120 protein-coding genes, 2 tRNA genes and 7 pseudogenes (2 of these 129 cut by a window edge) are annotated in these 99,432 nt (G+C 47.4%); 57 read left to right on the forward strand and 72 right to left on the reverse strand.

All coding sequences use genetic code 11. The features are described from left to right. The 22 genes from MKQ70_RS32440 to MKQ70_RS32540 form a co-directional block, all read right to left on the reverse strand. A protein-coding gene (locus tag MKQ70_RS32440) for a hypothetical protein (RefSeq protein ID WP_248079107.1) crosses the window boundary here: on the reverse strand, positions 1–247 show its start. 251 nt of this gene lie to the left of the window's left edge; only the first 247 of its 498 coding nucleotides appear in the window; it begins with the start codon at positions 245–247; the stop codon falls past the left edge of the window. Positions 248–252: 5 nt separating this feature from the next. Beyond that, positions 253–867 (reverse strand): conjugative transposon protein TraK, encoded by a 615-nt coding sequence (traK, locus tag MKQ70_RS32445; protein WP_248079110.1) that lies wholly within the window; start codon positions 865–867, stop codon positions 253–255. Between the two features lie 63 nt (positions 868–930). Next, positions 931–2,004 carry a conjugative transposon protein TraJ gene (traJ, locus tag MKQ70_RS32450; RefSeq protein ID WP_504909809.1) on the reverse strand — a complete coding sequence of 358 codons (1,074 nt, stop codon included), beginning with the start codon at positions 2,002–2,004 and terminating at the stop codon, positions 931–933. Positions 2,005–2,135: 131 nt separating this feature from the next. Further along, positions 2,136–2,465, reverse strand: a complete 330-nt coding sequence (locus tag MKQ70_RS32455) for a hypothetical protein (protein WP_248079116.1) — start codon at positions 2,463–2,465, stop codon at positions 2,136–2,138. Then, on the reverse strand, positions 2,449–2,769 hold the full coding sequence (locus MKQ70_RS32460) for a hypothetical protein (RefSeq protein ID WP_248079119.1): 321 nt from the start codon (positions 2,767–2,769) through the stop codon (positions 2,449–2,451). The genes MKQ70_RS32455 and MKQ70_RS32460 overlap by 17 nt, the downstream gene beginning before the upstream one ends. 28 nt (positions 2,770–2,797) lie before the next feature. Continuing rightward, the gene (locus MKQ70_RS32465) at positions 2,798–3,463 is read right to left on the reverse strand and encodes a hypothetical protein (RefSeq protein ID WP_248079123.1); all 666 of its coding nucleotides are present in this window, start codon (positions 3,461–3,463) and stop codon (positions 2,798–2,800) included. Positions 3,464–3,636: 173 nt separating this feature from the next. Beyond that, the gene (locus MKQ70_RS32470) at positions 3,637–4,095 is read right to left on the reverse strand and encodes a hypothetical protein (RefSeq protein WP_248079126.1); all 459 of its coding nucleotides are present in this window, start codon (positions 4,093–4,095) and stop codon (positions 3,637–3,639) included. 13 nt (positions 4,096–4,108) lie between these two features. Next, positions 4,109–4,771 (reverse strand): protein regulator of cytokinesis family protein, encoded by a 663-nt coding sequence (locus MKQ70_RS32475; protein ID WP_248079129.1) that lies wholly within the window; start codon positions 4,769–4,771, stop codon positions 4,109–4,111. A 76-nt stretch (positions 4,772–4,847) separates the two neighbouring features. Continuing rightward, complete coding sequence (locus MKQ70_RS32480) at positions 4,848–5,201, reverse strand: hypothetical protein (protein ID WP_248079134.1); 354 nt, start codon at positions 5,199–5,201, stop codon at positions 4,848–4,850. A gap of 89 nt (positions 5,202–5,290) precedes the next feature. Continuing rightward, complete coding sequence (locus tag MKQ70_RS32485; protein ID WP_248079136.1) at positions 5,291–5,647, reverse strand: hypothetical protein; 357 nt, start codon at positions 5,645–5,647, stop codon at positions 5,291–5,293. Between the two features lie 68 nt (positions 5,648–5,715). After that, positions 5,716–6,687, reverse strand: coding sequence for a TraG family conjugative transposon ATPase (locus tag MKQ70_RS32490; protein ID WP_248079140.1), 972 nt, complete (start codon positions 6,685–6,687; stop codon positions 5,716–5,718). Further along, positions 6,605–7,381, reverse strand: coding sequence for a TraG family conjugative transposon ATPase (locus tag MKQ70_RS32495; RefSeq protein WP_248079142.1), 777 nt, complete (start codon positions 7,379–7,381; stop codon positions 6,605–6,607). The genes MKQ70_RS32490 and MKQ70_RS32495 overlap by 83 nt, the downstream gene beginning before the upstream one ends. A gap of 2 nt (positions 7,382–7,383) precedes the next feature. Beyond that, positions 7,384–8,253, reverse strand: a complete 870-nt coding sequence (locus tag MKQ70_RS32500) for a DUF3875 domain-containing protein (protein WP_248079144.1) — start codon at positions 8,251–8,253, stop codon at positions 7,384–7,386. A 7-nt stretch (positions 8,254–8,260) separates the two neighbouring features. After that, positions 8,261–8,581 carry a DUF4133 domain-containing protein gene (locus tag MKQ70_RS32505; RefSeq protein ID WP_248079147.1) on the reverse strand — a complete coding sequence of 107 codons (321 nt, stop codon included), beginning with the start codon at positions 8,579–8,581 and terminating at the stop codon, positions 8,261–8,263. A gap of 423 nt (positions 8,582–9,004) precedes the next feature. Beyond that, the gene (locus tag MKQ70_RS32510) at positions 9,005–9,367 is read right to left on the reverse strand and encodes a DUF4134 domain-containing protein (protein ID WP_248079149.1); all 363 of its coding nucleotides are present in this window, start codon (positions 9,365–9,367) and stop codon (positions 9,005–9,007) included. A gap of 136 nt (positions 9,368–9,503) precedes the next feature. Next, on the reverse strand, positions 9,504–9,983 hold the full coding sequence (locus MKQ70_RS32515; protein ID WP_248079152.1) for a hypothetical protein: 480 nt from the start codon (positions 9,981–9,983) through the stop codon (positions 9,504–9,506). Positions 9,984–10,146: 163 nt separating this feature from the next. Next, positions 10,147–10,464 carry an RteC domain-containing protein gene (locus MKQ70_RS40290; protein WP_282457825.1) on the reverse strand — a complete coding sequence of 106 codons (318 nt, stop codon included), beginning with the start codon at positions 10,462–10,464 and terminating at the stop codon, positions 10,147–10,149. Beyond that, the gene (locus tag MKQ70_RS32520; RefSeq protein WP_282456925.1) at positions 10,362–10,988 is read right to left on the reverse strand and encodes an RteC domain-containing protein; all 627 of its coding nucleotides are present in this window, start codon (positions 10,986–10,988) and stop codon (positions 10,362–10,364) included. Before MKQ70_RS32520 ends, MKQ70_RS40290 begins: the two co-directional genes overlap by 103 nt. Before the next feature lie 157 nt (positions 10,989–11,145). Beyond that, complete coding sequence (locus tag MKQ70_RS32525; RefSeq protein WP_248079155.1) at positions 11,146–12,135, reverse strand: hypothetical protein; 990 nt, start codon at positions 12,133–12,135, stop codon at positions 11,146–11,148. 5 nt (positions 12,136–12,140) lie between these two features. Further along, a complete protein-coding gene (locus tag MKQ70_RS32530; protein WP_248079158.1) occupies positions 12,141–12,326 on the reverse strand; it encodes a hypothetical protein in 186 nt (61 codons plus the stop codon). A 98-nt stretch (positions 12,327–12,424) separates the two neighbouring features. Then, on the reverse strand, positions 12,425–12,619 hold the full coding sequence (locus tag MKQ70_RS32535; RefSeq protein WP_248079162.1) for a hypothetical protein: 195 nt from the start codon (positions 12,617–12,619) through the stop codon (positions 12,425–12,427). A 113-nt stretch (positions 12,620–12,732) separates the two neighbouring features. Continuing rightward, entirely contained in the window at positions 12,733–12,960 is a 228-nt protein-coding gene (locus MKQ70_RS32540) for a hypothetical protein (protein ID WP_248079163.1), read from the reverse strand. A 594-nt stretch (positions 12,961–13,554) separates the two neighbouring features. Here MKQ70_RS32540 and MKQ70_RS32545 point away from each other — a divergent pair. From MKQ70_RS32545 to MKQ70_RS32565, 6 genes are all read left to right on the forward strand, one after another. Beyond that, entirely contained in the window at positions 13,555–14,538 is a 984-nt protein-coding gene (locus tag MKQ70_RS32545; RefSeq protein WP_248079167.1) for an AraC family transcriptional regulator, read from the forward strand. Between the two features lie 191 nt (positions 14,539–14,729). Then, positions 14,730–15,035, forward strand: a complete 306-nt coding sequence (locus MKQ70_RS32550) for a hypothetical protein (protein WP_248079169.1) — start codon at positions 14,730–14,732, stop codon at positions 15,033–15,035. A 29-nt stretch (positions 15,036–15,064) separates the two neighbouring features. Next, entirely contained in the window at positions 15,065–15,373 is a 309-nt protein-coding gene (locus tag MKQ70_RS32555; protein ID WP_248079171.1) for a hypothetical protein, read from the forward strand. 67 nt (positions 15,374–15,440) lie between these two features. Beyond that, positions 15,441–16,769: a serine/threonine protein kinase gene (locus MKQ70_RS32560; protein ID WP_248079173.1), complete on the forward strand. Its 1,329-nt coding sequence runs from the start codon at positions 15,441–15,443 to the stop codon at positions 16,767–16,769. A 230-nt stretch (positions 16,770–16,999) separates the two neighbouring features. Next, positions 17,000–17,401: a MauE/DoxX family redox-associated membrane protein gene (locus tag MKQ70_RS42985; protein ID WP_372490163.1), complete on the forward strand. Its 402-nt coding sequence runs from the start codon at positions 17,000–17,002 to the stop codon at positions 17,399–17,401. Positions 17,402–17,735: 334 nt separating this feature from the next. Further along, positions 17,736–18,050 (forward strand): hypothetical protein, encoded by a 315-nt coding sequence (locus tag MKQ70_RS32565; protein WP_248079175.1) that lies wholly within the window; start codon positions 17,736–17,738, stop codon positions 18,048–18,050. An 827-nt stretch (positions 18,051–18,877) separates the two neighbouring features. On the opposite strand, the gene MKQ70_RS32570 is transcribed toward MKQ70_RS32565, so the two are convergent. From MKQ70_RS32570 to MKQ70_RS32610, 9 genes are all read right to left on the reverse strand, one after another. Next, a complete protein-coding gene (locus MKQ70_RS32570; protein ID WP_308199581.1) occupies positions 18,878–19,378 on the reverse strand; it encodes a TlpA family protein disulfide reductase in 501 nt (166 codons plus the stop codon). A 262-nt stretch (positions 19,379–19,640) separates the two neighbouring features. After that, positions 19,641–20,324, reverse strand: coding sequence for a hypothetical protein (locus MKQ70_RS32575; protein WP_248079178.1), 684 nt, complete (start codon positions 20,322–20,324; stop codon positions 19,641–19,643). A 10-nt stretch (positions 20,325–20,334) separates the two neighbouring features. Then, positions 20,335–20,835 (reverse strand): RagB/SusD family nutrient uptake outer membrane protein, encoded by a 501-nt coding sequence (locus MKQ70_RS32580; RefSeq protein WP_248079181.1) that lies wholly within the window; start codon positions 20,833–20,835, stop codon positions 20,335–20,337. Between the two features lie 149 nt (positions 20,836–20,984). Further along, complete coding sequence (locus tag MKQ70_RS32585) at positions 20,985–21,743, reverse strand: RagB/SusD family nutrient uptake outer membrane protein (protein ID WP_248079184.1); 759 nt, start codon at positions 21,741–21,743, stop codon at positions 20,985–20,987. Positions 21,744–21,753: 10 nt separating this feature from the next. Continuing rightward, on the reverse strand, positions 21,754–22,893 hold the full coding sequence (locus tag MKQ70_RS32590) for a SusC/RagA family TonB-linked outer membrane protein (RefSeq protein ID WP_248079186.1): 1,140 nt from the start codon (positions 22,891–22,893) through the stop codon (positions 21,754–21,756). Continuing rightward, positions 22,832–23,602, reverse strand: a complete 771-nt coding sequence (locus tag MKQ70_RS32595) for a TonB-dependent receptor (protein WP_248079188.1) — start codon at positions 23,600–23,602, stop codon at positions 22,832–22,834. Before MKQ70_RS32595 ends, MKQ70_RS32590 begins: the two co-directional genes overlap by 62 nt. A 14-nt stretch (positions 23,603–23,616) precedes the next feature. Then, complete coding sequence (locus MKQ70_RS32600; RefSeq protein ID WP_248079190.1) at positions 23,617–25,245, reverse strand: TonB-dependent receptor plug domain-containing protein; 1,629 nt, start codon at positions 25,243–25,245, stop codon at positions 23,617–23,619. Positions 25,246–26,379: 1,134 nt separating this feature from the next. Beyond that, positions 26,380–27,906: a FecR family protein gene (locus tag MKQ70_RS32605; protein WP_248079194.1), complete on the reverse strand. Its 1,527-nt coding sequence runs from the start codon at positions 27,904–27,906 to the stop codon at positions 26,380–26,382. Positions 27,907–28,087: 181 nt separating this feature from the next. Next, on the reverse strand, positions 28,088–28,675 hold the full coding sequence (locus MKQ70_RS32610) for an RNA polymerase sigma factor (RefSeq protein WP_248079197.1): 588 nt from the start codon (positions 28,673–28,675) through the stop codon (positions 28,088–28,090). An 875-nt stretch (positions 28,676–29,550) separates the two neighbouring features. Between MKQ70_RS32610 and MKQ70_RS32615 the strand changes: the two genes are divergently transcribed. From MKQ70_RS32615 to MKQ70_RS32620, 3 genes are all read left to right on the forward strand, one after another. Further along, positions 29,551–29,880: an RNA polymerase sigma factor gene (locus MKQ70_RS32615; protein ID WP_248079200.1), complete on the forward strand. Its 330-nt coding sequence runs from the start codon at positions 29,551–29,553 to the stop codon at positions 29,878–29,880. Between the two features lie 13 nt (positions 29,881–29,893). Further along, entirely contained in the window at positions 29,894–30,094 is a 201-nt protein-coding gene (locus tag MKQ70_RS42990; protein WP_372490051.1) for a sigma-70 family RNA polymerase sigma factor, read from the forward strand. 158 nt (positions 30,095–30,252) lie between these two features. Next, positions 30,253–31,125 carry a hypothetical protein gene (locus MKQ70_RS32620; RefSeq protein ID WP_248079203.1) on the forward strand — a complete coding sequence of 291 codons (873 nt, stop codon included), beginning with the start codon at positions 30,253–30,255 and terminating at the stop codon, positions 31,123–31,125. Positions 31,126–31,650: 525 nt separating this feature from the next. On the opposite strand, the gene MKQ70_RS32625 is transcribed toward MKQ70_RS32620, so the two are convergent. From MKQ70_RS32625 to MKQ70_RS32660, 7 genes and pseudogenes are all read right to left on the reverse strand, one after another. Next, entirely contained in the window at positions 31,651–32,535 is an 885-nt protein-coding gene (locus MKQ70_RS32625) for a TraM recognition domain-containing protein (RefSeq protein WP_248079207.1), read from the reverse strand. 38 nt (positions 32,536–32,573) lie between these two features. Further along, positions 32,574–33,691 (reverse strand): annotated as a pseudogene (locus MKQ70_RS32630) (YWFCY domain-containing protein). Between the two features lie 81 nt (positions 33,692–33,772). After that, entirely contained in the window at positions 33,773–34,123 is a 351-nt protein-coding gene (locus tag MKQ70_RS32640) for a hypothetical protein (protein WP_248079213.1), read from the reverse strand. A 32-nt stretch (positions 34,124–34,155) separates the two neighbouring features. Then, entirely contained in the window at positions 34,156–34,308 is a 153-nt protein-coding gene (locus MKQ70_RS32645; protein WP_248079216.1) for a hypothetical protein, read from the reverse strand. A 126-nt stretch (positions 34,309–34,434) separates the two neighbouring features. Continuing rightward, positions 34,435–35,040, reverse strand: a pseudogene (locus MKQ70_RS32650) (relaxase/mobilization nuclease domain-containing protein); the annotation flags it as partial. 178 nt (positions 35,041–35,218) lie between these two features. After that, positions 35,219–35,620, reverse strand: coding sequence for a plasmid mobilization protein (locus tag MKQ70_RS32655; protein WP_248079218.1), 402 nt, complete (start codon positions 35,618–35,620; stop codon positions 35,219–35,221). Between the two features lie 241 nt (positions 35,621–35,861). Beyond that, positions 35,862–36,164: a hypothetical protein gene (locus MKQ70_RS32660; protein ID WP_248079220.1), complete on the reverse strand. Its 303-nt coding sequence runs from the start codon at positions 36,162–36,164 to the stop codon at positions 35,862–35,864. Positions 36,165–37,178: 1,014 nt separating this feature from the next. Here MKQ70_RS32660 and MKQ70_RS32665 point away from each other — a divergent pair. Further along, a complete protein-coding gene (locus MKQ70_RS32665; RefSeq protein ID WP_248079222.1) occupies positions 37,179–37,898 on the forward strand; it encodes a hypothetical protein in 720 nt (239 codons plus the stop codon). Positions 37,899–38,058: 160 nt separating this feature from the next. Here MKQ70_RS32665 and MKQ70_RS32670 read toward each other — a convergent pair whose 3' ends face one another. From MKQ70_RS32670 to MKQ70_RS32700, 7 genes are all read right to left on the reverse strand, one after another. Continuing rightward, on the reverse strand, positions 38,059–39,210 hold the full coding sequence (locus MKQ70_RS32670; RefSeq protein ID WP_248079224.1) for a DNA cytosine methyltransferase: 1,152 nt from the start codon (positions 39,208–39,210) through the stop codon (positions 38,059–38,061). A gap of 263 nt (positions 39,211–39,473) precedes the next feature. After that, entirely contained in the window at positions 39,474–40,052 is a 579-nt protein-coding gene (locus MKQ70_RS32675; protein ID WP_248079226.1) for a DUF4240 domain-containing protein, read from the reverse strand. A 478-nt stretch (positions 40,053–40,530) separates the two neighbouring features. Beyond that, a complete protein-coding gene (locus MKQ70_RS32680) occupies positions 40,531–41,295 on the reverse strand; it encodes an ATP-binding protein (RefSeq protein WP_248079228.1) in 765 nt (254 codons plus the stop codon). Continuing rightward, a complete protein-coding gene (locus MKQ70_RS32685; RefSeq protein WP_248079230.1) occupies positions 41,286–41,903 on the reverse strand; it encodes a hypothetical protein in 618 nt (205 codons plus the stop codon). The genes MKQ70_RS32680 and MKQ70_RS32685 overlap by 10 nt, the downstream gene beginning before the upstream one ends. A gap of 359 nt (positions 41,904–42,262) precedes the next feature. Then, positions 42,263–43,591: an AAA family ATPase gene (locus MKQ70_RS32690; protein ID WP_248079232.1), complete on the reverse strand. Its 1,329-nt coding sequence runs from the start codon at positions 43,589–43,591 to the stop codon at positions 42,263–42,265. Positions 43,592–43,598: 7 nt separating this feature from the next. Next, positions 43,599–44,072: a hypothetical protein gene (locus MKQ70_RS32695; protein ID WP_248079234.1), complete on the reverse strand. Its 474-nt coding sequence runs from the start codon at positions 44,070–44,072 to the stop codon at positions 43,599–43,601. A 127-nt stretch (positions 44,073–44,199) separates the two neighbouring features. Next, positions 44,200–45,249, reverse strand: coding sequence for a hypothetical protein (locus MKQ70_RS32700; protein WP_248079236.1), 1,050 nt, complete (start codon positions 45,247–45,249; stop codon positions 44,200–44,202). A gap of 713 nt (positions 45,250–45,962) precedes the next feature. Here MKQ70_RS32700 and MKQ70_RS32705 point away from each other — a divergent pair. The 4 genes from MKQ70_RS32705 to MKQ70_RS32720 all read left to right on the forward strand — a co-directional run bounded on the left by MKQ70_RS32705 (position 45,963) and on the right by MKQ70_RS32720 (position 50,376). Then, entirely contained in the window at positions 45,963–47,447 is a 1,485-nt protein-coding gene (locus MKQ70_RS32705) for a hypothetical protein (protein ID WP_248079238.1), read from the forward strand. Between the two features lie 4 nt (positions 47,448–47,451). After that, positions 47,452–47,847 carry a hypothetical protein gene (locus MKQ70_RS32710; RefSeq protein WP_248079240.1) on the forward strand — a complete coding sequence of 132 codons (396 nt, stop codon included), beginning with the start codon at positions 47,452–47,454 and terminating at the stop codon, positions 47,845–47,847. A gap of 854 nt (positions 47,848–48,701) precedes the next feature. After that, positions 48,702–49,475, forward strand: a complete 774-nt coding sequence (locus MKQ70_RS32715; RefSeq protein ID WP_248079242.1) for a DUF4365 domain-containing protein — start codon at positions 48,702–48,704, stop codon at positions 49,473–49,475. Between the two features lie 7 nt (positions 49,476–49,482). Further along, the gene (locus MKQ70_RS32720) at positions 49,483–50,376 is read left to right on the forward strand and encodes a hypothetical protein (RefSeq protein ID WP_248079244.1); all 894 of its coding nucleotides are present in this window, start codon (positions 49,483–49,485) and stop codon (positions 50,374–50,376) included. A 64-nt stretch (positions 50,377–50,440) separates the two neighbouring features. Here MKQ70_RS32720 and MKQ70_RS32725 read toward each other — a convergent pair whose 3' ends face one another. Next, positions 50,441–51,124 (reverse strand): hypothetical protein, encoded by a 684-nt coding sequence (locus tag MKQ70_RS32725; RefSeq protein WP_248079246.1) that lies wholly within the window; start codon positions 51,122–51,124, stop codon positions 50,441–50,443. A gap of 130 nt (positions 51,125–51,254) precedes the next feature. On the opposite strand from MKQ70_RS32725, the gene MKQ70_RS32730 reads away from it, so the two are divergent. The 6 genes and pseudogenes from MKQ70_RS32730 to MKQ70_RS32750 all read left to right on the forward strand — a co-directional run bounded on the left by MKQ70_RS32730 (position 51,255) and on the right by MKQ70_RS32750 (position 53,232). Continuing rightward, a complete protein-coding gene (locus MKQ70_RS32730) occupies positions 51,255–51,395 on the forward strand; it encodes a hypothetical protein (RefSeq protein WP_248079254.1) in 141 nt (46 codons plus the stop codon). Beyond that, complete coding sequence (locus tag MKQ70_RS32735; protein ID WP_248079256.1) at positions 51,392–51,688, forward strand: hypothetical protein; 297 nt, start codon at positions 51,392–51,394, stop codon at positions 51,686–51,688. The genes MKQ70_RS32730 and MKQ70_RS32735 overlap by 4 nt, the downstream gene beginning before the upstream one ends. Positions 51,689–51,764: 76 nt before the next feature. After that, positions 51,765–52,130: a recombinase family protein gene (locus MKQ70_RS32740; RefSeq protein ID WP_248079258.1), complete on the forward strand. Its 366-nt coding sequence runs from the start codon at positions 51,765–51,767 to the stop codon at positions 52,128–52,130. 68 nt (positions 52,131–52,198) lie between these two features. Next, a pseudogene (locus MKQ70_RS42995) lies at positions 52,199–52,552 on the forward strand (recombinase family protein); the annotation flags it as partial. 92 nt (positions 52,553–52,644) lie between these two features. After that, positions 52,645–52,701 (forward strand): annotated as a pseudogene (locus MKQ70_RS43000) (hypothetical protein); the annotation flags it as partial. A 60-nt stretch (positions 52,702–52,761) separates the two neighbouring features. Beyond that, the gene (locus tag MKQ70_RS32750; protein WP_248079262.1) at positions 52,762–53,232 is read left to right on the forward strand and encodes a hypothetical protein; all 471 of its coding nucleotides are present in this window, start codon (positions 52,762–52,764) and stop codon (positions 53,230–53,232) included. Between the two features lie 45 nt (positions 53,233–53,277). On the opposite strand, the gene MKQ70_RS32755 is transcribed toward MKQ70_RS32750, so the two are convergent. The 3 genes from MKQ70_RS32755 to MKQ70_RS32765 form a co-directional block, all read right to left on the reverse strand. After that, positions 53,278–53,352: transfer RNA gene (locus tag MKQ70_RS32755), tRNA-Glu, on the reverse strand. A gap of 133 nt (positions 53,353–53,485) precedes the next feature. Further along, entirely contained in the window at positions 53,486–56,143 is a 2,658-nt protein-coding gene (locus MKQ70_RS32760) for a PKD domain-containing protein (RefSeq protein ID WP_248079264.1), read from the reverse strand. A 162-nt stretch (positions 56,144–56,305) separates the two neighbouring features. Then, positions 56,306–57,349 (reverse strand): LacI family DNA-binding transcriptional regulator, encoded by a 1,044-nt coding sequence (locus tag MKQ70_RS32765; RefSeq protein ID WP_248079266.1) that lies wholly within the window; start codon positions 57,347–57,349, stop codon positions 56,306–56,308. Positions 57,350–57,467: 118 nt separating this feature from the next. Here MKQ70_RS32765 and MKQ70_RS32770 point away from each other — a divergent pair, with 118 nt between their 5' ends. From MKQ70_RS32770 to MKQ70_RS32795, 6 genes are all read left to right on the forward strand, one after another. Continuing rightward, the gene (locus tag MKQ70_RS32770; RefSeq protein WP_248079268.1) at positions 57,468–58,163 is read left to right on the forward strand and encodes a LacI family DNA-binding transcriptional regulator; all 696 of its coding nucleotides are present in this window, start codon (positions 57,468–57,470) and stop codon (positions 58,161–58,163) included. Positions 58,164–58,186: 23 nt separating this feature from the next. Beyond that, positions 58,187–58,363 (forward strand): hypothetical protein, encoded by a 177-nt coding sequence (locus MKQ70_RS32775; RefSeq protein WP_248079270.1) that lies wholly within the window; start codon positions 58,187–58,189, stop codon positions 58,361–58,363. After that, positions 58,339–58,482 carry a hypothetical protein gene (locus MKQ70_RS32780; protein ID WP_248079272.1) on the forward strand — a complete coding sequence of 48 codons (144 nt, stop codon included), beginning with the start codon at positions 58,339–58,341 and terminating at the stop codon, positions 58,480–58,482. Before MKQ70_RS32775 ends, MKQ70_RS32780 begins: the two co-directional genes overlap by 25 nt. A gap of 15 nt (positions 58,483–58,497) precedes the next feature. After that, the gene (locus tag MKQ70_RS32785; protein ID WP_248079274.1) at positions 58,498–59,382 is read left to right on the forward strand and encodes an ROK family protein; all 885 of its coding nucleotides are present in this window, start codon (positions 58,498–58,500) and stop codon (positions 59,380–59,382) included. Positions 59,383–59,456: 74 nt separating this feature from the next. Further along, positions 59,457–59,825, forward strand: a complete 369-nt coding sequence (locus tag MKQ70_RS32790) for a VOC family protein (RefSeq protein WP_248079276.1) — start codon at positions 59,457–59,459, stop codon at positions 59,823–59,825. 14 nt (positions 59,826–59,839) lie between these two features. Beyond that, the gene (locus tag MKQ70_RS32795) at positions 59,840–60,427 is read left to right on the forward strand and encodes an alpha-ketoglutarate-dependent dioxygenase AlkB family protein (protein WP_248079278.1); all 588 of its coding nucleotides are present in this window, start codon (positions 59,840–59,842) and stop codon (positions 60,425–60,427) included. A gap of 19 nt (positions 60,428–60,446) precedes the next feature. Here MKQ70_RS32795 and MKQ70_RS32800 read toward each other — a convergent pair. The 12 genes and pseudogenes from MKQ70_RS32800 to MKQ70_RS32855 all read right to left on the reverse strand — a co-directional run bounded on the left by MKQ70_RS32800 (position 60,447) and on the right by MKQ70_RS32855 (position 68,444). Further along, positions 60,447–61,417 (reverse strand): annotated as a pseudogene (locus MKQ70_RS32800) (2-hydroxyacid dehydrogenase). A gap of 18 nt (positions 61,418–61,435) precedes the next feature. Beyond that, positions 61,436–62,830, reverse strand: coding sequence for an L-histidine N(alpha)-methyltransferase (gene egtD / locus MKQ70_RS32805; protein ID WP_282456927.1), 1,395 nt, complete (start codon positions 62,828–62,830; stop codon positions 61,436–61,438). Continuing rightward, positions 62,821–63,582 (reverse strand): DinB family protein, encoded by a 762-nt coding sequence (locus tag MKQ70_RS32810; RefSeq protein WP_282456928.1) that lies wholly within the window; start codon positions 63,580–63,582, stop codon positions 62,821–62,823. The genes egtD and MKQ70_RS32810 overlap by 10 nt, the downstream gene beginning before the upstream one ends. After that, positions 63,579–64,001, reverse strand: coding sequence for a glycine betaine ABC transporter substrate-binding protein (locus tag MKQ70_RS32815; protein WP_308199296.1), 423 nt, complete (start codon positions 63,999–64,001; stop codon positions 63,579–63,581). Before MKQ70_RS32815 ends, MKQ70_RS32810 begins: the two co-directional genes overlap by 4 nt. Then, positions 63,998–64,144, reverse strand: a complete 147-nt coding sequence (locus MKQ70_RS32820; RefSeq protein ID WP_372490052.1) for a hypothetical protein — start codon at positions 64,142–64,144, stop codon at positions 63,998–64,000. The genes MKQ70_RS32815 and MKQ70_RS32820 overlap by 4 nt, the downstream gene beginning before the upstream one ends. Beyond that, positions 64,111–64,608: a glycine betaine ABC transporter substrate-binding protein gene (locus MKQ70_RS41695; protein WP_308199297.1), complete on the reverse strand. Its 498-nt coding sequence runs from the start codon at positions 64,606–64,608 to the stop codon at positions 64,111–64,113. The genes MKQ70_RS32820 and MKQ70_RS41695 overlap by 34 nt, the downstream gene beginning before the upstream one ends. A 17-nt stretch (positions 64,609–64,625) precedes the next feature. Beyond that, on the reverse strand, positions 64,626–65,147 hold the full coding sequence (locus MKQ70_RS32830) for an ABC transporter permease (RefSeq protein WP_248079282.1): 522 nt from the start codon (positions 65,145–65,147) through the stop codon (positions 64,626–64,628). Between the two features lies 1 nt (position 65,148). Beyond that, positions 65,149–65,400, reverse strand: a complete 252-nt coding sequence (locus tag MKQ70_RS32835) for an ATP-binding cassette domain-containing protein (RefSeq protein ID WP_248079285.1) — start codon at positions 65,398–65,400, stop codon at positions 65,149–65,151. A 45-nt stretch (positions 65,401–65,445) separates the two neighbouring features. Next, a pseudogene (locus MKQ70_RS32840) lies at positions 65,446–65,873 on the reverse strand (ATP-binding cassette domain-containing protein); the annotation flags it as partial. Between the two features lies 1 nt (position 65,874). Then, positions 65,875–67,263 (reverse strand): mercuric reductase, encoded by a 1,389-nt coding sequence (locus MKQ70_RS32845; RefSeq protein ID WP_248079290.1) that lies wholly within the window; start codon positions 67,261–67,263, stop codon positions 65,875–65,877. A 103-nt stretch (positions 67,264–67,366) separates the two neighbouring features. Further along, positions 67,367–68,044 (reverse strand): annotated as a pseudogene (locus tag MKQ70_RS32850) (DUF1345 domain-containing protein). A gap of 163 nt (positions 68,045–68,207) precedes the next feature. Beyond that, positions 68,208–68,444, reverse strand: coding sequence for a hypothetical protein (locus MKQ70_RS32855; RefSeq protein WP_248079292.1), 237 nt, complete (start codon positions 68,442–68,444; stop codon positions 68,208–68,210). Between the two features lie 245 nt (positions 68,445–68,689). Between MKQ70_RS32855 and MKQ70_RS40305 the strand changes: the two genes are divergently transcribed. From MKQ70_RS40305 to MKQ70_RS32865, 3 genes are read left to right on the forward strand one after another with little or no spacing between them, the layout of a single operon-like run. Then, complete coding sequence (locus MKQ70_RS40305) at positions 68,690–68,995, forward strand: SDR family NAD(P)-dependent oxidoreductase (protein ID WP_282456929.1); 306 nt, start codon at positions 68,690–68,692, stop codon at positions 68,993–68,995. Further along, complete coding sequence (locus tag MKQ70_RS40310; protein WP_308199299.1) at positions 68,979–69,446, forward strand: SDR family oxidoreductase; 468 nt, start codon at positions 68,979–68,981, stop codon at positions 69,444–69,446. The genes MKQ70_RS40305 and MKQ70_RS40310 overlap by 17 nt, the downstream gene beginning before the upstream one ends. 33 nt (positions 69,447–69,479) lie before the next feature. Then, positions 69,480–70,073, forward strand: coding sequence for a beta-eliminating lyase-related protein (locus MKQ70_RS32865; protein WP_248079295.1), 594 nt, complete (start codon positions 69,480–69,482; stop codon positions 70,071–70,073). On the opposite strand, the gene MKQ70_RS32870 is transcribed toward MKQ70_RS32865, so the two are convergent. Continuing rightward, the gene (locus tag MKQ70_RS32870) at positions 70,054–71,151 is read right to left on the reverse strand and encodes an NAD(P)H-dependent flavin oxidoreductase (protein WP_308199582.1); all 1,098 of its coding nucleotides are present in this window, start codon (positions 71,149–71,151) and stop codon (positions 70,054–70,056) included. The genes MKQ70_RS32865 and MKQ70_RS32870 overlap by 20 nt on opposite strands. A gap of 101 nt (positions 71,152–71,252) precedes the next feature. On the opposite strand from MKQ70_RS32870, the gene MKQ70_RS32875 reads away from it, so the two are divergent. Both MKQ70_RS32875 and MKQ70_RS32880 read left to right on the forward strand, forming a co-directional pair. Then, entirely contained in the window at positions 71,253–71,801 is a 549-nt protein-coding gene (locus tag MKQ70_RS32875) for an alpha/beta fold hydrolase (RefSeq protein ID WP_248079299.1), read from the forward strand. Positions 71,802–71,807: 6 nt separating this feature from the next. Next, a complete protein-coding gene (locus MKQ70_RS32880) occupies positions 71,808–72,509 on the forward strand; it encodes an alpha/beta hydrolase family protein (protein ID WP_248079301.1) in 702 nt (233 codons plus the stop codon). Here the strand turns inward: MKQ70_RS32880 and MKQ70_RS32885 are convergent. Beyond that, the gene (locus MKQ70_RS32885; protein ID WP_248079303.1) at positions 72,501–73,412 is read right to left on the reverse strand and encodes a DUF6268 family outer membrane beta-barrel protein; all 912 of its coding nucleotides are present in this window, start codon (positions 73,410–73,412) and stop codon (positions 72,501–72,503) included. The genes MKQ70_RS32880 and MKQ70_RS32885 overlap by 9 nt on opposite strands. 104 nt (positions 73,413–73,516) lie before the next feature. Next, complete coding sequence (locus MKQ70_RS41700; protein ID WP_248079306.1) at positions 73,517–74,230, reverse strand: AraC family transcriptional regulator; 714 nt, start codon at positions 74,228–74,230, stop codon at positions 73,517–73,519. Positions 74,231–74,736: 506 nt separating this feature from the next. Between MKQ70_RS41700 and MKQ70_RS32895 the strand changes: the two genes are divergently transcribed. After that, the gene (locus MKQ70_RS32895) at positions 74,737–74,946 is read left to right on the forward strand and encodes a hypothetical protein (protein WP_248079308.1); all 210 of its coding nucleotides are present in this window, start codon (positions 74,737–74,739) and stop codon (positions 74,944–74,946) included. A 33-nt stretch (positions 74,947–74,979) separates the two neighbouring features. Here MKQ70_RS32895 and MKQ70_RS32900 read toward each other — a convergent pair whose 3' ends face one another. Beyond that, positions 74,980–75,870, reverse strand: coding sequence for a hypothetical protein (locus MKQ70_RS32900; protein ID WP_248079310.1), 891 nt, complete (start codon positions 75,868–75,870; stop codon positions 74,980–74,982). A 186-nt stretch (positions 75,871–76,056) separates the two neighbouring features. Between MKQ70_RS32900 and MKQ70_RS32905 the strand changes: the two genes are divergently transcribed. The 13 genes from MKQ70_RS32905 (at position 76,057) to MKQ70_RS32960 (ending at position 85,110) form a co-directional block, all read left to right on the forward strand. Then, positions 76,057–76,482 carry an RNA polymerase sigma factor gene (locus MKQ70_RS32905; RefSeq protein ID WP_248079312.1) on the forward strand — a complete coding sequence of 142 codons (426 nt, stop codon included), beginning with the start codon at positions 76,057–76,059 and terminating at the stop codon, positions 76,480–76,482. Next, positions 76,479–76,643: a sigma factor-like helix-turn-helix DNA-binding protein gene (locus MKQ70_RS32910; RefSeq protein WP_248079314.1), complete on the forward strand. Its 165-nt coding sequence runs from the start codon at positions 76,479–76,481 to the stop codon at positions 76,641–76,643. The genes MKQ70_RS32905 and MKQ70_RS32910 overlap by 4 nt, the downstream gene beginning before the upstream one ends. Positions 76,644–76,821: 178 nt before the next feature. Beyond that, complete coding sequence (locus MKQ70_RS32915) at positions 76,822–77,244, forward strand: FecR domain-containing protein (protein WP_248079316.1); 423 nt, start codon at positions 76,822–76,824, stop codon at positions 77,242–77,244. Beyond that, positions 77,241–77,696 carry a FecR family protein gene (locus tag MKQ70_RS32920; RefSeq protein ID WP_248079318.1) on the forward strand — a complete coding sequence of 152 codons (456 nt, stop codon included), beginning with the start codon at positions 77,241–77,243 and terminating at the stop codon, positions 77,694–77,696. Before MKQ70_RS32915 ends, MKQ70_RS32920 begins: the two co-directional genes overlap by 4 nt. A gap of 205 nt (positions 77,697–77,901) precedes the next feature. Further along, on the forward strand, positions 77,902–79,890 hold the full coding sequence (locus MKQ70_RS32925; protein ID WP_248079320.1) for a TonB-dependent receptor: 1,989 nt from the start codon (positions 77,902–77,904) through the stop codon (positions 79,888–79,890). Between the two features lie 102 nt (positions 79,891–79,992). After that, positions 79,993–80,685 (forward strand): TonB-dependent receptor domain-containing protein, encoded by a 693-nt coding sequence (locus MKQ70_RS32930; RefSeq protein ID WP_248079322.1) that lies wholly within the window; start codon positions 79,993–79,995, stop codon positions 80,683–80,685. A 29-nt stretch (positions 80,686–80,714) separates the two neighbouring features. Continuing rightward, complete coding sequence (locus MKQ70_RS32935) at positions 80,715–81,302, forward strand: hypothetical protein (RefSeq protein WP_248079325.1); 588 nt, start codon at positions 80,715–80,717, stop codon at positions 81,300–81,302. Positions 81,303–81,345: 43 nt separating this feature from the next. Then, on the forward strand, positions 81,346–82,134 hold the full coding sequence (locus MKQ70_RS32940) for a hypothetical protein (protein WP_248079327.1): 789 nt from the start codon (positions 81,346–81,348) through the stop codon (positions 82,132–82,134). A 388-nt stretch (positions 82,135–82,522) separates the two neighbouring features. Beyond that, positions 82,523–82,894, forward strand: coding sequence for a hypothetical protein (locus tag MKQ70_RS32945; RefSeq protein ID WP_248079329.1), 372 nt, complete (start codon positions 82,523–82,525; stop codon positions 82,892–82,894). Between the two features lie 158 nt (positions 82,895–83,052). Then, positions 83,053–83,325, forward strand: coding sequence for an SDR family NAD(P)-dependent oxidoreductase (locus MKQ70_RS40320; RefSeq protein WP_282456930.1), 273 nt, complete (start codon positions 83,053–83,055; stop codon positions 83,323–83,325). Further along, positions 83,316–83,822 carry an SDR family NAD(P)-dependent oxidoreductase gene (locus MKQ70_RS32950; RefSeq protein ID WP_282456931.1) on the forward strand — a complete coding sequence of 169 codons (507 nt, stop codon included), beginning with the start codon at positions 83,316–83,318 and terminating at the stop codon, positions 83,820–83,822. The genes MKQ70_RS40320 and MKQ70_RS32950 overlap by 10 nt, the downstream gene beginning before the upstream one ends. Before the next feature lie 12 nt (positions 83,823–83,834). After that, positions 83,835–84,188 (forward strand): hypothetical protein, encoded by a 354-nt coding sequence (locus tag MKQ70_RS32955; RefSeq protein ID WP_248079331.1) that lies wholly within the window; start codon positions 83,835–83,837, stop codon positions 84,186–84,188. Positions 84,189–84,201: 13 nt separating this feature from the next. Further along, positions 84,202–85,110 carry a helix-turn-helix domain-containing protein gene (locus tag MKQ70_RS32960; RefSeq protein WP_248079333.1) on the forward strand — a complete coding sequence of 303 codons (909 nt, stop codon included), beginning with the start codon at positions 84,202–84,204 and terminating at the stop codon, positions 85,108–85,110. Between the two features lie 125 nt (positions 85,111–85,235). Here MKQ70_RS32960 and MKQ70_RS32965 read toward each other — a convergent pair. After that, positions 85,236–85,307 (reverse strand) — tRNA-Glu (locus MKQ70_RS32965). Positions 85,308–85,452: 145 nt separating this feature from the next. Between MKQ70_RS32965 and MKQ70_RS32970 the strand changes: the two genes are divergently transcribed. The 3 genes from MKQ70_RS32970 to MKQ70_RS32975 all read left to right on the forward strand — a co-directional run bounded on the left by MKQ70_RS32970 (position 85,453) and on the right by MKQ70_RS32975 (position 87,758). Beyond that, entirely contained in the window at positions 85,453–86,130 is a 678-nt protein-coding gene (locus tag MKQ70_RS32970) for a type I glyceraldehyde-3-phosphate dehydrogenase (RefSeq protein ID WP_443657861.1), read from the forward strand. Next, positions 86,073–86,468: a hypothetical protein gene (locus tag MKQ70_RS43530; protein WP_443657978.1), complete on the forward strand. Its 396-nt coding sequence runs from the start codon at positions 86,073–86,075 to the stop codon at positions 86,466–86,468. Before MKQ70_RS32970 ends, MKQ70_RS43530 begins: the two co-directional genes overlap by 58 nt. Before the next feature lie 147 nt (positions 86,469–86,615). Next, a complete protein-coding gene (locus MKQ70_RS32975; RefSeq protein ID WP_308199302.1) occupies positions 86,616–87,758 on the forward strand; it encodes a phosphoglycerate kinase in 1,143 nt (380 codons plus the stop codon). 124 nt (positions 87,759–87,882) lie between these two features. Here the strand turns inward: MKQ70_RS32975 and MKQ70_RS32980 are convergent, their stop codons facing one another. From MKQ70_RS32980 to MKQ70_RS32990, 3 genes are all read right to left on the reverse strand, one after another. Further along, positions 87,883–89,256: a dipeptidase gene (locus MKQ70_RS32980; RefSeq protein WP_248079336.1), complete on the reverse strand. Its 1,374-nt coding sequence runs from the start codon at positions 89,254–89,256 to the stop codon at positions 87,883–87,885. A 585-nt stretch (positions 89,257–89,841) separates the two neighbouring features. Next, a complete protein-coding gene (locus tag MKQ70_RS32985; RefSeq protein ID WP_248079338.1) occupies positions 89,842–90,066 on the reverse strand; it encodes a response regulator in 225 nt (74 codons plus the stop codon). Beyond that, positions 90,060–90,305 (reverse strand): response regulator, encoded by a 246-nt coding sequence (locus tag MKQ70_RS32990; protein WP_248079340.1) that lies wholly within the window; start codon positions 90,303–90,305, stop codon positions 90,060–90,062. The genes MKQ70_RS32985 and MKQ70_RS32990 overlap by 7 nt, the downstream gene beginning before the upstream one ends. Before the next feature lie 347 nt (positions 90,306–90,652). Between MKQ70_RS32990 and MKQ70_RS32995 the strand changes: the two genes are divergently transcribed. The 7 genes from MKQ70_RS32995 (at position 90,653) to MKQ70_RS33025 (ending at position 94,242) form a co-directional block, all read left to right on the forward strand. Beyond that, a complete protein-coding gene (locus tag MKQ70_RS32995; RefSeq protein WP_248079343.1) occupies positions 90,653–91,246 on the forward strand; it encodes a LemA family protein in 594 nt (197 codons plus the stop codon). Between the two features lie 63 nt (positions 91,247–91,309). Beyond that, positions 91,310–91,759 (forward strand): TPM domain-containing protein, encoded by a 450-nt coding sequence (locus MKQ70_RS33000; RefSeq protein WP_248079352.1) that lies wholly within the window; start codon positions 91,310–91,312, stop codon positions 91,757–91,759. A 110-nt stretch (positions 91,760–91,869) separates the two neighbouring features. Next, positions 91,870–92,337 (forward strand): TPM domain-containing protein, encoded by a 468-nt coding sequence (locus MKQ70_RS33005; protein ID WP_248079354.1) that lies wholly within the window; start codon positions 91,870–91,872, stop codon positions 92,335–92,337. A gap of 2 nt (positions 92,338–92,339) precedes the next feature. Continuing rightward, the gene (locus MKQ70_RS33010; protein WP_248081896.1) at positions 92,340–92,576 is read left to right on the forward strand and encodes a hypothetical protein; all 237 of its coding nucleotides are present in this window, start codon (positions 92,340–92,342) and stop codon (positions 92,574–92,576) included. A 64-nt stretch (positions 92,577–92,640) separates the two neighbouring features. Further along, positions 92,641–92,820: a hypothetical protein gene (locus MKQ70_RS33015; protein WP_248079356.1), complete on the forward strand. Its 180-nt coding sequence runs from the start codon at positions 92,641–92,643 to the stop codon at positions 92,818–92,820. A 122-nt stretch (positions 92,821–92,942) separates the two neighbouring features. After that, complete coding sequence (locus MKQ70_RS33020; protein ID WP_248079358.1) at positions 92,943–93,569, forward strand: hypothetical protein; 627 nt, start codon at positions 92,943–92,945, stop codon at positions 93,567–93,569. Positions 93,570–93,804: 235 nt separating this feature from the next. Beyond that, the gene (locus MKQ70_RS33025) at positions 93,805–94,242 is read left to right on the forward strand and encodes a hypothetical protein (protein WP_248079360.1); all 438 of its coding nucleotides are present in this window, start codon (positions 93,805–93,807) and stop codon (positions 94,240–94,242) included. Here MKQ70_RS33025 and MKQ70_RS33030 read toward each other — a convergent pair. The 3 genes from MKQ70_RS33030 to MKQ70_RS33040 all read right to left on the reverse strand — a co-directional run bounded on the left by MKQ70_RS33030 (position 94,239) and on the right by MKQ70_RS33040 (position 98,218). Next, positions 94,239–95,570 (reverse strand): gluconate:H+ symporter, encoded by a 1,332-nt coding sequence (locus MKQ70_RS33030; RefSeq protein ID WP_248079362.1) that lies wholly within the window; start codon positions 95,568–95,570, stop codon positions 94,239–94,241. The two genes, MKQ70_RS33025 and MKQ70_RS33030, sit on opposite strands and share 4 nt — an antisense overlap. Positions 95,571–95,663: 93 nt before the next feature. Then, positions 95,664–97,889, reverse strand: coding sequence for a M1 family metallopeptidase (locus MKQ70_RS33035; protein ID WP_308199583.1), 2,226 nt, complete (start codon positions 97,887–97,889; stop codon positions 95,664–95,666). Next, positions 97,784–98,218: a hypothetical protein gene (locus tag MKQ70_RS33040; RefSeq protein WP_248079364.1), complete on the reverse strand. Its 435-nt coding sequence runs from the start codon at positions 98,216–98,218 to the stop codon at positions 97,784–97,786. The genes MKQ70_RS33035 and MKQ70_RS33040 overlap by 106 nt, the downstream gene beginning before the upstream one ends. A gap of 125 nt (positions 98,219–98,343) precedes the next feature. Between MKQ70_RS33040 and MKQ70_RS33045 the strand changes: the two genes are divergently transcribed. After that, positions 98,344–98,844: an acyl-CoA carboxylase biotin carboxyl carrier protein subunit gene (locus MKQ70_RS33045; RefSeq protein ID WP_248079366.1), complete on the forward strand. Its 501-nt coding sequence runs from the start codon at positions 98,344–98,346 to the stop codon at positions 98,842–98,844. 34 nt (positions 98,845–98,878) lie between these two features. Continuing rightward, positions 98,879–99,432: the 5' portion of a hypothetical protein gene (locus tag MKQ70_RS33050; RefSeq protein WP_248079367.1), read on the forward strand. The gene runs 364 nt beyond the window's last position; the window shows 554 of its 918 coding nt (coding positions 1–554); it begins with the start codon at positions 98,879–98,881; its stop codon lies beyond the right edge, outside the window.

The raw sequence follows: 99,432 nt of genomic DNA on the forward strand, positions 1-99,432 counted from the left end.
TTTTGTTCGGACGGGTGTGCCCTGTTTTGGGCCATTTCACAAAGAGGCTGGTGATAATAAAGAGCCCTGATATCACCAGCAGGCCAAACAAAAATTGGTACTGTTGTTTTTTTGTCCAATGAGCCGTTTTGTTGTTCAGGCGCAGTGCCAGTCGTTGTTGCCGGTCTTTGATGGCATCAAGAAATTTGGACAATGCGGGCCTTAGTTCCCTTTGCTGTTCCGGTTTTTTGTTTTTACGTTTCCACATGGCCGTTATCTTTTAGAAAGTTGCAGGTCCTCGTTCTCTATGGTTGACCAGCGTTCGATCAAAAACCCATGTGGATTGTTCTCTGTACGCTGTGTCTGGCGCAGGTAGCCCTCGGTAACAATGGAGCGAAGCAGGGTTGCGCTGGACCTGATAATGCGCTGCTTGCCATAGAATCTCCAGTAGTAGGGATAGGAGGCCGTTGATAGGCTGACCGAATCACAGGACACTTCCTGGTTTACATTACCGCGTACTATGGAGCTGTAGTAACCTTTTTCCTTGAGGTCATCATACTGGGTTTTGGCGCTGCGGTCTGCCAGATAGTAAGCTGCGCGGATGTTATCCTCGATGGCCTTTTCATCGGGGCTGAGGGTAAAAAACAATTCATGGAAGGTTTTTATGTGGTCTTTGGCCTCGATAGGAATGTTTTCCTTTCTGGTAGAGGAGGAGGCAACTATTATTTTGCCGTCCGCCAGGATGTAGATCCGCTCAGCGTCTTTGCTCACCACTTTTGCATACAGGAAGTGGACGTAGGCAACGTAGCAGGTACAGCAAACGGCCCACACCATTGAAACGATGCGTATGTGTTTGAAGGCGGAGTCGATGTTTTTTAGGTGTCGCATACTGGTAATGGATAATTGCGGCCAAGGCCGCCCGGTGGTTGGGCATGCCAGGGCCTAAAGTTTTTAGCCGTTGAGTTTGTCTTTGAAATAGCCGCTGTTAGAGCCGGCGCCAGCTGTTCCCTGCGTGTTTCTGACATGCTGGTTGCCGAAAGCATCTGCTGCCATGCCGGTGGAGTTGGCAAAGGAATTGGCGGTCTGGCTGGCGGTGCCGATCGTCATGTTGGTCACCTTGCTGGTGAGCATAGAGCGTTCACCGGTGTTTACCACCATTGTGGAAAGGGATGGAATGGTAAAGTAGGCGGCAATACCGATGATCATAAAGACGATGTAGCCGATGTCGGCGGCAGTGAAGAAGGTATCCTCATAATTTGCCAGTTGTTCCAGGTCCATTTTGAGCATGCCTTCCCGGATCTTCCCGAGCAGGGCACCGAGAATATTGGCAATGGGAAGCCACAGGTAATAATTGATATACCGGGACAACCACACGGTGAACGTATGAGTGAGGCCATCAAATACGCTTAGTGCCAGCACAAATGGCCCGAGCAGGGCGACGATCAGCAGGTTGAAGGTGCGGATGGCATTGATGCAGAGGGCGGCGGATTCATAGAGCAGTTCCAGCAAAAAGGCAATAACGCTTTTGAACCAGTACTTCAGATTGTAGTACGCTTTTTCCATTGCAAAGCTCATGGAGTTGCTCATCCAGCTTAATGGACCCTCAGATTCACCGGGATGGGTCATTTCCATCCATACGTCCCTGTCACCCACACCATCGTTGGAGCCAAACATTTTCCAGGCGGCGGACTCCTTGATCTGTTTGTCCCTTTCTTCCATCATTTTGGCGATGACGACGTTTTCCTCATCTACCATCGCACGCGTTGCGGCCACCGTGGGATATAAAATTCCCTCCATCAGGTTTAGACAAAGGGGATAGGCCGTTATGACGAAGCCGATACAGAACGGCCTCAGTAGCGGGTAAAAGTCTATCGGTTCGGCCTGGGCAATGTTTTTCCATACCCTGTAGGCGATATAAAAGATGGCCGCAAATGCGGCGATCACCCGGGACGCATTAAGCAGTTTTTCACACAGGGGCAGCATCTCGTGAAAGATCGTCCAGTATCTGGTGGAAACTCCGGATATGGCCGGGAAGTCCCCGGGCTTTAGTTAAGGTGGGCAAGAGCAGAAACACCGCTGCCGCTATTATTTTTCTGTTTCGCATAAAAACGATGTTTTATTGCGGGCCAGATGTGAGGCAGTGTGGGGGGATGTCTCTACTTCAACCCGTGTAAGGTTTTAATGTTGTTGATGTCTTGTTTGTCGCCGAGGCGTTGTAGTCCTACCATGCTTTGTTGATTGTTGAACGTTCTTAGAAAATGCAATTTCTTCTCTACATCCAGGTAGATCCGGTCAATGGCCGAAATGCGTTCTGCATCGTTCATGCGAAGTGACTTAGCGGTGATGACCATCAGGAGTTCATCCAGGTTATTTAGACTGCCGTCAATTAAGTTTTTATGCACGCTGGCGATGTAGTCCAATTGATCTTCGCTGAACAGGCCCGAGCCGGAGAATCGTTTAAAGGCGGCTTTATACTCCTTGACCATTTTTAGCTGATAGTCCACGATGTCTATGACGCGGTAGTACTTCTTGATGGCCGGGTTTACTTTCAGTAGAGCATCCGGGGAACAGGTCATGAAGGCTGAAGGTCCCGTTGGTTACCTGTTTGATCTTATTGTAACCATCACTGAGGATTTTGTAGCCGTCGTACATCTTATCTAAAATCTGGATGAGCTGATTGAGCTTCTGCAGGTTGAGGGCCAGCGTTTGGGCCTCGTGTTCCCGGGCGTGTATGGCCATAAGCGGCATCTGCAGGATCAGCACAAGCAATACGATTTTAATACGTTTCATGGTTGAACAGTATTAGCTGTGAAAGGAATTAGTCAAGTCCATAGCGGGCTTTCATGGACTCGATCTCCGCTTTTTCGAAGTGTCTTGCAGTAAGGAGTTCCGAGGCGTAAGCCTGGAACTGCTGCATGAAGACAGAGCGTGTTTTGGAAGTTTGGCTGAGTTCATCCAGGCGGTGGAGCCTTTCATCATCGCTCATCTCCAGATCGCGGTCTGTTAGTACGGTGATGAGCTGGTCCAGGGACTGGCTCATTTTGGACCGCAGCGTTTCCATTGTGGAGACTACGAAGGTGACCTCTGCCTGATCAGCAAGGCCGGACTGTTGAAAGCGCCGGCTGAGTTTTCTGCTTTGCTGTTCTATGTAGATATTGTCTTCCAGGAAGCTGATAACGGGAGCCGCAGATTTGAATTTGGACTTCACCAGTTTCAGCGACAGGTACAAACCATCATGCAGATTGAATTCACCATTTTTGGCCTGGTGAATAATGTCTGTACCCTCTTTTGCGATGCGATAGCCTTTTTTAAGGAGCTCGATGTAAATCTGGTTTTCGACAATGTTTATCCCGAGGTATTCGATCTGGGTTTTTTTCTGTTTGATAAATTCCTTTAAAGTGGGACGGACCGCCTGCGTTTGGGCCCTTACAATTGTACTGCCGGCAAGTAGCAGGCATACCAAGGCCATTACACCTTTTTGCATAAAAATGTGTTTTACAGTGATTGGTAAAGGCCATCACACGTCTGGGCTGTTGCAAGCACTACCGGCAGTTTCGGATAAATGGAGTGGTGGTGGAACCGGTGATCCGTTTACCTGTCGGCAGTTGTGGGAGATGCGGAGGTGGGTGGTGGTTAGCTTACTTCTATACATTGTCATCAGCGGCTACCAGGGCTACGGACCTGGGAAACGCCGTTTCCCTTTAGCCAATCCTTGATGATATTGGGTTTGGGGAATTGGCTGATCATCATCTGGGCGCCTAACAATCTGCTGTTGATTTCCGGGCGATAGGTTCTGGCTACCGCCAGATTTTTCTGATGCAGGGTGACCTTATTGATTTTGATGCCGTTGTCAGCATCGTAAGAAATTTCCATACGCATCATAATGTAGTTGCTCTGGCTTTTATGTTGCAAATAGCTGTTGAGCTGCAATTTGGTCTTGGCGCCACCGGGCGGATATAGCCGGAAATATTTGTACAGTCCGAGCCGGAGGAAGTCATCGATCACATGGCCGCTGGCATCACTGATGACAAACCGATTATGGTAGCCCTTATGCTGCATTAGTCGGCAGAAGTCTTTTAAGTGGGTGTCTATTGTTGTGTCCATGATTACAAACAATTCGCAAAAGTTATTATTGGGTTATACCGTAATAGGCACGCAGCCTGGCGAGTTCCTGTCCGTCCCTGGCCTTCTGAAGCCTGATCGACAGGTTCTGGTCTGTAAATGTCCGCAGGGCGGCCAGGTTATGTTTTACGGCGCCGGCTACTTCATCTATGACTTTAAGGCGTTCTGCATCACTCATCTGGGTGGTAAAGGAGTTGATGACAAGACTGAGCTGCTCGACGTTTTTGATGGATTTGTCCAGAATGCCAGCATAGACTTCGGCCATCGATTGAAGCTGGGAGGCACTAAACCACTGATCGTCCTGAAACAGTTTCATTGCTCGTTTATATTCCTGTACGATCTGTAGCTGGTCCTCCACGATGCTTTTGGTCTTTTTAAAGGTGGAGATCAGCGACTTGATTTTCCAGAGCTCATCGTAGTAATCGGCAAACAGTTTACGTTGTTTCTCCGTCCATTCAAAGATTTCATCAAGTTTGAGTTTGGCCATTACGTTTTCAATGCCTTTCTGTATGTTCTGCAGGCGCATGGTTACGTTCTGCAGGCGTTGCACGGCCAGATCAAATGCTTTCAGTACTTTTTTACCGCCTCTTTGATGATGATGGTGATCGGGTCTCCCGCTCGTGCTGCCGGGACACAGGTGCAGGTAAGCGCCAGTGTCAGCATCATACAATACATTATCTTTTTCATGACATCGCTTTTAATGGAATTAAAAGCGCCGCCCCCTGCTTACAGCGTTGTGTTAAATGTTACCGTTTAATTTTGCGATAGGTATTTTCATTATAGATGACCTTCCGCTGTCTTGGTTGGTGTTGTATGGGAGTCTTGTTGTTATCCAGAGCGAGTGTGGAATCTTTCTGGTTGTAGTTGCCGTTGTGGTGGCGATAAATGGTGGTGTCGCCGAATTTTTTGGTCCAGACATCATACTTTCGGTCCACTTTGTATTCCCCACGTTTTCCATCCGGGTTTCTTTTGATGGTCAGGGTGTCCTGAAACTTTATAATGTCACCATTTAATTGGTAGACATAAGTGCCGGCAAGTTTTTGCTGACCTTTACAGGCGGCTACCAGGGCCACAAGGGCTGGCACGACAAACTTTTTCATGCGTTGCGGTTTTTAAATTGATAATTGGATGGCAGGGGATGCTCTCCTGCGTCCGGCGCGCCCCGAATGTAGCGGCGCCGGATATTGAGCTACTGTTCCCTGGTGTAGGTGAATTTGCCATACTGCAGGGATTTGTCCCCTTTGTTGTAGATGACTGGGAGTTCCTTCTGGCTGCTTTTAATGCCGGAGGTGTTAGGATCGAACTGCCCCTTCCATTCTTCAACAACAAGGCTGTCAGACCCTTCGTCGATGGAGTAGATGATTTGTGCACGGCGCCTGATGTTATACCAGGAGGCGTCCATGTTGGGAACATTGGCTACGATGATGGTATCGTAGGTGGCAGAAACCTTTCCGGTATGCTGGTGGGTGTAAATGCCGGAAATACTGTCGTGCTGCGAACAGCTGGCAAGGGCCAGCAAAACGATAAATGGAAGGATCTTAAGCATTGGTTATCGATTTTAGTCATAGTTTATATGCAATACACATTCTGGATCCGTTTGCCGGACCAGTTGGGTCATTTCTCATTGTTTAAATCTGAAAGCAGTGCGCGTATGCCCTGTCTGAGGTCGCCGTTAAATTTGGCGGCGTATTCTTGTACTTTTACTTTCTCCCTTTCTTCGGTGGTATATGCCCAGTATTCGGCGGGGGATGGCTCAAAACCGTATACTTTCATCACAATACCTGCCAGGTCAACATAGAATTCGCGGTATTTTCTGTTAGGATCGTTGGCTTTATTTAAGGACAGGACCATCATTTTGCCTTTGTCCTGCATGCCCATAGTGGCCTGAATGCCGTCAAATCTATTGGAGAATTTCCGCATGTCCAAGAGAATCTTGCAATCAGCATTGTTAAGAATGGCTTCCTTGATAATGGGGCTGCTGATTACGTCATCGATTTCCTGGGACACGACATTGGCTTCGCCGAAGAACTTTCGAACCGTCTTGTACAGGTATTTTAAAAACTCCGCCATACCGGCTTTGGCGATGGCCTTCCACGCTTCCTCGATGGTAATTACCTTGCGAATTCCCTTTAGTTTGCGCATCTTGGAGATGAATAACTCCATGATAATCAATGTTATAACCGGGAATAATATCGGGTGATCCTTGACGTTATCAAGTTCAAATACGATAAAGCGTTCCTTTAACACATCCAGCTTCTCCCCGGAGTTGAGCAGGTAGCCGAATTCGCCGTCCGCATAGTAGGGTTTGAGTACGTAAATGAAGTTGTCAATATCAAAGTCCTTCTCCTTAAGTCCCTCTGCTTTAATTACTTCTGTGTAATGATCACGGACGAATTCGTAGAAAGTATTAAAACACGGAAAAACTTCGGGATGCTTGCCCAGGTGTACGTAGTACAGGTGGATGGCGGTACTGAGGGCTACATATTCGCTGCGGCGGAAGGATTCATCGTCTCTTTTCCAAAGCGTCAGGATCAGGGTTTTTAGCGATTCCTTTTTTTTCGGTGTCGAGCGTGTCTCCGTCAGCAATGAAGAACGGGTTGAATTTGATCGGGTCTTTTTCGTCGTAGGTGAAGTAGTAGCCACCGACCAGTTTGCAAAGGCCGTGGTAGGAGTGACCTACGTCTACGATAACGATATGGGCACCCTGTTCATAATAAGATCGGTGTAAGTGATTCATAACGAATGACTTACCGCTTCCTGAGCCCCCGAAAATAGCCTTGTTTCTATTGGTAGTCAATCCACTACGCATTGGATAATCACTAATATCAAGCCAGATTGGACGACCTGAACGGTCGACCACCCGCATACCGAAATCAGAGATCGAGTCGCGGTAAGAGGATTCCTGTGTGAAAAAGCAGGCGGCTTGCTCGCAGAAGGTGTCGAGTTGTTCGTTGTCGGGAAGATCAGCTTCGTTGCACGGCATACAGCCCCAGAACATCTGTGCGGCGCCGGTGATTTCCTGGCGGGGATTGGCGTCCATTTGGGCCAGCGCACTGGAGGCTTTGTTGCGCAGGTCTTTTAGCTCGGAGTGTTTTTCTGTCCATACCAGCAGGTTAAAGTGTGCCCGCACCGGTTGGCGTCCTTGGCTAATGGCCTCATTCAAAAAGGCGTTCACGGCCTCTCGGCTGATGGCGTTTTCCCGAGAATAAGCACTGAGCGACTGCAGGCGACGACGGCGGCTTTCCATCTTCTTCATGGTTTTCTGTACCTCATCGATCACCACTACTGGTTGTAGATGTGGTTGCAGGAGAGCAGTTGTCCAACGGGGGCGGCAAAGCCTACAGAGAATTTTGTTTTGTCGCTACTGTATTTGTCGTATGTGATGCGGGAGCCGGCCATCGATGGCAGGTCTTCCACATCGGCCATCGCATAAATCTGGCAGTACTTATCACCGATCTTCATCTCGGGTTTGAAGTGGATGTCGCGGATCAGCGGTGTTTCGTCCTTGTTGGCCAGAAACAGGTAGCGTTCCAGCAGTCCCACCTCGGTTTCGGACCCGGCCAGTTCGGCGGTGGTAAGCCTGGTGACTTTCATCCAGCCGCCATCGCTTAACAGTTTGGCAAACTGGCCGAGGCGGTCGCCAAACTCGCTCAGGGAATGTTCGGAAAGGGCGGACGGAGGAATCAGGGAGGGGCGCAGCAGGTTGGTGAACACAGAGCTGGAGAGCTTTCTGCCAGTCGCCTTCTTGGTGATCATGACATAGCAGTCATGATCGAGCATCGGGCGTTCATGAAAAAAACGTTCGCTTTCCTGCTGGATAAATGTTGGTTCATTGACGGTATCGAATTTGCCCTGGTACCTGGCCTCCGTAAACCAGTCCTGTTTGTGGAGAATGGTGCCTGCCGGCAGCAGGCGGATGGCCCTGACCCAGGTATGGTGCAGTCCATCATATTCTTCAGAGGAAAGGGAAAAGACTTCGGGCAATTCAATTTTAAATACAGCGGTGATGTCTCCCTGCTTGCTAACCAGTAAATCGTCTTCAATTTTATAGATGGGAATCAGGTCTTCCAATTTTTTAGCTTCGTTCCGGGGAGTTCTTAGTTGCAATAGGATGGCGGCGCATAAGATCAGCGCCAGGAATGCAAAGGCCATGTGTTAACTAAGTTTTGGAGAGAGTGAAAAATACCTTTCGGCTGCTACAAGAAATAGCGGGAGGTATCTTCTTATAGGCACCGGCTTTCATCAAACCGTATTGCCCGTATTTGCGTGACAGCTTATATGTCTGAGAGAACAGCCCACACCCTAATCCTCCAGTATACAAGATGCACACGTAAAGAGATACCCCCGCTATGTACCCTACAGCAAACAGCAGCATGAGTAGTACGAGCCCGCCACCTAACCACCAGATGTACTGGGCTCGCAGGCCCTTAAATTCAATGGGTCGATTGATTCCTCTGTTGATTTCGTAGACCGTACTCATAGCTGTATTGCGTTCGGATATTTTTGATAATTATTTTAGTGATGCCAGACCTTCTGTTATAGTGATGGGTGAAGGGCTGGCGATAAATGGTTGGTAAATGATAGGCGCAATAACGTGTAAGGATAAACGACTTAAACGGTAGTGCAACTAAATGTTGCCCGCCTTTTCCGCAAATGATTAGCCGGGCGTTGCTGGTACTGGCCTTCTGCATGATGTTGGTGCTTGTTGCCCGATCCGTTGCGGTGCGCCCTTCAAGGCCATCGCGCAAGTAGTAAGCGGGTAAGTTTGCCACATGCAGCCTGCACTTCACCGGTTCCGCAATTCCTGTTAGAGAAGGTGCTCTTCGAAGGTGTTGCCAGTACCAGCGGGCTGTTGGCCCATGTCGTCCGGCTTTATGATGGTTTCAGTAACTGGCGGTCGGCGTTACTGAATGCCGAAAAATCCTTTTAATATGGTGGCTACTACAACCAGAAAAATGCAGCTGCCAAACCAGCTGGTGGCCACCTTGGATGTATCCTGTTCCCCGCTGTTCCACTTGTTGTAAACCTTTACTGCGCCTACGATTCCGAGGACTGCACCTACCGCATACATGAGGTCAATGCCGTAATCGAAATACCTGGTAACTTCCGTGTAAGCGTTGGTGAGACCTTCTTCTGCATTTACAGGCTGGGTTTGGGCGATGACAGCTGCCGAGATCAGGAAGCAACCGAAGGCACAGTAATCTGCGGGGAGGGGACGAAGCAGCGAAAGCTCACTGGCGATCGCCTTTCTGAATTTTAGTAACATATTCTGTTGATTTTGATCGGAGTAAAAAAGGTGGTATGAGTGCCGGCCGTTGCTGTGCCCTTTGTCGCAGGGGGACACACCTTCCGGTTGCCCGGGTAGCCGGCCCCATACCTATTTTGGCGCATTGATCAGGCTTTTAGCTTACTGCAGGCCACAGGCTGCGTACTTTTGAAAGTGATATCGTCAGGCCGCAATCCTGCAGGGCCGCACGGATAATCATGTTCGATATTGCTTCACGTTGCTCGTCGTTAGTTATTTCCGGGTACCTGTTGATCACCTGTTGCACGGCTGTCAGTAGTAGTTCTTCTGTTGTTACGTGTCCGGTATTGGCGGTCAGGTCGCCGATCTCCATCGCCAGGTTTTCAATGGCCTGCAGCTCTTGTTCATTTTGTTCCTGCTGGTCATCATCGTCGTCAGTATCTGCTGTTATGTCCTGATAATCGCGCGAGTAGTTCGGTAACTGTTGCGGTGCTTCTGGTCCGCGGATCTGCGTCGCTTCCGGCGTTGGGACTTCAGTTACGTTCCAGACTTTTTTAGGAGATGGAGGGGAGCGGTCGGTTTTGTCTACGGGTTGTTGTCCTTTGGCGATGTTGTATCGCACCAGAACAATGGCCACCCAGAGCAGATATCCACATCCGACAACATACGTGAATTGCGCCCATGTAAATGATGAAAGCATGTCGATTCGATTTGATAGCTGATAATGTTTTGAACGACACAAAAGTGGCCAACTGACGAGGCGGTATATGCGAGAAATTGCTATGTAGGATAAAAAAAAGTTAAGGGGCGTAGAGGTCATCATTGTCGATACGGCGTATCAGCGCTGTTTTCAGGCTATCCATAAATGGTGTGCGATTCTTTTTGCGCAGGCGGATGTCTTCGTAGGTGGCGTAGATGTTGGCGATATGAATGCCGAATGCCTGTTGCAGGATTTCGCTGACGGACTTAATGTCCAACCCGGCCCCGAGGGCCTGGCTTTCAACCAGCGCATAAATCAGTTCAGTGAGATCGGCCTTGGAGGCGCGCCAGATAATTTCTGGGCCTGCGGGGCGCACGGTACCGGTGTTTGGGAAAAGGATATCGATGCGTGCTGACAGGTAGGTTTCAAGTTCCCGGCACGCGATGATAAGGGCTTGTTCAAAGCTGCGGGGCTGCGCACGGCAGGGTCGGTCAGTAAAAACATGGAAGAGGGGTGGAAGTGGAGCGCGCCACCCTGGCGGCAGAAGTAAAGTTCGTCCAGGTAGGAGGAGGAGAGTTTCCAGTAGGTGTAGTGGTCCTGGTTGAGGGTCAGGGTGCGGTCGATCTTTTTGTAGAAATGGCGATAGTAGTCAACCTTTCGGGTATCCGGTCCGCTAAGGCATCCCTGCTCGATGCGCAGGATCTGGAAATGGAGCAGCAGTTGGCTTTCGATGGCCGGAAGGTGTTCTTTAAAGAAACGGATCTCTGCGGCCTGGTCGGCAAACGCCTGTTGGGCAGCCGCCGTCCGTAATTGGTAGAGGTGATCCTGGATGATGTGCAGGCGGGCGGTTATCGTTGCCAGATCGCCGTTATGGACGAAGGGAATGGGCAATAACTCACGCTCCATCGATTCGACGATGGCGCCCGTTGTGGTAGGGAACATCAGTTAAAATTTAGGTGTGAATAAATGTGCGGGCAGGATTAGTGGCAGTGGGTGCATGCAGTTTGCCAATGGACAGCACGAAGGTGGCGGAAATGAAAAAACCGGCAATAGAGCCGGGTTGTAACCCCGAGGGGGCAAGTGCGCAAGACAGGGATAATCAGTTAAAATCGCGCAGGTGGTTATAGCCTTTGTAAAAAATATGTTCTCTTACAAAGTCGTTGGCTTTCTGGTCTTTGTTGAAAAAGCTGTTGCGGATGGCGTCACGGGAAAGATCATCTGTTCCTTTGGTGGCAAATACAGCAGCGATGACGGGGAAAAAGGCAGAAGTGTTATCAACGTTAATGATTTTCATTTCCATCAGTGCCCGCAGAAATGAAATGAGCTGCTGCCGGCTGAGGTTTACCGGAATTTTGGGTACGGCGGTATTGTTGATATTGATGCCGCCGAATATGCCCTTTTTCATCAGGATTTCCATTTCCAGATTTAGTTTTTCCTGTTCAAACCAGATGGCATTGGATTCAACAATGGAAGGCAGGTCCGGGTGCAGGGCGACCTTGGAGCGCACAGGTACCTGGTTCATGGTTTTAATATAGAAACTGAACAGTTTTAGCTTACTTTCCACGTCGGGGCCTTTTCTTTTTTCTTCTTCTTCGAGTTTTTCCTTTATACGTTTGGCGCAATAACGGAGATAAAATGGCGAGTTGAAATTAAAGGAATGCAATAGCTGGTGGGCTTCGAAGTTATAGTCAATGTCCGGCTGCCTGGCGATGTTGACAAACTCGTCGGATAGCCTTGTCAGGTAATCGATCAGCTGGAAGGTGCCGTTTTCCGGGTGCTTAACAAAATCTTTGTAAGGCTGAAGCAGCACCGCTTTAAGTCCAGACTCCATGCCGGGCATGCTGGCTGCTTTGGTCAGTTTGCGGATCTGGTTTCTTATAGTGTCCTGTAGGCGGTTAAAGCTGGAGAAAGGCAGGGGAAGACGTTGGTCGAAGTATGCCGGAAACTGGGACTGAATAAAAAGCAGCAGTTCTTCCAGCTGGAGCGAAAGCCGGAGGTATTGATCTTTTCCGGATCCGCGTCTGGCCGCAATATATCGGCCGTAGAGCATCTGACAGTAATTGGAAGCCTGCCGGGCGTGTTGGTCCACGTATTTTAGCGCCGTTTCATGAGAGGGGCATGCCGGTACTGTCTGCAGCAGGCGAAGTCGAATTTTTTGACCTCTGCTGCCAGGGCAGTGCTGCTGGGCAAACCATCTGTACTTGTTTCAATAATGGAGACGGAAATCCCGTCCTCCATGCTGGCAATGATGGTGTCCAGCTTTGAGAACTCATACTGCATATAGGCGGATTTTGGTTACTGGCTTATAAGGTGGTGGGTGAAACAGTAAGTCAGTGACGGTTTTCCAAACAGAAGCAGGATTGGAAGGTGGAAGCCCTTTATTGTGCAGCAACTACAGGGGCCACCAGTTGAAAGGCCGTGCAGGTTAACACCAGCGGGGTATCGCTGCCCTGCTGCTGCGGACCAACTATTGAAAACCCGCAACGCAGCAATATGTCGATCCACTCGATATCCGCAGAGTAAATAGAAGCATCGAGCTGGGTGGTGTCAGCAAAGCTGAAAAAGTACGACAACGCGCATACCAGGCCGTGAACAGCGGTAGGCGGATGCGGGATCAGTGGAGCGTTGATGATTATCTGGTATCGATCCGGATGGAGGTGGCCGGCAGATGTTACTTTCTGAACGTCTATCTGCAGCAGGGGGCATCATTGCGGGTTACAATAAAAGACTGTAGATCGTCTCTTTCAAGATTGGCCATATAGCTTTGGTGCAGGTCTGCCAGGTAGTTGGTGTTGTGATCGTCGGTGTCGGTATGACGATAGGGCGTGAGCCATTCCATGATCGTCATTTCATCCTGGTCGAGTACAAAAAGGCGAATCGCATAAAGATCGGTCCCTATGAGAACGGATTGCAATGGTGCTGCCTGATACCCTTCAGGGATTATCTCGCAAAGGCTGGATAGAACATGAGGATAGGTAATGATTTGGTGTCGCATTGTTTTCTGGTTTGGATAATCAATTAAGTACCGGGCAGGCGCTATCCTTTCTCAGCTTTGAGAAAGGATAGCAGCATACCGCTGCATGGGTTGTTTAACGAAGAGCCATAACCGAGGGCCGATGCAAGGCGGATTTTTGGGTGCGGATTTTAAAAGGAAAGGAAAAGTTGCTACCAGGTGGAAAAGGCGATGTTGAACTGTTATAAATTTAGTGTAGTCGTGACAGGTAATAAAAAATAATACGACCATATAGGGGTAAGCCCTTACCGATGGATATTTTTATTTGACAAGGATCAATTAACATTTCTTTACCGAAATACTCCTGAAACCATTATTGAGGCAATGTAATTTCGGATTGTTATTACGCAATGATGACCTGAAGATGCTCAACGCGACAGTTGCCGGCGCCTTCTGCAATGATCCGACCCTTTTCTCCCGACATTCCACTTCTATACCCATCTTTTAACTTACGGTCAACTGCCGTGGCAGCTGGCCGGTATTAAACCTTGTCTTATGGCCCTACACCTTGTTAGCAAGAAGGCCGGTCCTGTGCAAGTGGAAAATGTATGGCCGGAAAAGGTCAAGCAGTTTCTGATAAACGATGCGGAGGTCCAGTTAACGTCCTGGAACGGTAACCTGCTGTTGATGCAGGAGAAAACCAGCGGTCCGTATGGGATTCACTTCATTGATATTTTTACCGAGCAGGTTGATGAATTGGTATCGATTTACGAAAAGCCTATTATTTTATTGCATATCTCATTGGAGGGGACATTGGAATTCCGGCTGGAAGGCCGCAAAGATCCTGTCGTCCTGCATGAACGCGGTTTAATGGTTACTCTGGTACCCAATCTATCGGCAACCGCCACCATGAAGCCGGGGCGCCACAGGTCGCTGGCTTTATGTATCGGCGCTGAGCTCTTTTGGGAAATGGTGGCCCAAATCCCCGGTCTTGACCAGGCCCTCGTCAGAAAAAGACCCGGGGATTTGTTTTCACTCACGCGCCATCCAAAAATTGCCAACAGTCAGATAATTGAATTGTGCCGCTATATCGGCAATGCCAGGGATGGAAGGGACGTGCTCTCGCTTTGCCATCAGCTGGTAAAAGGTGTGCTAACGTTACTCAGTACCCCGGCCCAAGCTATAGGGCTTTCCCAAGACAAGATCGATAAGGTGTATTTGGCGAAACAATGTATTATCAATAACCTGAAGGAGTGTTACTCATTACAATCGATTGCAGAAAATGCGCAAATTAGCGCCCGGCAGCTGCGTAGTTGGTTTCCTGCAGTTTTTTCAATGACAACGATGCAATTTGTGATGGAGGTAAGAATGAGAAGGGCAGGGGAGTTGCTGCTGCAAGAACCGCGTTTAACCGAAGACGCTATAGCGGAAATGATAGGATATACAGATAATGGCGGGATGAGAAAAGCCTTCAAGGCTCATTACCAGATGTTACCGAGCGAATTCATTACCAAATGCCCGAAATACTTTGTAAAGTAGTCATCCGGTGCGGATTTCGGAGGGGTGAAAGTTTGGAATTGCATACAGAGTGGCCCTATCTTTACTTCAGATCACAGCGCAACAATAACCCCAATCAACATTCTCCTGTAGATAAGCTCTACCTAATAGTATTCGATATCTGATCCGCTACCTGTTTCTGTATAATACAGAAATCTTCTAAAACCCAAAATATGTACAACTTTTTGAAGTCGAAACTTTCGGCCCTGGTAGCTATTGCCGCTATCCTGGCAGCTGTTACCGCCAGCGCAGCGCAATCAAAAACAGATATCTGGTACGAGGTGGTATCTGAAGATGCAACGGATTACTACGTAGGTGATGATCTGACGGGGCTGGTGGAAGGAGAACATTATATATGCATTGAGGCCAGTACCAAATGTAAGATCAGGGTTCCGGTATATGCCTCCAATGGAAAGGTTTCAAAGACCGTGGTCATTGAGGTTACAAACGCCGCCAGATATGAGCGGACAAACCCATAAAGCCTTTTTTAACCCTTAAAATACCGACGATGCGCAGATTATTGAAAATGTTACCGCTACTGATGCTCGTGCTTGCCACGACCACAGCTTTCGCCACGATGGCAATCAACAAGGTATGGATCTGCTGGGGAGTATTGTATGAAGATTCAGTATGGTTTTATGTCGACAGGGATGTGACTGGTGAAAATCAAGGAGAAACCTATTACTGTATTGAGAATCCGACCCGCGTATGTGTGATTTGTTCGGATGTGGCGCTTGATGCGAATGGACGAATTGCAAAGGTAAATGCTACGATCCTGTTCTATGGGGAATTTATCGGAATTGCCGATAAGAAATAGGAGGATTACTGCAAATCATAAACGTACGGACAGCGGTGAAACTTAACGGAAAAAACAAAACCATCACATGCAGAAAGGATCAGCATACTTTAAGAATAACACAGTCAAGGCCAAGGTAAGTAAGCCTGCTGTAGTTAACGGAGGGCATTTTCTGATGGGGAGTTTGCATTATCCTACCAACCCGTATTTCCAATTTGTGACTGACAAAAATATTTTGGACTATACCATCCCGATAGATCAGCGAAAGGTAAAGAGTAAAAAAATAAATGAATGGGTATACGTTGGTGAGCCCTGTTATAATAATGTGTGGTGCCTTTTTGTGAGCCTGGTAGCTCACTCTACATATACTTCTCACCGGGATGTGCTGGGGTATTTGCTCGACAATGAGATTTCGTTTCGGATGATTAAAGGCTTAAATGAGCACTACTTTTTAAATAATGGTGCTTTCGGGGATGGAGAGGTCGGAAAGGTCTTTACAATATTCCCAAAATCAATTTCTGACGCCCAGAAGATAGCTTTTGACTTAAGTGGTTTGCTGGCCGAAAGCGCCGGGCCTGATATTGAGAAAGCTGTAAAAATAGGAAACTGCCTGTATGCCTCGATAGCAAAAGTGAGTGAGAGTGTGGAAGATGGTGCGGTAGTTAAGATTACGAACTTTTCGGTTCCTGGCAGAAGAAGAGATGTTCCGTTCGAAGTGACAAAACGGGACTGGAAAAGAACAAAGCGCAGGTTTTTCTTAGGAACGTGGTATGCCCCTACCCAGGTTTTAAGGACCAGTGCAAAGGGAAATGTTTACCGAGCCATTAGTTGGAAGTACTTTTCTTTTAAGGATGTAATTATTAAGGAAGCGAGGCCCAGTGCGGTTGCGGACTCACTATTTCGGACATCCAGCGATCGAATAGCTATGCAGGCGAGAGTGACCAGAGAGATACAAGCAAAAGTTCCCTGTCCAAAGTTTGTGGATTACTTCGAACAAAATGGATACAGCTACTTTGTAATGGAGGAAATAAAGGGTGACCCGATAGTAAAGATCATTATGGAAGAGCGAGGTGGTCAAAAGTGGAGGGAAATGAGTGCTGAGTCTAAGAACAAACTTATAAAGTTATTTGCCAATGTACTTCTCGTTGTGAAAGCTATGCACGGTGCCGGATATTATCACCGTGATATCACAGCAACTAACTTTATCCTGACGCCGACAGGGGAGATGAAGGTGATCGACCCAGAACTCTGTTATGGATTTAAGAAGGAGAAGCCGGAAGCGCCATTCTTTTCAGGAACACCGGGCTATAGGGCGCCAGAACAATTTGCCTACCAGGAGCCAACGGAGAAGGAGGATATTCATTCATTGGGTGCGTTATTGTCTTTAATTGCGACGGGGTGCATCCACACTTATTGATGCAGGTGGCAGATAGACGAATAGAAGAGTATCTCGTCAGAAACACGGTTGACCGGCAGTTAACTGATCTTATAATATCCTGTATTGACAAAGACCCGGCAGAAAGACCCAGCCTTGATGTTCTAATCGGCGAAATTGATCAGATAACATACAATTAATCAAAATGGCATCAATCCCCTTATTTCTAAAAAAATACGATTTTACCTAAGCCCTCTGTAAAAAATGTTATCATTGAGGTGTTTTCCTCACTGCTCATCTTAATGTTCATATATACCGCAGCCAGTAAGCTGATGGACATTAAGAGCTTTATCGGATCAATAAACAATCAGCCATTTGATAACAGATTTACACCATACCTGGTGATCGGGTTACCTGCATCTGAAATTATAGTCTCCGTATTGCTGGCGTTTGCAAGGACGAGGAAAGCCGGATTTTGGATGTCAACAATAATGATGACTGTATTTACCGGGTATATCTCACTTGTACTTGCTGGTGTTTACGATCGACGCCCGTGTTCATGCGGTGGTGTATTTAATAATGTGACTTGGCCACAGCATCTCTTTATTAATATAGGCTTCCTGATTATCTCTCTATGGGGGCTTGTTTTGAGTTGGAAAAGAATGAATAACTGATCAAAACTAATTACATGAAACTTCTTGTCGTATTTCTCGCGGTTCTGTTGTCTGGCTTTCGTAGCCAACAAACAAACGATGATCTTACTTACGCCTACGGGGTATGGGGGACCGCTTATTCCGGCCTGTACTATATTATTACAGATTTAACAGGTAAGACTAATGGAATTGACTATATCTGCCTTGATAATCCTTCCTCGGAATGCACAATAGTTTCCGAGTATTTCCCAATTTATGATTGGAGCACTGGTCTATATCTCGTGCCCGTAGCGGGAAGTACTGTTACTCAACATGGCGATTATTTTGGCCTTTGATAATATTTAAAGCCTACGAAATGAAATGTTTGCCTTTTGTATTCATGCTTGTTGGGGCCATCTTCTCAAGTTGGTCAGCCCTAAAATTTAGTAATGAGGATACATACACGAACTATGGAGTAGCTTTTTCAGACGCCAATTACTATTATGTAGCTGAAGATTTAACCTTAAAGGAAGAAGGAACCGACTACTTATGCTTTGAAAATGAACGAACATGCGTAATCTCCTCAATTGGAGCACCAGATGAGGAAGGAAAAATATCAAAGGTTACGGCTCTTTACATTAAGGAAGGGGAGTTTTTAGTTTTTCAAGATAAAGCCGGCTTTGCCGAATAAAGATATTCTCGAGAATAAATTCCACAATTTTAAAACTTAAATTATGAAAAAACAAGCCATTCTTCCATTGGTTATGTTAACGATTGGGATCTGGGGGCGTTTGCTTTCAAGCCAGCACCAAGGTTTACTCAAACACATGGAATATTGCAGGAAACAACAACTCAGTACCAAGTGGAGCTATTACCTGGAGCGGTTGGCGTCGCGTATGATTGTGATGCGGCATTTACGACTCGTAAATGCACAGTACAGATTGACACAGGCTCACCCGATGCTAATGGATGGATTGACAAGGCGAATGTGACGCCTTCTTCTGGTAATGCAAAGTACATACGGCTTTAAAGCGTCGATTGTCAGTTAGTATTTTCTTAACTAAGTATTGGGATGTATGATCCTTAAACATCCGCAAAGGTTCACTTAATCATTTTTTACCTAAAAAATTAAGTTTATGAAAAAATTAGAAATGCTATTAAGCTTCTTTCCATTTTGGCTGTAATAGCAGCAGCGTTTGCGTTCAAGACAGAAACGTTCACAAATAGTTACGGTGTTATCGCCACTGCAAATTCAGGAGCTTCTTACATAGTGACCAGTCTTACGGGTAAGGTGCTCGGCGAGGATTATGACTGTGACGATGAACATCCCTTGAATACATGCACGATCTCTACAGAGTCTAATGCGGTGTTTGATCAAACATTGCAAGCTTACATTGTGCCTGTAAGCGGGGCGACAGTAACCGATCGTGGCGATTACTTCGAATATTAAAGGATAAGGGCGCCAATTATGGCGCCCTTATTTAATTTTAAATTAGGATTCGGCTAATAATGTGTCTATTACTTGTTCAAGTTCCAACGGGTTTTTAGATCGATAATTCTTTTTGGACGTACAATTCTCCCCTTTTTATCAATTAAAACAGGCCAAGGATACCCTCTAACTTTATAGAATTTAATAATGTCATGAGAACTCCCTAATCCGTCCGTAAAAAGATTTATACTGCTTAATGACGTGTATTCTCCTGATTCGACGCTTTTTAACCAGTTTTCTTTACTTCTATCAACTGAGATTTTTACAAAGACTATGTCCTTTCGGCTTTTATATTTCTCTTCTAAAAGTTTTAAACATTTCTGATAAAACATTTTACATGGCCCGCATCCCGTAAACCAAAAATCGACAAACACAACTTTTCCCTTCATGCCGTCAAGGGTAACTCTTCTGTTATCAATATCTGGTAAGTTGAATTTGAACGCTGCTTTGCCAGGCTCACTATTCTTGTAGGCTTCTAACTCCGTTCTATAAATTAAATCTATGTTAGCTCTTTTTAATGTGTTTTCTATTAAGCTATCATAATTGGGGGTTACTGTCCTATAATAGTAAAAAAGTGAGACAGCGCTTTATCCTTTACTTTCCCATCTGGTAAGGCTTCTAATTCTAAATACATTTTGATATAGTCAACGGTTCCTAAAGAATCCATTGAATTTATTGAAGCAACGGTTGAAATATAAGCAGATAGACTTTTTGAAATTGGAAGAGTTTTTTGGGTAAAAAGGTATTGACTATCTATTTTTATATCTTGGATAGCCTTGTTTCTTTCACTTATTAACGGGGTTTTAGGATTTGGCTGGTAATTTTTATTAAAGCAAATTTCGTTTTTTCCGATTGATCTTTTAATACATCAATATAGAAGAGAGCGAGTACATCGTCTGATATCTTTCCCTTATATTTTTCCAAGATATGGATTGAATTTATAATGCTTGTTCTACAGCTATTTTGATTGTTATATAGCCCCTCTTTGAAAATTGGTGAAAACTTATTTGTTATTCGACCGACACTATCCAATTCTTTTAAACATTTGTATTTAAGGCTGCCAATACCTTCGATTTTTCCTTTTTCACTATCTTTAGCATTGCGCATAACTGTCGCAGGTAGCGAAATGGTTAATGAATCTCCTTTTTCTATTGGTAAAATGTCAATTATAGGATAGTAGAATAATGTTCCTTCTGTATTACCCTTAGTTATTATATTAAAATATGCAGTAGAGTTCTTTAAATTAAAAGTAAATTTCGCTTGTCCGTTTTTGGTTAATGATGTTATCGTTTGGCTCGTCTTGTTTCCAATTGGTTTATCGTCAACGGGCTCATCATATAAAAATAATAAAAGTGTATCGCTGTCTTTAATTCCAGGAATTTCCACTGTTACATTGCAAAACCTATATTTCTCCTTCGGTAACTCATAAATAAAAGATGTTAGAGCCACCGCTATTATTGCGAGTACTGTTTTCATGCGTTTGAGTTTATCGTATGTTCTGTTCGAATTTGTTAAGATTTATTTCTATCTGCGGGAGCGGAAGTGCATACCGGTTAGATCCGGGTTTTAATTCGTATAAGTCACTTTCTAAAACCCTTTTTAATATAGTCTCAGTTTCTTTCGCGCCATTAAGTCTCCTGAGATCTTCCCATCTGATTGTAGAAGTGAACGGAAATTCTTTTCTTCGCTCTACAAGAATTGTTTTTAATGCAGTTGTCGGATCAGAGAAGTCCGGCAGAATATATTTGCCGGTTTTATACCTTTTGACCATAATTTTTTCAAGAGTGGTCCTTGCTGCTAATGCATCACCTAACCTCAATTGGCTTTCAGCAACTATGAAGTATAATTCGTTGTTGGCGAGTCCTGCGAAATACTGGGTAGTTCCGGTATATGTCCCCCTGAATACAATTCTTTTTGGATTTATTGATATTGTTCGATAGAATAACAACTTTCTTAGATCATTTGAGTCGTAGTTGTCGTAGAGCAATGTATCAATGTAAGCTCTGTTATTAGCGCGGAAGTTTGCGTAAGTACTCTGCGTAGCATGGAATATTACTTCTTGGTTCCCTGCTTGAAAATTTGGAAATGGAAATGCAGGTGCGCTATTTATAGCGTTAAAATCATAGAGAAAATCATTTATGGATAACGCCGATTTTGCTGCTGATAAGGCTTTGGCGTATTCGCTTTTGCCAATGAAATCTTAGCCTGAAGTGCAAATGCAGCTCGTCTGTTTGGTCTGGTGTTTTTTTCTGAAAATTCGGATAGAAGCAATGTTGCCTCGGTTGCTAAATTGTCTATTTCGGTATATACCTCCTGAATTGTATTTCTTTTCAACTTCTCATTTACATCTGGAGTATTTTTTATTGGAATTCCCAGGTTCTCGCTGTTTACCGAATATGGGAGAGCATAGAGTTGTACTAAGTTATAATATCCCAATGCCTTAAAGAAAAAAGCTGCGCCTTTAATATTATCATGTAATTTGGCATTACTGACGTTGCGATCTACTTTAGATAACTTTTCTAAGACTTCATTACAATATGATATCATCGCATAAGCATTCGCCCAGTCGGCCGGAGTTGATCCTTCAAAAATATCTTTGTTCCAGACGTATGTGTTTCTTTCGGTAACTGAATTTGCTTTCCAATCTGCCGGAACATAAAAATAGTTGTCGGACGACATTGACCCCAAAGCAGTGTACCCCGAATTTAGAATATTGTCATTGTTTAGAAGTTTTTGGAGGTCTTCCAGTTCTTTCGGAATAACATCGCTTTTGTTATATTTTGTGTCGAGAAATTCATTTACCTTTTTGCAGCTGATTAATGTTACGGAAAGGCAGCTTATTATTATTGCCAACCAAGTTCTGCGACTGTTCCTCTTTAATTTATGTGACGTCATAGTGATTTTTTTAAAGATTACATTTAATTCCGAAGGAAAAGGTCTTCGGATTCAGGAAGGAGGATTGTTGCTGGTCTGGATCCAGACTTACTTTGCTTGCCTTCCAGATTACCCCTAAGTTGTTTGCATAAAAGTATAAGCCGAGATTTTTCAGGTAAGCGGTTTTTAAAATTGTGGCCGGAAAGTCATAGCTGATCCTGACATCCTGAAGGCGGATGTGGTCTGCCTTCTCGACAGTGTACTGAGAATACCTATACAGGGCAGAACGATTGTTATTTGTCAGATACACCAGAGAGGGCACCGTTGTTGTGGTTTCATCGCCTGTGGCCTTCCATGCCTTGTTTATATCCTGGTGAATGCCATTCGAAGCAAAGAGATTTTGGTAGTTTAGGTCGACAGTTTGCCTCCTGTAGAAATACTTAAACCGGTATAGGAGATTAGCCGATATCGAAAATCCTTTATAAGAGAAGGTGTTAGCCAGTGAACCGTGAATGAGCGGCCTGGTAGAGCCGTGATAGATAAGGCTGTCCACGGAGGTGTTGTTGATAATCGATGTATAGTCTTTACTTTCCGCCTTTCCAAGATAACCAATTGGATCACCGTTTGCGGGATCTATTCTCGCCATTCTGTAACTGTATAAGCCATATATTGGCTTTCCTTTATAAAGTGTTCCAGCTGGATCAGATGCTATATCGAGAGTTGTACGCTGGGCTGTATAATCGAGCACTTTTTCTTTTACATAACTAAATATAAAGTAGGTGCTCCAGCCCCAAGCACCAGTGATATTAATGGAGTTCATTCTTAAATCCAGTCCCTTGCTTTCTGTTTGTGCAAAGTTGCCCCGGTAGGTAGTGAAGCCAGAGCTGGGGGCAATAGATATTTCCTGAATGAGGTCAGTCCCCTTTTTTCGATAAACCTCGATCGTTCCAGTAAGGCGATCTTTTCTCAGTTTCCAGTCCAGTCCAATATTTGTCTGCTTTACTTTCTCCCAGCGAAGTTCTTCATTAGGAGCAGATGTAATTACCCCATAATTGAAGTTGGTTAAGGCACTTACCTGGCTGAGATTTGCCACCAGGTAGGCTGAACCATTATAGACATTTCCGTTGTAGCCAAAGGATGAGCGCAGTTTGAGGTAGGGAAGCCAGTTCACTTGGAAGAATTTTTCCCTGCTGATATCCCATCCTGCTGACACAGTACCAAGCGGCGTGATCCTGTTGTTGGTTTTTACAGAAGATATTGGCGCCGTCCCTTCTGCCTGTCAGCCCGACGGAGTATTTATCGTTATAGGTGTAGGTCAGATCGGCATAACCAGATACCCATCGTTGAGTGGTTGCGGATACTGTATTTGTTAATGGAGGGATCGTGCCTCCGGTGCCTCCAGTCTGGGGGAAGAAGGTGATGTAGTCTACTACAGCAATGGACGTTCCATACTCGTCGTTGTAACCATAAGCAGTACGAGGATAGGACTCTGTATTGGTCTGGCGAATTTCCGCGCCTGCAATGTAATTTACCCTATGACGGTTAAACGTTTTTGAGCCGGCAAGCTGCACTCGGAAGTTGTTGGAAACAAGCGTTGTAGAGTTGGTCGAAAGAATCCCGCCTCGAGGAAAGTTGTATTTAAAAACCTTGGTGGTATCGTTGTACTGCGTAAAGGTGTTGATCAGGTTACGGGTGTAGTAAGTTTTGTCGCTTTGGTAGTTTCTGGTATCGATGGCCTGCTTTTCGTTCTGGTACAGTACATCAAAGTCCAGCCATTTGGTGAGTTTATATTTGAGGTTCAGCTTCAGTACGATGCTGGTACGTTTAGAGGTGTTATCGTTGAGGAAGATTTCGTCATACGGGCGGAATTTCCAATCCATGAACCCTTTGCTAACTACGCTGTCAACAAAGGGGTTCTATGATCCCGAACCAGGGCCAGCGCGCTGCCGTCTGGCCCTACGAGGTCTCCATACGAATAGGGCCGTCCATTTACAGCAGGCATGTTTCCAAGCGTGAACGGATTATTGTTAGTTGTATTTGCCTGAGAGAATTGCAAGGACGCGGTGAGCAGCAGGTTCTTCACCGGGGAGTAGGTGTTGGAAGACATTACCGAAATGCGGTTGTTTCGGTTGCCTACGGAATTTTCCCGGGCCTGGTCATATCCTACACTGAAGTAATAGGACATGGAAGGGCCGCCACCAGTGACGTTAAGAGCATATTGTTGCACTACGCTTTTTCTCAGGAAGTACTTGGTGTAATCGTCCCTGATGTCGTTTTTACCTAAAGCCGTCAGCAGGTCAGTGCCCTGTTGCTGGGTGAGTTGCCCGGTCTTCACCTTATTCATGATTTCCACGGCTGGGGAGATGGAGGGGTAGTTGATCTTATTGGCAAGGTTATTATTATAGTAGCCGTTGTCAAACAACACTTTTTCCAGCCCGATGTAGGTGGCACCGTCTACAAATTTCTGGTCATAGGTTACGTCCGGCTTGTTGCCGATGGTGACGTTGCTGTTGAAGCTGATGGAGGCTTTCTGATTGAAACGACCACGTTTGGTCGTGATCACGATGACGCCATTGCCGGCGCGGGCGCCCCACAGGGCGGCCGCCGCCGCGTCCATTAGCACGGTGACGTTTTCCACATCGTTCGGGTTCAGCGACCCGAGGTCGCCCTCGAACGGAAAATTATCAACGATAATGAGCGGGTCGCGGCTCACGAACGGGGACAGGGTATTCTGGCCACGGATCGTGATGCCGTACTTCGACCCGCTGCCGGTGGCAGAAGGGTTGAAGTACGCGCCGGGGATCACGCCGTTGAGGCGGGAAATGATGTCCGGTGTTACACGGCGATTGAAAAGCTGGTTATCGACGGTAACCACGCTGCCATTGACGCGGTTTAGTGATAACTCCTGAAAGCCGGTGTTGGCTTTGACCTCGATGGTTTGGAGGTCCGATACGCGGACCTTCAAACGAATGTTCATATCGTTTATGTTGCCGGAGGCGGAGAACCGATAGGGTTCGTAGCCGATGCTGGAGATCACCACCCAGCTTTTTTCTTCCACGCCCGAGATGGTAAAGTAGCCGTCGTCGTTGCTGGTGGTGGCCTGTGTCCGGCTGCCCACTACCCGGACGGTTGCCCCCTTTATCGCCTTACCATCTTCGGTGCGGATGTAGCCGGAGATGGTAACGGTGGCTGGCGGAACCTCGGTGTCAGCCAGTAGGTCCGGGCCTCGGCGCATTTCCAGAATAATGCCCGCATCTATTTTGCGAATTACAAAGGGTTGTCCTTCTGACAGGCGAGCCAGTACCGTCTCCAGCGGGGTGTTGTTAAATGTTATCGTGACAGGTTTGGCACCTGCTATAAATTCATTTCTGTAGAAGACGTCTGTTCCCGTTTTGTCGCGGAGTTCGTCTAATACTTGTTTCATGGTGGCATTCTTGTAATTGGCCGTGATATTCTGTGCATCAGCGTCGAAAGCTGAAGCCTGCAGGGTGGCAAGCAGAATGAGGAATAAAGACAGTTTCATAGCCATAAACAGTTTTAGGGCGCGCGCATACCTTGGCCGGCATCGGCAGTGTTTGGCAAAAAGCATAACTTTGTCGAAGTTTTAGTTTTAAAAATGGTGACAGGAGAAAACGGAACCGTTTTGAAGCCGAAACATATCAGTAGATCGCGCCGGGTACCATCCGGTGCGATTTCTTTTTATGTAGGGATCAAAATGGTGTTAACGATTAGATTAGCATCATAAGGGACATCACTGTCTTACAAAGTCATACAGGCAATTGCGCTGGGATATCATGCTACTTAATCAGACCCTTAATAGAATGCTCAATTACTGGTATCCGTGCAATGGGATATTGTTTCCTTTCTCATATTGTTGCCTTATAAGCACGGTCATAGCCAGTAATGGTTTCTTCTTACGTTTTTTGGCTTTTCATGTAAATCAAGTTTTAAAGTTATCAATTGGGATATATACTATCTGCTATCTAAGCATAATATTTGCGCACATGTATTGCAGCTTGCCGCCTTTCCGCCGCCGTCGGCGGCTGCCTCTTTGGATGGAACAAAGGGCAGCCAGGCGGTGATGAAAAAGCGGAAGGGCAATACAAACGTTAGGGAACCAGGCATTTCTACTGGACACCTTCCTCGTAGGACATGGCTAATGGTCTAATGGATGGCTTTTATTTTACCAGATAATTTTGGGGATAGCAAGCAACGATGAACGGTGTTCGTCGATAAAGGATTTAGGGAGAAACAGGCAGGCAGCGTATCGATCGGCATGGACGTATTGCCATGATAATCACTACCTGGAGACCTTTCCCAATCTGGTGTATGATGTAGTTGTGATAACAGCGGCGGATTTTCGGCGATCCAGCCACCTGCTATGTTGTATTCACATGATAAGTATCTATTCATTATATATGACTCGATCTATTTTGCTGTTCTCAAGGTTTACAGGAAGAGGAAGCGAGATGCACTTCCTCTGCACTGGTAGAAGTTTTTGATGCGTTTTAAGTTCCAGACGTAGCCGTTGAAACGGCGCCGGGGGTACGATTTAATATCCCATTTCGAGATATATAACCATTTGTTGGAAAATCTAAATCCTTTGGTCAGTACTACTTGCTTATGTCAACTTCTTAAACCTACCAATTATCAACTGTTATAGTATTTTTAGTCGCTGGCCGTCAAGTTCATACCTGACGCCGGAGGCTGATAATAGTTCAAGTACTTTTTCCAGCGAGGAGTATCGGCTAATAGTTCCGGAGAATCCGCCTGCAGGAGGTTCGTTCAAGTAGGTGATCTCCAGTTTGTACCAGCGGGCCACTTTCTTTAAGATGCTTCGTAGCTCCTCATCCTGAAAGACAAACAGATCCTGTGTCCAGCCGATGGCGGCTTTCATGTCAGGGTGCTGGTTAACTTGAATGTCGGATACTGCTTCTCTTACTATCGCCTGTTGTTTGGGCGCCAGCAAAGCGGAATGGTGACCGGTGGTGATATTTACTTTGCCCTCTACGAGGGTGGTGGTAACGGTTTGATCTTCTGGGTAGGCGTTTACGTTAAAGGTTGTTCCCAATACCCGAACGGTTACGTCGCTCCTTCCATTGGCTCCTTTGATGCGCACCAGAAAGGGCTTGCCGGGATCCTTGGTTACATCGAAGAATGCTTCGCCTTCCAGTTCCACTATGCGTTCCTTTTCGGTGAAGGCCACGGGAAAGGTTATGCGGGAGCCGGCATTAAGCCGGATTTTGGTGTGGTCCGCCAGTTCAAGGCGGTATTCGCCGCCTGCAGGTACGCGCAGGGTGTTATAGGCCAGACGGAAGCTGCCAGCTTGCCCTGGCTGATAGACAAGCTGTCCCGCCTGGCCATTAATTTGAACGCCCTGTTTGTTGAGAGCAAAGTTGGAATTCGCTGAATCTAAATTGATACTGGAGCCGTCGGCCAGTTCCAGCACAGCACTTGCCTGTCCTGGACTGATGGCCTTCGCGTTCGTCATGGCATGTTCCGGCGTCTGTGCCGGGCGTTGAACTGGCTTGTCGTGCCGGAATATATAATAAGAGGTGCTTAGTACGATGGCAATTGTGGCCGCCACAGAGAGCATGCGAATTATCCTTGTTCGCGCAGGTGGTATTGTACCTGTCTGATGTTGATGTGCGCCACTGTCAGTATTGAGTTGATCATCGGTTGAACTTAGTTTAGAGGTTTTCTTAATAAGTTCTCCGAGAATTTTTTTTTCCGATTTGTCGAGCATGCCGTAAACGGCTGCCAGTGTGCTCTTATCAACAATTTTATGATATCCGGCTTCATGGGCAGGGTTCTCCGCTCTCCAGTCGGCAAGGATCTGTTGTTCTTCTGCTGTAAGTTCTTGTTCCAGTAGCTGCTTGGCCAGAATAGGCGCTATCTCCCTGGGCCGGCTGGTGATCAGTTCAAATTCACGATACACCTCATCACATTCCACGGCCCAGTTATGAAGCTCCGCGAGTTCTTCAGCAGAGAGTTCTTCCTGCCTGATGTACCGGGTAATTAGCCGGGCGACATCTTCGGTAACCAATAATTCAGACGGCAGCACCGGGTTGACCTGGTGGTCATCCCGCCATTGCTGTATGATGTGCAGTTCTTCAGCGGTCAGCTCTTTGGTTAAAAGCTGTTTGGCAATGATGGCTGCGATAATGTCGTTGCGGTCGTTCATTGAAGCGATTTTGGAAAATGCTGAATTAATTGTGCCTCGCCGTTTACTTCCGTTGGTTTGTCCATTTTAGACCTACCGTCGTAAAGGATACGTAAGAGGTTCCCATTATTGCCGATATTTTTCAAAGAAAGTTTGAAGAATTTTCGGAATAATATCTAACAGTTTGAAAATGAGACGTTTACTATCGGAGTAAAATCAATAGAATAGCGAGTTGCGATTGGGGGAATGACCGGTATTTTTCGGCCAGCAGTTTCTTTAAAGATGTTTTTATATGCCCAACAGTACTGGCGGACTTACCGATGATATCGGCTACCTCCTGATTGCTTTTTCCGCCCATAATTCCTTCCCAGAATACCGTCTGCATCTGCGGAGAGAGCGTGGTAACGTACTTGAATACCAGTTCCAATACTTCCGCATGGACGGCAGCGATATGAACGTCATCGTTGGAGAGAACGCCTGATTCCTTAATGTCGTTGAGTCTTCGTTGATCTGATTTGATCTTGCGCAGGTTGTCGATGCAAAGATTCCTTGTTATATGGAGAAGATAGTGGACCAGGTGTGGTTCGCCCTCGATGGTTTCACGGTTGAGCCATAGGCGGTAAAATGCGGTCATAACGATTTCTTCGGCATCCTCGTGGACGGCCAGCGTCAGGGTACTGAGCATTATTCGCCTGAAGTAGGCGCTGACTATGGATGTAAATGCCTCTTGGTCTCCCTGCTTGAAGAGCCTGAGTGTGTCGTCATTAACCATGTTTTCTTGCCGGTTCATATAAAGCGTATCTCCAACGGTTTAGGTGGTACGATCTGGGCTAAATCATTTTTGCAGGGAGAGAGAATAAAGGTATACGTTGATTCTGGTATTCCACTGTCAGGCAAATGAAAAAGCTGGATAGCGTTTAACGTCGATAGGTGATAAGGTTGGAAACATCCGGAGCATCGATTCATAGCGATGGTGACAGCTGCAATTTAGAAGCCACACCAAACTGGCTATGGTAGTACGGGCAGGAGCATTCTCTTATTGTTCAGCAATTATTCCAATGCCAAAATAGTAAATTTTTTAAAACAGAAAATAGACAAAGATGGGCAGTGGCCGGATATAATTAATACCGATATGTTGTAACCGGTATAGTGCTGCATGTTTTTGAAGGAAAGCGTGAAAACGTTGAACATTCTTCAATACAAACCGCACAATCTTGATAGTTCAAACGGGCCATTATTTTGTCATATTAATTAATGGGGGTAATGTTGCACATACGTCAGCGACTGCTGCCGTTGGACCATCCTTCCTCAGTATATAATGCCCTCCCCTGGGAACCTGGCGGAATATTTCTGCCTGCATTATTATATACAAAACTTCTGTAAATGTTGAACAACCGATTTGGAATTGCGTTACCCGCCTCTTGGCTTGAGCCCTATTCTTTTTGCAGCCCCGCGCTGTTTTTCATTTTAACGTCAGCCGTTTTCTTACTCCCAATTTTGATCCATCTTATTTTAAGGTACCGGTTGTCTGGTCATGAACCTGAAGAGCGCGTTTAGCCGCTAAACATACACGAAAGTTGTGTCATTCAATGCCTTATGGTGTTGAGGGAGATAGTATGAGCGAAACTTAACCATTCTTATTCACGCGGTTACTTTAATCCTTATATGGTCAGAAAAGACAAAACGCAACCATTTGAAACCTTAACGCCGGAAAAGGATCGTGAGCTCAAGGCCATCGTGAAACAATATAGGGAAGTAATAACGATCCACCTGTGCAGGGCGATGCGCGATTGGGAACTTGCCCAGGAATTGTCCGCCGATGTATTTATAGATGTCATCGTGAAGCTGGGCACTTTCGAGTCCCCGGCACAAACGCGGAACTGGCTTTTTCTGGCGGCGCGAAATAAGGCGGTCAGCGAGTTCCGGAAGTGGTCAGTGGAACGGCGTAACAAAAAAAGAGTACCTGCTTGTCAGCAGTTGGAGCGAGTCTGCTGATCAGGGAATGGAAATGGAAAATCTTCATACAGAGGTGATGGCCAAGGTCATGGGCACGCTCCAGATATTGACACCTCGGGAAAGAGAGGTAATAAGGTTGCTATACCTAAATGAGATGACGGTAGAAGAAATAGCAGCTAAAATGGGAGTAAAGAAAACCAGGGTTTATAATTTGAAGAGTAATGCACTAAAGGTTATTAAAAATAATATATAAAAATCTCCCCAGAAATCGGTGAAGTCGCATTCCTTTTTGCGAAGTAATCTATGAGGTCACCAATTGGCATGACCGTACTAACCGATACCTTACCAAAACACATGGCCAGTATCCAATGGAGCAAAGCGTACATCCTTTCGTAATCAAACTGCTGCATTATGGATATGGTCAAACACCTGGGGGTGCTGTTTTCCCTCGCTGGTGGCTATTTAATGTTGCCCACCTTGCGAAAGCCGAAGGAATCCAAGATACCGATGCAACTACAAAATGAAGGAATTCTTTTCGGGCAAGACCTGCTTTTTCCTGGCCTGCACTATGAGACCACCGAAGGGGTGGCGATCGGCAAAGCGAAGAAGGGTACTGTAAGCACGAGGAATATCTATATCAATGACGGCCGCATCCAGGTAACCAACGCCACTCCGGTGGAACTCTATCTTATTGCTCTGCATAAGTCGGCGGAGTATATTCCCTATAACAGGGCCAGGATATCGATGACGGTGTATGACGAAAAACGTTTTTTCCCGGATGGGTTAAAGAAGGAGTATGTTGATGAGGTGGAGATGGAAAAGTGGCGAAGGGATTATGGCTTTCATTATGATCGCGTCTTTTCCCTTCAGGAGCGCGTGAGTAAGTGGGCGTTAATGCTCAATGATCTCAATCAATACTTTGGAAAGCGTTACCGTATAGCAGGGAGTATTGAGAAGGTGCCAACGGACTGTTTGCTGCTTAAGCATAACAGGCGTACGGAGATACCGTTCTATACCGGAAAACGGGCTACCAAATTAGAAGATGGGAAGCTCACTATTCAATGTAACAGTATCGATGCCCTTGTTAATTGGCTGGATAACCGGTATCAGTTTGACCCGGGGTTGCCCATCATCGACAGGTCATATCATGGAGGCGGAGTGGTCCTTACCTTAAAGGCGGACTTTTCAGATTTTTCATCCATAAACGAGGCATTGATAGAGCATGGTTTGTCCCTTCAACAGGAATTTATATCCATTGAGAGGATGGTAATAAGAAGTAGATAGGCGGTCCCAGCCCGTGTCCATTATATACTTGGTGCCACCGCCACTTGAAGGATATTAGGGATAAAGGCGGTGGTCCAGAAAGCCGTTCCGCATCTTGGGTAAATACATAAGATAAGGACGGCGGCAGCTCGGGTTCTGCCCGGGCTGTTTTTAATGAAATGTTGAATTTTAATACCAAAAAATGGTCAGCCTGATAGTTGAAATGTGTACCCTGCACGTTTTATATGGTACCAGGGGATAAATATATTGAGGAGGGAGGTTGCGTTTTGCAGCACCCGTTATTTTTTAAATGGCTCTTCGGAGCCCTAACCTACGGGCTGGAATGTCTATTCCGGCCTTTTAAGACATTTATTGTCCTGTCAGAACTAACGTTGAGGAGAAGATTTGGATAAGGCTGTTCCCATAATTGTCACCTCTAACATAACGACACTACTGAAGCCGAAGCAGGGGCTAAGGTTTAGGTAGGGTTACTTCTTTCTCTGCAGTTAGTTTTGGCTTAAGGCCGGGAGACTTCTCCCGGCCGTTTTATTTATTATTGTCCGGGTTAATGATCAGCAGGTGCGACAGGCTGGGTGTGTTGCGAATCCGCTCCAGTTCCGTAGCCCGTATGAGTTGGATATCATTTCGAATCCGGTTAAAGTTGTCGGTGACCTCCTGTTGCGATACTTCTTTTACTATCGGAATTTCTTTATAGGCTGCTTCCTCTCGGGCAATGGCCGCATGATCATTCTGAATATGGGCATGAAATGCTTTGAGCTTGATGATCTCGGTAGGGGTGTCTCCCATGATACCAACGAATTCCCCGGAGGAAAGCTGGGCGATCTTGGATGGCGGGATCGCCGCATCCAATTGCGTGCTCTTGGATACGCTGGTATCCTGCCGGTTGATAGAGACCGATTCCCTTGGCTGTACGACTTTTCCAATCCGTTCCGACATGAATTTGGCGGTATCACCTACAGATTGGCCACAGAATATATTCCCGCAAATATTGACCAGTACTTCTGCCTGTTCCCGGCTATAATCTTTCTTCAACTGCGCGTAATCCTGGATAGCAAAAACTACCGCACACCTATAGCCGCGTGAAATTCCGACGAGATTTTCGCAGCCGTTCCAGAAAACTGTGGGCAGCTCATCTACTATGATGGCGCTGGGAAGCATGCCCTTCACCGTTATCAGCCGACTGAGCCTTGTCAGGTAAAGAGACAGCACGGCGCCATAGGTTTGAACGCGTTTGGGATTGTTGCCAACGCAAACAATCTTGGGGTCTTGCGGGTTGTTGATGTCTAAGGAGAAATCATTGCCGCTTAATACATAATAAAGTGAAGGGGAGACAAGACGAGAAAGTGCAATCTTCGCGCTGGCGATCTGGCCTTCGAGTTGTTCCATTGCGCGATTCAAATACGCGCTCAAAAAAGGATTTTTTCGGGGAGGGTCGCGCCCGTCATAATTTATGACGGGCGCGACCCTATCAACACTTCAATCTCCGGCTCAGTACCCAGAATCGGAAAGAGGTCATCGTAATGCAGGGACTGAAACTCTATCGCATGCGGAAGGGTGCAGTACTGGCCTCCTTTATACTTTTTCAGAAACCAGAATATGGCAGTAACAAAGTTGATACTACTCTCGGAAAAAAATTCGCCGGATTTTTTTATCCAGTCTCTATTGAGCGCCAGAAGTAGCGTCCGGCTTGACTCTGCTGAATCTGTGATCTCTGGCATGCCATCTGGTGGAATGACATTGCATCGATGCGTGCGTGAGCAGTCATCAAAGTTGATATAATAAAACTTCGGAGGTTTTTCGTAGAGGTGCTTGTACTTTAGAAAAGCGTTGTAAGCGATGATGGAGAGATCAGGAAACTTGAAATCATATACGAATAAAACGTATCGCTTCGATATCATTTGGGTGATGAAATGACGTATAATGAAATACGATTTTCCGGATCCTCCGCCTCCAATTATCATCGTACTTCTAAAAGGGGCCAGGCAGTTAATCCAGCTATTTCTTGTTTTGCCGCGAAAGTTGTACTTCGCAGGCAGGTTAACACTGTATTCGTTTGACCGGTACTGTTCTTCCTGCGGGAACGTTTCGTTCAGTTCGTTAAAGATGTCCTTATCCAGGTTGACTTTGATCAGTCGGGATATTCTGGCACCTGAAGTTATGAGTAGCAGGTAACCTGATGCAGTAAGACAGATGTATGCAATACCGACAACTGCAAATGGCAGCGGGGTATCCATAATCAGTGGGGAAGCCCAATACAATAACAACCCGAAACAAATTCCCAGGATGATGTTTACCGGTTGGGACTTCACATCTTTTTTCCCCTGATGCCTGCAAGGGCAAGGATCAGCAACCCCAGCACAGATCCTTTTAGGTATAGCTGATTGTTGATGGCGGGATGCGTGCCGATTTTGAAGAGGAACTTGTTTAGGATCTCGGAAGTTGCGCCGAGTTCATGTAGACTGCCATAACAATAGATGTAGCAGTGAAGGCCCAGCAATAGCATGCTGGCCAGCCGCAGCAAATCTGTTATGCTGCGGAGCATTTGTTCATTTTCGCCTGTTCCCATGTTTGTTGGACATGCGGAGCTGGTGTGGGAGGGAAGGTTACCTGCGTCGCTTTTTCCTTTTCTTTCCTTTGGCTTCGTGCATCATTTCCCACGGTGTTTGTCCGTAAGGTGTTTCTGCATGTAGAAGGTCTTCGAGGAAACTGTGGTAGGAAAGGACGCCTGGATAGGTTCCTGGCAGGTCTGGTAATTAATCTGGTTGTCGTTTTTTTGCTTTTGATAATCTGCTCGCAGGTTTTCCAATAGGTTTACCTGCAGATAGGTCGAAAGGGATTTAGAAACTGGAATAAAGGTGGTGGGTGCCAGGTGGTAGGCGCCCATGAAAAAGTAGACTTTATTATCGTCCACGGCCCTTACATCAATTTTTACGCCCTCTTTCTTCCAATATTTGAGTACCTGGTCGAATCCGGTGGTGAATTCTGTTTGTCCCAGCACTCGGTTGATAAATGATCTGTTGAATTTGATGGCTACCTTGTCAGCTGAGAGCAGCCGTGCGCCAATGCCAGCTGCGCCATACCCTTTTTAAGGGCAGAGCCTTTGAATACGGCGCCGGTTCGATTGTCGATGAAGGTGATGCCGCCGAGGTTGCCAAGGCGGTTATGCCAGAAGTCAATGGCCACATTTTCTGCCTGCAGGTACTGTTTAAATGCAGCCAGATCAACTCCCTTGGCAAGCGTTTGGTCAATAAGCTGGATCAGGCGTGGTCTAAGTTTTTCCGTGCCTGAAGGGCCATCTGGTACTTATAATCAAGAAACCTGAGCGTAGGGCAGTCGGGGATGTACCGGTGCCCTGACATAAATACTGCTCGCTTTCCTTTCCGGACTTATCTTTTCTCCATGCTTGTCGATGACAGAATAAACAAGTCCTTTTCGGTTATTAAGCAGACTACCTAGTTCTCCGGCATCTGCGACGATATTGTATTGCCTTAATACCTGGTTGAATTCTTCCAGGGAGGTGAAATGATACTTTGCGATGACGGCCCGAACAATACTTCCGATCTGGTCCCGGTGTCCCTTTTTGTCTTTAAGTACAAGATCCGGATTGGCTGCGGCAATGACGGCCTCCACTTTTGTATTTTGATCTTTAGCTTTAACAAGTCCATACTCCACTTCAATTTCCTCTCTGGCTTGCATGCCAATAGTTTTTCCTATCAGGTGCGTTTTTATACGGTGACCATTGTTTTTAATGTTGGTCGTCATGATATGGATGTGCGGGTGGTCCGCATCTGTGTGCTTGTACACCAGGTAGGGTTGATCCCCGAATCCGATCTTGGCAAGATATTTCCCGGCGATCTCTTTGAGCTTGTCTTCCGAGAGTTCCTCCCCGGCTGAAAGTTTAGGGAGATATGCACAACATTGGTCTTGGCAATTTTATTTTTCCTCGCCTGTTTTTTAAATCGGTGAAGTTTGTCTTTTATCGTCAGGTCATCAACGTCCATACCAAACCCTACGGCATCGATACAGGTGGCCTGTCCTTTGGCAACTTTATTTTCATTGTAATAAAGCAGGCCGCTGAAACTTTTTCCCGTCGTTATTCTCGCAACCATTTCCGGGAGAGTTCAGAAATGATTTCCAGCGGGCGCCTGAGTTGTTCCCGGATCTCCTGAATCGAAGCCTGTATGATGTTAAGTTCCATTGGTAGGGCGATCTTCCCTTTGACGTTTAGTAGCTTGGTGAGCTGGTTGAGGTTTACGCCCACTGCCTTGACTTCCTTACGGGCATCTACAAGTTCTTCCATCACTTTGTCCAGGCTTTCGTCAATTGTTACGACTTCAACTTTGCCCTCACACAAAACATGTCTGAGCAATTCGCTCATGGTTTTGTAATGGGATTTGGAGAGCATGTCCGAGAATCTTTCAAAGTGATAGGCGGTTATTCGAGTTTTAACGTCGAATTTCAGCACAACATCATCCGGTAATTTATGGCGATTCATACAGCTTCATTTTTCACTGACTGCCAAAGCAGCGGTTTTATACCATATAATTATATTGGCCGACTCTGAAGGCCAATAAACACTTGCGCACATTTGTGCGTAAGTGTACATCTTGCTGACGCGCTCAAAGCGGCAGGGGCTTTAGGCTAATAGGGGCCTTACGGTCATCTATAGCCTTTTGTGGCAGTCCTTTAGAGCTGCTCGCTGCCGAACTGGCATTTGACGCCTATAGCAATAATCCCTACAGGGTGCCTTTGAAAATCTGTGGATTCTTTATGCCGAACTGCCGTAGTCTATCTTTAAAATGCATCCACAAAAAGATTTGGTAGTCGGCAATTTCAAACCACTCATCTCTGGAAATATCGAACGGGTTGATGATAACTGGCAGAGTTGAACCTTCTTTGTAAGCCTCGTTAAGACCGAAAAGATTTTTGGTAAACCCCTCGCCAATCTCCATCGAATTTGAAATGCAGATCGTATGTCCGGACAGTTTTATCTCCTTGCCGGTACTTAAACTCATCTTATGTTTTTTAATAGCGGCCATAGAATTTTCGTTTGACGATTAAAAATTCCTCAGTTCCGACCTGTGCGGGAAAGGCCGAATGCAGCGAAAAACTGCATTACATTAAATGATAAGAAGTGAGTTTTCGAGTCATAACAAGTTTGGATATTTAATAAGGAAAATTTTAAAATGTACTTGTTTGTTGTTTCCTGGTGCCTGTTTATGATTAATCCTGCTTGCTTTCCAGGGGCAGTCATTCACCTGATAATTTCTGGTTTTGTCTACTGCGCACAAATGTGCTTGTATTGGCAAATCTTAAAGCCGAGTTATTCCTATGTAGGAGGAAAAATGATGATTTGCGCGGGGTAGAAGTGTTGCTGTCGGACTAATGCCAGCCCAAGGTTTTGCTGATGGCAGATACGAAGAATTATAGAGATCAGCTAATCCCGTCACTTGCTCTTTGATAGAGGATGTTGCAGGATCGGGAAGTAGAACTTTCCTTTCAGGGGCGGCAATCAGTTACGTTTCCGGAGCGAAGTTGCCACGAATGTGTATTGATTTCTGGTTAGGATGGTCTCAATTGTAAGGTTGTCTGTGACAAAAGTGTTGTCATTTTCCGGGTGGATTGCAATGAGTAAGTAATTACCTGGAGTGGTTCACTAAAGTTTTTTTCCCCGGTGAGCGGGTTTCGGTAGCTTTGTAAGGCAATACTCCAAATTACTTTAAGGCTGATATATTTTGTCTGTTTTTTGTCGATCCGTCTGTTGTTCTACGTTATTATAGCATCAAAAAATAGACACGAAGATCGCAGATTCGATGTCAGTTACCTGATGAACTATGCCACAAGGTGGAATAATTGTTTTATTCTACCAGAACGTTTTCGGATTCCAATTACTAATTATTCTACTCCTGACGGTATCGTTTGCTGGCGAATGCTTGATTTTTAGGTGTCAAGACTTAAGCGCTTTATCGGACTGCGAGTTGCATGTAGCTGCATAGATAATGAAAATTTCACCTAACTACTGGACTGAATACGCGCAATTAAAAGTAGCACAAATGGATTCTGGAAAGGAACATAACTTCTTAAGTTATCGAAAAGTGACGGACATAGCCAGCATGCGGGCAGATGTTTTTGTACCCCAAAGGATGCACTCCTTTCCTCCGGCAACATCGACAAGGAGATGGGATGGGGGACCGATTTCTGAAATTAAAAAACCAGGTGTTGTTCATCCGGATGCCGGTATTACCAGAAAGGGGACGACCATTACAGAAAGAGCGTGTAGCTCCCTATCGCAAAAACTTGCCTTCATTATTTCTAAAGGATCAGCGCAAATGGATATCGCAGATAAGGTTTACAATTTAGCCGGAACCCGGGAAAAGGGAGCAAGTGGCTTTTTCTTTTTTAACCAAACGTTACTGAAGTCACGGGTAATGATATGGTATGCAGGGTCAAGGCTGGATGACGCGATACGAAAGTATCCCGTGTTTATCTGGTACGACGATCAGACAGCCGGGAGCTTTAAGGGGCTATTTAACAGAAGGGACCTGGAGGGTTTTGAGTTTACGGCACCTCGGGTCATAGTACAGAGTGCGGTAAATTTTCTGGAAGGATATACAAGCGAGCGGGATATCTGCTCCCAGATTTCTTCCTGGCTTTCCACGTGCAGCCCGGCGGGGTACTTAAAAGGATTGGAGGAGCGGCGACAACTAAGAGAAGGCATAGCTCCTGTTGTAAGGGAAGCTGAGCTTATATTCAGTCAGTACATTAATGTATAGATGCAGTTGTCAGGTTGAAATAAGTCGGGCCAGCATTAAGATGCCGGCCCTTTTTTTCTGATTGTAACTGTTTAAATGTAATCCCTATGTCCCTAAAGGTAATTTTGTAGGATTTTCATTTGTCCTACGTAGTGAAAATTTACCCGTCCCAAGTTGTCTGTCATTTATTCTTACCCTCTCCCAGATCGTATTCTGCCTGCTGGATGCTTTGGAAAATCTGAAAGGCAACCTGGGGAACGATTGCGTTTCCTAAACTCCTGATGGATTCTTTCCGCCATTTTGAAAAGGAGATGTCAGCCAATCCAAAGGAAAGCCCATCATCTCCGCCACAAACAGGGGACTGAGTTGGGAAGTTTTCCCAGGGGTTCCAACTATTCCGTGGATGGAATGGGCCAGCGAGTCGTTCTGTCGTTTCGGGTCTGGTCGCGTGCATCCTCCCTTGTGATCTGACGTTGCTGTGGGGGTAGGGAGCAGCTGTGCCATCATCAATTGTTCCAGACTTACGCCATACTTGTTGCCCTGCTTGTCCATCGGCCTGATCTGTCCGATTCCGAGTTTGCGCCGGCTCGGTGTGGCCACCGGTGTGGGCAGCAGAGGAGATCTCAGACGTTCTATCATGTCTCTGAGGTTGGATAACTGACTCCTTCCCGGCCTTGCCACTGTCATTTCCTTGATGATTGCTTTGTCTGATTTTGGGGGTAGTTGATCCATTGTCGTCGGAGTGGGCAACAATCCAGATCCTGTCGCGGCGGTGCGGCGCACCTTGGGAGCAAGCCGGTATACACATAATGACTGGCGTGCCATCGGTAAGTTGTGGAAGAACATATCCTGCCTGCTGGAGTTGTTCAAGGATGGTGGCAATGATCCTTTTCTGGATCTCGGTGCTGTTTTTTTCCAATTGATGGTCGAATAATACGCCAGTCTTTGCGATTTCCAGGTTACCAGCACCGATGGGGTCCATGATACTGAGTAAGCCAGTAACGTTTTCAAGAACAATCCAGTTGGGCCGGATTTTTGTAATGACTCTGAGAGCTTCTGGCCAGAGGTAGCGATCGTCTCCTTTACCTGCGCGCTTTCCAGCCACACTAAACGGTTGGCAAGGAAATCCTGCTGAAACAATGTTAACTGCTCCATAAAATTTGTCTCCTTTTAAGTTTTTAATGTCTGTGAATTTTTCGGTCTGGGGGAAGTGATGGTCCAGTACCTTTCGGCAGAAGGGGTCGATTTCAACTTGGAATCGGTTCTGCCATTTCATCCATTGGGCGGCAAGATCAAAGCCTCCAATGCCGGAAAAAAGACTTCCGTGAATCATAGCCCGTAGTGTTGCGTCCCTGGTGTGGGGCCGGAACAGGTTAGACAAAAGGGCTGTCCTAACAGACAATAATAACTTACTTACAATTCAGGATATCTCATCCGAGATGGCGCTATAACGGGGGAAATTTAGCAGATCGTTATGGCCTTGAAAGGAAATGAAAATGCCGGCACGTTTCGGTGCCGGCATAAATTGTAAGCGAATAGAATTAGCGTCTTGGCTTCCGCTTCGGTTTTTCTGTGGAGCTGCGTTGCCTTCCTGATTTAGTTTCTCCATTTTTTGGCGATAAACATTTCTTCCATTGCATCATATAGCTTGGGAGCGTAGCTTCTCATGATATCATCGTCGCCCTGATTCCAGTCGAACTTGCACTTGGGTTGCTGGAAGTGTGAATAAGGAAATCCTTTTGGGTAAGATGGCATGTCATCAGTGCCAGTTTTTAATTTCATTGCATAGCTGCTTACGTAGCTGAAAAGCTCGAAGTCATAAAATTGGGTATTCGGGTCAATTAAGCTGACAAGCGTATCGGGATTCTCAATAGCATTATTGTAGGCTTCTTTGCCCTTTGAAATAAGCCAGGCCTTAAAATACCTGAAACTGTCATCGGAGGTAAAGTGGTCATTCATGATGGTAGCAGCGCACCAAAGGCGGTCGGAATGCGCTTTGTAGATAAGCTGCTCTGTTTTCAGCTCAAAAGCGACGATGTCTTTTTGGGAAAGGCGGGCGAGGATAGAAGTTAGTTTTTCCTCCTGTTCCTCTTGTGTTTTTACATTTAAAAGGGATTTTCTGACAATTTCCCAGTACTTGTCTTCATCCATTTCTCCCCATGCACCTGTAGCCATATAATAAGAGTTTGGTGACTGTTGTTGTGAGCGTGGGGAGTCTAAAATAGTGGTAGAAGTGGGAGCGAATTGCGAGATAGCAAATATATATTTCCGTACGTTGGATATACAACCAATGTGTTGTATATGCGTTTGTTTACACGTTATTTTTGTTGTAAATGAAGGCGTCCGGAAGCCTCAAAAAATTGGTAACCTGAAGAAGTTGTCCGGTAATCCATACTTATCGCTATCTATTCACCAAACTTTATAGTTACTATTCGGTATCTGATTTTCAACACGTTTTATCATTTCAAACCCTCATTGTGTACCCATGAAAAGAGTGCTTTATGCTGTTGCAGCATCGCTTGCCATTGTTATGGCGAACCTTTCTTGTCAAAAATAGCAATAGGCGCCCCAATCATCGGACTGGCTATTATATGCCAGAAGAGATCCGATTCTTAAATCCTTGTCAGAGGATCTGGTGGCTAACAAACAAATTCTAACGCTCCAAGTGAAATTGCTTGAAGTGATTACCCATAAACTCAAATTTCTTCTCAATTAGTGAGGCTAACCGCGCATTTGCAGTAGCAAAAAATATTTGCTTGCCTTCTTTAAGAATGAAGAATCTCAGAAAATCGAGTAGCGATAAAATATTGAAGTCGTCAGTGAAAGCCACTGGATCGTCAAAAAGCATAATTTTCGGACCATCCTTAAGTTGGCGATTTAACGCAATGAACAGTGACATTGCCAGTGCTGACCGCTGCCCCGTACTAATTCTATTGACAGGGTGCTCGGAGCCATCAGGCTTCACCAGCAGAATTTTACCGTCGGAAAATGTAATGGCGTTAAATTCCTTTGGAGAGTGTATCGTCACGTAAATGTCGCTTATTAGTTCTCGGTTCTCTTTAAAAAACGCTTCCATCGCCGTTTTTCCCCGGTCCTTTGACATTCTATCAAGTATGTTGATGGCATTTTCGAGCCGGGCATGCTTGGCCTTATTGCCATCTATAAACTCATTAGCATGCAGGATTTTATCGAGTTCTATCTGCAGTTCAGTTTGGTCATTAAGGGCTTTTCGTAATGATGCCACATTTTTCTTCAGGATTTTTACTGCATTTGAAATAGACAGGATTGAATCCGAATCAGAGAGGTGGACTATTGTTTTTATTTTTGAAAACGCTGTATCCAAATTCTGCAATCCCGCTTCTTTAGCAGCTAATCTTGCATGGATTGTCGAGACAATGAGGTCATCGTCTATGGACATTGGGAATGCTTTTTTACATCGAGATATATGCCAGATAGCAGCCGATTGATTTCATCTGCCTCTTTTTCTGCCTCTTTTATTTCTTTAAGAAGGTTTTGTTCATACTCCGTAATACTACTTTTTTGATCAACCTGTAGTCGTAGTTTTGGGCTTTCCCATTGGGACATGTATCTATCTATATCATAAAATTCTTCTTCTGATAATCCTGAAATTTTTGCCCAATCTGAAATGTCGTCCAGTTGTTTCTTTTGGTCTTTTAGATTGTTGAGGGAGTTTAAAATTGCGCGCAATCGCTCTACTATTCGATCCATTCTTAGTGCCCCTATCGGCGTCTCAGTATGCGTATCGTTGATCCACAGGAGTGCTTTGCGAATTTTTTCCAAGTCGGACACGGCATTTCCCGCCATTATTACGGCGTCGTTAGCATCGGGACGCTTTCTTGTCAAATCCGCGATTTCAGTGCCTGCTTCAATGATCTCAGGAACTATTTTAAGTATCTGTTGTGAAAGCAATTCAGGCGTGTAGTGGGCTTGGCATAATGGACAGGTATCTAAATTTTTAGATAACTCCAATAGTCTTTTGCCATCAATTTTTATTTGTGCAATCAACTGCCCAATCGTCTCGCCTTTTTACTGTGCTCCTGGATCTTTTGATCAATATTCCGCAAGTGCTCCTTTGCAAAGAGTTCAAGCTCTTCGAGTTCAATGCTTAAAGCTGAAAAGTCGATTTCGCGGTTATATTTGTCTAAATCAATGTGAGCAAGCAATTTATGCAAGTATTCGCAATTGCTCAGGTCCGCCTCTACTTTTACCCTCCGAACGGCAAATCCATCAAGGGCCATCCCCCAATCATGGCTAACATATAGCTTTGCAACAGAGATTTTTGCAATCTGATATTTTTATCAGAAATTTCACTCAATAACTCTCCACGACGTTTAAAAAGAGGATCTATAGAGGAAAGGAAACCATTAAATTGACTTTTTTTCATCTCTTAGCTTGGTGGTTTCATGTGTGTGGCTGGTAATTGAGTCAATAACATGGCTGCTTCGTTCAAAAGGCTCCAGTCTTATTTCCAGTTCGTTAATTAGCAAATCGACTGATCCCAGCGAATCAATAGAAATTTTATCAGCGTGCACGGGACGCAACTCAGAAAGTTCTTGCGTTATCCTTTCTGCAAGCAGTTTTACATCTCCTGTACTTTGAAAAGCTGCAACTTTGGCTTGGCTTTTTTCTTTTACGTCCCGCTGCTTTTGAAGTTGTGTTGTTAACGAGTTTAAAGCCGGGCGTAGGGCTAACAAAAACTTATCTACACGATCGATGATGCGCGAAAAGTCAGCGCCTAAAACGATATTTGAAACAGCCTCTTGTATACCTTGTTCGGTGTTGCCCTCTGTGAAATCCCTCGCTGCATCGGCATTATAGTAGTTGAATCGGTTGAAGGATAAGAAAAGCTCACTGGTGCGCATCGTACTGTTCCCGTACCATTGACGATCTCGATCTCGATAAAGCCCCAGGTTTGAGGGTGAGAAGGGGAAAGGTGAATTGCTTCCATTGGCGTACATGGTGAGACTATTTGTGGGGAATTCTACGCTGGAGTCGCGGAAAATTTTTCCACATATAGAAAGCTCTATTGCTTCCAAAATAGAGGTTTTTCCTACACCGTTCACGCCAGTAATCAAGTTCATAGCGCCAAATTGGTACTGACGAACGTTGGGGTACTGTCTATAGGAAGCATTAAGGATGAGACGGTCAATTTTCTGCAGGCGTACAACGTTGTTTGTTGTAGTTGCATCTCTTTTCTGTATTGAAGGGACTGGATTACCCTCGATAAATCGTTTTGTGGCCGAGGTGATGGTCGTATCTTGATAGGTTTCAATCAGACCAGCCTGTTCCAATTCAGCTTTCCAGTTTGCTAAGACGTTAGGAGCTGGTGTGTCACTGCCTTTCTCCAGTCGAAAGAAGTTTTTAAATTCTTTTGGTTCAAGCAGGTATTTTCGAGCGTATATTTCATCATTTTCAATTAGCTTTTTATCTTTTCCTTCAAAACTGTCCCTAATAACAAATAAGTAAAAATTCCACTGAATGCCACCAGGATTATTATAAAATTCACCTGAAAGCAGCCGTTCCTGATATCCCTTGAAATTATCAAATACTTCTTCGCCATCCAGATCCAGGTAACATATCGCGGCCCTATTCTGACCTACTGACATCCAGTTACCCTTATATATATTTTGATGGACCATTTCGACATTGCGCCATTCACTTCGTGCAACGTCTAAAATAAATTCTTTTTCCATTTCGATTTTAAGTTAAGATTGAACCTTCCTCACGACTAACAACATGTGTGATCTTTCCAGCATTTTTGTCATAATAGGGAATTATGTCATCACCGTGTTGGTAGAAAACGACAACTTTTTCCCGTGACCGATGACTTTTAGCAAAAAGCGATTGGAGAATTTTAAATAGATGCTCCACTTCTGCTTCTCTTGCCATACCAAGATAACAGACGGTGGCAATTTCCGCTTTTCCCGAGCTGTTTAGGACATTAAATAGGTAGTTGTCTTCTTTCGCGTCAGGGGTGTACCCTATACGTAACTGTTTCCCTCGTAAATCAGAAAGGCTCTCAGGAAGATGCTCGCTGTTTAATAAGGTTTCGAGTTTTTGAATAGCAGATACGTATTTTTTCCTTTCGTCTACATTTTGCGTTACGTTGTCTTCTGCAAACGTTAATCGGAAGTTATTATCGTTGTCCAGAGACGCCAGAAAAGGATGTAGCAATAGTATGTTATGCCAAAATATGCTATCATTTTTTTAACCTTACCGGTAGAAAGTGATACCAATATTTCCTTTTGAATTATGCAGGCGTTATCGTCTGTTAAAAACTTAGATGTGCTACCCAAGTCTTTCAAAAACGACAAGTGGTGGTCGCAGATTTTGTCATTTGCTTCAACCAGTTCATCTTGTTCATTAAAAAGTAGGTTTGAATATTGTTAGGCCCATCCCTTAGATGCCGAGAAGCGACGCCTTCGGTGATATCTGCTGGTGTAATTTTCAAGGAGTAATAGTGAGCAAGACTATTAAAAACAAAAATATGGTGATCCTTTTTTCCGTAAAAGTAGTAGACGCCGCGTTTGTGATTCCCTTTAATGCGTTTGGTTATCCCTTCGCTGTCTGGACTTTTAATCAGAATGGAACTGCGCGCACTTTTATTAGGAAATAGGGGTTTTGTCTGAATCTTTGAGTCTCCATGCCAATTCAGTGTTATGATCTCCTTTCGAGGGGCCTGAAAGATAAATTCCCTAAACCGACGGAAATGTTCGTGGGAGGGATTGGGATTCATCTGCGGATTATAGATCAGGTAGGTATCAGTTTTCCATCTTAACTGGCTCATGACTGCCGTGCTCAGAACTGTTTGAAACTCCATTGCCTCGGAGCATACCAACGATATAAAGTGAACGGATTCTGGTGAGTTCCGTAAAACATATATGGTTTTACCTTGTACAAGATGGTCTCGCTCAAATGGGTCGTCCCTGGCACCCATGTGGGCGGTTTTGAATTGTACTAATACAATAAGTTTGCTGTGGCCATTGTGAGTTCCCCTAAAAAAATAAAATAGGGGATCGACAAAGTCACCCATATCAAATTTTATATTTTCTTCAAAATGGATATGGGTTGCGACATCATTATAGTCAATTTGCAGTTTTTTTAATTCCGGTAATGTTATAGATTCTCCGCCCAATACCCATAGCGCCCCATCTAATGGTCGTAAATCTCCATCTCTAATAATATCATTAATTATTGTCAAAGGACAACAATATTCTGGCGCCAAGGCCAGATCGACTTTATCTTGCCTGGCCTTTTTAATGAATGCCGTAAGTCGACCATCGACGTTGTACTTATTTTTTACCTGCTTATTGACAGCTTCAAGAATTCCTTGATGCTGGTAAAGTGCCATTGTATAAGGGGTAGTGTTTTTTTTTTTAATGCCTGAAGATCTGCGGTGATTTGCAGGTCTTCATCCAGAAATACAAACTGCATGCTACTTTTTCTTTAAACATTCACACGTGGGCGGCTGACGGAAACTTACAATCTGCGACTCTAAATTGGGGGAATCAATAGATTACTGGTCAGGCAGCCTGCTCAAATTAATGATGGTTGATGAGGTGTCTAATACGGTAGTTAGGGTTACGTAAAATAATAAAATTATCGGAAAAGGAAATATTGTCTAACGGTAAGCGAAAAAATAATAGCTGAATTAGTTGTTCAGGAGAGTACAAACGATGTCCAACCCTTTCTCCATAACTTGATCGGCATGTGGTATATCACCTATGAAGGCCGGCGTGGACAACAAATCAAATGGAATGTGTCCAAACAGCCTATGCTTAACTGCTAATGTGGCGCAGCGATAATGACAACTTTGCCAGCATTTTGGGATAGTCGAACAGCCTGCAGCCGGTGCCTTTCATGTTAAAAAGCAATTATTTATCAATGTAAGTTTATCGTGTTGAATTTATAAAGTTAATTCCACGCAAATCACACTTTTGTGTTATTTATCGATTGCATTAATGCTCTAATTTTAAAATGATCTTACACAAGAAGAAGATGTTGATGTTGCCCACGTAAGTAAATAGTGTTTTTGTTTTTGTACCCACTTTTAAATATCGTTTCATGCTCAAAAGTACCCTCCGGCTATTGTCGGTATCCCTATCATTTCTCATACTCTATGCCTGTTCGAAGCAATTCACTGCTAAGCCGGACGATGGTAAACAAGGCCAGGTTTCGTTGGCTGCGGCGCGAAAGGCGTTTACTGAATTGACCCATGGAGAAAACGCCAGAGACTCGATGGCCCCCACATTTTATTTCAACAAGCCCGATTGGCAAGGTGCCAAATGGAAAACAAAGCCCGGTTCGGTTTCTTACCTGGAAGTACCGCTGACTTCAGATGTAAAGATTGAGCGTCTGTATGCTTTCTACAACAAAGAGAAAAAGTTACTACAGCGGGCGACCTTGCCAGCTCCATGGCTGATGTTTTACAAGGACTCCATTGGCGCTATTCACTACGATGTCGTGCAGCATGTACCCAATACTGCACCTGATTCCTCCAACCTGCCCTCGTTGGGACGTTTCAGCGGCGAAGTGAAAAAATATGACTGGTATGGAGCATTCCGTTCTGGCGTATTGTATAACAATGGCGTACCGTCAAAACGGATCAAACCCGGAAGCCGCACTGCTCCGTCAAATGCCCGGTGGGAACATGCCTGCTATACTACGTCCATTTGTGTATTTTCAGCAAGCTGTTCCCGATTACGGGGTGGTGTATACCAGGTAACGCAGGCCATGGTCGCCGTTGAGACCCAGGATGGTGGCTGTTATTCTGTCGGTCCAAATGATTCACCTGAGAGTGTGCTGATGCAGAGCTGCTGGTGTAACAGTGACTATGTTTGTGGCTGGTGGTCGCTTTACAATTCCAGCCAGCAGGAGTATTGCGACTGGTATTGGTTTGAAGATGATCCGACACCCGACCCCAATGATCCCGGTACATTTCCAGATCCGGAAGTGTTCATGAATTATTACGTCGAATCACCTCCGCCTGGCGATATCGTTAGCTTGACCGAATTCTTAAAATGCTTTAATCAGAGCCAGGCAGCCAAGTTTACCATCTACGCCGATCAACCAATACCCAACACGAGGATGGTGATAAAACACAATTTGCTTACTAATGAAACCGATGTTGGCCATGCATTCGTTACTATAGAACAAACCATCAACGGAAACACGATTAAACGAAGTTTTGGTTATTACCCGAGTACGATGGTCACCGCTGGTAACCAGCAGGCAATTATGGCGATAAGAGATGACGCGACGCATCCTTACGATGTGGCACTGTCGGCCGATATTACATCAGCGCAATTGACAGATATAATTGCCGCAGCCAAATCCGCGACATCAATGTATCACTTAACTAACTATAATTGCACTAATTATGCGATCACGTTAGCCAATCTTGCAGGCATGGACCTGCAGTTTACCAAGAACCCAAGTTTTCCCGGTTGTAATCTCGAGATCTTGGTCAGGACCTGCGTGGTAAAACTGGTGCAACCACCACTGCAGGAACAGCGCCTGCAAAAGCCGGAACTTGTCAATAAATCTTAATCATATGATACCTGCATTTTTATTATCATTACTAGGCATACTGCCAGCAGAGCAGACGGATTGGTCTGGTCTGAAATCAATCAGGCTCTACGCTTATGTGCAGAGGGCGCAAATGGATACCCTGAGCGCTGCTACCATCGGGCAAATGCCCTATACGGAACTCAATCTGGGTAAAGCTAAATCCATACTGACGCACGCATCCCGCGATACTTCCATGTTCTTATACAAGGGATCCAGCCGGATGGCGATAGGGACATTTGCCGACGGCAGTCAAACCCGGTTGTTTATTAGCAATTATGGCGGTTTCTTTTACGACACTAAGCATAAAGGCAATCTGTTGCTGCCGGAAGCCTACCATGAGGCATGGTATAAACTGCTAAGTGAAGGGACCTCGAAATAATGACGTGCATAAATTTTACAAATGGCCGGCCTGACAGGTCGGCCTTTTTATGTAGTGGTCTCCATACTGTGGTAGCGTCTAAGGAGGTTACGAATTGGGGGAATTATGACACCGTCATTTCACTGTTGATTTGATTCATTGGCATAACGGTGTAGAATAAGGGAAAGGAAGCAACGGCAATTTTGCGTCTCTTCAATCAGTTTGCTAAATTTGGATAAGTTAAAAAGCTGTTGCCTATGGCCTTTTTTCCACCAAGATATCGACGCAGGAAATAAAGTATTTTAGACGCTTTAATTCCATCACATGTCTGTTTTGCGTACCTATAATTGTCTATATAAACTTTGTGTCCAACGCCAGCAAAGAAGTGTGCGTTGCGGTAGCTGCGCTATGGTTGCCATATTTGATCATTGGATATTCCTGGGCAAAGCGTTCCGCCAGATTGGAGGAACTTGAAAATAGGGAACTTGATGGGGCAAGATACCGTTCGTTAGAAAACGACAACAAATGAATAAAACTGGCTTAGCAGGCAGCGATACCCGTGCCTAATAACTGGCATTATGATAAGTGTATTATAATCTTATTAAGGAAAAATGTTTTACAGAGTCTTATAATTATTTATCTGACAAATCTATTATAAGTAGGAATTGGATTTCTGTATTTTCATTTAAGTCCAATATTATCCTGCCTAAAACCTCGGGCGTCAGCGTCTATTCTGCCAGAACTTCATAAACAGCTCATATCCTCCTAATTAATGTATAATCCTTAAATTTATAACCAATGATGTTATATTAATTAATAAATCAACGGTGTTATAGATATCGATTTTTGAGGTTTGAAAAAAGTAACAGTTTATTATGGCTTTTGGCGATTCTCCCACTGTGGACCGTTTTTCGGAAAACGAAGATGAAAGCAATTCATATTTTACACTTAATTTCTCAGAGCGTAATGGGTTTCTTGCGTCAAAACCCAAAGACAAGGGGTGCGATTTTATTGTAGAGTTAATAAATGAGCACAAGTCAACTAATTGGTGGATTCCTGTGCAAATTAAAAGTATTGAATCTCCCACTTTGGTCGATAATGGAACATTGCTTTCTTATCAGTTTGAGACATCTCGGCTGCAGTACATGCTGCGGCCTATACTGCCAGTAGGGCTGATAATTATATATTCCGTGGGCGAGAAAAAATTGTATTATGATTTTGCTGAAAACATTTATAAACGTTTATTGGAAGAACGTAACGGTGACAGGTCTTTTCATAATAGAGAACATGTAAATATCCATATTCCATTAGATAATTTGGTTGGTGAGAGTAGTGTAAAAGAAATTCACAGCTTTCTTATACGCCGGCATCAGAATGTTGGCGACTATTCTCCCTTTATAAACTCGGACCTTCCCACTTTGGCTCGTAAAGTTACTCTCTCGACAAATGCTCCATCTTTAGATTCTTCCATTAATACTTTAAAAGAAAGAGGGGATGAAATGTTTAACAACAATGAAATTCCTCAGTTAATGGAGTTGTTGGAACAGGTCGAGTGGCGCCTTCTTCGTGAAGATCCTCAATTGGGGCTACTTGCTGGTATCACGTATTGGGCAACGGGCATGCGTGTAGATGCTTCTTTTTTTCTTTGAAAAGGTTTTGAGTAGCAAGCTAACGTCAGCTGAAGACCGGGAATATGTTGAGTGGGCAAAAATGTTTCTCGACCATAGTCTTGGGAAAACCAGTGTTCAGGAATTTAACGAGAAAGTTAAAAATTGGTGGGATCATCTACCTTTTAAAAATGAAAGTGGAAGGTTGAAAGTAGAACTGTCCATAGCGAGAAATGAAATTGAGATGCTTGGTCCCGCAAATATGATCGGCTTTTTTGATCTGGCGAATCGATATTATTTACTTAATGACCAAATTCGAACTGCGCAACTTGATGGATCAGCGAGAATTCAATACTATTTAGAAAATGTAACTAATCATGGATTGCTTGCCACGAAATTTGATTCTATTTTCCGAGTTGTCATTGGAAATCAAAAGATGGAGGGTAATGTTGATAATAATTTGGTACAAGAGTACTTTTCATTAAGGCAAAGGCTGGTGAGCGATGTGGATCATGTGTTTCCCTGGATAAAGCCGATTGCTCGAAATTTTGTGCATAAGGTAATGCTGGCAAAGTGTTTAGAATCCCAGGTCAGTTTTCATCTGCACATGGATGTAAATGCAATTAAGTATCCAATTACAGAATTTGATTTTTATTCTGAAAGTTATAGGCAGAAAGTGAAACTGCATGTGGATTTTGGTTTAGAAGCCTTCCAAATATTCTGGGAGCACCAGATATATAAAAATGCTCTTAATACACTTTTGATTGTGCTTGAATTAAACGAATTGGCAAAATACATTAATGTTGAATTGGATCTTGATGTGGTAGCCTTGATGGAAAAGGCCGACTGGTTGGTGAACCGGCTTGAGGTTGAACCTAAAAAACTATGTGTGCCGGGGTTTCTTGAACTTTATAATAAAAGAGTATACGTTGCTAAACTTTAATAGGGTGATCATATCAACTAAATTTCTATGCTGATAAAGTATTTCCCTCTGATTGGTGTTTTGGTCATGTAGTGAGATCAGCAATATGGTCCAATCTATTAATGGTCTCATCGGGATCGTATTCCGGGTAATGCTTCTTGAGGTGGGTTATGAAGGACAGTCTTATCGCTTGATTTTTCCATCGGAATACTGGAAAGCACGGTGGTTCCTTCGGCCATTTTTGCGCTATGAAATCATTTACAGGAAGGTAAGGAGGGGTATAAATTGCCGCAGCTTGAGTCAATTCCTGGGCCAGCTCTGGTTTCAAAGTATCTGTAAGGGCGTCCATAATATCTGCTCCGCTCATTTGTCCTCTTACTGCGTTTATAATCCCGGGATAGCGTGCAATGCCCCTGTCCATAAAAAAGTTGATAAGGAAATCGAAGAATGGGTCTTCCATTCTGTATCTCAGGTCTTTTCCGGATTGCTTATAGAGGTCGGTGAATCGTTCCAATGAAAACCCTTCGCCATATTTGGCCAGAATCCAATCCAGTAATTCTGTCTCCAGTTTGGTGACTTGGTCTATCGTTATACCCAGCTCATTGTAGGGTTTTTTAGTGTAAAGGTCAAAGAAGACGCTCTTCACTGTGGTTTGTTTTCTTTTAAATCTTATCAAGATGTAAAGGGGATAGGTGGCCTTACCCTGGAATTCTACCTTGGACAGCTTATCATTAAAATGGATTTGATATGTGATCTTTTTCTTTTTCAAGGGTGTAACCTATTGAGGTCAAAGATTATGTAAAAAAGTATAGGTAAATATAATATTTAAACATGCATTTTGCGTAACTTACAGTAGTTCCTACACATCACAGTCTTTTTATCACCCTAAATGTGTGTGTATGGAAAAGTTATCACCTGAAAAAGTGGTGGAGTTGCTCCAAAAGGAAGGGATTGAAGTTACGGTAGACCAGGCTGAAGATATTCTACGATTTTTGCGCGAGTTGGCAAAGGAAGCCGTCAGACAAATATTAAAGAAATGAAAATTCCATTAATTGCAGACCTCTATATAAGAATCGCCTCATCATTTCAGGCCGATGTTACTAATGGCATACAAAAGCAAGATAAAGCGTTGCGAGGATTTTGCTCCGACAATGGAATTGTTATACGTAATGTTTATCAGGATGCATGCTCTGGAAATGCGGATGGTCTTGAGTGGCAAGAGTACATTGCCCAATCTCTCAGAATCCGAATGCAGCTGATCTTTTATTGGTATCAAATTACGACCGAATTAGCCGTAAAGTTTTTACTATCATTGAAAAGATTGAATACCTAAGATCAATAGGTGTAATAGTGATGAACGCAAGTAAAGAATCTGATAGGAGTAGTGTTAAAATATAAACTCTTAATGAATGAAGGCAAATTTAGTTGCAGATTTGTACATCCGTGTAAGTACCGATGAACAGGCGGAAAAAGGCTACTCTCTCCGCCAGCAGGAGGAGTCTTTGCGCCGATACTGTGAAACTAAAGGTTATACTATAAGGAATGTGATTTCAGAGGATTACTCCGCCAAGACGTTCAAACGTCCTGCATGGCGCCAGCTCTGGTGGATCTTAAAAAATCGTAGTAAGGTCAATCTCCTGCTTTTTACCAAATGGGATAGGTTTAGCCGGAATGCTGGTGATTCCTACCAAATGATTTCACGCTTGCGGCGTTTGGGGTCGATCCCCAAGCGGTTGAGCAGCCGCTGGATCTTTCCATTCCTGAGAGCAAAATGATGTTAGCCTTTTTCTTGTCTTATCCTGAAGTGGAAAACGACAGGCGTGGTCTTAATACATTTTTAGGCATGCGTCGCGCCAGATCTGAAGGTCGTTGGACTGGCCCGGCGCCTTTAGGGTATATAAATCGAGTAACTGAGGTGCTTGGGAAGTATATTGATCCAGTAGAGCCTACAGCCACGATTATACGCTGGGTCTTCGCTGAAATTGCAAGAGGAGAACGGACTGTGGAATCGGTGATGTTACAGGCAAGGGAAAAAGGGCTGAAGTGCTCAAAGAATAATTTCTGGCTTTTAATCCGAAATCCAATTTACAAGGGGAAAATTTTCGTTCCCCAGTATAAGGACGAACCCAGTTATTTTAAGGAAGGTAAACATGAACGGTTGGTGTCGGAAGAGTTGTTTGATGAGGTACAGGCCGTTCTCGACGGGAGAAAGCGGGTAGTTAAACCCCGCATGGCGTCGGTCGATAAGTTTCCTTTACGGGGTATATTAAATGTCCACAATGTGGAAAGCTGCTCACTGCGTCAAGTTCGAAGGGGCGAACAAAGTTCTATTCCTATTATCATTGTTTCGAAGGTTGTACTGCCAGATTTTCAGTTAAGGAAATTCACGACGCCTTTCAGGAGGAATTGGAGAGATACGTTCCAAAGCCTGCTTTGCTAAATCTTTATAAGAAGGTACTTAAAGAAGCCTATGAAATTGAAAGCAAGGATATGGTGGGCAATAGGCAGAAGGTGGTTTCTCAATTAGAGGATTGCAATACGAGCTTGCAAAAAGCGAGAAAGCTGCTTTTAGATTCGGATATCACCGCTGATGATTATAGAATGATGAAACAGGATTATGAAAAACGAGTGGTGCAGCTGGAGGAAGAATTGATAAAACTTAAGCCTGTATCCGAATCAATAGATACGCATTTGCAGGCCGCCTTGAAGGTTTTGCTTAATCTAAAGGACCTGTTTAACAACGGAGATATTCATCTGAAAAGAGAGATATTGAGTTCGATGTGGCCGGAAAAAATGATATTCAATGATGGGCAACTTCGAACCACACGTGTAAATGAAATTGCAAGTATAATATACCTGATGGACAGGAAGTTATAAAAAGTACAAAGGGTACAAGAAGGAAAAATTCCAACTTGTACCCTCTGGTACCGCGTACGGGATTCGAACCCGTGATTCCTCCGTGAAAGGGAGGCGTCTTAACCCCTTGACCAACGCGGCATTTCTTGTTTCCCGATCATTTTCGGAACGCAAAGATAGGAAACGCGTTTAAATCACCAAATAAAAGTTTCAACCGGATAGAAATTATTTTTTAAACCCCTTACTGTGTTGGGTTGCGGAGATATATTTTATTTTACCGTATGAGCGTGACCGTTCCACTTCGAGAAAAATCTTCCCCGAGGTAATCTTTCGCTTTCACCATCCACACATACACACCCACATCCTGCGGCCGTCCGTTAATGGTGCCGTCCCATCCCTTGCCAGTGATGTTGCTGCTGTACACGAGTTCGCCCCAGCGATTAAAAATCCGGAAGTATTCAATAGATGCAATACCTGCGGAAATCGGGCGCACCCAATCGTTCACACCGTCGTTATTCGGTGTAAAACCCGTGGGCACGAATACAGCAGGCAGCGTAGAATATACTTTTACGCGCATATACGCAGAGTCTACACAACCAGCTTCGTTGAGTACATATAGTTTGTAATTGATGTTCGGCGATGGTGCATTATATACCGCCTGCGGATTGGGAATATTGGTAGCAGAAAGATTAGTGCCCGGGACCCATTGGTATTGGATACCGCCACTCGCATTAAATTGTAAAGGCTGGCCAATAACCACGGAGGTATCGTTACCGGCAAAGGCACGGATTCTTGGCAGCATCGTTACGCGCACCGTATCCGTACCGGGCTTGGGGCACCCTTGCGTATCGTAGGCATATAGCACATAATCGGTAATGGATGCACTCGGCCTGGATACCGGGTCCAAGGTGCCGGCGCTGCTTAAGGTGCCGGCCGGTGTCCATACGAATGAATTGCCCACAATGGTGGCGTGCAGTTGCGCGGTGGCATCGTAACAGATCATGGCGTCGCGGCCGGCATTCGCAACCGGATATGGTACGGCGCGTACTGTCACCTGGTCGGTGGCGGTGCAGCCGCTGATAGCGGCGGTTACACTGTACGTGGTAGTTGTCGGCGTAGTAGCGGCCGGGCTTTTGACCGAGCCGTCGCTCACCTGTTCGGCGGGTGTCCACGTAAAACGCAAGCCATCAGAAATAGTATGCAGGATGATGTTATCACCTGCGCAGATCGTTGTGTCGGCGCGCGTCCGGAGCGTGACGAAAGGCACCGTGCGGATTAATACAGAATCTGTATTGATACAACCATCATTGTTTAACGATACAAAATATTTGGTGGTGTTAACCGGTGATACGGATGGTGTGGCGGTATTGGCTGCGGTCATGTTCGCCGAAGGTGTCCAGCTAAAAACGCCGGTACCGGTTGCACTAAGTTGCAATTGGTCTGGCGGACAAATCAGCGTATCTCTATAAGCCAGACTGATGGCAGGTTTGTCGAGCACTGTGAAAGGCGCTTCCAAGGTATCCGGGCAACCCACTGTATTGCCTACGATCAATCGTACTGTTTTAGTACCGATACTGGGATACGTATAGTTGGTATTTTGTGCCCCGGATATATCATTAAATACAAAGCTCTCTCCAAAATCCCAGTTCCAGGAATTTACCGTTCCGTATACCGTGGTGGTAAGATCTGTGAAGGTCGATGGTCTGTTAAAGCAGCTGCCGCCCACGGTAAAGTCCGGCTCGAAGCCGGGGTAAACGCGTGCTGTAGCAGTGGTGCTGTCCGGACAGGTTTGCCCGCGGTTGATCACGAGTTTAATGGTGTAAGTGCCCGCCGTTGCAAAGGTATGTTGCGCCACCGGGTCGGTGCCAGCGTAAACGATGTTGGACAAAGCATCCGAAAATTCCCAGTTGTAGGTGCTGATCAGCGGGCTGGTAGAGCGGTTGTCCACCGCGAGCGTTTGGGTATTACCGCAAAGCATATATTCCGGCAGCAAAGTGGCCGCCGCAATAGTACAGGAAGTAATATTCAGCTGCAGATCCTTGCGCTGCGTGGCTATGGTAACGCCGTTGCGGATTTCCTGGACGCAAACTGTTACTACATAAATGCCTACGTCCGGCGCAATGCCGGTTATTAAACCTGTATTGGGATCTATTTTGACATTGGAGCCGAGTGGGAGAGAGCCGCTGAAGTTACCGCCATACGGTACGCCGTCGTACGGTGGTTGAAGCGCGGGTTGTGAATTACCGCCGGCGCCACCGCCTCCTCCACCACCGCCACCACCACCGCCGCGTAAGCCGGTTGTCTGGTAAGCATCGCAGAAAGAATAGAGTAATTGATCGGTGGCGTCCGGATCTGACGCGCCAAAGCTGTAACTGAAAGAGTTGTTGGCACATACCACCACCAGGTCGCTGCCCACGAATCGTGCGCTGTTATTGCGTGGATTGTCGGCACCTGCCTGTGTACCCGGAATTTCCGCGGTATAAGTCGCGCCTATCTGGCTGTAGCCCGGCGTAAGGTTATTGATACCGGCTATACGAAATGTTACCTGCGAAGCGATCAGGTAGCCTTCTACATTACCCGCCAGCGTGAGGTCAAATTCATAATAGGCTACCTGGTAACAGATTAATGGCGGGTTGGTGATACAGGGATCGGTGCTGAGGTAACTGAGATTTTCCTCGCGGTTCTTGCGTACCGATTCATCCATAACCCGCGCATTGGTGCCACGGTTAAACACACTCACGTACATCGGGTCGGGGAATTCGCGTACGGGAGCGCCGCAGCGTTTAAACAGTTTCACGGTAAATGCGTAGGTATAGTTGCCGTTAGACACGTTCTTCAGTGTATAAAACATTTCCCCGCCGGTGATATGATCGGCGCGTGCAATGTTTATGCTGCTGATGTACAGGAGTATCAGGAATAATAGACGCTTCATGCTAATGGTTGAATCTACATAGATGCGCTGTCCGCCGTGTGTTACTGTCCTTTTTGCGCTTTATGTAAATGTAAGATAGAATAACGACAAGTTAAGCGCGTCGGTTGCCTCGTACAACCGCAAGTCGATAGATCGGGAAAATTTAACGGCCAGTCCCCTCATTTAAGAACAGATGGCCAATGCGGCGGAAGACCCGCGCACGCATAGTTCTGCTGGTAGTACCAATGTGCGGTATTCCTTAACAGGGCGTTTGCTTTCAATGAGTTCGATCAGCAGCTTAGCCGCGGCGGCGCCCATTTCAAAGGCCGACTGCTTCACGGTTGTGAGCGGAGGATCAATGAGTTCCGGCGATGCGAAGTTGGAAAAGCCCGCCAGTGCAATTTGCTCGGGGATACGAATATGCCTTCTACGCAACAGGGTACAGGCCAGCATCGTCAGCCTGTCGGACGCCGCAAACACTGCATCCGGCGGCTCCGGAAGCGCCATCAGCTCGTCGAGCGCGGTAGCTACTTCTGCTTCCAGCATACCGCCGTGATCACAATACTTTACATATGCTTCATCGGCGGCCAGCCCCGCGTCGGAAAGCGCCTGGCGGTAACCATGCAGTCGCTCGCGGGTAATGGAAAGATACGGCGCGCTCGTCAGGTGCGCGATACGCCGCCGCCCGTTGCGCAGCAGGTGCGTTACAGCCGCATGTGCCCCGCCGTAATTGTCGCTCGTAATTTTATGCGCCTGCATATCGGCCGGCACCCGGTCGAAAAATACCATGGGCAGGCCTTGTTCCTGCATCTGTTTAAAATGAGATATATCCTGCGTTTCGGCCGAAAGGGATACCAGCAATCCGTCGATAGACCGCCAGGTAAGGTTTTGCAGGTTCTTTAATTCTTTTCCGTAAGATTCGAAGTTCTGGGTAATGATAGCCAGGTAGTCTTTTTCATGCGCTATGGCTTCAATGCCGCTGATTACTTCTGCATAAAAACTGTTGGGAATAGAACAAAGGGCTACCCCAATGCAGCGCCCGTTTTTGTTCTTCAGGCTCTGCGCCACCAGGTTAGGGCGGTAGTGATGCTCCGCCGCATAGTCTTTAACCAGTTGCTGCGTAGCCTCACTGATCTTATAACTGCCCTTTAATGCCCGCGATACGGTGGACAAAGAAAGATTCAAGGCTTTGGCAATATCCTTTATGGTGATGCTCGCAGATTTCATAACGCGCCGTGGCTGACACTATGAATGTACGTTTTTTTGAGATTTTGTGCAAACGTTTGCCCAAATAAATATCCGCCACAGTAAAGGTTTTGAGAATTAATAGCTTAATTTTTCTGGAGTGAAGAAGAAGATTTCCATATACGATATTGCCCGCGAGATGAATGTGTCGTCCGCCACGGTTTCCTATGTATTGAATGGCAAGGCCGCGGAGAAGCGCATCAGTAAAACGCTGGAGCAGCGCATCATGGCCTATGCGAGGGAAGTGGACTATCGTCCCAATATGATCGCCAAAAGTTTGCGCACCGGAAAAACCCGCACTATTGGCATGCTGGTGGAAGATGTAGCCGACCCGTTCTTCGGCAACGCCGCCCGTATTATGGAAGGTATTGCCCGACAACTGGGCTACCAGCTGCTGTTTGCCAGTACGGACAATAATCCCGCCGTAGCACGTGGGCTGCTCGACGTATTCCGTGGTGCGCAGGCCGATGGTTATATCATCGCGCCACCGCCCGGGCTGGAGCAGGATGTGCAGGCCTTACAGGAAGATGGCCTTCCGGTGGTGCTGTTCGACCGTTATTTTGTTGGGATTCCTACCACTAATGTGGTGGCCGACAATTTTGGCGGCGCGTACAAGGCTACCCGGCACCTGCAGCATAATGGGCATCGCCGCATTGCGCTGGTTACGGCAGAATCCGGCCAGGTACAGATGGGCGACCGGCTCCGTGGCTATATCCAGGCCATGGAAGAGGAGGACCTGCCCATTCTTACATTTAACGCTTCTACTTTCCCCGGAATAAAATCCGCAATTTCCTGAAACAGCAGCCCGACCTCGACGCCGTGCTGTTTACCACCAGTTACCTCACCCTCGCCGGCCTGGAAGCGATGGCCGATCTTCAATTACGCGCCCCGGACGACTTTGCCGTGGTAAGTTTCGACGATCACCCGCATTTCCAGTTTTTTCGCCTGCTATTACTGCCGTGGCGCAGCCGGTGCAGACCATCGCAGAAGCAGTAATCCGGCAGCTTATCGCCTGCCTGGAAAAGGGCGAGCCCACGGATAAAACCACGACCATCCTGCCTGTATCGCTGGTGGTGCGTGCATCTTCGGCAGCAGTGCCGGTGTTGCGTCCGTAATGTGTATATTACAGGATGCAAACTCACGATCAGCAGATTTTAGGCATCGATATCGGTGGCTCGCACATTACGGCGGGCATGGTAAATATTCAGTCGTACCGCCCGGACGAAAGCACAATGGTACGCCTTCGGGTTGATAGCCACGCGCCGGCAGCCGAGATTATGGCTACCTGGTCGCAGGCGGTCCGCGAGGTGTGGCAAAAGGCGGGTATTGCTTCTTCCCGGATTGGTATTGCGATGCCCGGGCCCTTTGATTATCAGAAGGGTATCAGCCTGATTGCCAAAGAATTTCATAAGTATGAAGCCCTTTATAAACTTCCCGTTGGCGATATGCTGGCGGAAGCGGCAGGCATTCCATCCACCTATATATTAATGCGCAACGACGCGGAAGCATTTCTCGAAGGCGAGGTGCTGAGCGGTGCGGCTAAAGGTTTTAATCCCGCCATTGGCATTACCACGGGTACGGGGATTGGCTCTGCACGCAGCCGCAATGGTGTTACCAGCGATGCGGAACTGAGCGTAACTCCCTACCTGGACGGGATGGCCGAGGATTATACTTCTATCCGTTTCTTTTTGGGAAGATATAAGGAGTTAACCGGTAAAATAGCCACCGATGTGCGCGCTATCGCCGATGCAGTGGGCACCGACCCCGCGGCCACACAGGTGTTCGAAGAATTCGAGCAGCACCTAGGCGTATTTCTACGTCATTTTATACAGTTGGACCGTCCGCAGGTATTAGTCGTAGGGGGCAATATTGCCAATGCTTTGCCAATTTTCGAGGCGGGGTTACGGCGCGAAGTGGGCGAATTGTTTAATGGCGTGGAGTTGCGCAAAGCTGCGTTGGGCGAAGCTGCGGCATTGATCGGCGGGGCCTGCTGCTGGCATTACGCCGCGCAGTAAATTGTTGTAAATTGCCGTAAATCGTATATTATGGCAACTCAACAAATCATCCCCTACATTACTTACAACGGACAGTGCGAAGAACGCTGGAGTTTTACAAGAGTGTTTTCGGCGGTACTGTCGAAATTGTGACCCGTTACGATAACCCGGCGATGAATGCCCCGGAGGAGTATCGTAATAAGATCCTGCACGCGCGTTTCCATAATGATACGATAACCATCTTCGCGAGCGATATCATGCCCGGCAAAACTGCCCATGGTACCAGTGCCGATGTTGCCCTTTCGCTTTCCTACGCTACACCCGAAGAAGGGCAGAGGATTTTTGACGCATTGTCTGCCGGAGGGCATGTACATATTCCCTTTAAAAAACAGTTCTGGGGTGATTACCATGGTAACTTCACTGACAAATATGGAATTAGGTGGATGTTGAATACGGCGAATTGATTTCTAATATGATCATGGAAAAACTCAACCTGCTGCCTTTCCAGGGAGAAGCCTATTTATTTCCCCAATGCTTTAGTCGGCCCGAAAGCAACGACTATTTCATCCGTCTGCAGCAGGAAACTCAGTGGAAACAGGAGCCGATCAAAATATTCGGGAAAGAGGTGATGCAACCGCGGCTCACTGCCTGGTACGGAGATACCGATAAAAGCTACACCTATTCCGGCATTACTATGCAACCGCAGGCCTGGAATCCGGTATTGACGGCCATCAAATCAACTATAGAAAAGGTAGCGGAGGCGCAATTTACCAGTGCCCTCCTTAATTATTACCGCGACGGACAGGATAGTATGGGCTGGCACCGGGATAATGAAAAACAGTTGGGTGTAAACCCGGTAATCGCATCGGTGAGTTTTGGTGCGCCGCGCATTTTCAAGCTGCGTCATTATGAAAAGAAAACGCCCGTCATCAATATAGAGCTGACGCATGGCAGCCTGTTACTGATGACGGGCGCAACCCAGCATTACTGGGAGCATGCGCTGCCCAAAACAGCGCGGGTAAAGGAGGGCAGGATCAACCTGACCTTTAGAAAAATAATTTTTTAGACCAGGGCAGCAGCGGCGTTCAAGGGCTCGCCGCTCTCAATTCCTTTAATATTCTGCAAGGTCGTATTCGCGATCTGCTCCAGCGCTTCGTGCGTAAAAACGCCTGGTGCGCCGTGACCAGCACATTCGGGAAACTCATTAGCCGCTGGATCTGGTCATCCTGGATAATATCCTCGGACAGGTCGCGGAAGAAAAGCTTCTCCTCCTGCTCGTACACATCAATGCCCAAATACCCGACGATGCCGGATTTCAGCGCATCGATCACATCCTGTGTGCAAACTAATCCGCCGCGGCTGGTATTAATCAGCATCACGCCTTTTTCACGCCTGCCAGTCTTTCTTTATTGATAAGATGACGGGTATGCTCGTTCAGCGGGCAATGCAGCGAAATGATATCCGATTCGGCCATCAATGTATCTAACGGAACATAATGCACGCCGTTGTTTACGAGCGTTGGATCGGCGGCAATGTCGTAGGCAAGCACCTTGCAACCGAAGCCGCTCAGCAGGCGGGCAAAGGCTTTCCCGATGTTGCCTGTACCCACAATGCCCACTGTTTTTCCGTGCAGATCGAATCCCAGCAGCCCGTTCAACGAAAAGTTCTGCTCGCGCACACGGTTATACGCCTTATGGATCTTCCGGTTCAGCGTAAGGATCATCGCGAGCGCATGTTCGGCCACCGCTTCGGGTGAATAAGCGGGCACGCGGCATACGCGCATCCCCTGAGCTTTGGCCTCTTCCAGGTTCACATTATTAAAACCGGCACAGCGCAGTGCGATGATTTTAGTTCCGCCGGCGGCCAGTGCTTTAATCACGGTTTCGTCCACTTTGTCGTTTACAAATACGCATACCACTTCGCTGCCTTCTGCGAGGGATACGGTTTGCGGGTTCAGTTGCGTATCCTGGTACGACAGTGTGTAGCCGAAGTCCTGGTTGCGGGCATCAAAAAATGTTTTGTCGTAGGGCTGGGTCGAGAAAAAGGTGATCTTCATGCAATTAAGATAACAAAATTAAGCGCATTGCCACATGGCGTCCACGAACCAATCTTTACTATCGGTGAACTGCCGCACGCAACGGAAGCCGGAAGTCTGCGCCAGCCGGTCGATTTCGGCGGCGCTGTATTTTTGGGATATTTCCATATAAATAGCTTCATCTTTTGCAAAATGAATCAGGGCGTCGCCCATTTGTACTTCCTGTTCCTCCAGGCTTACCAGGTAACTTTTACAGCTGCCCGTACCGGGATCGTACGTTGGATAGTGCTCAAACTTTTCCGTATCGAAATTAGCACCCAGCTCGTGGTTAATACGCCGGAGGAGGTTCAGGTTAAATTCACGCGTAATGCCGGCCGCGTCATTGTATGCTGCCAGTACGGTAGCCGGATGCTTTTTTAAATCGAAGCCGGTAATCAGTATATCGCCGGGATGTAACTGTTCCCTTATCTTCTTTAGAAAAGCCGCTGCTTCCTGTGGTGGTACATTCCCGATGCTGGCGCCCATGAACAATACCACGCGGCGTTTGGGCGTAAGGTCGGCACTGGCTTTCAGCATGTCGATGTATTCGCCGTTCAGGCCTTTTACTTTTAAACCTGGTAACTGCCGGGGCAAAGTGCGCTCGAGATAATTGATCATGCTGCCGGAAATATCGATCGGGAAGTAGGTGTAGTCCAATCCCATCTCCAATATTTCTTTCAGGAGGATACTGGTTTTGCTGGCATCGCCGGCGCCCAGCTCCACCACGTCGAACGAGGAGCAGAGAGCACAGAGTGCAAGCGCGATATCGCGGCTCTGTTCCTGTAAAATCTCCAGCTCACAACCGGTCAGGTAATACTCCGGCGCCTGCATGATCTGCTGGAAAAGCGCATCACCGGCGGCATCGTAAAAATATTTGGAATCGAGATGTTTATGCTCTGCAAGCAAGCCATTCACCACATCGCGGTAAAAATTATTCACGTGTTTGCGGGCGACAGGCGGCTGTGGTACAGTAAGTGTTTTCATAAAGCAATAGTTTAGGTTATCGCACAAGCCGGATGCCGGTGAGTTGCCAGCGGACGTGTGGATGGAAAAAATTACGGTAAGTATGACGGCTGTGTCCGGTGGCGTAAATGCGGACGCGCCGCGCAATACTTTCTGGTTCACCATGAATTTGCCATTGTATTCGCCCACTGGTCCGGGTACACGCTGGAAGCCCGGGTATGGCAGGTATGCGCTCTCCGTCCATTCCCAGCGCTGGCCCCAGCTGAATTGGCCGGATGCTGCTTCCCACTCAAATTCCGTGGGCAGGCGCATGCCTTTCCAGGCGGCGAAGGCGGCGGCTTCGTAATAACTGATATGGCTTACCGGCTCATTTAAATCGATGCGGCGCAAGCCATGCAGCGTGTAATGCTGCCATTGCCCGTCTACCTGCAACCAGTACAGGGGGCAGTGATCGCGTTATTACGCACCCAGTCCCAGCCTTCAGAATGCCAGTGCTCAAATTGTTTGTACCCACCCAGGTTAATAAATTCGAGGAACTCGCCATTGGTCACCAGCTGGTTGCTGATGTGCGCTTCCTGCAAGTACACGGTGTGCGGGTTAAGTTCATTATCATAACAAAAGCCTTCCCCGGTAAACCCGATCTGGTACTGCCCCGCCTTAATGTGCGTGAAGGATGGGGCGGGTGGTGTGTCCCAGGCGCTGTACTGGCTGTCCTGGTATGCAGGTAGCAAGGGATTATGCCCGAGAATGTATTTAATATCTGTCCATAATAATTCCTGGTGTTGCTCTTCGTGATTGCAGCCCAGGATAATTAAGGCTTCCAGGTCTGTGTCTACGGGGCCGGCCAGCAATTGCTGCATGCATTCGTCTACATACACCCGGTATTTATATATTTCGTTCACGGTGGGCCGGCTCAGGTTACCGCGCTGGGTCCGGACTACCCGGGCTCCCAGGCTTTCATAATAACTATTGAATACGAAGTTGAAATTAGGGTCGTATTCTACATAGTTTTTCAGATACGGCTTTAAGATGAGCGTTTCAAAAAACCAGGTGGTATGTCCCAGGTGCCATTTGGGCGGACTTACATCGGCCACTGGCTGCACCACATAATCTTCGGTGTGCAGCGGCGCGCATATCTGTTCGGTCAGCTGCCGTGTTTTCGCATATTTTTCTGTCAGGCTCATGGTGTCCGTTTTTTGGTCAGGTAGTGAGTAAGGTCCGAAATAGAATTAAGCTGCAATTGTGCTGCCATGTTTTTTCGCATCATTAACGCATAGGCATTATTGAAGCCCACGGGTGGCAGCCACTCCAGCTGGTATTCCGCTTCAAACTGTTGTTTTACAAAGGCGTAGGTGCTGTCTTTGTCGCGCATCACGCGGGCGGAAACTTCCTCCGCGGGCTGTAAAATCACCAGTAAACCGGTACCGGTGTATTCCGGGTAAAAATCGATCTGGTCGTTGCGCAGGGCGTCGAAACAGATTTTGGTACCGCCGAGTCCTGTTTTGGAGGATACGGCGAGGTCGGTATTGCCTTCGATGAGCAGGCGATACATCTCACAAAGAATATATTGTTCGGTAAATATCTTTGACCCGATGCGTATCACTCCCTTTTTCCATATCGCGATGGTTTCAGCAGTCCCTGTTCCTGCAGAAAATCTTTTGCAACCTTTTCCGGCGCCTGGTGCAGGTAATCGGCCTTGTAGTTTAAATAGGTCATGACCGAATCGTTGATGCGGCCGTTGAGCAACTGCAGGGCAGGGGCAAGTTCCGGGTATTGCTGTAAAGTTTCGCGGCGTACGAGGGGTGCGCAGTAATATGGGGGAAGATGTGTTTATCGTCTTCTAAAATAGTCAGGTCAAATGCGCGGATGCGGCCATCTGTGCTGTAGCCGCTCACTACGTCGAGTTTGCCTTCGTACATAGCACGGTACATGACAGCGTCGCTGATCACTACGGTGGGAATTTGCAGGCCGTAGTATTTTTTAAGCCCGAGGTCGCCGTCCATGCGGCCCATAAACTCTGGTGTAAAGCCAGCCTGCAGTTTTGCAGAAGCAGAGGGGAGCATGGCGAAACCGGCGGCGACGCATACGATGAGGGCGCCAAGGCCAAGTTTCAACTTATACTTTCGCCAGTTGGCTTTTTGTACGCGTGATAAAATAAAATCGAAGCACAATGCGAGCAGGGCGGCGGGAATGGCGCCGGCCAGGATCATATGGGTATTGTTCAGCGCTATCCCCCGAAAATAAATTCTCCTAAACCTCCTGCGGCAATGTAAGCGGCCAGGGTGGCTACCCCAACATTGATCACCGTCGCGGTGCGGATGCCTGCGATCATTACCGGCATAGCGAGCGGCAATTCTACTTTAAATAAAATCTGGCGCTGACTCATGCCCATGCCACGCGCCGCTTCCTTTACGGTAGCATCTACGCCGGTAATACCCGTAAAAGTATTCCGGATGATGGGCAGCAACGCATATAGAAAAAGTGCCGTAATCGCCGGGGCGGGACCAATGCCCAGCAAGGGGATCATGAACCCTAGCAGGGCAATGCTTGGAATAGTTTGCAGTACGCCGGCCACACCGAGCACGGCGCCGGAAAGCTTTTTCCTGCGGGCTACGAGAATGCCCAGCGGCACCCCCACTGCAATAGCGGCCAGCACGGAAATAATCGTGAGGCTGATGTGCGATATCGTCTGGCGGATCAGTTTGTCCTGCTGCGACAGCAGGAATTCCCAAAAGCCTTGCATGGGCATATTATACGTATTGACCTTTCACAAAAGTGCTTACAAAATCGTTGGCCGGATGGTCGCGCAGTTCGCCGGGCGTGCCCAGCTGCACTATTTGTCCGTGGTCCATCAGGCAAATGCGGTCGGCGAGTTCAAAGGCTTCCCGGATGTCGTGCGTGACCATTACAATGGTTTTGCGCTTAAATTCCTCCAGTTCGCTGAAGTCCTTTCTTATTTTCTGCCGGTTGATCGGGTCGAGTGCGCCAAAAGGCTCGTCCATCAGCAATACCGGCGGATCAGCGGCCAGTGCGCGGGCCAGGCCTACGCGCTGTTGTTGTCCCCGCTTAATTCATGTGGGAACATCTGGCCGTGCTGCTCGTACGACAAGTTCAATTTGGCGAGCAGTGTTTTCACGCGCTCCTTAATCTTATCCTTCTCCCATTTTAAAAGATGGGGTACGACGGCAATATTCTCCTCCACGGTGTAATGTGGGAACAGCCCGTTTTGCTGCATCACATAACCAATGCTGCGGCGTAATATTTCCGGCGGTTCGCTTTTTACATCGTTGCCGCGGATAGTAATTCGTCCGCTATCAGGTTCAGTGAGCCGGTTGAGCATGCGCAGCGTAGTGGTTTTTCCACAACCGCTGGTACCGAGCAACACCAGGTTTTCACCTTCGGCTACCGTAAACGATACATCGTTTACTGCCGTGGTGTTCCCAAATTTCTTAACCAGGTGTTGGGCCGCGATCATATCAGGATTTGTCGAGTGTCATAAATAAATTATTCAGCGATTCGGAGAACGTGGGGTGAGCGAACATCATATTCCGGATGGCGTCGTACGGAATATTCCCGACCATGGCCATTTGCAACACAGAACTAATTTCGCCGCCGTTCACGGCAAGAATGGATGCGCCGAGTATTTGCCCCGTATATGCATCTACAATTGCTTTCATGAAACCGCGTGTCTCCCCGCTTTCTACGCCGCGGGCGGAGTTGCTCATTTCCAGTTTGGCTACCTGTACGGTGAAGCCTTTTTCTTTCGCTTCCTGTTCTGTCATGCCCACGCGCCCCAGTTCGGGATCGGTAAACATACAATAAGGAATAATGCGATTATGGGTGCTGAGGTTACCCTGTTCCAGTATATTTTTAAGTACAATTAAATGATCGTGATAAGCGACATGTGTAAAAGCCGGTCCGCCTTTTACATCACCGAGGGCATACACTCCGGCTGCGGAGGTTTGAAGGCGTTCATTCGTAACAATATAACCTTTTTCATCGGTTTTAATCCCTGCCTTTGCGAGATTCAGTTCTTCCGTATTGGGGACGCGTCCGGCGGCAATGAGCCAATGAGAACAAGTAATTTGCTGCTCTTCTCCTCCATCGGTATGGATAGAGATAACAGTCTGCCCGCCCGGTGTTCGCGCCACTTTATCTACCTGCACATTAGTAATGACTCCGGCGCCATCTTCTTCTAATATCGTGCCTACTTCTTTCGCAACATCTTCATCCTCTTTACTTAAGATGCGTTCTCCCTTTTCCAGTATGGTGACTTTACTGCCTAAACGGCAGAATAATTGCGCAAATTCCAAAGCGATGTAACCGCCTCCCAGTATCACCAAATGTTCGGGTATGCTCCGCAATTCCATGATGGACGTGGATGTAAGATATCCCGCTTCGCTGATGCCCGGAATGTCGGGGATTTGCGGCCTGGCCCCGGTGTTAATAAATACGAGGTCAGCTGACACAAATTCCATATTCCCATTTACGTAATCTACCCTCAATTCCTTTTCGCCCGTAAACGTGGCGGTGCCCATCATGAGGTCCAGGTTGGGAATATCACGCATCGATTTGTAAATACCAGTCCGCGCATTTTCCACAATTTCCGTTTTACGGTCAAGAAGCGTATTAATGTCTACCTCGCCCTCTACACGCAAGCCGATACGTTGCGCCTGTTTTGCTACATAAGCGAGGCGCGCGTCGCCGATGAGCGTTTTACTGGGTGTGCAGCCATCGTTTACACAGGTGCCGCCCAGCCATCTTTTTTCGATAATGGCCGTTCGTTTACCAGCCTTCGCCAGTTTCTTTGCCAGCGGAACTCCCGCCTGGCCTGCGCCGATGATGATTGCGTCGTATTTTTTCATATCTGGTTCCTGCATACTTTATGCCGTTCGATGCGGCTAAGCCCTAAAGGTGTAGCGTTATCCGGCGATTAACAATGGCGGGACTACCGATTTTGTTGTATATCTAATTTTTTAATCCCGCAATGAGGTTAATGGTGAGGGCAACAATGAACGTGTTTAAAACAAACGACAATAAACCATGCGCTAATGCCACACGACGAATGTGCCGCGATTCGATCTCCACGTCCGACACGGAACGTCATGCCGATTACAAATGCGAAGTAGGCAAAGTCCGGGTAATCCGGCTTTTTTCTTTCGGGAAATTGAGGCCACCTGCATGCTGGGTACTGTCTTTTTCGTCATCATCATAATAAAGATGCGCGTAATGCACGGTGTAGGTCGTATGTACCATGCCCCACGAAGCCAGGATGCCGCAAATAGCCACCGGGATGTACACGAATGCATTGCCCGCATCGTTGCTGAGTATTAATAAGAGCACCGTCACCATACTGGCCATGGACGCCAGCACGACGATAAGCGAAATGAATATTCTGCTGCCATCGTCGATACGTGCAACTTTACGGATTTCTTCGGTGCCACGGTGAAAAAATATCAGCCAGGTGAACACGAGGTAAAAGATCGCGAAGATGTCCCATAACAAAATGGGAAATACCAGCGGCTGAATATCAACGGTTCGTAAGGCGAAGAAGGCAATGATGACGGGGAGCAGGGCCGCCATTACGCGGTGCGTGGGCGACATGCGTAACAGGAGGTGTATGATGGCGGGGTGAGTGGCAGACATGGCTTTTCTTTAAATAAAGATAGGGTTTAGTCCGCAAACAATTGGCTGCTGTTCAGTGCCGTTGGGTTACTTATTTGAACTGTATCACAGGCGCGGCTGATATCCCTTCCAATCCTCCTATGAAAGGAGCATAAAAAAGCCGGGCAATTCGCCCGGCTTTCTGTTAATCGTTACCGTGTTGTTTTACCAATTTGTTATACACTCCTAACAACAGGAATGGTGCTACCCATTGCCCGAAGAATAACCCGGAATGCTTTTTACCCAAACAGTGCATTGTTACCGAAAGCCCGATTGCGCCAATGGCTGCAATTAAAAATGTATCGGAGGGCAGTTTAGCTGTCTGATTTTCGATCAGCTCGGTCACTTTACCTTCATCGTGTTTGTCGTCAAGTAGTCCCATAAGAAATGTTTATGTATTGGCATCAACTACTATACCCTGGAAACGCTTTGCCATGGGGGCGAGTTGGCAAGCATGAGTTCTTTCCGGGAATTGGGGCGGTTCGTCCCCATGTGGTAACGTTACGGCTGATGCTGACCTGTGTTACGTTATTCCGCGATCCCTGGCAGAAGCATCGCACCTAACGCTTTCCGCAAGTTCCGGGTTTCCGCGCTGCCCCCAACTTTTCATCTTTGTAAAAAATAAAAATGATGCAAAGATTTAAAGACAAAGTTGCCCTGATCACAGGCGGTACCAATGGTATGGGATTCGCCACCGCACAGCAGTTCATCAACGAAGGAGGACGCGTCATAATTACCGGCCGCAGTGCGGAAACCGTGAATAAGGCGGTACAGCAGCTTGGTGCCAATGCTTCGGGAATTGTGTCCAATGCTGGCAAAATGGCCGATGTGATGCAGCTTCAATATAAAGTGAAGGAATACACGGCTGTAGTTGATGTGCTGTTCGTAAACGCCGGTTACGGCCGGTTTTGGCTCCGTGGAACAGGTAGATGAGTCGCATTTCGATGAACTGTTTAATATGATGGTGAAGGGAGGCTTCTTCACAGTGCAGCAAATATTACCGCTGATGAAGCAACGGAGCGCCATCATCCTGAATACTTCGGTGGTAACCGCTGCGGGTATAACGGCATTCTCCGTGTATACCGCTGCGAAGGCCGCGATCCAGTCGTTCATCAAAACATTTGCAGCCGATCTTACGGCGAAAGGCATTCGTGTAAACGGGATCAGCCCGGGGTATATCAATACCAATATTTTCAATAATACGGGTTTAAATCCGACAGAGATTGAGCATGCGGTCGCGCATATCATTCCGACTATTCCTTTTAAGAGATTTGGTGAGCCGGCTGAAATTGCGAACGCTGTATTGTTCCCGGCTTCGCAGGAAGCAAGCTACATCCATGGCGCGGAGCTGGCAGTGGATGGCGGTCTGGCTGCGATCTGGTAAGCATTTGCCGGCGCACTGGCGCTGGAAGTACCGGTGCGGCGTTGCGATAACCGCGTGGATGCGTACGATCAGCTGAAACAGGTGAGTGATTTTTGCCGGGAGCACAATATTCCTGTACACATGGATGGGGCGCGGTTGTACATGGCTGCGGTCTGGTCGGGCAAGTCTATTAAGGATTACGCTGCCCTGGCCGATACGCTTTACATTTCTCTTTATAAATACCTCGGCGCTCCTGCTGGCGCCATCTTGTGTGGAAAAGCGGAATTGATAGATCAGCTGCCTGTCCTCATGAAAATGCACGGCGGTTCGATGTACCACAACTGGACCAACGCCGCTATGGCACTACATCACCTCGATGGCTTCGAACAGCGGTTGTTACAGGCGAAAACGCAGGGAGAAGCGCTAATCAGTCGGCTGAATACACTCAGAGGCATCCGCATCAACCCGCATAAAAATGGCTGCAGCAATTATAAGATGGAGTTATCCGGCATCGCCACAGACGCATTCCGGCAGCGGTTGAGCGAGGAGGGTATACGGGCCGGACTTACTTCTTTCGTGGTGAATGAAACGATTTTATACCGGAGTAATGATGATCTTTTTCGTTCGTTTAAACGGGCGATTGGTTAAGTTGATCGATTAATTGTTGAAGAATGTCTGTAGTGGATATGGCCGGATAACCGTTGAGTGATTGTCCTGCCCAGATGCTCACGAATCCTGCGTTCTGCTTTGCTTTGGCGGCGGTTCGTAACGGGCCTGTTAATTTATTTTGATAAGGATAAGGTAAGATGTGTGGCGTGTTGTCTACCGCTGCGGTGTAAATGTTACGCAGACCGCGGGCATAGCGACCGGAGAAGCTGTTTGTAAGAATGATATCGCGCTCCTGCGCCTGTCTTAACCGTTGTTTTTCGAAATCCTGTAAGGCGCTTTCTGTTGATCCGAGGAGCATGCTCCCGATCTGGAAACCCTTCGCACCCAGCGTTCGTGCCGCCAATATGGTTTTAGCGTCGTACAGGCCGCCGGCATATATCAGCGGTCGTTTCACTTTGTCAAATACCTGCGATAATAAAGACATGCCTCCGATGGATGGGATGTCGCCCGGTGTAAAAGTGCCGCGGTGCCCGCCGGCTTCGATGCCTTGTACACAAATTAAGTCGATGCCGGATTGTTCAAGAATGAGGGCTTCTTCTATGGTGGTGCAGGTGCCGATCAGGCAGGCGCCGTTTTGTTTTAATCGCCGGACGCTTTCTGCGTCGAGGTTGCCGAAGGTGAAACTCACGATCCTGCAGTTTTCTGCGATCAGCGCGTCTACCTGTTCACGGTAGCCCGCCACCTTAATACTTTCTATATCCGGTAGTGTCACCTCCAGCCCGTGTTGCGCGGCCAGTTGCTCGAGGAAGCTGCGGGTGGTTTTATATTGATGTTTTAATTCATCGGTAAGTGCGGGTGTATCGTACACAAAAATATTGGCCGCGAAAGGTTGTGTGGTGATCGCTTTCGTAGCACGGATAATATCCACACATTTCTCGTACGTTAAATCGCCCAATGGCAGTGAGCCGAGCGTACCTGCTTTTTCGGCAGCGGCCACCATGGCGGGTGTGCCTACACCGAACATGGGCGCCTGTATGATCGGATATTGATACCTAAAATGCGGGTGATATCGTTTTTCCAGTTCATGTTTAAAGTTACGCGACTTTGGGTAGCGGATGAAATCTTATCTTTAAAAGAAAATGGAGACCCGCTTAGCCCGCATCCTGCAAAAACGAACGATCCCGGCGCAGCCACGTATCCATTAAAAAGAACTGACCAATGACGGAAGCAACAGTACTGTTCATACAGGGCGGCGGCGCAGGTGCTTATGAAGAAGATCACAGGCTGGTAGAGGACCTGTCTTCCCGGCTGGAGAGGGGTAATATCATTTATCCGAAAATGCCAGACGAAGACAATCCCGATTATGACAGCTGGAAAAGTGCTATAGCCGAGGAACTAACCGGTATTTCGGGCGGGGTGTTGTTAGTAGCGCATTCTGTTGGTGCTTTTATCGTACTAAAGTATCTGCTCGAAAATGAACCCAATCGGCATATAACCGGCCTGTTTTTTATTGCCACACCCTTTGTGGGCGCCGGTGGATGGGAGCTGGATATGGCGCTCGATGCTGCCGCATACAAAAGGCCATTACCCGCCCCGGTATTTTTCTATCACGGCACAGCAGATGAGATCGTACCGTTCGAACACTGGCGCTTTACGAAGCGGCCATTCCGCAGGCCGTTTTCAGAAAGATCGACGGTCGCGGGCATCAACTGGATAACAATTTGGCGGAAGTTGCCGGTGATATCAATATTATCTTTGAAAAAATGACAAACGATGAGTACCAAAAAGATCACGATCCACGTGTCACCTACCATCGGCGATGTATCCGGCATTGCCATTGTTCCTCCGAAAGCCAAGGCCCAGTTAACCCTGGCGCATGGTGCGGGTGCGGGCATGGAACATGTGTTCATGGAAAAGTTATCGGCGGCCCTCGCGGAAGCCGGCATCGCAACGCTGCGCTTCAATTTTCCTTTTGCCGAAAATAAAAAAGGCAGGCCGGACCAGCCGACGGTCGCGCATCAGACCATCGAAGCGGCTATCAATAAAGCAAAGGAGTTACAACCTGCCCTGCCATTGTTCGCGGCGGGAAAGTCGTTCGGCGGACGTATGTCGTCGCAATACCTGGCGGCTAATCATCGCCAGGATGTAGCAGGCCTGATATTCTTCGGCTTTCCATTACACCCTGCCGGCAAACCGGGCACGGACCGGGCAGAGCACCTGCAAACGGTGAAAGTCCCGATGCTGTTTTTACAGGGCACCAAGGATACGCTGGCTACCTGGGAACTCATCGAATCGGTGACCCAATCGCTGAAAAAGAAGGCGACGTTGGTGAAAATCGAAGGCGCAGACCACTCCTTTAAAGCAGGTAAAACAGATACGATCGCGTTGTTAGTGGAGGCTACCCTCGCCTGGCTGGAAAAGCGGAAAGCCTCGCGTAGTGAAGGCTCCCAATGTATTACTGTAAGTTTATCTTAATGCCCGCACTGAAAAAAGATTAGCGCCTAAGCCATAATAGGGATACTTCGCGAACATCTTCGATAACTTTTTCTCCCCATATCCGAACCTCCGCAGGGCTGTAAAACCGGCCCCGCCAAAAAATTCCATCTTCTCTCTCTTAGAATGCAGGCTAAGCCCGAACGGCAATTGCCAGAAGTTCATCAGCCTGTTGTCTATCTTATCCGTTTGTTTTACGTCGTAAGTAAGGGCGTGTGGTTTAAAGGAGAACTCCGTGTGCCAGCGTTGGTTTAGCTGGTACGACACGCCTATCTTATAATTAATACCCGGCCCCTCGTCCGGCACACGGATATCGAGTTTAAACTTCTTGCCAAATCGCCAGTCGGCCGTAATGGCTGGCCATACCAGCGGCGTGCCGAAGGTATTGTGCACCAGTACACCCATCCCCAACCGGAATTTTGGAGAAAACTGCCGTAGGAATATGACTCCGCCGGTCAGGAAAATATCATTAAAATCTATCTCCTTAAAGCCTGTATTTAAGCCGCCCGACACAAATGCCGCATAAGACCAGCGGTTATTGATGGTGGCATAATATTGTAAGCCCAGGTTGGATGCGAGCAGCTCCGAAGGCAATATCGTTTTGTTAAACCCGCTGCTCCGGAATACCGAATATCGCACCCACACCGAGGAGGTGAGGAGGCTTACCTTCCCTGTTGTGGTGTCTATACGCTGGCGAAGGGTAAGGTTTGAATTAAAGTTGAATTCATTGTGCTGCGTGCGGCCTTCCTGGTCGGCGCTGTCCAGCGGTGGCAGGTATTTTGATCCGGGGTGATAGGTGTAGGATAGGGCAACGTCGCGCACCTGCGCCCGCAGGTTGGTGATGATCAGCATGGCGGCCCCGCATAAAAATAGTTTCAATCTCATGATGGTTGTTTATGTCACAAAATTGCGGGCCACTGCCGGGAACAACTGTCGCAAAAAGGAGTATTACTTTCGTAAAACGGATAATTAACGCATTTTTTTGGGCGCTACGCCGTATTTCTTTTAAAGAGATCGCTGAAGTGGGAAAGGGTAGCAAAGCCGCATTCGTAGGCTATTTCCGTAAGACTTTTGTCATCTTTTTTAAGTGCTTTCAAGGCATACTCCATGCGGGCATTACGCAGGTAGGAGAACACTGTGGACCCAAACAGCTGTTTAAAACCTGCTTTAAGTTTGAATTCATTTAATCCGCTTAGCCGGGATAGTTCAGATAAAGAAGGGGTATAAGCAATATCGTTCAGCAGCATGTCGCGAACAGCATAAAGTTTCCGCAGGTCTGCGCTGGTAAGGCGGATGGCGCCGCCGAGGCTGTCTTCAGTTTCGAACTGCTCGCACTGCAATGCCAATAGTTCAAGCACTTTCGATTCGATGAGCAAACGTTTTGCGGAAGCCTGGTACGGAATGCTTTTGAAGCTGCGGAGCAATTCCAGCATCCGCATGCTTACGCGAAAGTTTTTTGCTTCGGAAAGTGAAAAACTCTTTCCCGACGCCACGCTGTCTGCAATTGTTTCCATAAATTTTCCACCGCCATTCGCCAATGCCGAAAACCGTTCGGGTGTAAAGCTGATGATTGACAGGCGCAGGTTTTGCTGCTTTTCGAAAAGCGTAAGGTCGGTGGAATAAGCGCTGAAGAGCAGGTTATGCTGCATGGCCGAAATTTCCCAGGCCTGTTTGGCTTGCGTCGTGATCGTTCCTTTTTCCACAAAAACAGGCTGATCATTTTAGGTGCATCTATCGTGCGCACCTGTATCCCTTCCGGGATATTCACGTTGTGCATGGCAATGTGGGTACCGCCGTAACGGATTTCACTGGCCTCACTTTTCCAGTAGGGTTCGTCGGTTTGGTAGCTGATTTCTTCGTAGTTCGGGCCGGAAACCTGCCCCAATGCCGGCATTTCGGTACTGGAGAGAAGCTCGTTATGTTTGTTGGAGATAATAACTTTCATGTTGGCGGTTTCCGGTTCGTACTATGAATATACGGTTTTAGCCCCAACAGGTGACCACTGACGGCCGGTATTCTGGAACGACCGGGAGTTTAAACAGTGCAGGCGAACCCGGTTTGTTTTTACCTGAAATGGAAGAAAAAGGCCTGATGCGCAGTTTTTTGTGACGCGGGGAAATCTGGCAGGATGTGACACGACCGTTTAAGCAGCCCAGCTGTAATTCTTTCCGGTTTGATGTTTGTGTTGGTATGGCTAAATGTTACTGTCATGAAACACCTTCCACTCTTCGGAATAGTCTTTTCCATTATGGCCCTGGCGGCCTGTAACCAGCATTCACAGAATACGCCCGGCGTTCCGGATTCATCGGAGATCAGTACCCGGGAAAGTGATACCTCGCTTATTAATAATAAGCCGGACAGTACCAAAACGCCGGGCCCGACTATTGAAAAGGACACTGTGCAGCATAAGACGGAATAGATCACAAAGGCCGGAGCATGCTCCCGGCCTTGTCTACGGTTCCTTTGCGTAAGTGATTTTCCGCTTGACGATGTATGTGTAAGACGACGTAAACTTTTCTTCTTTACTTGTCCAGTTGCCGGTCTTGTCATACACGTAATTGATATAGGAGGAATCAGGCGTGCTGATGGCAACAATGCCTGCGCTGCCGCCAATGATATTGTTGTCATCCTCCGATGTCCGCGAAAGCTGGTTGCCATATTGGTCGTACGTGTAACAGGTGATGCGGTCAACTTTCCCGCTTTCATAGGCGGTGCTGCGGACGAGGTTGTTCTGCTTATCGTAGGCTTCCAGGCGATCGCTCATAAGAATATCTTTATCATTACGCCAGACACGATGTACATACATGGTGTCGTTCGATTCCCGGAAGTAACACATCTCTTTTTCCTGGCCGCGCATAGCTATTTTCAAACTATCATCTTTACCGTAATATTTAAACATGTCCCACTCTTCCGGCTTGCCATCCATGTAACGGTCGCGGCTTGCCTGGAAAATGTCCTTTTCGTGGAAATAAAATGTGTCTTTGTCGAACGGGCGTCCATTTACCGTTTCGTCGATGAGGGTTAACCGGTTCAGCTCATCATATTTTAGTGTGATAAGATGATCGGGGCGGCCCCGTTTTTTGTCGGTCACTTTTACAAGCCGGCCTTGTTCGTAGAAGTACTCGAAGTAGAACGTATCGATATAATCCGAAGGACCTTTAATGACTATTTCTTCCACTTTAATAGGGTGACCTAACGGTTGCGAAGGATCAAAGAGGGTAGGGACGTCATAGAAAATCTTCCGGAAGATGGCGGCTTTTCGCGCGCCCATGATGCGGTCTTCCGGGTTAGAAGGCTGGTTGCACGCCATGAGGACGAGCAGCAGCAGGATTGGGTATTTCATGGTATGGGTGTATTTGGCACGTGTAAGATAGTGAAAATGTGTACAGGTGTCTATCAACTTTTGATGCCTTACATTCCCGAGGCAATTTTTCCCTTTTCACAGCCCCGTTTTTTACGCTTAATAATTACTTAACACTCGCATCACATTCATCTTTTAATTTTGTTGCCGTCGAATACTTCGCAGGTAATGGCACAAAAGGTAACAGAATTATCAGACGGCTTACTTTTACAACAATCCGATAAAGGAGACCATCTCGCCTTTAACGAATTGTTCCGCCGCTATTTTTCCAAACTTTATAAATACACCCTCAGCTTTACTAAAGATAACCTCGTTGCCGAAGAACTGGTGATGGACGTTATGCTCAGCCTCTGGCAACGCAGGGGCAGTATCGTCGTGGCCGACAGCCTCAGCCCTTATTTGTTTAAGGCGATGAAAAATACGCTGATCAATCACTGGCGGAAAAAAGCTTTGGAAACTACGGGTATTGGTGAAAACCTGGACTATGCGGATACCCGCTCCGCCGATCATGATATGCTTACGACAGAACTACATGATCAGTATAAGCTGCACCTGGAAGCGTTGAGCCCTCAGCGTAAAAGGTGTTCGAAATGAGCCGGGATGAGGACCTCACCTACCCGGAAATAGCTACCCGACTAAACCTGTCTGTGAGAACGGTGGAACATCACATGAGTGCATCGCTCGTTATTTTACGCAAGAAATTGAAAACCATTGCCGATCCGACGATTATACTGATCGTTGTGCTGCTTTCCTGAATATTTTTTATTGGGTATTAGGGGTGCGCCTGTTTTTTTGTGTTGTATAGTGTATAAGCACAAGAATGGAACATCCCGTAGATAAAGCACTTCTCAGAAAATTCATAGATAACCGCTGTACGCCCATGGAAATGGAGCGTGTTCGCCAGTTCTGGAACAGCCGGGGGCTGACCAGCTTATGGAAGAAATTCTCGATGAGCGCTGGATGGACATAGACGATGAGCCGGTATCGGAGGCGCAGCTACAGGTATGGCAGGATAAATTCAACCGCAAAGTTGCGGGGCTGGAACCTTTGCGGGGTAAAAAGTTCAGGGTGGTGTCGCTCCTGAAGTATGCGGCAGCGGCGGCATTGATCGTTACGGTGGGCGGTTATAGCTGGCATCAAATGCATAAGGCAGATAAGCCGGTCGCTATGCTGGAAAGCGCCACCACGGCAGGAAAGCTGCTGAAGATTTTACTACCTGACAGCACGGTGGTGTACCTGAACGCCGAAAGCCGGCTGCAATATCCCGAAGCATTCACTGGTGATAATAGAACGGTTAGCCTGGAGGGCGAAGCTTTCTTTGAAGTAAAGCAAGACGGGCAACATCCGTTTTTGTGACGACGGATAAGCTGCGCGTGCAGGTGTTAGGAACTTCTTTTAATGTCAGGTCTTACCATGACGATGAAGCGATAGCGGTAGCCGTGGCTACCGGCATGGTAAGCGTCACTGTCCCCGGACAAAATGCGCCGGCCAGTATCCTGCTGCCGGATCATGAACTGATCTATGGCCGCCATTCGGGCCAGTTACAGGTGGCTGCGGTGGATGCTGCCGACAGCAGGGCCTGGGAAAAAGGATCATTTGTATTCAACTACGAAACACTGGAAAATATTACGAAACGCCTTTCAAGATGGTATGGTGTAGAGTTCGTGTTCGGGAATCCCGCCTTGTTGCAAAAGCGCTTTAAGCTGAAGATGAAGAACGAAAAGCTGAAAAACATCATGGAGGCGCTCAGCATAGCCGGAGATGGCTTTCAATACGAGATCAACGGAAAAGAAGTGACGATCAAATAAGCCTAAAAACAATAATTGTATATGATCCTATAACCAAGCCAACAAATCAGCAACAGGAAAGGATCTTAAAAGGAAAGAAGCGGAGGGGTCGAGGCCTCCGCTTCGGTAGCCTTTGGATCTATTGATAATGCGTACAACAAATCATGTAAAAAAGCTATGTGCAATTCTACGAAAAAAAAGGAATGTAATTAAACACCTATGTGCAATGACGAGGTTCGCCTTTTTAGTACTGGTCACTATTTTAACGGTGGCGGGTACGAGTGTAGCCGAAGTGGTAAAGTCGCAGGGGATGGACGAGGTAAGGGTTTCCATCAATTTTAAGGGCGCCCACCTGGACCAGGTGCTGGATGCCCTGGAACGGCAGTCTGGCTTCTCTTTCGCCTATCCGCAGGAAATCGGGAAACTGGCTCCGTTTAGCATCAATGTGCAAAATGAAACCCTGCTCGCTACACTGCGCCAGTTATCAGCGGAGCATCGCCTGGTATTTAAGCCGGTCGGAAGTCTTATTTCTGTAAGCCGGCAGGCTAAGCCCGGCCGGATCAGCGGTAAAATTATTGATGAAAGGGAGGAAGTACTGCCCGGCGCAACTATAAAGGTGTTGCAGACGGGACAGGTAGCGCAAAGCGGCCCGGATGGTTCGTACCAGCTATCGCTGCAGCCCGGCACGTACACTGTAGAAGTAAGTTACATCTCCTTCCAGACGAAACGCATCACCGAAGTGGTGGTAACTGAAGACCGCGCCACCAAATTGGATGTAGTGCTGCGCGTGGCTACCAGCAGCCTGAAGCAGGTGGTGGTAACGGGAAAATACAAAACGGAAAGCACCGCGGCGCTGTACTTGCGTCAGAAGAACGATGCAGGTATTACCAACGGTATCAGCCGTGAACAGATGGCTGCACTGCCGGACAAAAATATCGGCGAAACACTGAAAAGGATATCCGGCGTATCCACAAACGATAGCCGCCGGGTGGTGGTGCGTGGTATTGCCGAGCGGTACAACCTTGCTATGATGGATGGCGCTCAGCTGCCCAGCACCGACGTACAGATCCGCGATTTTGAATTCGATATCGTGCCAACTAATCTGATCGATAATGTAGTGGTGAACAAAACTTCTACGCCTGATATGAGTTTCGGTTTCGGTGGCGGACTGGTACAAATCAATACGCTCGCGGTGCCGGAAGAGAATTTTATAACAGTCAGCGCGGGCGTGAAATATATTACCGGCAGAACAGGTAAAGATTTTCTCGGGTATGGCCGTGGTAAAAATGACTACCTCGGTTTTGATGATGGCGGCCGCGATCATTTTCCGGACCAACTGATTACTTTCAGCCAGCAGAATTATACGCCCAATAATCCATATGGTACGCCTACGCCGGGTGTAACGCCGGTTACGCCCGCGATGATAGCGGAGCAAAACAAAAAGATCGGCGGCCTGGAGCGTCTGGGCGCCCGTACCTACACTGCGTTGCCCGGACAAACCTACCAGTTCAGCCTTGGGCGTGTATATCAACTTAAAAACAGCCGCTTCGGCTTTGTAGGCTCGCTGAGTTACCGGAATGAACAGAGCATGGATGATATCTCCAATTTTGGCCGGGGTGAATGGGAGAAGTTGGGCAACACCCGTGTGGACGTTGCTACCGGTAAAGTGGAGAACCCTACTTATGCCAACCAGTATAATTTCAATACCAGCTGGGGTGCGCTTGTAAACGTTGGGTGGACCGGTAAAAATCACAAGATTACTGCCCGTAATTTCTATTCCCGCATGTTTGCCAACCAGTTCTCGCGTATTGTAGGCTGGGGAAATGATATAGGCGGAGACGATCCGGCTATCCGGGAGTATGATCGTCCCAAGTTTATTGACCTGTTGCAAAACCGCATCAATGGTGAGCATATTTTCGGGGCTTTCCGTTTCGATTGGAGCGTGTCGCGCAACAAGGTTAAAAACGTGGAGCAGGATGCGACAGAAGCATGGCTCAATACTTACAACACCCTCAACGGCAAGCATTACAACGTGATCGTAAATGGCGTTACCAACCCGGGTGCGGGTACGTTTAACCGCTCGCAGTACAAGTATGGAGAAACTAACCAGGCGCTTGACGGGGCTATCAGTTATAACTTTAAGGTATTAAAGCAGAAGCAGGTTTTTAAAACCGGTTATCAGTTCATACACCGGCAGGGGAGTATGATTGGGTGATTTTGCCAATCGGTACCGTGCAGCCAACAGGGAGCATTTATAATTACCTGCCGTTACAGAAATGGGGACAGTTTTGCATTCAACGACCCGTTAAAAGACCTGATGTATTATCCTGCGGCGTTTTCCCGCAACGGTTATGAGGGCCGGAACCTGAACCATGCTGTTTACGGAATGATGGATAATCGTTTCACCAGCTGGATGCGGCTGGTGTGGGGCCTGCGGGCGGAATACTACCAGTACGAGCGCTTGCGGAGCGGCCCTAACGACCTGGCGATCGATGCCATGATCAAACGGGAGGAAAGCCAGCGGTTCGTGGACCCGGCTTCCGGTAAAATTGTAACGCCCTTTGCAAACCCGGAAACGGAAGAGAAAGCCTGGCGTTACCTGCCTTCCGCCAGCCTTACGCTCACACCGCGTGCTGATGTCAATATTCGTGCGGCCTATGCACAGTCTGTTACTCGCCCGGCGCTGATCGAGAACTCGCGTATGATCCGTTACGACCCGGCCATTGCCGCTTTCCGTCGTACGGATGGCGTACTGTCGACCGTGATCGATCATTACGACCTGCGTTTCGAATGGTATCCTAAGCCTGGCGAGGTGCTTTCTTTTGGTGCTTTTTATAAGTATTTTGATAAACCGGTAGAACAATACCGTACCCAGCCCGATGCTACCGGACGTATATACCTGATTACCCAAAACTCTGAGTGGGCAAAAGTAAAAGGCACGGAATTCGACTTGCGTAAAAGCTTTGGCTTTATGAACCCGCACCTGGACTTCTGGACGACCTGTACCTGAGCGCTAACCTGACGTTGCAAACATCCGATGTGCAGGCCAGCACGTACCAGGGTAAAGCGATGACCGATGATAAATATGGTAATCAGTATGAGTACCGTACCAAAAAGCTGCTGCGGGAGAAACGCCCCCTGTACGGCCAGGTGCCCGTACTGTACAATATTGCCCTGCAATACGCCGGCGATCGTTTAGGCGCTAACGTGGCCTTTAATCACATGGGGTATAAAACCTTTGCTACTGGTATAGCCCCCAACATCGTGGAATATGAACGTCCCCGCGGACAGCTCGATGCGCAACTGAGCTATCGTTTCCTAAAGAATAAGAAGCTGCAGACCCGCCTCAATATTACCAACCTGCTGGATAATCCTTACCGTTTTTACATCAACAGCGACGAAACTTACCAGTTGCAGCCACAATGGAGAGGTCTTCCCGGATCAGCTATCACGGCTACGGAATGGGCGGATATCTATGAGTGGAAGTATGGTTTTTCCCGGAAATATGAAAAGGGGTATTGGGAAACATCGGAAGACGGCAAATCCAAAACAAGGGTGGGTGACAAAGACACCTTCTTCCGCAAAGTGGGTACTTCCTTCAGCCTGAACATTTCTTATTCTTTCTAAACCCATCAACAAAAGGAAAATGAAACGATTAAATATAAGCCGCATGATACTGGCAGGTGTTTGCCTGTATGTACTGGCCGGTTGCAACAAGAGAGAAAGTGATTTACTTCACGAAGTGAACGTATTGCCTGTTTCGCTCAAGGGCTTTAACGGTGGTGGGCGGCCGCTCAGCGTGGCGCTGGACACTTTTAAAACAGCATTGCCGCCCGGCAGCGCCTTCGATTTTACGCAGGCAGTGTCGTTCCTGAACAATCATACCACAGTGAACCTCTCGATTACCGACGACGCGGATGGAAAGGTGTTGCTGGATACGACAATGACACAGGCGGATGCGCCGGCACGAATCAACTTTGTTTACCTGGATGGAAAGGTGAGTGGTTTTCCGAAAGTGGCGCCGGTAGAAAGCGGCAAACTGAAAGTGAGTTTTATGTTCCGTCCAACGGTGACGAAGTACAGTGGCCCGGTTGACATTGCACTGGTGAAATACTATGTAACACCGAAAGTGATCGAGGAGATGGGCAGAATCAGGAACGTGCGCCCCAATGTATATTCCGAAACACTGGCGCTTCCTACGTTTTCCACCGCGCCGCAGTTGTACAATGGTCAGCAGACGACCGTATCCTTCCGGGCGCTGATTTACAAGGCCGGAACGAATGAATACTATACGGAAGGCTCCGGGTATACCTGGAACATTACCACGACCAGCGTGCCTTTGCCCTCAGCAACGGCGTCGTCGTCGAAGGTGTTTATTTTTTATGAAACCCCGTCTGGCAACACCATGCGGTACACAAAAACTTTGAACTCTAAAATATGCGAACAACGATCAATATAAAAATATCCTTGTTACTGCTGTTAACGGTATTTACCGCCTGCAACAAAGAAGAATTGGGGGCTGAGAAGGCGCTATATGTGGTGGTGAATGGTTATAATGGTGGGGCTCACGCCACGGAGATAGCGATCGATACAACACGTTATTCCGCTACGCAGAAACTGGTGCAACCCAATGAAATTATAGGGTTTAGTACAATATTTACGCATCGGCGGGAGCGGGGCGAAGTGCTGCTAACTTTCCGCGACACCCTGACGAAACAGGTGGTTTTCAGCAAACCAGTTAGCCTGTCCGATAACAAGGTGTCGGTCAATTTTATGTACCTGGATGGAAGCCACTGGAGGTTGCGCCGCCAGCCGCAGATACTGCCACGAATAAGCTACCATTTTATGTGCAATACACCGACAGTGACGAGCCGTTCGATATGTTCCTGTATCGCCAGGATGCTAACACTGGTGAGGAATTCCGCTACCACCTGGCAAAGAACATCAAGCCTGGCAGCTGGGTACTGGTAAATTATGTGGCGCCGCCTGCATTCATGTCTGCAGTCTTCTTGAACCAGGCCAGTATCTACTGCACAAAGGCAGGGACTACCGATCAGTGGGCATTCGGGGATAATGAATACATGAGCAAATTGTCGGTCAGCGGCATGTTTTTGCCCGTCAACAATGAGAAGAGGTTGGTGCAGTCTTATTGTTTGCTGCCGAAAGACGGGCAGTTACAGTATGCGCGGATGTTCTTTTACCCGGACAGGGTGAGATAGATGCTACATGATTGTAGAAAGGTGTGCGGCGGTCGGCTGCACACCTTTTTTTTATGTTACCCGGGGCCGTAAAAGAAGTTTTCACTACAATATTGCGACTTTTGGATACATTTCCCCGTTGGCTATAGCGGAACTTCGCAGCAACAAAATGTAGTAACATGGATCTGAAAAACAGTACCATCCTGATTACGGGCGGAACCAGCGGTATAGGACTGGAATTTGTGCGGCAACTTACTGAACTGGGCGCGGAGGTTATCGTCACAGGTCGTAACCGGGATACGCTTAATAATGTGAAAAGGCGTTTCCCGAAAATTCATATATTTCAAAGCGATGTGAGTAAGCCGGAAGATATCAAACGCCTGTACAATAACGTTACACGGCAGTTTCCCGGGCTAAACGTGATGATCAACAATGCGGGGAAATGCGGCTGATCGATTTGCAGGACGGCAGCGTCGACATAGCGGGTATCACCCGGGAAATAGACATTAATTTGTCCGGGCCCATCCACATGGTACAGCAATTCCTGCCACATCTGATCAATCAGCCATCTGCTGCTATTGTGAATGTTTCCTCCGCTATTGCCTTTATGGCGTATTCCTCGGCGCCTGTTTACAGCGCATCCAAAGCAGGCATACATGCTTACACGATGGCTTTGCGCCTGCAACTCGGCAAAACAAATGTGAAGGTATTTGAAGTAATACCTCCCGGCGTAAATACAAATCTGCAAAATAAATGGGCAAGAAAACCTGATCCCCGGCAGATGATGGAGGTGGATAAAATGGTAAGCTTTGCGGTCAAAGGGCTTTTAAATGATACGCCGGAGATTAAACCGTTTTTAGTTAAAGTGATAAAGATGTTGAGCAAGATCATGCCCGGCCAGCTGATGAAGTTCGGTCACCGGGAGTTTGAAAAGTTTAGAAATCGATAAAAAGCAAACATCATGATTAAAAACTTAATTTCCCTGCTGTTGCTGATTATTGCGGTATCGCTCAGCTTTAAACACGCCTGGGATACACTAAATTTAAGCAACAATGCTGAATCGGCGCAAATGATGGAAATGCTCGGTATCAGCAAACCGATGGTGCCTTTCCTGGGTGTTTTTATTTTTATTGTCGGCGTACTGCTGCTGATTCCCAAAACGTTTTTCCTGGGGAATGTGCTAAATGCACTGTCTATTGTGCTGATAATGGCACTGGCGCTCCGGGCAGGCGATTTAAAAATGGCGCTGATAGAAATTCCTTTTCTGGCGATGCCATTGTTGATGATATGGCTAAAATATCCTTTTAGAAATTAAATATACCGCTATCATGGAAAATTCAAAACCTTACCGGATAAGCTCTGTAACGGAATTGCACCGGCTTATGGGGCTTCCCAAGCCCCACCATCCGCTCGTAAGCATTATAGATCTGGAGGGCATGAAAAACGATACCGGTATTGAGGCCGTTATCTTCGATTTGTATGTGGTGTCGATGAAGCGTGGGTGCGATAACCTGTATTACGGGCAGCAGAAATACGATTTTGATGAAGGGTTGATGGCTTTTATAGCACCGGGACAAATATTGCGGGGTGAAGCGAACGGGGTGCCGCCTGATCTTAAAGGCTGGATGCTGTTTGTGCACCCGGATTTTTTATGGAATACAGCGCTTGCCGGGAAAATAAAGCGTTACGAATACTTTGGTTATTCCATTAATGAGGCCTTGTTTCTCTCGGAAAAGGAAGAGGGGATTATAAATGATATTGTAAAGAGTATAAAGAACGAATATCATTCAAACATTGATAAGTTCAGCCAGGACATCATTGTTTCCAGTTTCGAAACGCTCCTTAGCTATGCCGAGCGGTTTTATCAACGGCAGTTCATTACCCGGAAAATTACGAATCACCGTATTTTAGAACGGTTAGAGGCGGTGCTCGCTGCTTACTTTGATGATGAGGAGTTGCTGTCAAAAGGATTGCCCTCCGTGCAATACATGGCTGATGCGCTCAATATATCGTCCAAGTATCTTAGCAGTATGCTGAAACAGCACGTCGGACAAACCACGCAGCAGCTCATTCACGAGAAGTTGATTGAAAAGGCAAAAGAAAAGCTCGCCACCACCGAATTGTCAGTAAGCGAAATTGCCTACCAGCTTGGGTTTGAACATCCCCAGTCATTCAATAAGCTATTTAAAAGCAAAACCAGTCAAAGTCCGCTGGATTTTCGGCAGGCGTTTAAATGAGTCTTTTGGCTTTCCTCCTTGATATGCCGTAGCGCAAAGAAGATATTGATTTGGAAGTGTGTCCGTCGGTTAACGCTAAGGCGCATAAAAAAGGAACAGATAGCATCTGTTCCTTTTTTTTCGTGTACCGCGTACGGGATTCGAACCCGTGATTCCTCCGTGAAAGGGAGGCGTCTTAACCCCTTGACCAACGCGGCGTATTCCGTAATTGGGATTGCAAAGGTAAGGCGTCTTTTTATATTTCCAAAATAATTTTCTTAACGCAAATTTATATTGATTTATAGCTACCCACCTCGTAAATTTGCTACTCAATTTTTTTCATCTTCAAATCTTTAGTGTAAAATGGGAACTACTCTCAAAATCGGTATTAATGGTTTCGGTCGTATCGGTCGCCTCGTATACCGTCAGATTTACAACATGCCTGGTATCGACGTGGTAGCAATCAACGACCTCACCAGCCCGAAGGTATTGGCTCACCTGTTAAAATACGATTCGGCTCAAGGTAGATTTGAAACAGAAGTTACTAGCACCGACAACTCCATCTCCGTTAACGGCGAAGAGGTTAAAATATACGCACAGAAAGATCCTGCCCAGATTCCCTGGAAAGAACACAATATCGACGTAGTAATCGAGTGTACAGGTTTCTTCACTGACAAAGACAAAGCTGAGGCACACATCACTGCAGGTGCTAAACGTGTAGTAATCTCTGCTCCCGCTACCGGCGACCTGAAAACAGTTGTTTTCAACGTTAACCACGACATTCTCGACGGTTCTGAAACAGTTATCTCCTGCGCTTCCTGCACCACCAACTGTCTCGCTCCTATGGCGAAAGTGCTGGAAGACAAATACGGTATCGTTACCGGCCTGATGACCACCATCCACGCTTACACCAACGACCAGAACACCCGGATGCGCCGCACCCGAAAGGTGACCTGCGCCGCGCACGTGCTGCTGCCGCTAACATCGTACCTAACAGCACCGGCGCTGCTAAAGCGATCGGCCTGGTACTGCCCAGCCTGAAAGGTAAACTGGACGGTAACGCGCAGCGTGTACCCACCATTACCGGTTCACTCACCGAACTGACTACCATCCTGGGTAAAAAAGTAACCGCTGAAGAAATCAACGAAGCAATGAAAGCTGCTTCCAACGAATCTTTCGGTTACACTACCGACGAAATCGTAAGCTCCGACATCATCGGTATCACTTACGGTTCACTGTTCGACGCTACGCAGACTAAAGTGATGACACAGGGCGACGTTCAGATGGTGAAAACTGTTTCCTGGTACGATAACGAAATGAGCTATGTTTCTCAGCTCGTTCGCACCGTGAAACACTTCGCTGGCTTGATCAGCAAATAATTTCTTTTATATAGAAAGGGAGAAGGGATAAAGGTGTTCTGCGCCTTTATCTTTTCTCCCTTCTTGTTTAACTAACCTTTCTTAAAACCCAGGAAATATGAGCAAGTTTTCCGGCTACAACTTCAGCGGCAAAAAGCCCTGATCCGTGTGGACTTCAATGTACCCCTTAACGATAAATTCGAGATCACCGACGATACCCGCATGAAAGCGGCCGTACCCACGATCAAAAAGATACTGGCGGATGGCGGATCTGTGATCCTCATGTCGCACCTCGGCAGGCCAAAAGATGGCCCCACCGATAAATACTCCCTCAAACACCTGGTAAACCACCTCGTGAAACTGTTGGACGGCGCTACTGTTAAATTCGCAGAAGACTGCGTAGGCGAAGTAGCTGAAAAAGCGGCTGCAAACCTGCAGGCCGGCGAAGTACTGCTGCTCGAAAATCTCCGTTTCCACAAACAGGAAGAGAAAGGCGACAAAGCATTTGCAGAACAGCTGTCAAAACTGGGTGACGTTTATGTGAACGATGCTTTCGGTACCGCGCACCGCGCACACGCGTCCACAGCGGTTATCGCTGAATACTATCCTGCTGAGCAGCGCATGTTCGGCCTGCTGATGGAAGCAGAAGTGAACAATGCGGAAAAAGTACTGCACGGTGCTGCTGCCCCTTTCACCGCCATCCTCGGCGGCGCGAAAGTGAGCGACAAAATTCTCATCATCGAAAACCTGATGGAGAAAGCCAACAACATTATCATCGGTGGCGGTATGGCCTACACTTTCCTGAAAGCACAGGGCAAAGAAATTGGTAACTCCCTCGTGGAAAACGATAAACTGGAACTGGCGCTCGACCTGCTGGCAAAAGCCAAAGCAAAAGGTGTTGCGCTAATCCTGCCTTCTGATTCTATAGCTGCCGACAAATTCGCTGCGGACGCGAACACGCAGACGGTTTCCAACGACAATATCCCTGCTGGTTGGATGGGCCTGGACGTAGGACCTGAGTCTGTTAAAACCTTCAGCGATGTGATCGCACAGTCTAAAACCATTCTGTGGAACGGTCCGATGGGCGTATTCGAAATGGAGAAATTCCAGAACGGTACCAAATCTGTGGCAGACGCTATCGTGAAAGCTACTGCCAGCGGCGCATTCAGCCTGGTAGGCGGTGGCGACTCCGTAGCAGCAGTAAACCAGTTTGGCCTGGCCGATAAAGTAAGTTATGTATCCACCGGTGGCGGTGCGATGCTGGAATACTTCGAAGGCAAAACCCTGCCTGGTATCGCAGCAATCAAATAATAAACAATTGCTATAAATAAGGAAGCCGTGTTCGTTGAGAGCACGGCTTTTTTATTTTGGCAGGAAGTTCACCTAAAAAAACTGCGCCCCATTTGGAGCGCAGTTTACTATCGTCAAAAAGCAATTACTTCTTGCTCATTTCTGTAAAATACTGGTGGAAATAAGGAATCGTTTCGATCCCTTTATAGAAGTTCGCCAGGTCAAATTTCTCGTTTGGTGAGTGCAGGTTGTCGCTGTCCAGACCAAAGCCCATTAACACCGTTTTCAGTCCCAGTTCTTTTTCGAACAGCGCCACGATGGGAATAGAACCACCGCCGCGTACGGGAATCGGCTCTTTGCCGAAGGTGGCCGCATACGCTTTGTTAGCCGCTTTAAATGCGATGTGGTCCGTAGGCGTCACATATGGGTTGCCACCATGGTGAGGCGTTACTTTCACCTTTACATAGTTCGGCGCAATTTTCTCAAAGTGTGCTTTGAACAGGTCGGATATTTTGTGGCTGTCCTGGTTGGGCACCAGGCGCATAGAAATTTTCGCGAATGCTTTGGAAGGCAGTACGGTTTTAGCGCCTTCACCGGTGTAGCCACCCCAGATGCCGTTTACTTCCAAGGTAGGACGGGTACCGGTGCGCTCGAACACGCTGTAACCTTTTTCGCCCCAAACATCAGCAATCTCCAGGTCGGTAATGTACTCTTTCAGGTCGAACGGCGCGGCGTTCAATGCCTTGCGTTCTGCATCGGTGAGGTCTACCACGTCGTCGTAGAAGCCGGGGATGGTGATGTGGTTGTCTTTATCGTGCAGGCTGGCGATCATCTGGCAGAGAATCGTAGCAGGGTTGGCCACGGCGCCGCCGTACACACCACTGTGCAGGTCGCGGTTAGGACCGGTTACCTCTACTTCCATATATGACAGGCCACGCAGACCGGTATCGATAGAAGGATTTTCAAGGCTGATCATCGCAGTGTCCGAAATGAGGACTACGTCGGCTTTCAGGCGCTCTTTATTTTCTTTGATGAAGATGCCGAGGTTGGCAGAACCTACTTCCTCTTCGCCTTCGATCATGAATTTTACGTTGCAGGGCAGCGTGTTGGTGGCGATGAGTGTTTCCACCGCTTTCACGTGCATATAAAACTGCCCTTTGTCGTCGGCGGAGCCGCGGGCATATATTTTACCGTCTTTAATTACCGGCTCAAACGGGCCGCTGTGCCACAGTTCCAGTGGGTCCGGGGGCTGCACGTCGTAGTGGCCGTATACCAGCACCGTAGGGAGGGAGGGATCGATGATTTTGTCGCCATATACAATAGGGTGGCCTGCTGTAGGGCAAACCTCCACATTTTCCGCACCTGCTTCGATCAGGCGCTCCTTCACCGCTTCTGCGCAGCGTTTGGTGTCTTCATTGTGCCTGGAGTCTGCGCTTACAGAAGGTATGCGCAGCAGCGACAGCAGCTCTTCCAGGAACCTGTCTTTGTTTTTAGCCTGGTAATCTTTCCAAACTTGCATGATGTATGATTGATTAATTTGACGTTTACAATGGCTGCAATTTAAAGGAATTTGGTCACTTAGCTTTAGTAAAAGCTCATCAGCCGCCGTAGTGTTACGCTCTCCAACCGGATCTTTTGAATTTTTCACCTCGTGAAAACCATAGTGTTTACTAGGGTTTAGCGGGAATGGAGCCACCTGGAAGCATGCTGAGAAGGGCCTGGGCCCTTTGCCTGCCCTTTAACTGCCCTTTACCTGCCCTTTCCCCGTGCTTTTGACGGTCGTGTTGCCGGAGCGAAGACAGGAATACAGGGATGGCTTCATTCCTCGCCATGACGAAGGGGGGAACACATTTATTGAAGCGGCAACGAAAGGGTGACGGGGTAAGGAAGGTATTTTCCGGTGAATTAACATCAGTTTGGGTATATCGATCCTTTATGCATCCTATATGCTCGTGCGCTGAAACCCTTGCTGGTAGTGAAGGGGCATATAGGAACCATATAGGATCCATACAGGATCCTTTAAAATAATACCAGCCCGGGGATAATAAAACAGCCGCCGAAGGGTGTGACAACGGCGGCTGAAAAGAGTTGATATGTTGGTAACCTAAGAAATCAATTTCTGGCGGAGCAAAAACTCCAGTTTCTCGTTTACATCGAGCAGCTTTTCTGTCAGTTCACGATTTTCTTTACGCAAAGCGTAAACTTCGTAGGCCTTATCGATGTTATGTTTGAGTTCGTCTTCGTTCCAGGGTTTAGAGAAGTACTTGTACACCTGCCCTTTGTTAATGGCGTCGATCACCGCGTTAATGTCCGCGTAACCGGTCAGCAAAACACGAATGGGTTCGGAGTGTTTTTCGAGAATGGATTCAAAAACTCGATCCCCGTCATTTTGGGCATGCGCTGGTCGGAGATAATGATGTGGAAATCGTTCTCTTCCAGTAACTTATACGCTTCTTCGGCCGATTCTGCGGTGTGAATGGCATATAATCTTCTGAAGCTCGCTTTAAATGCATTCAGGTTATGTACTTCATCATCTATATAGAGGATGCGTATTTGTTGTTGACTCATCTAACGCTGTAAACTTAAATGTAAGGTAATAAAAATAAGCGGGTTGCAAACAGCGGCAGCCTGTTTTTACGCTCACATGATCGGCTGCCTTGTCTTGCTTTACTATGGTTCGTATTGCCGGTAAAACTTGTATTAACCACAACTGTATCCGAAATATCGTCCTCAAACATAGATATTTTGTGGTGGATTTTAATTATAAAGTATAAGTTTTTTTTTAAAAAGTATTAAGAATCGTTATGTTGCGAGGCGTCTGGCAGCACCTGCAAACTCCCACTGTTTTGCATTTTGCATAAATTCGTGTAGGTTTGACATAACCCTGTACGGGAAAAACTTAAATCCGACATAATATGAAGAAGTCCTCGATTGTTTTAATTGTTGTCCTCATTCTTGTAGTGATCGTTGGCTTTGCCGGTTGCGGTAAGTACAACAGTCTCCAGAAAGCCGATGAAAGTGTAAACGAAGCCTGGAGTAAAGTACAAACCCAATACCAGCGCCGTACCGATCTGATCGATAACCTGGTAGCTACCGTTAAAGGCGCTGCTGATTTCGAAAAGAGCACCCTTACCGAAGTAATCAATGCACGTGCAAAAGCTACTTCTGTCACTATTCAGAACACCGGCGAACTTACCCAGGGCAAAATAGACGAATTCCAGGCAGCACAAGGCGAACTGAGAAGCTCGCTCGGTCGTTTGCTCGTAAGCGTGGAGCAATACCCGCAGCTTGGCGCTACCGCCCAGTTCGGCGAACTGCGTGCACAGATCGAAGGCACAGAGAACAGGATCGCCAACGCCCGCAACGATTTTAATACCGTTGTTGGGTCGTTCAACGCCACCATCCGTACTTTCCCTAACAACCTGGTAGCCGGTTTTGCCGGTTTACAGCAGCGCGGTTACTTTAAAGCCGACGCAGGCGCAGAGAAAGCACCTAAAGTTCAATTCTAATTTTATACAGATAGCAACGGGGAGGCGGCCTGTCCGTTTCCCCGTTTTTAAATCATAGCGTCCATGCGCCTGTTCCCGAAAAAAGAACTGTTTACCGAACAAGAAAAGGCCAAAGTGGTGGCCGCCGTAAGGCAGGCAGAACGCCTGACAAGCGGGGAAGTCCGCATTTTTGTGGAAAGCCGCTGCAGTTATGTAGATGCGTTCGACCGCGCCAAAGAAGTGTTTGCGGGGCTGGGCATGGAAAAAACGAAACACCGCAACGGCGTGCTGTTGTACTTCGCCTTACTGGACCATCAGTTCGCCATCCTTGGCGACCAGGGCATCCACGAAAAGGTGGGAGGCGACTTCTGGCATAAGGAAGCGCTGCTGCTGCGCGACTATTTTTCGCGCAACCTCATTGTGGAAGGCATTGAACAATGTGTAAAGGAAGTGGGCGAATCGCTGCGCCATTATTTTCCCTATGAGGCGGATGATAAAAATGAATTACCTGACGATATCGTGTTTGGCCGATAAATTATAGCAAGAGCAATGAAGATTTTCCGCTGGTTACTACTCTGTACTTTAGTATTCGCAGGCCTCGCTGCCGGCGCGCAGGATATACCCCCGCGCCCAATCCTCCCCGTTTGCTGAACGACTTCGCGGGCGCCCTGTTGCGCGAAGACGCCGCAAAACTGGAACAAAAGTTGGAGGCTTACGAAGACAGTACTTCCACGGAAATAGCCATTGTGATCCTGCGTACGCTGGGCGAGTATACGCCTGAAGAAGTAGGTATAAAAATCCTGCGTACCTGGGGCATTGGTAAAAAAGATAAGAACAACGGTTTGCTCATCCTTGTGGCGGTAGACGATCGCAAAGTGCGCATCGAGAATGGCTACGGGATGGAAAACGTGGTGCCGGATGCAATCGCTTACCGGATCATTGACCAGCAAATCAAACCCGCTTTCCGCGAAGGCAATTATTACCGGGGCCTCGACGATGCCGTTAACAGCATCATGAAGGCCGCGGCCGGCGAATATCACGCCGTGCCCAAAAGAAGGACGAAGTACCGGGCGGCTTCCTTGGCGGTGCCCTCATCATCGGTTTTATCCTGATCATGATCTTCGTGATGCGCGGCGGTGGCGGCGGCGGTCGTGGTGGCGGAGGCGGCACTTTCAGTCGTCGTGGTTACGACGGCTGGGGCGGTGGCTTCCTCGGCGGCATGATTGGCAGTGGCATGTTCGGCGGTGGCAGCAGCGGCGGCGGTGGCTGGTCCGGTGGTGGCGGCGGAGGAGGATTTGGCGGCTTCGGCGGCGGGTCCGGTGTAGGCGGTGGCGCCAGCGGCAACTGGTAATCCCCAATATGAAAACCCTTATTATCCCCTTTCATACCGGATAAAATATGAAATGCCCCTGGGTATGAACTATCTGCATGTGCTGAATGGAGATGCAACGCTCGAAGTATTCCGCAAATCCGGTATTCCCGGCGACCTGGTGGTATGCCGCGAAATGATGTGTGAAGGCCGGGTAGCCCCCGCGCCCGACATCGATACCTTTTTGCAGAACGCGCCGCACACCTGCACGAACACTTTGGGATAGATATCGCGAATTACCAGGACAGCATTGTCAGTGAACTGAAGAAACTTCAGCAGGCCGGCGATTACGACGAACTGGTACTCTGGTTTGAGTTTGATGTGTTTTGCCAGCTGAACCTGTTGTTCGTGCTCTGGTTCCTCCGTGAATTAAAGATTACCCTTCCGAAAGTTAGTCTCGTTTCCATTAATCATCACCCCGAAGTGGTGAACTTTAAAGGTTTTGGCGTATTGCTGCCGCATCATTATCCACCGCTGTTCGAACAACGGGTAACGTTGCGCGATGCCGACTGGCAGCTGGCGCTTGATACCTGGGCGGCATACATGGGCGATGATCCATCCAAAGTAAACGATATGCGGAAACGCCCCGCCGGCAACCTGTTGTTTCTCGCAGAAGCCCTGCAGGCGCAGTTGCAGCGGTTACCCAATAAAACCGATGGCCTCAATGCCATCCAGCGTTTCTTCCTGCAACATTTACAACTGGGTTGTGCGCCCTGGTACAACCTTTATAACCGCTTCTGGAATGAACTGAAGATTTATGGCTTCGGCGACTTTCAGCTGGATATTATTACGCAGCGGATGCGGAATGCCGGGGTAATCGAAGGCGGCGACCAGCTTTGCATCACGGAGCTTGGCAAAGAAATTCTCGAAGGCGAAGAAGACTATACCGGTTATGCCGCGCTGGATCACTGGATCGGAGGCACTCCGCTGCACCAAACGCCCGGCGTTGGAACGACGGGGAAGATCGCCCGATAAAAGTGTAAGCGCCGGTTATTCATTCGTGCAACCGTCCCCGTAATACCTGTTGCGTATGTGCACGCAAACTTCTATTTTTCGCATAATCTATTATCTCTATGCGAACTTGTCTACTTATTATTTCCTTATTGTTAGCCTGTACTTTCCACGCGTCCGCTCAAGATGGCGGTGTTAGTTTTCTCATTCACTGGGCGCCGGGTTTTATTTCGGCCGGCCCACCACCGCAATCGGCTTAGTGTATTCGCCGCGTGTAAACCTGCTGGCGTTAGGGGATGAGGTAAGTTTTTCTGTAGGTACGCACTGCGCATTTCTCGGCGGTACGCTTACCGGCAACAGCAGCAACCTCTCGGAAGAAACAAGCAGTACGGATTTCTCTTCTTATTGTGTAGATCTGCCATTGTTATGTGAATTCAACTTCGGTAACAAAAACGCACCCGGTAGTAGTTCGCGCCGCTTCGGATTCTTTCTTGGCGCAGGTTATGGGCTGCATAACAGCGGTTCTAAAAAAGGAAGGGATATGCACACGAATGGCCCTGTTGTAAATGCCGGCCTGCGTTACGGCTCCGGCTTCGACGATGGTTGTTTCGAGTTGCGCGGTCAGTATATGTTTGATAATGCATCTTTTTTCGGGAACCAGGGCATTGCAGGCCTGGGCCTTTCTTATCACTTTTAGGCAAGCATCGCCAACACCTGTTGTAATAGCAGTACGCCAACCAGGCCGGTTACGCTTACAATGGTTTCCATCAGCGACCAGGTGGCAAAGGTCTGTTTCAGGTTTAAGTTGAAGTATTCTTTAAACAGCCAGAAGCCGCTGTCGTTTACATGGGAGAACATCAGGCTGCCGGCGCCGATGGAAAGTACCATCAGCTCCGGTTGCAGGTGCATAGGGGCAGTGAGCAAAGGCAGCAGGATGGAGCCTGCAGTTAACCCTGCTACGGTAGCGGAGCCCACACATACGCGGATAATGGCGGCGATCGTCCAGCCCAGTACCAATGGCGATAAAGGCAGGTTTTTCAGCGATTCTCCAATGTATTTGTTCATGCCCCCGTCTTTCATGACCTGCATAAAAATACCCGATCCGGCAATGATCAGCAGCATGGGGGCCAATCCTTTTACGGCTTCTTCGAGCTGCTTCATCAAAAACTTCATCTTATGCCCGCGTCGGAGGCCCAGCAGGTAAACCGCCACCAGTACGGATATCATCATGGCCAGGTTGGAATCGCCGATAAAGGAAATCACTTTCGCGATGGGACTGCCGGGCATCACAAAGGGTTTGGTGACCGTGGTCAGGGTGAGCAGGAATAAAGGCAGCAGTGCGCAAAGCATGCTTACGCCAAGTCCCGGTAATTGATCTTCCGGCAAATGCTGTACATGCACGAGGTCCGGGTTGGGTGTTACCCGGTATTTTTTCAGCGACCGCGCGAACAGGGGACCGGCAATGGCAATAATGGGTACGCCGACGATCACGCCGTACAGCAGGGTTTTGCCCACATCGGCGTGCAGCTGTCCTGCAATAGCGGTAGGCGAGGGGTGCGGCGGTAAAAAGCCGTGCGATACGCTCAGCGCCGCGATCATCGGGATGCCGATGTACATTAGCGGCAGGCGGGTAGTCATACCCGTGGCGAAGATCAGTGGCACCACGATCACGAAGGCGGCCGTGTAAAACATAGGGAAGCCGATGAGCAGGCCACCCAGGGCCATGGCCCATTGAATATTTTTGATGCCGCACAACCGCACCAGCGAAGTCGTAATCTGCTGCGCCGCCCCACTGTCCGCCACAATCTTCCCTAACATGGCCCCAAATACCAGTATCATGAGGAGTCCGCCGAGGGTGCCGCCAATACCGCCCGTAATGGCGGCAATGATGGCTGTAATGTCCATGCCCACGGCGAGTCCCAGGCAAATGCTAACAATGATGAATGAGATGAAAGTATCCAGCTTAAGGGCCACAATGAGGGCGATCAATAACAGGATAGCGGCGAATGAAAGCAGTAACGGCATAACGTGTGGATTCTGTCTGTACCTTATAAAGATAAAAAAAAGGCCCGGCGGTTATAACACCACCGGGCCTTTTATCAACCTACAGGAAGAAAATTATTCTTCGGTTTTGGCTGCACGCAGTTCAGCGATCACCTTTTCGGTATATGCTGCCTGTTGTTTAGCCGTTTCAGCAGCTGCGCCGGAAGCGCTGGCCGCCTGTTCCTGCTTCTTCTTCACGATGGGCTGCATCATGTTGATGAAGTAGTTGTTAGCCATACCGTTGTTCAGCTGGTCGGCGAAGCTTTTAATGCCATCCAGCCCTTTGGTGAAGGCTGCGTTGTCATCTACTTTGCTCAGCATCGCGAGGTATTGCAGCGCCGCGTTAAACTTGGCGTTTTGTCCGCCGGCAGTTTCAAATTGCTTCGCAAAGAATGCTATATCGGCAGGATCTGCCTTTTTGGTGTACACCGCGGCGATGGAGCTCATCAGGGCGCCTTTTGCCTCGGGTTCCAGTTTCTTGGCGGTGGCGTAAGCGTTTTCCGGGTTCAGTGTATTGAACGCGGCCAGGGCAGCACCGGCTACCGCATACGATTTATCTTTTAACGCTGCTTCGAACAGCGGTGCGTATTGCTGGTCTTTCAGCTTTGCCAGCTGGGCAACAGCCGCAGCTCTTACTACAGAAGCCGGATCGTTTTTCGCCAGGGCGATTACGTTATCCAACGCGGCAGCTTTTACATCGGCATTGTCCAGTTTCAGACCACTAACGGCCATGGCGCGCAGTCCTTCGTACTTATCCTTCAGCGCAGCAATCACGATTTCGCGGGCAGCCGCGTTGGTGGTGTGCTGGCGCAGGGTAGCCTCAATGGCTTCGCGGCGGTCCAGGAAGTTAGGCGCATTCTTATATTGGAAGATATAAGTATTGATATCGCGGTGGTCGGTCTTTTTCGCCAGCAGAATTTTATCGCCGTCTACGTTTACGAAGTCCGGTTTGCTGCTGTATGCGAAGGTGAATGCTTCTTCCTTATCCTTTACGGTTACTTTGTGGCGTGTTTTTTTACCGCCTTCGTACACATCAATAGCAAAAGGTAAAGTGAAAATCTTATCTCCCTTCTGAATTTGTTTGATGGTTACTTTCACGGTTTTAGCCGCTTCGTTGTACTCGTAGTTGAAGTCCAGCTCGGGATAGCCCTGTCCGAAGTACCATTGGTTCCAGAACCAGTTCATGTCCTGGCCGGTCACTTCTTCAAATGCCAGGCGAAGGTGGTGCGACTCGGTAGCTTTATAAGCGTTGTTTTTCAAATACAGGTTCAGTGATTTAAAAAAGGCGTCGTCACCCACGTAATTGCGCAACATGTTCAGGATACGGCCGCCTTTCTGGTAGCTTACCGCATCGAACATATCTTCCTTATCGCGGTAGTGGAAGCGTACCAGGTCGCGATCGCCGGCATAACCCACGAAGCTGAAGTAGTTCTGTAAGGATTCCAGGTGGTGAGCGTCTGCCGCGTCTTTACCGAATTTATGTTCCAGCCACAGGTATTCGCTGTAGTCGGCAAACGATTCGTTTACGGTCAAATTGCTCCAGGATTCGCAGGTGGCGTAGTCGCCAAACCATTGGTGAAACAGCTCGTGCGCGATCACAGACTCTGCCAGGTGGTTATCGTCGAGCAGTTCGCGGTCGGTTTTCTGTACCATTTCGCCGTGCAGGGTAGCGGTGGTGTTTTCCATGGCGCCGGATACGTAGTCACGTACCACGATCTGCGAGTACTTCACCCAGGGATAGTCGATGCCCAGTATCTTTGAGTAGAAGGTCATCATTTCCGGCGTGTGGCCGAATATCGCTTTGGCGTAGGGGGCGTAGGCCTTTTCCCGGTAGTAGCTTACCTCTTTGCCTTTCCAGGGCGTATCTTTTGTGATCACGAAATCACCTACGGCCATCATAAACAGGTAGGGCGCGTGGGGCTGGTCCATTTTCCAGGTATCGGTACGGGTGCCGTCTGCGTTAGGTTTCTGGCTTACCAGTTTACCATTGGAGAGGGTCACGTACTTCTTCTGAACGGTCATGCTGATTTCGGAAGTCGTTTTCTGGTTGTTTTTGTCGATGGTAGGGAACCATACAGACGAAGCCTCTGTTTCGCCCTGTGTCCATATCTGGATCGGCTTATTGGGATCTTTGCCGTCGGGATTAATAAAGTACAGGCCCTTGGCATCGGTGATGGCGCTGCTGCCTTTAACGGTCAGCTCATCGGGCTTGGCGGTATAATCAATATAAATGATGTATGATTCGGTGGATTTATACTGTTTGTCCGGTGAATGTTCAGCTGCCAGCCATCGTAGTCGTATTTCAGCGGCGTGTTTTTACCGGCTTTTACCACCGCTACTTCCTTGATATCCATTCCTTTGGCGTCGAGCAGCAGGCTGTCGGTAGCATAAAAGTGGGGGCGGAGGGTGATCCACGCTTTACCGTTCAGGTATCGCTTTGCATAATCGAAGCGCACATCCAGCTTCGTGTGCACCAGGTCGTTGATCTTGGTAGGGGATGCCCGGTAGATTTTTAGTGCCGGGTTTTCGTTCTCATTAGCTTCTGCAGTTTGTGCGCGGGCGCCCTGGAACAGCCCAGTAGCGGTAACACCGGCCAACAGCAGGCAAAGCAGTTTACTCTTTGGATGCATGTAAAGCGTTTTAATCAAAAATAAGCCCTCCGGCAGGAGGGAAGCCCCAAATTTAAACAAATGGGCCAAATACAACGCAAGCGGTTAAAATTGTTACTTTTGTAAGTATAGCACCTGCCAGGATTATGATTAAAACTAGCGTAAACGCCAAAGCAACGTTCGAGATTACCGCCAGCAACACCGGCATCAGCAGCAATGGCCAGTCCGTGAACTGGAGCGCCATACAAACACCTTCGGGGGATTATCACCTGCTGATCGATGGTAAAAGTTACCTGGCCCAGGTCCTGAAAATAGACCGGGACGCCAAAACGGTGACCATTGAAATTGAACACCAGGAGTACGAAGTGGCCCTTGAGGAACCCATGGACAGGCTGCTGGCCTCCATGGGCATCAAAGATGCCGGCAAAAAGAAGGTGAACGATATTAAGGCGCCCATGCCCGGCATGGTCCTGAAAATATTGGTAACACCGGGACAGCAGATCGCCAAAGGAGACCCGGTACTGGTCCTGGAAGCCATGAAAATGGAGAACGTTTTTAAATCCGCGTTCGATGCTACCGTGAAAGAAATTAAGGTGAAAGAGCGTACTGCGGTGGAAAAGGGAGAGGTATTGGTGGTACTGGAATAATATTTGTTCTGTAAAGACTTACGCGCAGAAAATTATGCATCAAATAAAGAAAAGAATCATATATGCCTTGTGCTGCCTGTTTATCGGTGGAAGCCTGTCAGCGCAGGACAAGACGAATTATTTCGTGTACATCCAGAACGAAAAAAGCCAGCCTTTTTACCTGAAGTATAAAGGGCAAGTGCTCAGCTCTTCGCCCAAAGGATATATAATACTGCCTAAAATGGAGCAGGGAGACGCAGTGCCGGTAACGGTGGGCTTTCCCAAAAATGAATATCCCGAACAAAGTTTCCTGATAAAAGTGAATCGGCGCGATCAGGGCCTGTTATTGAAAAACACGGGCGAGGAAGGTTTTGCGCTGTACGACCTGCAGACGTTTAATATTACGAAAGCGGGCGAAGGCCTCATGGCTAAGGAGAAAGATCCCGTTGCCGCAGAGGTAGCTGCTGGTAATGCAGAGGCCTTACAGGGCGCAGGCGCCGGTGATACAACGGCTGCAGAGGTGGTCCAGGCGCCGGTGGCAGAAGAACCTAAGAAAGCAGAAGCCCCCACTCCGCCTAAACCTAAAGGAGCATTTGCTGCGGCCCTCGA

This window comes from Chitinophaga sedimenti, from assembly GCF_023156195.1.
In the GTDB taxonomy this organism is placed as follows: domain Bacteria; phylum Bacteroidota; class Bacteroidia; order Chitinophagales; family Chitinophagaceae; genus Chitinophaga; species Chitinophaga sedimenti.

Excerpts from the sequence above, each read along its gene's own strand:
- MKQ70_RS32760 (WP_248079264.1), bottom strand. The coding sequence starts at position 56,143 with ATGAAGCGTCTATTATTCCTGATACTCCTGTACATCAGCAGCATAAAC.
- MKQ70_RS32810 (WP_282456928.1), bottom strand. The coding sequence starts at position 63,582 with ATGAGCCTGACAGAAAAATATGCGAAAACACGGCAGCTGACCGAACAG.
- MKQ70_RS33010 (WP_248081896.1), top strand. The coding sequence starts at position 92,340 with ATGATCTTCGTGATGCGCGGCGGTGGCGGCGGCGGTCGTGGTGGCGGA.
- MKQ70_RS32560 (WP_248079173.1), top strand. The coding sequence starts at position 15,441 with ATGCAGAAAGGATCAGCATACTTTAAGAATAACACAGTCAAGGCCAAG.
- MKQ70_RS32505 (WP_248079147.1), bottom strand. The coding sequence starts at position 8,581 with ATGAGTACGGTCTACGAAATCAACAGAGGAATCAATCGACCCATTGAA.
- MKQ70_RS32465 (WP_248079123.1), bottom strand. The coding sequence starts at position 3,463 with ATGCAAAAAGGTGTAATGGCCTTGGTATGCCTGCTACTTGCCGGCAGT.
- MKQ70_RS32955 (WP_248079331.1), top strand. The coding sequence starts at position 83,835 with ATGATTAAAAACTTAATTTCCCTGCTGTTGCTGATTATTGCGGTATCG.
- MKQ70_RS32785 (WP_248079274.1), top strand. The coding sequence starts at position 58,498 with ATGCAAACTCACGATCAGCAGATTTTAGGCATCGATATCGGTGGCTCG.
- MKQ70_RS32980 (WP_248079336.1), bottom strand. The coding sequence starts at position 89,256 with ATGCAAGTTTGGAAAGATTACCAGGCTAAAAACAAAGACAGGTTCCTG.
- traK (WP_248079110.1), bottom strand. The coding sequence starts at position 867 with ATGCGACACCTAAAAAACATCGACTCCGCCTTCAAACACATACGCATC.
- MKQ70_RS32895 (WP_248079308.1), top strand. The coding sequence starts at position 74,737 with ATGAAACACCTTCCACTCTTCGGAATAGTCTTTTCCATTATGGCCCTG.
- MKQ70_RS32680 (WP_248079228.1), bottom strand. The coding sequence starts at position 41,295 with ATGTCCATAGACGATGACCTCATTGTCTCGACAATCCATGCAAGATTA.
- MKQ70_RS33015 (WP_248079356.1), top strand. The coding sequence starts at position 92,641 with ATGAACTATCTGCATGTGCTGAATGGAGATGCAACGCTCGAAGTATTC.
- MKQ70_RS32835 (WP_248079285.1), bottom strand. The coding sequence starts at position 65,400 with ATGGACGAGCCTTTTGGCGCACTCGACCCGATCAACCGGCAGAAAATA.
- MKQ70_RS32705 (WP_248079238.1), top strand. The coding sequence starts at position 45,963 with ATGCTCAAAAGTACCCTCCGGCTATTGTCGGTATCCCTATCATTTCTC.
- MKQ70_RS32925 (WP_248079320.1), top strand. The coding sequence starts at position 77,902 with ATGACGAGGTTCGCCTTTTTAGTACTGGTCACTATTTTAACGGTGGCG.
- MKQ70_RS32885 (WP_248079303.1), bottom strand. The coding sequence starts at position 73,412 with ATGAGATTGAAACTATTTTTATGCGGGGCCGCCATGCTGATCATCACC.
- MKQ70_RS32970 (WP_443657861.1), top strand. The coding sequence starts at position 85,453 with ATGGGAACTACTCTCAAAATCGGTATTAATGGTTTCGGTCGTATCGGT.
- MKQ70_RS32995 (WP_248079343.1), top strand. The coding sequence starts at position 90,653 with ATGAAGAAGTCCTCGATTGTTTTAATTGTTGTCCTCATTCTTGTAGTG.
- MKQ70_RS32480 (WP_248079134.1), bottom strand. The coding sequence starts at position 5,201 with ATGAAAAAGTTTGTCGTGCCAGCCCTTGTGGCCCTGGTAGCCGCCTGT.
- MKQ70_RS32500 (WP_248079144.1), bottom strand. The coding sequence starts at position 8,253 with ATGGCCTTTGCATTCCTGGCGCTGATCTTATGCGCCGCCATCCTATTG.
- MKQ70_RS32905 (WP_248079312.1), top strand. The coding sequence starts at position 76,057 with ATGGCACAAAAGGTAACAGAATTATCAGACGGCTTACTTTTACAACAA.
- MKQ70_RS32960 (WP_248079333.1), top strand. The coding sequence starts at position 84,202 with ATGGAAAATTCAAAACCTTACCGGATAAGCTCTGTAACGGAATTGCAC.
- MKQ70_RS41695 (WP_308199297.1), bottom strand. The coding sequence starts at position 64,608 with ATGATCCTGGCCGGCGCCATTCCCGCCGCCCTGCTCGCATTGTGCTTC.
- MKQ70_RS32455 (WP_248079116.1), bottom strand. The coding sequence starts at position 2,465 with ATGGTCAAGGAGTATAAAGCCGCCTTTAAACGATTCTCCGGCTCGGGC.
- MKQ70_RS32565 (WP_248079175.1), top strand. The coding sequence starts at position 17,736 with ATGAAATGTTTGCCTTTTGTATTCATGCTTGTTGGGGCCATCTTCTCA.
- MKQ70_RS33030 (WP_248079362.1), bottom strand. The coding sequence starts at position 95,570 with ATGCCGTTACTGCTTTCATTCGCCGCTATCCTGTTATTGATCGCCCTC.
- MKQ70_RS32915 (WP_248079316.1), top strand. The coding sequence starts at position 76,822 with ATGGAAGAAATTCTCGATGAGCGCTGGATGGACATAGACGATGAGCCG.
- MKQ70_RS33045 (WP_248079366.1), top strand. The coding sequence starts at position 98,344 with ATGATTAAAACTAGCGTAAACGCCAAAGCAACGTTCGAGATTACCGCC.
- MKQ70_RS32520 (WP_282456925.1), bottom strand. The coding sequence starts at position 10,988 with ATGTTCCCTACCACAACGGGCGCCATCGTCGAATCGATGGAGCGTGAG.
- MKQ70_RS32510 (WP_248079149.1), bottom strand. The coding sequence starts at position 9,367 with ATGTTACTAAAATTCAGAAAGGCGATCGCCAGTGAGCTTTCGCTGCTT.
- MKQ70_RS32485 (WP_248079136.1), bottom strand. The coding sequence starts at position 5,647 with ATGCTTAAGATCCTTCCATTTATCGTTTTGCTGGCCCTTGCCAGCTGT.
- MKQ70_RS32910 (WP_248079314.1), top strand. The coding sequence starts at position 76,479 with ATGAGCCGGGATGAGGACCTCACCTACCCGGAAATAGCTACCCGACTA.
- MKQ70_RS32830 (WP_248079282.1), bottom strand. The coding sequence starts at position 65,147 with ATGCCCATGCAAGGCTTTTGGGAATTCCTGCTGTCGCAGCAGGACAAA.
- MKQ70_RS32730 (WP_248079254.1), top strand. The coding sequence starts at position 51,255 with ATGGAAAAGTTATCACCTGAAAAAGTGGTGGAGTTGCTCCAAAAGGAA.
- MKQ70_RS32585 (WP_248079184.1), bottom strand. The coding sequence starts at position 21,743 with ATGACGTCACATAAATTAAAGAGGAACAGTCGCAGAACTTGGTTGGCA.
- MKQ70_RS32900 (WP_248079310.1), bottom strand. The coding sequence starts at position 75,870 with ATGAAATACCCAATCCTGCTGCTGCTCGTCCTCATGGCGTGCAACCAG.
- MKQ70_RS32605 (WP_248079194.1), bottom strand. The coding sequence starts at position 27,906 with ATGAACGACCGCAACGACATTATCGCAGCCATCATTGCCAAACAGCTT.
- MKQ70_RS32950 (WP_282456931.1), top strand. The coding sequence starts at position 83,316 with ATGCGGCTGATCGATTTGCAGGACGGCAGCGTCGACATAGCGGGTATC.
- MKQ70_RS32690 (WP_248079232.1), bottom strand. The coding sequence starts at position 43,591 with ATGGAAAAAGAATTTATTTTAGACGTTGCACGAAGTGAATGGCGCAAT.
- MKQ70_RS32990 (WP_248079340.1), bottom strand. The coding sequence starts at position 90,305 with ATGAGTCAACAACAAATACGCATCCTCTATATAGATGATGAAGTACAT.
- MKQ70_RS32620 (WP_248079203.1), top strand. The coding sequence starts at position 30,253 with ATGGATATGGTCAAACACCTGGGGGTGCTGTTTTCCCTCGCTGGTGGC.
- MKQ70_RS32600 (WP_248079190.1), bottom strand. The coding sequence starts at position 25,245 with ATGAAACTGTCTTTATTCCTCATTCTGCTTGCCACCCTGCAGGCTTCA.
- MKQ70_RS32530 (WP_248079158.1), bottom strand. The coding sequence starts at position 12,326 with ATGCAGTATGAGTTCTCAAAGCTGGACACCATCATTGCCAGCATGGAG.
- MKQ70_RS32550 (WP_248079169.1), top strand. The coding sequence starts at position 14,730 with ATGTACAACTTTTTGAAGTCGAAACTTTCGGCCCTGGTAGCTATTGCC.
- MKQ70_RS32555 (WP_248079171.1), top strand. The coding sequence starts at position 15,065 with ATGCGCAGATTATTGAAAATGTTACCGCTACTGATGCTCGTGCTTGCC.
- MKQ70_RS32940 (WP_248079327.1), top strand. The coding sequence starts at position 81,346 with ATGATACTGGCAGGTGTTTGCCTGTATGTACTGGCCGGTTGCAACAAG.
- MKQ70_RS32665 (WP_248079222.1), top strand. The coding sequence starts at position 37,179 with ATGGATTCTGGAAAGGAACATAACTTCTTAAGTTATCGAAAAGTGACG.
- MKQ70_RS32660 (WP_248079220.1), bottom strand. The coding sequence starts at position 36,164 with ATGGCCGCTATTAAAAAACATAAGATGAGTTTAAGTACCGGCAAGGAG.
- MKQ70_RS32715 (WP_248079242.1), top strand. The coding sequence starts at position 48,702 with ATGGCTTTTGGCGATTCTCCCACTGTGGACCGTTTTTCGGAAAACGAA.
- MKQ70_RS32855 (WP_248079292.1), bottom strand. The coding sequence starts at position 68,444 with ATGGGACTACTTGACGACAAACACGATGAAGGTAAAGTGACCGAGCTG.
- MKQ70_RS32875 (WP_248079299.1), top strand. The coding sequence starts at position 71,253 with ATGACGGAAGCAACAGTACTGTTCATACAGGGCGGCGGCGCAGGTGCT.
- MKQ70_RS32575 (WP_248079178.1), bottom strand. The coding sequence starts at position 20,324 with ATGAAAACAGTACTCGCAATAATAGCGGTGGCTCTAACATCTTTTATT.
- MKQ70_RS40320 (WP_282456930.1), top strand. The coding sequence starts at position 83,053 with ATGGATCTGAAAAACAGTACCATCCTGATTACGGGCGGAACCAGCGGT.
- MKQ70_RS32845 (WP_248079290.1), bottom strand. The coding sequence starts at position 67,263 with ATGAAAAAATACGACGCAATCATCATCGGCGCAGGCCAGGCGGGAGTT.
- MKQ70_RS32595 (WP_248079188.1), bottom strand. The coding sequence starts at position 23,602 with ATGGATTGGAAATTCCGCCCGTATGACGAAATCTTCCTCAACGATAAC.
- MKQ70_RS32670 (WP_248079224.1), bottom strand. The coding sequence starts at position 39,210 with ATGATTCACGGAAGTCTTTTTTCCGGCATTGGAGGCTTTGATCTTGCC.
- MKQ70_RS32795 (WP_248079278.1), top strand. The coding sequence starts at position 59,840 with ATGGAAAAACTCAACCTGCTGCCTTTCCAGGGAGAAGCCTATTTATTT.
- MKQ70_RS33000 (WP_248079352.1), top strand. The coding sequence starts at position 91,310 with ATGCGCCTGTTCCCGAAAAAAGAACTGTTTACCGAACAAGAAAAGGCC.
- MKQ70_RS32880 (WP_248079301.1), top strand. The coding sequence starts at position 71,808 with ATGAGTACCAAAAAGATCACGATCCACGTGTCACCTACCATCGGCGAT.
- MKQ70_RS32735 (WP_248079256.1), top strand. The coding sequence starts at position 51,392 with ATGAAAATTCCATTAATTGCAGACCTCTATATAAGAATCGCCTCATCA.
- MKQ70_RS32675 (WP_248079226.1), bottom strand. The coding sequence starts at position 40,052 with ATGGCTACAGGTGCATGGGGAGAAATGGATGAAGACAAGTACTGGGAA.
- MKQ70_RS32615 (WP_248079200.1), top strand. The coding sequence starts at position 29,551 with ATGGTCAGAAAAGACAAAACGCAACCATTTGAAACCTTAACGCCGGAA.
- MKQ70_RS32545 (WP_248079167.1), top strand. The coding sequence starts at position 13,555 with ATGGCCCTACACCTTGTTAGCAAGAAGGCCGGTCCTGTGCAAGTGGAA.
- MKQ70_RS32655 (WP_248079218.1), bottom strand. The coding sequence starts at position 35,620 with ATGAATCGCCATAAATTACCGGATGATGTTGTGCTGAAATTCGACGTT.
- MKQ70_RS33040 (WP_248079364.1), bottom strand. The coding sequence starts at position 98,218 with ATGCATCCAAAGAGTAAACTGCTTTGCCTGCTGTTGGCCGGTGTTACC.
- MKQ70_RS32460 (WP_248079119.1), bottom strand. The coding sequence starts at position 2,769 with ATGAAACGTATTAAAATCGTATTGCTTGTGCTGATCCTGCAGATGCCG.
- MKQ70_RS42990 (WP_372490051.1), top strand. The coding sequence starts at position 29,894 with ATGGAAAATCTTCATACAGAGGTGATGGCCAAGGTCATGGGCACGCTC.
- MKQ70_RS32610 (WP_248079197.1), bottom strand. The coding sequence starts at position 28,675 with ATGAACCGGCAAGAAAACATGGTTAATGACGACACACTCAGGCTCTTC.
- MKQ70_RS32700 (WP_248079236.1), bottom strand. The coding sequence starts at position 45,249 with ATGGCACTTTACCAGCATCAAGGAATTCTTGAAGCTGTCAATAAGCAG.
- MKQ70_RS40305 (WP_282456929.1), top strand. The coding sequence starts at position 68,690 with ATGATGCAAAGATTTAAAGACAAAGTTGCCCTGATCACAGGCGGTACC.
- MKQ70_RS32765 (WP_248079266.1), bottom strand. The coding sequence starts at position 57,349 with ATGAAATCTGCGAGCATCACCATAAAGGATATTGCCAAAGCCTTGAAT.
- MKQ70_RS32930 (WP_248079322.1), top strand. The coding sequence starts at position 79,993 with ATGTATTATCCTGCGGCGTTTTCCCGCAACGGTTATGAGGGCCGGAAC.
- MKQ70_RS32710 (WP_248079240.1), top strand. The coding sequence starts at position 47,452 with ATGATACCTGCATTTTTATTATCATTACTAGGCATACTGCCAGCAGAG.
- MKQ70_RS32740 (WP_248079258.1), top strand. The coding sequence starts at position 51,765 with ATGAAGGCAAATTTAGTTGCAGATTTGTACATCCGTGTAAGTACCGAT.